Source organism: Pseudarthrobacter chlorophenolicus (assembly GCF_000962805.1).
Classification (GTDB): domain Bacteria; phylum Actinomycetota; class Actinomycetes; order Actinomycetales; family Micrococcaceae; genus Arthrobacter; species Arthrobacter chlorophenolicus_A.
This window is the reverse complement of the sequence record NZ_JZTW01000004.1, coordinates 114,120-228,360: the sequence shown is the minus strand read 5'-3', so window position 1 is coordinate 228,360 and position 114,241 is coordinate 114,120. Positions and strand designations below refer to the sequence as shown.

Below are 114,241 nucleotides of genomic sequence, written 5' to 3'. Positions count from 1 at the left end.
GCAGCCTGCCGCGGAAGGAGCCCTCCCCTGAACCGTCGTCCCCGCTGCCCAGCAGCGCCTCAAGGGCGCCGGCGATCTGGCCGGCGGTCAGGTCGCCGTCGCACGCTGACACGAACCCTGCCAGTTCGGTGCTGAGGAGGTTGGTGCGCCGCAGCCCGGCACCCTGCCGCAGCAGGATCACGCCCGGGTGCTCGGCGCCGGGCCGCTGGTGGCGCTCCTCCGTGACGTCGCCTGCCACCAGCAGGAAAGTGTCCGCCACCGAGTGCGCCGCCAGCCAGTCGCTGCGTTCGACGGCGGCGCCCAGGTGGGGGCCGACGGGCTGCTCGATGGGGTACGTGATTTCCTCGAAGCGGCGGAGGACGGGCTGCGCATTGGCAGTTTCAACCGCGGGGCGCCGGAGCCACACCATGCCGAAGCCGATGCCTTCGACGTCCCGGGACGCGAAGTCGGCAAGGTAGGCCCCGTAGGCGTCGCGGTAGTGGTCCCGGTCCCTGCCCTCGGAGGCGTCCTGTAGCCAGGTCTCGGCGTACTGTTCGGGACTGACCCGCTCGCGCTGGATGAACCAGGCGTCGGTACCGGGCCGGACCCATGACTGTGGCCGGTCGTGCCATTCAGTGCCCGCAGCCACTTCCCAGTTGCCGAGCATCTGGGCCGTCCCGCCGGGCGCAAGCACGGTGGGCAGGTCCGCCACGAGGGAGGCGACAATGTCATCGCCGGGCAGGCCGCCGTCGCGGTACGTGAACTGGTCCGCGGCATCCTCGCCGGCACTGCGCGGGGTGATGACGAAGGGCGGGTTGGACACCACCAGGCCGAACTCCTCGCCCGCCACGGGCTCCAGGAGCGAGCCGAGCCGCAGGCTCACCCGGTCAGCCAACCGGTCCGGATCGACCGAGAGGGCCTCAGCGTTAAGGAGGATGTTGAAGCGGGTGAACGCCAGCGCACGTTCGGAAATGTCCGTTGCGGTGACGTGCTCGCAGTGGTGCAGCAGGTGGAAGGACTGTATTCCGCAGCCGGTTCCCAGGTCCAGGGCCCGGGCGGTGTGCCGGCGGACGGTGGCCTGCACCAGGGTGGTGGAAGCCTGCCCGATGCCCAGGACGTGGTCGTGCCGCAGGACGCCGGCCTGCTGGTGCGCTGCGAGGTCGCTTGCCACCCACAGTTCGGCGCCGCCGCTGCCGTCTTGATTTTTATCCCAGCCGTAGGGCCGCAGGTCCGCTTTCGCGGACAGGCGGCCGGTGCCGGGCACGGGCTGCAGCAGCCCCAGCTCTTCCAGCCCTTCCGCGCGGATGCCCGGCAGGGCGGCGTCGAGCGTTGCCCTCTCCTGCGGTTCGGCCAGGAGCCAGAGGCTTACGACGGCGGCCAGGGGCGCCGCTGCGGCGTCCTCCCGGACGGCACGCTCCACCGCCAGCATCGCCGGGATGATCTGGTCCCGGTTGAGCGCGGCGGACGCGGACGGACCCAGGAGGCCCGCGACGCCGTCAAGGGTGTAGTCCAGCCGCCGCAGGTCCGCGGCGAGCGCCCGCAGCAGATGGGGCTGGTCGCTGCGGGGTGCGTCGGGGGTGTTGCCGGCTGTGAACTCAAAGGGGGATTCAGGCACCGGACAAGTTTAGTCCGGGACCGGACAGCAGGTAGCGTTGAGGCATGCCTTCCAGCCTTCCCTTCCTGGCGCATGCCCGCGTGCGGTCCGCAGCCCACCCTCCGGAACGGTCAGGCGGGCCGAAGCTGAAGGCCGTCACTGCCGCTGCTGCCGCGCTGGCTGCCCTGGCCCTGGCCGGCTGCTCGTCAGTTGTTTCGGTGGAAAACGCCGATGTTCCGCAGTGGCGCACCACCGCGCTCCCCACGGCCCCGGACTCGGTCCTTGACGACGCCGGCAAGATCCTCAACCGCGACCGCATCGTGCGCGAGGCGGCCGCCGTCCCCGCGGGCAACTACACACTGACGGCCACCTGTGACGGCGGGGGAAAGGCCTTCTTCGCGGTGTCGTTGAACGGGGCAGAAATCACCGAAGCAGGGGCTGCCTGCAACGGCAGCAAGGAGACGTCCAAGGTGGCGTTGCCCGAAGCGGGCAGGCTGGAAATCAGCACCTCAAGCGTTGATGCGCCGCTCATTTACGCCTATCAGCTGGTTCCGGCGGCAGCGCGTTAATACGGTGGTTACTGCTCTGGCAGGCGGGCGCCCGCAGGCATAAAGTCGGGGTATGCCCAGTGTGCGGAGATTCTCCGTGCCCAGTCCCCTGGGAGCGTCCCCCTTAGGGACATTTCCGGGGACAGCCCACGGGACTGTACGAGCGAGAACACGGTCGGCACCGGCACGGAAGCCGGCCGGCGCCGTCGTTGGTGTTGTGCTGGCGGCCGGCCTGGCGGTGGCCGGCTGCGAATACACGTACGACGACGGCCGCAGCTACGCCGCGTCGGCGGCGGCCGAGGCAACCGCCGCCCCTGGTCCCCTCTTCACCAGGGATCCGCTGACACGTGACCCCGTGGGCCAGGATGAGCTGGACGGCTGGGTGGCCCGCACCCTGCCGGAGGCCCCGCAGCCCGCCGTCCACCTCGGCGCCGGCGTGCTGGCCGCCGGCGAGGTGCGGTCCGACGCCTCGCCTTCGCTGGAATCAGGGACCTACGCGTTGACCCTGGCCTGCCGGAGCCAGCGCCGCGTCAACTTCACCGTCAGCAGCGACACCCTGACCCTGGTGGATTTGGGCCTGCGGTGTGGCATCAACCGCGAGAACGTCATCTACCTTTCGGCACCCACTGCACTGACAGTCACGGTGGAGGCCAAGACGGGAGCCAACTACGCGTTCCGGCTCCGCAAGTTGTAAGGAGGCAGGCTGCGACGGCGCAACCTGCCAGGCAGCACAACCGATCAGGCGGCGCAGCCCCCGGGGCAGCGGAGGGTTTCCGGGCTGGCGGCGCAGTCCGCGCAGTAGAGCGTGAGGGTGCGGCAGTTGGGATTCGAGCAGTTTTCGAACTTGCTGGTGGGCGCCTTGCAGCGGACGCATTCGCCGATGGTTTTGGCTTCGTCGCTGAATTCGAGGTGCATGCGTTTGTCGAAGACGTACAGCGAGCCCTCCCACAGGCCCTGGTCCTTGAAGGCCTCGCCGTAGCGAACGATCCCGCCGTCCAGCTGGTAGACCTCCTTGAAGCCGCGGTTGACCATGAGGCTGGACAGGACTTCGCAGCGGATTCCACCGGTGCAGTACGTGACTACCGGTTTGTCCTTCAGGGCGTCGTACTTGCCGGAGTCCAGTTCCTTGATGAAGTCGTGGGTGGTGGCCACATCCGGCACCACGGCGTCCTTGAACCTGCCGATCTGGGCCTCGAAGGCGTTGCGGCCGTCGAAGAAGACCACTTCATCGCCGGACTGCTTCCGGGCGGCCACCAGTTCGTGCAGTTCCTCAGGCTTCAGGTGCGTTCCGCCGCCCACCACGCCACCGGCGTCAACCGTGAGCTCACCGGGGGCGCCGAAGGAGACGATCTCGTCGCGCACCTTGACGCTCAGCCGGGGGAAGTCTTCCGCCCCGCCGTCGGACCACTTCACGTCGATGCCGTGGAAACCCTTGTATTCTCGGGTGGTCTTGACGTACTGCTTGACCGCACCGATCTCGCCGCCCACGGTGGCGTTGATGCCGTCCTTGGAGATGATGATCCTGCCGGTCAGGCCCAGCTTCTCGCAGAGGGCACGCTGCCACAGCCGCACTGCGTCGGGATCCGGGAGGGGGGTAAAGCCGTAAAAAAGGACGATTCGGTTCAAAGCCACGTATTTAAGGGTATCCGTCTTTCCACAGACAGTGTCCGCGATCGCTCCATCACGAATTGCATAAGCTCTGGGGCGCACCCTGTTGCTTGTGATCGGGCTGGCATAGTCTTCATGCCATGAGTCCGGAAACGTTGATTGAAGACATCACTGGCCTTCTTGAAGTGTGGGTGGCGGGCTGGGCCGGCTGCCGCGGGTACCAGACCTCCACCGAGGGCCGCTTCCCCGCCGCGCTCCGGTCCGACACCAGCGGGGAATGGGAATACTTCGCCGCCGACCCCACTGACCAGGAGTTCGCTGAGCTGGCCGCGAGAACTGCGGAGGCCGCGCCCAGGGTCCTGACCATCCTCACCAATGACATTCCCCGGTACTCTGCGCTGGCGGCCAGGCACGGGCTGAACGTCACCTCCGATTCGCAGACCATGATGATCGTGGACATGGAAACCCAGGATGCCGAGGACCCCTGGCTTTCCGACGACGACCTCTCCCTCACCACGTCCACCCACCATGGCGTGCACTATGCCGAGGTCAAGTCCGGTGAGGCGCTTGCCGCCAGCGGCAGGGTCTTCGTGGTGGGCGAGACGGCCGTCTTCGACAAAATCATCACCGAGCCGGCGTTCCAGCGCCGCGGACTGGGCAGCTTCATCATGCGGGCGCTGGCAGCACAGGCTTTCGAGCACGATGTGCAGACCGGGCTTTTGCTGGCTTCCATGGACGGCCAGAAGCTGTATTCCCACCTGGGGTGGAGCACTGTTTCGCAGGTGCTGATGCTCTCGGCCTCGCACGACGGTTCGGACCTGTCCCTGAGCTGACTCCGCCGCCGAGCCGCGCACGGGGACCGTTCCCCCTATGGCGAACCCGGCCGGCGGTGTCCGTACCGGGTGAAACAATGTTGGGGTGAATCCCCATGACTCCCTGATCCCGTTGCTGGGCCGCGGCCCGGACCCGGAGCAGTTGCGTCATGTCCGGACCATTCCCGCCCGCGCGGCGGTCCATGAGCCGTGGCCGGACTGGGTACACCCGGACCTGGTGGCGGCCTACGGCACGCTGGGCATCGGGGAGCCGTACCGGCACCAGGTGGAGGCGGCAGACATCGCCCATGGCGGCGGCCACGTGGTGGTGGCCACCGGAACGGCCTCTGGGAAGTCGCTTGCCTACCAGCTGCCGGCACTGGACGCCATCCACCGGTCCGAGCTGCGGGTACTGGCCGAGCCGGGGAAGATTCACGACGACGGAGCGGTCACCCTGTACCTCTCCCCCACCAAGGCCCTGGCAGCAGACCAGCTGAACGCCATCCGCTCGCTCAGGCTGCCCACCGTCCGGGCCGAAACCTACGACGGCGACACCGACCCCGCGTCCCGGCGCTGGATCCGGGACCACGCCAACTTCATCCTGGCCAACCCGGACATGCTGCACTTCGGCATCCTGCCCAACCATGCCTGGTGGGCAGGCTTCTTCCGCCGCCTCCGGTACGTCATCGTGGACGAGGCCCACAGCTACCGCGGCGTGTTCGGCTCCCATGTGGCCAACCTGATGCGGCGGCTCCGCCGGATCTGCGCCTACTACGGGGCCGGCAGTTCCTTCCCTGAGCCGGTCTTCATTGCCGCGTCCGCCACAGCGTCCGACCCCGACACGTCCTTTTCCCGGCTGATCGGGGCACCGGTAAAGGCCGTCTCCCAGGACGCCTCACCCCACGGTTCCACCACTGTGGCGTTCTGGGAGCCCGCGCTGACCGAACTGCGCGGTGAAAACGGGGCCAAGGAACGGCGCACTGCTGTGGCCGAAACCGCGGACCTGCTGGCCAACCTCGTCTCGGCCCAAGTCCGGACCATCGCGTTCATCAAGTCGCGGCGCGGAGCCGAAACCATTTCAACCATCACCAAGCGCCTGCTGGACGAGGTGGACCCCAGCCTCCCGCAGCGGGTGGCCGCCTACCGGTCCGGCTACTTGCCGGAGGAACGCCGTGCAGTGGAGAAGGCCCTGCGGTCAGGCCAGTTGCTGGGGGTTTCCAGCACGTCCGCACTGGAACTGGGCATCGACATATCCGGGCTGGACGCCGTGCTGGTGGCGGGCTGGCCCGGCACCAGGGCATCGCTGTTCCAACAGATCGGGCGTGCGGGCCGGGCCGGGCAGGATGCCATCGCGGCCTTTGTGGCCAGTGACGATCCCCTGGACACCTTTTTGGTGAACCACCCCGAGGCAATTTTCGACGTATCGGTGGAAGCCACGGTGTTCGACCCCGCCAACCCCTACGTGCTGGGGCCCCACCTCTGCGCGGCCGCGGCCGAGTTGCCCCTCGGACCCGGCGAGCTGGGCCTGTTCGGCGACACTGCCGAGGGCTTGCTGGACCGGCTGGTGGCGCAGGGCTACCTGCGCCGGCGCCCGGCCGGCTGGTTCTGGACCCACCCCCAGAGCGCGGCGGCCATGGTCAATTTGAGGGCCGACGGCGGCGGTCCCGTCAGCATCGTGGACGCGGATACCGGCTCGCTGCTGGGCACCATGGACTCTCCCCAGACCCACTACCAGGCGCACAACGGGGCCGTGTACATCCACCAGGGCGACAGCTATGTGGTGGAAGACCTGAACGAGGAGGACCACTGCGTGGTGGTCCGTCGGGCCAACCCGGATTACTACACCACGGCCCGGGACGTCACCCAGATCGAGGTGCTGGAGACGCAGCGGACAATGCAGTGGGGCGACATCACCGTCCACTTCGGTGACGTGAAAGTCACCACCCAGGTTGTCTCCTTCCAGCGCAAGGCCCTGATCTCCAACGAAATCCTGGGCGAGGAGCCGCTCGAACTCGGGGCAAGGGACCTGTTTACGAAGGCGGTCTGGTTCGTGGTGGACAATCGTTCGCTCACTGCCGCTGGCCTGATCGAGGCTCAGTTCCCCGGGGCCCTGCATGCTGCCGAACATGCCGCGATAGGCCTGCTGCCGCTGGTGGCGTCCAGCGACCGCTGGGACATCGGCGGCGTCTCGACGGCCCTGCACGCCGACACCGGGGTGCCCACCATCTTTGTGTACGACGGGCACCCCGGCGGCGCCGGCTTTGCGGAGCGCGGTTTCGAGAAGGCCAAGGTGTGGCTGGCGGCCACCCGTGCTGCCATCGAAGCCTGCGAGTGCGAGTCCGGGTGCCCATCCTGCGTCCAGTCACCCAAGTGCGGCAACAAGAACAATCCACTGGACAAGGCGGCTGCAATCACGCTCCTGGGCGTCCTGCTGAAGGACGCCACAGAGTCCACCACGGTTGAACAGCCGGACACAGGATCCCGGCTTTCCTAGGTTCCCGGCCGCGACTGTGGCCGTGGCCGTGGCCAAAGGCAGCTTAGGGCGGCGGTCCCGCACGTGCGCGCCCGGTGGCCGAGCCCAGCATCGATCTTTCCTTCAGTTCCGTCCGGACCTCCAGGGTCTGCCCTGGACCTTCTATGCAGCTGAGGACCCGTGCCGCGTGCCGGGAGGCGACGTCGTTGGCCACGGAACAGGGCGCGCCTGCCGAGATTCCCCGCAGGGCATCGGCCCCTGCGAGCGCTGCCAGGTCCGCGGCCGACGCTGCACGGCTGGCCTGCACCGCAGCCTGGGCCAGCAGCATCACCAGCACAGCTGCCATCAGGACCACCAACGCCAGCCCGGCAGCAAGGACGGTGCCCGATCCCCGTTCCCTGTGGCCGGGATCCGGGCGGGCCTGCTGACTACGGCGTTGACCCGTAAGGCCCGCTGTCACCTGTTCCCCTTTCCGTCGGTGAGCCCGCTGCTCCCTGCGGGCACACTGCCAGTGCGCTCCGTGCGGGTGGACGCCCGGGCGGTGAGGGTCCACGGGATGGATGTTCCCAATGGGCCTCCCACGCGGTCTGTCACCGTGACGTTGAACCATTCGCCCTCGGCCGCCACCGTGGCCGCCGCCGTTTCACCGGCGAGGGTGCGGACGGTCCGCGCCACAGTGGCAGGGTCTTCACCCCTGGCCAGTGCCCTGGCGCCCGACCGCGCTCCCTCTTCGATCCGCAGCTGCGTGACACCGGCGGCGGATCCTGCCAGGAGCATGGCCAACAAGGCCACCACGACGGGAAGGGTGACGGCGAACTCGGCTGTGACCGCACCCCTGCACGCAGCTGCAGCATTCGCGCGCCGCGGAGTTGCTCCCCGCGCGGCCGGTGCATCCGGCACGGCCGGCGCAGCTGTCACGGCAACGCCAGTGCCGTACGGATCAGGTTCAGCAGGAAACCCCGGACTTCGTCGCTGCGGAGGATGAACACCAGCAGGCCTGCGAATCCGACCGCGGCGAGGGTGGCGATGGCGTACTCGGCGGTGGCCATTCCGGCTTCCGACCCCATCAGCCGGACGGAACGCCGCCGGCGGCGGGACGTACCGGCCCCGGGCCGCAGCTCCACGACGTTCGCCGGCAGGGTGCTGTCCCGTGAGCGGCCGATGGACTGTGGCGGGCCTGCGATGCCTGTGGGAACGGGCCGGGCGGAGAGTGCGGACGTACCGGCGACGGTGTGACGGTGGTGGTTCATGGACATGTGCTTCTTCCTTCCGTAGCGCCGGAGGTTCTTCCGGCTGGTGACGACTCTTCCGGCGCGTGCGGCGGCCGGTAAGGTCCCTGTTGCGGTAAGTGGATAAGCAGCGGCTGCGTGCCGCTGTGGAGGACTGGACGGCAGCTGGCTGAGGACGGCTGGGTCCCTTCAACGGTCAGGACCCCGACGGCACCAGGGCCAGCAGTACCGGAACCACGCCGAGGCAGATGAAGGCAGGCAGCGAACACAACCCCAGCGGAATAACGAGCTTCACGCCCAGCGACGCGGCACGCTTTTCGGCGGCCCGGAACCGTTCCCTGCGGAGCCTGGCCGCCTGGGCGTAGAGGATGGCCGACGACGGCGCGCCAGTCAGCGCAGCGAAACCCAGCGCATCCCGCAACTCCAGGATGTCGGGCTGCCGGACGGCGGAGCTGCGCCAGGCCGTCTCCCAGTCGGCACCGATGGCCAGGGCGGATACCACGGGCCGCAAAGACTCGCTGTACTTGGTAGATGCGGACACGGAAACCAGTTCCAGGGCGCGGCCGATGCTGGAGCCGGCGTCGAGCATGGCCGCCACGAGTTCGAGCATCATGGCGGTGTCTGCGAGTCCGGGTCCGGCCCGGTTGCGGGCCTCCGGGGTTACTGACGCGTGCCCGGGGTCCGGACCATGCAATCCGAGGATGCGGAGCCGTGTCCGGGCGCTGCTGCGTCCGGCGCAGGCCAGGAACACTGCGGCGGCAAGCACGGCGAACAGCCCCAGTGACGTGATGCCGGGGCCCGTCACAGCTTCCCGGTTCCTGCGGCAGTTGCTACCAGGCGCGAGGACCAGAGCCGGCCCGCAACGGTCAGGGCCGCTCCGCCCAGTAAGGCAGCCAGGCCAAGGGGCGTGCCCAACAGCATTGCCAGCGGGTCAACACCCAGTGCCATCCCGAGCCCCAGGCCCATCAACGGCAGCCAGGTCAGCAGCGTGACTGTGGCTTTGGGACCGGCAAGGGCTGTCTGGCGCGCCGCATCGGCGTCGGATTCCACCTCGAGCTGGGCAGCAAAGCGGGTGAGCACATCAGCGAGGGGGCATCCGCTGGCCTCGGCGATATCGAAACAGGCGGCCAGCTCGGACCAGATCCGTGCTTCCCGGCGTCTGCCGGGAAGCACCTCCGGCAGCGCCCGCCTGATGGCCGCCGACACCGGTGTGCCCCGTGCCGCTGCACCGCGTGCTGCGGCCAGGAGTGCCAGGGAACCGTCCGACAGCCCGCCCCCGGCCCGCCCGGCAGCGGCATCCGCTGCGGATGGTTGCGGGCCGTCCGTTCCATAAACGATCCAGAGTTCGTCCCAGAGCCTGGCGGGTGTCCGGCCGCCTTTGAGCAGCGCAGCCAGCTGCTGCACCAGGACTGTCAGCGGTGCCCCCACCGCTGCGTTCTGCCCCGATGCCCGGTGTCCACGGCGCGGGCACCGCCTGCGCGCGGATCCGCCCAACAGATCGGTGGCCCGGCCGGGGTGCTGGCCCACGGCACGGCGCAGCCTTGCGGCAGCACCCCGGGGCGGCTTGAGCAGCAGCAGCGCCGCCAGGGACAGGGCAAGCGCCAGCAGGACAATCACCGGATGTCCTCCGGATCCATGCCGAGCCGCGCGGCCAACACTGGCCACGCTGGCCCCGGGACACCGGCCGCACTTTCCAGGGCCGGCACCACTGTCAGCCCCTCCCGGGAATCGACGAAAACTCCGATGCACGTGGCTTCCCGTCCCCGGGGCGTCCGTTCGACGTGGATGGCCACGTCCAACGCGCTGGCTGCCTGCAGCCGAACACCGTCAGGACTCATCCCTGCCAGGGCACCCAGTGCAGTGAGCCTGGCCGGAACCGAGGCCGCCGTGTTGGCGTGGATGGTGCCGCCTCCACCGCTGTGGCCTGTGTTCATGGCAGTAAGGAGCTCGCGGACCTCGGCGCCGCGGCATTCACCCACCACCAGCCTGTCCGGGCGCATGCGCAGGGCCTGCCGCACCAGTTCGCCCAGGTCCACCTCGCCGCCACCTTCCAGGTTCCCGTGCCTGGATTCCAGGGACACGATGTGTGGGTGGACGGGGTTCAGTTCCGAGGCGTCCTCAATGAGGACGAGCCGCTCCCCCGGCGCACACAACCCCAGCAGGGTTGAGAGCAGGGTGGTCTTCCCGGAGCCGGTGGCGCCGCTGACCAGGAAGCTCAGCCTCCGCTCCAGTACCTTCTCCAGGACATCCCTGACCGGCCAGCTGAACATTCCTCCCGCCTGCAGTTCGTCCATGCCGAAAACGCGCTCGCGCCGGATGCGGATGCTCAACAGGGTCCCTGCCGTGGAGACCGGCGGCAAAACAGCGTGGACACGGTAGCCGCCCGGGAGTCGGACATCAACGCAGGGCGACCCGTCATCCAGCCGCCTCCCGCCCGCCGCCACCAGCCTGCACGCGAGCGCCCGCAGCTGGGATTCGCCTTCGAACGCCACGGCCACCCGTTCGATGCCGCGCCCCCGGTCAACCCATACTGAGTCCGGAGCATTGGCGAAGATGTCCGTCACTGCGGGGTCCCGGGTGAGCTCCTGCAGGGGACCCAGTCCGTTGAGTTCCGCGCTGATCCGTTCCACTGCGGCCAGCGCTCCCGCAGTTCCCAGCAGCTTGCCCGTGGCTTGGACCGCGGCGGCCACCCGGGACGGAGTCACGGCCCCGGCCTCGGCCATCATCGATTCGCGCACCGATTCCAGGAGCCCCGCGTCGACGGGACGGCCCCGGGCCGGCGTCCCGCCCGGGTGGGGTCCGCGCCGCTGCCCTTCGAGGATCCGGGCACTTCGCCGGGACCGTGGCGGAACCGTGGGAACGCCAGGGGGTGCCGCAACAGCCCCGGGTGCGTCCCCTTCGCCCGGCGTCATACCTGCCCTCCCACGGGCAGGCCGTCACCGAGGGAATCGAGTACCGTGCCGGCGAAGCGCCGCACGCTGCGCCGCCTGCCAAGATCCAGGAGCCTTCCGGACTCCACGGCGGCTGTCATTCCACGCAGTTCCGGCACCCGGCCCAGGACGGGAAGCCCGACGGCATCTGCGAGGAGCGGACCGTCAATGGCAGCCCCGGGTTTGCCCCGCACCAGCACTGACGCTTCCACGGGCGGGAATTCCTGCAGCAGCCGTACCGCGGCGACGGCTGCCTTCAGCTGGGCCGGCACCACCACGAAGATGCGGTCGCAGTCCCAGGCGAACGTTGTCAGCGGCTCGGCACGGCGGCCGATATCCACCACCACCAGCTCGTAACCCCGCCGGGCAGCGTCCAGGACACCGGCGGCAGTGGGCGCTGCCACCTGATCGGGCTGTTCGCGGCTTGCCGGCCAGGACAGGAACGAGAAACCGCCGGACACAGGCAGGGAGTCGGCCAGCTGAAGGGGGTCGATACTGCCCCGGGCGTCGGACAGATCCGGCCAGCGCAAACCAGGGTAGTCCTCGGCCGCGATAGCCAGTTCCAGCCCGCCGCCCCAGGGATCGCCGTCCACCAGCAGCACCCGCGCCCCCATGCCCGCCGCTGCCTGCGCAATCCAGATGGCCGCCGTGGTGGCGCCCGCACCGCCACAGCCACCGGTCACGCCGAGAACCAGGCCCCCGGGTCCCGGCGACCGTGAGCGGCTCAAATGGTCCGCCAGCCAGGCGGCAGCATCCGGGAGCACGGCGACGCGTTCGGCTCCAAGCGCAGCGGCCAGGTGCCACAGGCTGTCCCCCTCGCCGTCCAGGCCGACGAGGACGGCAGGCGCCCGCCGGCGGGGCGGCAGCTCCCGGATGTCACTGCCTACCAGCACCGCCGCCGCCCCGTCCCAGTGACGGCCGCCCTCTGCCGCATCCGCCGCCACGCGCAGGCGGCCACCGGCGGCAGCAACAATCCGTTCCACCTCCGAGCGGAGGAAAGCCGACGCCGTCACCAGCAGCACTTCTCCGGAGGCGTCGGGCAGCCACGCGTCATTGGACCCGTCCGCTGGTCCGGCGGGTCCACGCGACGCGCCTGGATGTGGGGAGCCCGGCGCATGTGCGGCGGACCCTGCAGGGCCGTGCCCCGACGGTGGAGGAAGTATCTGGTGCCTGCTCATGGAGCCACTCTCCACGCCGGTGCGGCAGCGGGTAAGGTCCGCCGGCGGCTATGTGGATAAGGGGGACGTGGATAAGGAGGACGTGCACCGCCGTACGGAAGCGTCCCGCCAAGCGTGCACAATTGGAGCATGTATGTCCTGCTCGCCGCCCACCCCTCCGGGGCCACGTTGCAGGAACTCACTCCGGCGGGCGAACCCGCGCCGTCCAATCCCGGAGTAAGCGTCGTCAGCACCGGCGACCTTCCCGCCGTCGTCCGCCAAATGGAAAGCGGCCCCCGGCCGCCCCGCTGGATCTGGCACCGAACCCAGGACTGGTACCCGGCGCTGCTGCGGGCCGGCGTCGAGCTGGAGCGCTGCTACGACCTCACGCTCTGTGGCAACATCCTGGCGTTTTCGCAGTTCACCGCCCACACGGAGTACGCCCGCACGTCGGACAGAACCCCGGTGGATGATCCGGTCCTGCCGCCGAAATCGCTGCTTCCCCCTGCTCCCCCGGCGGACCAGGGCGCCCTGTTCGAGGACCCGGGCAGCGTGCCGCCGCTGCGCCACACCCCGGAGGAGCTGCGGTCCGAGTACGCGGCACAGCAGATGGCCCTGGCCGGGGCCGGAACAGATGGCAGCCTGCGGGGCCGCCTGCAGCTGCTGCTGGCCGCCGAATCAGCGGGCGCGATGATCGCGGCCGAGATGCAGCACGCCGGCGTGCCGTGGCGCGAGGACCTGCACGAGGAAATCCTGGCCGGTTACCTTGGCCCGCGTCCGCCCGTCGGGCAGCGGCCGGCACGGCTGGAGGCCCTGGCCGCCGAACTGCGGCAACTGCTGGGCTCGCCCATGCTGAACCCGGACTCACCGCAGGAACTCATCCGCGCCCTGCACCGCAACGGCATCGAGGTGAAGAGCACCAGCAAATGGGAGCTGAAGGACTTGCCCCACCCGGTCATCGGCCCGCTGCTGGAGTACAAGAAACTGTCGCGGCTGCATACGGCGAACGGCTGGTCCTGGCTCGACGCCTGGGTGGCGGGCGGCAGGTTCCGGCCCGAATACGTGGTGGGCGGCGTGGTGTCCGGCCGCTGGGCGTCCCGGGGCGGCGGTGCCCTCCAGATCCCACGGCAGGTCCGTGGTGCGGTGCACGCTGACCCTGGCTACAAGCTGATCGTCGCCGACGCATCCCAGCTGGAGCCGCGGGTTTTGGTGGCGCTGGCCCGGGATTCTGTGATGGCCGAAGCCGCACGGGACCAGGACCTTTATGCGGGCATCGCCGCCAAGGGGTTCGGCGGTGACCGCGCAAAGGCCAAGGTGGCCCTGCTCGGGGCGATGTACGGTGCCACGTCCGGCGAATCCGGCCGCCTCATGCCGCAGTTGGCGCGGACGTATCCGCGGGCCGTGGACTTCGTGGAACAGGCCGCCCGGGCGGGCGAGGCCGGCGGCACTGTCACCACCCGTCTCGGGCGCAGCAGCCCGCCGCCGTCGGAGCGCTGGTACCAAAGCCAGCGTTCGGCAACCGCCGAGGAGCAGCGCCGTGCCGAGTCGATCGCCAGGTCCCGGGGACGGTTTACCCGCAACTTCGTGGTCCAGGGCTCGGCCGCGGACTGGGCGGCATGCTGGCTGGCGGAATTACGACGGCGGCTGCGCACCCTCCGTGTGCACGGCACCGGTGCAGGGCCCGGCGGTGCCGGTCCGGAGTTGGTGTTCTTCCTCCACGACGAAGTCATGGTGCATGCCCCGGCGGGTGCTGTGGACGAGTGCATCAGGGCGATCGAGGATGCCGCCGGCGCCGCGAAGGACCTCCTTTTCGGTCCCATCCCGGTGGAGTTTCCGGTGAGCGTGGCCGTGGTGGACTCCTACGACCTGGCCAAGTAAGCCACCCGGCGCGGACTGGCAAACCCCGTTTCCTACCCATATGACGGAGAAAGTAACCTACCGGGCAGTAGCTCGACGCGCCGCGTGACGCGGATTACAGTCGGTAGCGGCGACTGATGCAGACCGGTCGGGCTGATGCGACGACGCATACCAGGGGAGGTCCGGCATGGCGGGCAGATTTGAGATTCACCGGGCAGGAGACGAGTCCTACCGGCTCCGGCTGACGGACGCAGAGGGCAACATCGTTGCCGTTTCACCAAGCTTCAAGTCCTTGAGCAAGCTGCGGGACGGCGTCAACGCGATGCGGGAGGCCGCGGCGACCGGAATAGTGGTGGACCGGCGGCAGCAGCAGGCCTGACCCATCCATAAGGCCTGGAAAAGGCCTCAACAGCCGGGTGGCCGCGCTCAATGGCGCGCGCGGCCGCCCTAATACCTACACGCCGATGGGGTGCAGCCGGGAGCTGTCCCAGGGTACAGACCAGCCCAGCTGGTCGAAGAGGCCGCTGAGCACAATGCCGGTGAAACCCCACACCACCACGCCGTTCACCGTGAAGGCCGGACTGTCGAACGAACGCCCGGCCCGGTGGACGGTGGCCATCACCCGGTTGTCCGGGTCCAGCAGATCGCGGACCGGGATCCGGAAGACCTGGGCCGCCTCCGCATAGTCCACCACATGCACCGGCGACGGCGACGCCCACCAGCCCAGCACAGGGGTCACCAGGAAGTTGCTGTGGGCGAGGCCGAGCTGCTGCAGCGTGCCCAGGACTTCAACGCCGCCCGAATCCAGGCCGGTTTCCTCCTCGGCCTCCCGGAGCGCCGCGTCCACGGCGGATTCACCCGCATCCAGGCTGCCTCCCGGGAAGGCGACCTGGCCGGGATGCGAACCGAGCGTGTGGGCCCGTTCCAACAGCAGCACGTCGAGGTCGGCCGGGGCCAGCGGCTTGCCGGAAACTGCGGGGACGTCATCCAGTGCGCCGAAGAGCATCAGCACGGCGGCACGGCGGGCCAGCCTCTCGTCGACGGTCAGGGCCGCCCACCGAGGGTCCGGTGTGGTGTTGGACCCGGACGCCGCACGCCGAGCCAGCCCCAGCAGGTCCTCCCTGGCGCTCACAGGTTTTCCCTGGCGCTCACAGGGGCCGCCTCTGCGACGCCATCCGGATCTCAGCTGCACGGTGGGTTTCCGCCTGCAACTGCTCCAGTAGCGCCTCGTTGCCCGGCGCGAGCTCGTACTTGAGGAGCTTCGCGGCCTTCACCGGATCCAGTTCCCCGAGCCCGTAGCTGGGGCACCAGTTGGCCACCGGGCAGGCGCCGCAGGCCGGCTTCCTGGAGTGGCAGACCCGCCTGCCGTGGAACACCACCCGGTGCGAGAGCATGGTCCAGTCGCGCGGTTCGAACAGTTCTGCCACGTCCGATTCCACCTGCACAGGATCGTCCGACTGCGTCCAGTTGAACCGCCGCGCCAGGCGCCCGAAGTGGGTATCCACCGTAATGCCGGGGATGCCGAAGGCATTGCCCAGGACCACGTTGGCGGTTTTGCGACCCACGCCGGGCAGCGTGACCAGGTCCTCGATCCGGCCGGGGACTACGCCGTCGTACTCGTCCACCAGGCGCGTGGCAAGGGCCAGCAGGTTCCGGGACTTTGCCCGGAAGAACCCGGTGGGCTTGAGGATTTCCTCAAGCACGGCCGGATCCGCTTCTGCCATGGCACGGGCATCCGGGTAGCGGCCAAAGAGCACCGGCGTGACCAGGTTGACCGTGACGTCGGTGGTCTGGGCCGAGAGGACCGTGGCCACCAGCATTTCAAACGGGTTGGTGAAGTCCAGTTCCGCGTGCGCGTAGGGATACTTTTCGGCCAGCGCACGGTTGATCCGCCGGGCACGCCGCTTCAGGGCCAGTGCCGACTCGGAAGATACCACCGGCATGCCTGCAGCCTGCCCGGCGGGTGCAGCATGCGCACCAGCCCCAGCCTGCGCACCCTTTCCGGCGCCCCGCGACGCGGCCATGGAGGCTAGCCGCGCTCGATGTTGCTGAGGTCGCGGAGGACTCCCAGGCGTCCGTCAGTGTGCTGCACCAGGAACTCGTGCCCGCGGTCTTCCAGTGCCAGGACCCAGCCGCCGGGCTCAATGACGAAGGCGGGGGAACCGCTGTGCGGATCGAACGCGGTGCGGTGCTGGGCCACGGCAAACCAGAAGGCCTCATGGAGGGGATGCTCGTCCTCGTCGTGGCTGGACGGATCGACGGTGGCGCCGATCGGTTCCTCAACCCGCACCTGCTGGTGCACAGCGGTGGCAGCCGGCGGCTCCCACGTGCGCTGCGGAGCGGACGCAGCCGGGGAAGTGCCGGCGTCGTGCGTTGCCGCCTGCTGGCCCGCGGAGGCGGCCGGGACGTTGGCGCGCTGCGTTTCCTCTGCGGCCGGCGCGGCAGCAGGGCGAACGACGTCGGCGGCCTGGGTTGGCGGGCCGGCATCCACCTCGGGGGCGTGGTCGGTTGCTTCAGGGGCGGTGGACACGGCAGTGCCGGCATCTGCTTCTGTTGCTGCCGGGCCCGGAGCCGCGGTGGGAACAGCGGCGGTGGCGGGTGCCACAGCGTCCGATGGGCGCGCTGCCGGTGCGGTGGCCGCCGTCGGCGTGTGATGCGAAGGCTCAGGGGTCTGGTGCGGGGATCCGGGCGTTACCGCGGAAGATCCGGCGCCGGCGCCACCGAACAGCTTGCCGCCCAGCCGGGACTTCGGGGCTTCATGCTTGTGGTGGGAATCCGGTTCCGGGTGGGATCCCGTCTTTGCCGCCGCATCGGGCTTGGGCTGCTTCGGGGCGCGGGGTGCCGGTGCGGGTACGGCCGACTCACGGGCCGCCACGTGTGCAGGCTCCTCGGCGCGGCCCAGGAAGTCACTGGAGAGATAGGGCACGAACCGGCCCAGGACGGTGGCGACAAACAGGATGACGGAACCGATCAGGCCCACCAGCAGGCTGGGAACGTAGGCCCCGGCCACGGAGATGAAGAAGAACGCCACAGCAAAGCACGCGGACACCGAAGCGAACTGGTCAATGGAGAGGGAACCGATGCGGATCTTCGTTGCGGGCGCCAACCGGCGGGCAGCGAACAGTGCGCTGACTATCAGCGGCAACAGGATTCCGAGCCCCAGGAAGAAGAGGTTGTTCAGGTTCCACAGGTTGTAGCGTGCGCCGAAGATGGGCAGCAGCGAAGCAACGAACAGGACGAGGGTGGCCACGAAGACCGTCAGGTCCCGCACCGTGAAGGGGCCAAGCACTGCCTGGTTGGAATCCTTGGCGAGGCGGAACGGCGTCCCGGCGCCTTTGGGCGCGGCCTGCTGGCCTGCCGCGGGGGCACCGGTCTGGCCGGCACCCGTTTCCGTGGCGGGGCCGGTTTTCTGGCCGTAGCTGGGCTGGTTCATTCTGCTCTCCTTAGCATGGCGGCACGGAAACGGCCTGGGCCGATCCACGATGTGCCGTCGAAACACCGTTCCCCCGGCCGGGCACGGAGCCCGGCCCGCGGGCCCGAAGTAAAGTCACAATTCCATCTCAGCCTAGTCAACAGCCCGGCTGATCACTAGCTGAACCGGCGGCGGGGAGACCTCCCGCAAGCGGCCCGGAAACCATTCACCGCACAAAAAATGCCGCTGGCGGGCACAACTGTGACAAGGCACACATGGCCGTGCCGGCACGGGTTAGTGTGTATTCCGGAACAGCTCTTTGCGGTATGTCCGTGATCGGCCGGTGCCCGGTGTCGTGCTTGCGGCCGGGCCCGGCCGTGGCCTGCATCCCGCGCAGCAAAGATCGATGAATGATGAGGTTCACATGTCCCAGGACACTCCAAGCTCCACGGCCACCGTTCCCGCTGCCCCGGCAGGACAGGGTGCACAGCAGGGCGACGCGTTTGAAAACCTGCTGCATGAGACCAGGACCTTCCCGCCTACGCCGGAGTTCGCGGCCAATGCAGTGGTCAAGGCCGGCGATTATGCAGAGGCCGACGCCGACCGGCCGGCTTTCTGGGCGAAGCAGGCCCGCGAGCTGCTCACCTGGGGCAAGGACTTCGATGAAGCCCTTGACTGGTCCAACCCGCCGTTCGCCAAGTGGTTCGTGGGCGGCGAAGTCAACGCCGCGTATAACGCGTTGGACCGGCACGTGGAAAACGGCCTGGGCGACCGCGTCGCCATCCACTTCGAAGGCGAGCCGGGCGACAGCCGCAGCTACACCTACGCTGAGCTGACCGAGGAAGTAAAGAAGGCTGCGAACGCGTTCGAATCGCTCGGCGTGTCCAAGGGCGACCGCGTGGCTGTGTACCTGCCCATGATTCCCGAGGCGGTCATCACGCTGCTCGCCTGCGCACGGATTGGCGCTGTGCACTCGGTGGTGTTCGGCGGCTTCTCAGCCGATGCCCTGCGCTCACGCATCGACGATGCTGAAGCCAAACTGGTGGTTACAGCTGACGGAACGTACCGCCGCGGCAAGCCGAGCGCGCTGAAGCCGGCCGTCGACGAAGCGTTGTCCTCTAAGGAAAACGGCGATGGGCACACCGTCCAGAACGTGGTGGTGGTCAAGCGCAACGGCCAGGACGTGGACTGGCACGAGGGCCGCGACCACTGGTGGGACGAAACGGTCGGTGAAGCGTCCAACGAGCACACCGCCGTCGGGCATGATTCCGAGCACCCACTGTTCATCCTCTACACCTCCGGCACCACCGGCAAGCCCAAGGGCATCCTGCACACCACCGGCGGGTACCTCACCCAGACCGCGTACACCCACAAGGCGGTGTTCGACCTGCACCCGGAGACGGACGTGTACTGGTGCACGGCCGACGTCGGCTGGGTCACCGGGCACTCCTACGTCACCTACGCACCGCTCATCAACGGCGCCACCCAGGTCATGTACGAGGGCACCCCGGACTCACCGCACCAGGGCCGCTGGTGGGAGATCGTGGAAAAGTACAAGGTCTCCATCCTCTATACCGCCCCCACCGCCATCCGCACCTTCATGAAGTGGGGCCGGGAGATCCCGGACAAGTACGATCTTTCATCCCTTCGGGTCCTCGGCTCCGTGGGTGAATCCATCAACCCCGAGGCCTGGATGTGGTACCGCAAGGTCATCGGCGGGGACAAGGCGCCCATCGTGGACACCTGGTGGCAGACCGAAACCGGCGCCCAGATGATCGCGCCGCTGCCCGGCGTCACAGCGACCAAGCCCGGCTCCGCGCAGGTCCCGCTGCCCGGCATCGCCGTGGACGTGGTGGACGAGATGGGTGAGTCCGTGCCGGACGGGCACGGGGGTTTCCTGGTGATCCGTGAACCCTGGCCGGCCATGCTCCGCGGCATCTGGGGCGATCCCGAACGGTTCAAGGACACCTACTGGTCCCGGTTCGAGACCATGTACTTCGCCGGGGACGGCGCCAAGAAGGACGAGGACGGCGACATCTGGCTCCTCGGCCGGGTGGATGACGTCATGAACGTCTCCGGGCACCGCCTCTCCACCACGGAGATCGAGTCCGCCCTGGTCTCCCACCCCGCCGTGGCCGAAGCCGCCGTCGTGGGCGCCTCGGACGAGACCACCGGCCAGGCTGTCGTCGCGTTCGTCATCCTGCGCGGCGACGCCGCTAACAACGGCGATGAAACCGTCCAGGAACTCCGGAACCACGTGGGCAAGGAAATCGGCCCCATCGCCAAGCCCAAGAACATCCTGGTGGTTCCGGAGCTGCCCAAGACCCGCTCCGGCAAGATTATGCGCCGCCTCCTCAAGGACGTCGCCGAGGGCCGTGACCCGGGTGACGCCACCACCTTGGCCGATCCCACGATCATGCAGCAGATTGCGCAGTCGCTCAGAAAGTAACACCGGCTTAGTATTTGCCGTAGCACCGCCAGATGGCCCCGTTTATCCCGTGATCCCGGGATAAACGGGGCCATCCCGCGTTTGTGACGATTCAAAAATAACAATTGCAAAAGTGTTATTAAGCGTTCTTCCATGTTCTGTTTTGCGAGGTTATAGTCGAACTGATGTGAGGTGCCTCACATGCTGCTATTACTCAAGGGAGAGAACATGGCTTCACCGTTTGATGCGTCCGCAACTGCCTTCCCGAGCAGGCGGAGCATCCTCAAGACCGCCGGCGTTGGCGCAGCCAGCCTGGCCGGCATCCCGTTCCTCGCAGCCTGCACAGGCGGCAGCGCCCCGTCCGCAACAGGTACCGATTCCGGCGGACTGACTTTCGGCTCCGGCTCCTCCGACGACGTGCCCAAGCGGGCCTACCAGGCGGTCACCGATGCCTTTACGGCCAAGACCGGCAAGAAGGTCACCACCAACACGGTCCCCCACAACGACTTCCAGAACAAGATCAACTCCTACCTCCAGGGCTCCCCGGATGACACCTTCACCTGGTTTGCCGGCTACCGGATGCAGTACTACGCGGGCAAGGGACTCCTGGCTCCCATCGACGACGTCTGGGATACCATCGGCGCCAACTATTCCGATGCCCTGAAGAAGGCCTCCACCGGGCCCGACGGCAAGCTGTACTTCGTGCCCAACTACAATTACCCGTGGGGGTTCTTCTACCGGAAGAGCCTGTGGGCCGAGAAGGGCTACGAGGTTCCGGAAACCTTCGATGCCCTCAAGACCCTCGCCGTGAAGATGCAGGGAGACGGCATCATCCCCATCGGCTTCGCGGACAAAGACGGTTGGCCCGCCATGGGCACCTTCGACTACATCAACATGCGGCTCAACGGCTACCAGTTCCATGTGGACCTGTGCGCGCACAAGGAATCCTGGGACCAGCAGAAGGTCAGCGCCGTCTTTGACACCTGGTCCGCGCTGCTGCCGTTCCAGGATCCCGGCGCCCTCGGCCAGACCTGGCAGGATGCTGCCAAGTCGCTTGAAGCCAAGAAGACCGGCATGTACCTGCTGGGCTCGTTCGTCACCCAGCAGTTCACCGATGCAGCAGTGCTCGCCGACATCGACTTCTTCCCCTTCCCGGAGATCGCCATGGAAGGCCGCGACGCCGTCGAAGCCCCCATCGACGGCCTCCTGCTCTCCAAGAAGGGCGGCGAGAACAAGGCTGCGCGGGACTTCATGGCGTACCTGGGCACACCCGAGGCGCAGGACGCCTACGCCGCAGTGGATGCCTCCAACATCGCCACCGCCAAGGGCACCGACACCTCCAAGTTCAGCCCGCTGAACAAGAAGTGCGCCGAGACCATCGCTGACGCGAAGTACATCAGCCAGTTCTTCGACCGTGACGCGTTGCCGGCCATGGCCAACAACGTGATGATTCCTGCCCTGCAGAGCTTCATCAAGGACGGCAAGATGGACGTCAAAAACCTCGAGGCACAGGCCAAGACCCTCTACGCCGCGCAGTAGCCGCCCACCGCACACCGGCACCGCAACACTGCAGGACGGACGACGGCGGCGCACGCCCGCCGTCGTCCGTCCCCTTCCAGCGTCCCCACCCAGCAACACCGCCCCAGCGGCGTCCCACCAGCAGAGGGAAGATTTCCATGAGCAGCACCGCGCAAGAATTGATCCCGCCGGAAGCGCAGGAACCCGGCGGCGGCCGGATCAGCCGGACCAGGGGCGGCCGGGTCCGGCGCCTGACCGGCCGGGACAAAGTGGTCTTGTCGCTGATGGTGGGGATCCCCACCCTGATCGAACTGGCCCTGGTATGGCTGCCGACGCTGATGTCCATCGGGCTCAGCTTCACCAGGTGGAACGGGCTGGACCTGGCCGACATCCGGCCCGCCGGCACTGAAAACTACCAGTACATCACCCAGGACTACCCGCCCTTTTGGCCGGCCGTCCAACACAACTTCATGTGGCTCCTCTTCCTGGCCCTGATCGCTACGCCGCTCGGCCTCCTGCTGGCGGTGCTGCTGGACCAGAACATCCGCGGCAGCAAGATCTACCAGAGCATCTTCTTCGCTCCCGTGATGCTCTCCCTGGCCCTCATCGGCATCATCTGGCAGCTGTTCTACCAGCGCGACAACGGCCTCCTGAACTTCCTCCTCGGCACTGCCGGGACACCCCAGGCCGTCGACTGGTTCGGTGACTCATCCGTGAACATCTGGGCAGCCATGATCGCGGCCACCTGGCGGCACGCCGGCTATGTCATGCTCCTCTACTTGGCCGGCCTGAAGGGCGTGGACCCCAGCCTCAGGGAGGCGGCCTCGATTGACGGCGCCAACGCTTACCAAACCTTCTTCCGGGTGGTGTTCCCGGCCATGCGCCCCATCAACATCGTCATTGTGGTGATCACCATCATCGAATCCCTGCGGGCCTTTGACGTGGTGTACGTGATCAACCGCGGCACCAACGGCCTGGAGATGCTCAGCGCCCTGGTGATCCAGAACCTCGTGGGCGAAGGCCAGGTGATCGGCGTCGGCTCCGCCCTGGCGGTGGTACTGCTGGTCATCTCCCTCGTCCCCATCGTCTTCTACCTCAGCCGTACCTTTGGCAAGGAGAACAGAGCATGAGCACCACCCCAGCACCCACTGTCCGCACCGGCCGGACCCCGGCCGGCGCCGCTCCGCGCACCGGCAGCCGGCCCAAGCGCCATTACGGCACGCACATCTTCCTGCTGGTCATGGCGGTGATGTGGCTGGTTCCCCTGGGCTGGTCGCTGTATACGGCGCTGCGCCCGGTGGCGTCCACGAACGAACACGGGTACTTCAGCTTCGCCGGTGACTTCAACTTCGACAACTTCGTGCAGGCCTGGACACAGGGCGGGTTCGCCACGTACTTCTGGAACTCCGTCATCATCACCGTCCCCGCCGTGCTGCTGACCCTCTTCCTCGCCTCCCTCATGGCCTTTGCCGTCAGCCGGGTGAGCTGGAAGTTCAACGTCACGCTGCTCATCATGTTCACCGCCGGCAACCTGCTTCCCCCGCAGGTCCTTGCCGCACCGCTGTTCGAAATGGCCAAGCACTTCGAAGTGCCCTACTCGTTCAGCGACTCCGGGAACATGCTGAACACCTACATCATCGTCATCGCCGTCAACACCGCCTTCCAGATGGGTTTCTGTACCTTCGTGCTGTCCAACTACATGAAGGCCCTCTCTGCGGACCTGACGGAGGCGGCCCTGGTGGACGGCGCCGGCATCTGGCGGCAGTACCGGGAAATCATCATGCCGCTCTGCCGGCCGGCCTTCGCGGCGCTGGGCACCCTCCAGGTCATCTTCATCTACAACGACTACTTCTGGCCCCTGATCTTCATCCAGAGCGGCAACCGGCTCCCGATCACCACAGCCATCAACAACCTGCAGGGCGAGTTCCTGAGCAATTACAACCTGCTGGCGGCGGGCGCGGTGATCACCGTCATCCCCACGCTGGTGATCTACCTGCTCCTGCAGCGGCAGTTTGTTGCGGGCCTGACTCTTGGTTCCAGCAAGGGGTAGACCATCATGGAAGGTGACGGGGAGGCCGCTCCCCCACCGCAGCACGAAAGGATCTCCATGCTCCCCGCAGCACGCCACCAGGCAATAGTGGACGTCGTCCAGCGCGAACGGGTTGTCCGCGTCTCGGACCTCGCCCAGCAACTGGGCGTCTCGCTGATGACGGTCCGCCGGGACATCGAACTGCTAGAGGAAGGCGGCAAGCTTGAGCGCATCCACGGCGGGGCGAAGCTGCCCGGCGATGCCAGTACCCACGAGCCCGGCTTCGAGCAGAAGTCCACCCAGCTGACAGCGGAGAAACGGGCCATTGCGGTGGAGGCGGCGGCGCTGGTCCAGGAGGGCATGGCTGTGGGCCTCAGCGCCGGGACCACCACCTGGGCGCTTGCCAAGGAACTCGTCAACGGGCCGCCCATCACGGTGGTCACCAACTCGGTGCGCATCGCCGACCTGTTCCACCACGCCGCTTCCACGGGCCCGGCCCGCTACAGCTCTACAGTGATCCTGATCGGCGGCCAGCGCACGCCCTCGGACGCCCTGGTGGGACCCATCGCCACGAGCGCGCTCAAGCAGCTGCACCTGGACCTGCTGTTCCTCGGCGTCCACGGCATGGACTCGGCAGCCGGTTTCACCACCCCCAACCTCCTGGAAGCCGAGACAGACCGGGCCTTCGTGGCCGCGGCCCGCAGGACCGTGGTGCTGGCGGACCACACCAAGTGGGGCGTGCTGGGCATCAGTTCCATTGCCTCCCTGGACGACGTGGACGAGGTCATCAGCGACTCCGGGCTCGGGTCTGATGCGCAGCGCGTCCTGCAGGACAGGGTTGGCAGGCTGCGGCTTGCACCTGCCCTGGGCCAGCCAGCCTAAAGCAGATACTCAGGGGCAGCCGCAGGATTGCCGGACCTGAAGGTCGGCGGGGAAGATGAGGTGCTCGGGGGTGTTGCCCCGGCCCGTGCCGATGAGGGCGTTGACGGCGGCTTCGGCCATGGCCTGGGCCGGCTGCCTGACCGTGGTCAGGGGCGGCCAGCTGTACTCCGCTTCCGCCGAACCGTCGAAGGACGCCAACGCCATATCCTCCGGAACGGACAGGCCCGCCTCATGCAGCGCCCGCAGGATCCCCACGGCCTGCAGGTCCGACGTCGCAAAAATAGCCGTAGGCCGCTCCGCCGCGGCCAGCAGGCGCTTGCCCGCCGCGTAACCGCCCTCCCGCGTGAACGGCGTCCGCACAATCGGCCCCTCCGGCAGGCCGGCAGCGGCCAGGGCCTGCAACCAGCCCTCCTCACGGCCGTCATAGTAATTACCGGTGTTCGTTCCCATGGCCAGGGCAATGCTGGTGTGCCCGTGACCGACCAGGTGCTCCACCGCAGCCCGCGCACCGGCCACCAGGTCCACCCCCACACTGTTGAACCCCGGCGCCTCGCCACTGTGGTTCAACAACACCACCGGCACTTCCGCCGACTCGAAATCCGCCGCGCCGGGCTCCATCAACACACTCGACACAATCACACCATCAACCTGCCGGGCCGCAAGGTTGCGCACGTTCCGGCGCTCCTTGGCCACGTTCCCGTCCGAGTTGGTCAGCACCAGGGCATACCCCAGCCCGGCCGCGGCCTCCTCCACCGCATGGGCCAGCAACGAAAAGAACGGGTTGCTGTTATCCGGAATGACCAGCCCGATCGTCTCACTGGAACCCAGCTTCAACGCCCGCGCCGCAGCATTGGGCCGGTACCCCAACCGCCGGATAGCATCCTGGACCTTCGCCTCAGTAGCCGGCGCCACCCGCTTCGGACCACCATTGACCACATAACTCACCACGGCAGTACTAACCCCCGCAAACCGCGCAACATCCTTACGCGTCACAGGCCCCCGGGGCCCCGGCACAGCCGAAGTGGTCATGGAGTACATGCCTACTGCGGGCTTGCCGGGGCGTCGCCGAAGTCGCGGATGGGAAGCCGCTCCCCGTTCTGCTGCGCCGAGGCGTGGGCGACGATCCCGGGAAGGGTGAAGCGTGCGGCAACCCAGGCATTGACCGGAGGCAGCGTTCCCTCATTGACGGCGGTGACGAAGTCGTCCACCAGGAAGTGGTGGCTTCCCTCGTGCCCGTTGGGGGCGCCGCGGAACTCTTCCGGCAGCCGGCCCGCGTCATGCACGGGAGCAAGCCCTGATACGAACGCATCACGCAGTCCGGGTGCCACGTTGGCCAGGGACGGATCGTCCAGCGGAATACTGGGCCGCGTCTCCATCTGCTCGGAGATGTCGTGGACGTTCTTCTTGTCCTGCCATACCGCGACTTTGGCGAGCTGCTCGAAGCTGGCCTCTGTTCCGAAGAAGCGGAAACGGGATTCCCGGATGTGGGAGGGGTAACCCACCCGGCGCATTTCGTTGGTGCGCATCACGCCGCCGTCGCTCAATTCAAAGAGGGCCGTGGCGTTGGAGAAGTCGTTGCCGAACATGCTGACGTCCTTGTCGAAGACGCCGTCATTGCGGTCGTCCTTCACGCCGAAGCAGCTGACGCTGACCGCATGCGACGGAAGGGCGCCGAGGACGCCGCCGATGGCATGGGTGGGGTACAGCATGGGCGGGTAGCTGGCCGTTTCCTTCCAGCGGTCGCCGCCGCTGTACTGGTAGGCGTCGTAGAAGCCCAGGTCCATGTCGTGGACGTAGTCACCTTCCGCATAGAAGATCCGCCCAAATTTGCCACCGGAGTGTTGTTCACGGGCGTAGACCGTGGCGGGGTTGTAATAGCTGGTCTCCCCCATCATGTACACCAGGCCGGTCTCCCGGACGGCGTCGATGATGCGGGCGATTTCTTCTTCCGTCACCGCCATGGGCACGGCCGAGTAGACATGCTTGCCCGCGCGGAGGGCCTGTTCGACCAGCGGACCGTGGGTCCAGCGCTGGGTGAAGATGGCCACAGCGTCAACATCGGAGGCCAGGAGGGCCTCGAAGTCCTGCTTGATACCGGCCAGGTCATAGCGGTCCACCGCTTCTGCAGCCCGCTCCGGGCGCTCGTCCACGACGTACACCTCCTTGACGCCGGGGTGGAGGTTGAACAGGTGGGCGAACTGGCCGCCGAACTGGCCGGCGCCAACGATGCCGATTGAGAACGTCATTGTTTTCCTTCTGTGTGGAGTGGGGTGCGCCGGTGGCGGCGCGAAAGAGGAATGGGGTAAGCGTTTCCCGCCCTGCCGGGACGAGGACGTTGCCGTTCTACTCGAGTCAACAACGCCATGGAACAAAAATCAAGCCGTATTGGCACCAAATTTAATCTCTTGCCCAAAAGTATCTACTCGTGTAGATTGCTCGGCAGGTTGTTAGGCACATCACACAATCAGGAAGGGTCGAAGATGACCACCCTTACCAGGAACCCCAGTTCGCGGGAGCAAAACCCCAAGCGAACACTGCTCAACCGGAAGCTGCCCGGCACCCGCAGCGACGTCAGGATCGCACTGTTCTTCATTGCACCGGCCATGATCGGATTCGTCCTCTTCTACCTGGTGCCCACCGTCCGCGGGATCTACCTCAGCTTCACGGAGTACAACATCCTCGGAGATCCGGAGTGGATCGGGCTGGAGAACTACCAGGCGATCGCCAAGGATCCGCTGTTTTGGAACTCACTGGCCGTCACCGGCCAGTACGTCGTCCTGAACATCGCGCTGCAGACAACGCTGGCCCTCGGCCTGGCGCTGCTCATGCACCAGGTGGCCAAATCCACCATCATCCGGGGCGCACTGCTGCTCCCGTACCTGATGTCCAACGTCATCGCCGCCCTGCTGTGGTTCTGGATGCTGGACTACCAGATCGGCGTGGTCAACCAGTTCATCGAGTGGGCCGGGCTGCCCCGGGCGGCCTTTTTCGGCAGCGAGGAGTGGGCCATTCCCACCCAGGCACTGATTAACACCTGGCGGCACATGGGCTACACCGCACTGCTGATCTTCGCCGGCCTGCAGTCCATCCCGGGCCACGTCTACGAGGTGGCCAAGCTGGACGGTGCGTCGGCATGGCAGACCTTCAGGAAGATCACCATCCCGCTGCTCCGCCCGGTCCTGGTACTGGTCCTGGTGGTCACCGTCATCGGTTCCTTCCAGGTCTTCGACACCGTTGCGGTGACCACCGGCGGCGGCCCGGTGAACGCCACCCGTGTCATCCAGTACTACATCTACCAGCGCGCCTTCACGGAGTCGGACTTCGGCTACGGATCCGCCATCGCCGTCATCCTCTTCCTCATCCTCGCCCTGGTGGCCTTCATCCAGATGAAGTTCCTCAAGGGCAACGAGTCGGACCTGGACTAAGGAGTCCTCCATGACCACCACCACAAGCCGCACCGCGCTGGCCAAACCGGCCAAACCAGCCACCCGCCGTCGTCCGTTCAACCCCCGCCGCGCCGGCGCCTGGGCCCTGCTGATCCTGGCCATCGCCGTCTCCGTCCTGCCCTTCCTGTGGGTGCTGCGGACCGCGCTGTCCACCAACAACGCGCTGGCCACCAACGCCAGCAGCCTGCTCCCGGCGGAATTTACCTTCGGCGCCTTCAAGCGGGTCTTCGGCCTGCAGACTCCCGCGGAGGCAGTTGCCGAAGGCGGCTCGGGCGCCGCCATCGATTTCTGGATCTACCTGCGCAACTCCATTGTCTTCTCCTCCATCACCACCGCCGGCGCCGTGTTCTTCAGTGCCATGGCCGCCTACGCTTTCGCCCGGCTCCGTTGGAAGGGCCGCAACGCTGTCTTCAGCCTCTTCCTCGGCACCATGCTGGTCCCGCCGATTTTCACGGCACTGCCCAACTTCCTGCTGATCAAAAACCTGGACCTGCTGAACACCATGCTCGGAATGGTCCTTCCCTATCTGTTCATGACCCCGTTCGCCATCTTCTTCCTCCGGCAGTTCTTCCTGAACATGTCCCGCGAGGTGGAGGAAGCGGCCATGCTCGACGGCGCCAAGCACCTCCGCATCTTCTTCCAGATTGTCCTGCCCAACGCCGCGGCCCCCATTGCCACCCTCGCACTGCTCACCTTCATCGGCCAGTGGAACGAATACTTCTGGCCGCTGCTGGTTGGTTCCCAGGATGACGTCCGCGTACTCCAGGTGGGGCTCGGCGTCTTCAAATCGCAGTCCCCGCAGGGCGCACCGGACTGGTCCGGCCTGATGGCCGCCACCCTCGTCTCGGCCCTCCCGGTCCTGGTCCTCTTCGCCGCTTTCGGCAAGAAGATCGTCAACTCCATCGGCTTCTCCGGCATCAAGTAACTCCCCCAACTTCCCTCCCCCAAACCTCGCGCGGGCCATGGCGGCCTGCCCGAAAACATCCCTGAAAGGACCTCTCATGATGAAAATGAAAGCAACCGGCGCCCTTGCTGCGGCCGCCGCGGCAGTCCTCGCCCTCTCCGCCTGCGGCAGCGGCGGCGGTTCAGCCGAAGCCGGTAAGGGCGAAATCAGCTACTGGCTCTGGGACGCCAACCAGCTTCCCGCCTACCAGCAGTGCGCCGATGACTTCACCAAGGCCAACCCGGACATCACCGTCAAGATCACCCAGCGCGGCTGGGACGACTACTGGAGCACCCTCACCAACGGCTTCGTGGGAGGCACCGCCCCGGACGTCTTCACTAACCACCTGGGCCGGTACGGCGAGCTCGCCGAGAACAAGCAGCTGCTGGCCATTGACGACGCCGTGGCCAAGGACAAGGTGGACCTCTCCGCGTACAACGAGGGCCTCGCCGACCTCTGGGTGGGCCAGGATGGCAAGCGGTACGGCCTGCCCAAGGACTGGGACACCATCGGCCTGTTCTACAACAAGGACATGCTTACCGCCGCCGGCATTTCCGAGGACCAGATGAAGGACCTCACCTGGAATCCCGAGGACGGCGGCAGCTACGAAAAGGTCATCGCCCACCTGACCGTGGACAAGGCCGGCAAGCGCGGCGACGAGCCCGGGTTCGACAAGAACAACGTGCAGGTCTACGGCCTGGGCCTGAACGGCGGCGGCGACTCCTCCGGCCAGACCGAGTGGAGCTACCTCACCAACACCACCGGCTGGTCCCACACGGACAAGAACCCGTGGGGCACCCACTACAACTATGACGATCCGAAGTTCCAGGAGAGCATGCAGTGGTTCGCGGGCCTGGCGGACAAGGGCTACATGCCCAAGCTCGAAACCACCGTGGGCGCCAGCATGGCCGACACCTTCGCCGCCGGCAAATCCGCCATCAACGCCCACGGTTCGTGGATGATCGGCCAGTACACCGGATACAAGGGCATCCAGGTGGGCATCGCTCCCACCCCGGTGGGCCCGGAAGGCAAGCGCGCCTCCATGTTCAACGGACTGGCCGACTCCATCTGGGCCGGCACCAAGAAGAAGGACGCCTCCATCAAGTGGGTCGAATACCTGGCCTCCTCCGCCTGCCAGGACGTCGTAGCGTCCAAGGCCGTGGTCTTCCCCGCACTGAAGGCATCCTCGGACAAGGCCGCCGCAGCCTTCCAGGCCAAGGGCGTGGACGTCACAGCCTTCACCGAGCACGTGAAGAACAAGACCACGTTCCTGTACCCGATCACGGACAACACCGCCAAGGTGAAGGGCATCATGGAGCCGGCCATGGACGCCGTGGTATCCGGCAAGGCGCCGGTCAGCTCACTGACGGCCGCCAACGAGCAGGTCAACGCCCTGTTCAAGTAACCCCCATTAGCGTGGCTGCGTTTGTGGTCGCAGCCACCCGGCCGGGTCCCGCCGCCCTCCTCCTCGCGGCGGCGGCACCCGGCCACCCCCTTCCCTGGCATTCCCGTTATGCGTAACTTAAGACGCACCCCTGAACACCGAAAGAGACCACCATGGATCCCCTGCACCTCCGTTCCGCCGGCACCAGCCTGCTGATCAGCTTCGACAGCGGGGAGGCCGAGGTCATCCATTGGGGCGCGGACCTGGGTGCAGCGCTTCCAGACCTCGCCGTCCTCACCACGCCTGTGGGCAATTCCTCCGTGGACGCCCGCGTCCCCGCCGCCCTCCTTCCCCAGGCTTCCTCGTCCTGGCGGGGCCGCCCTGCCCTCCGCGGCAGCCGGATCGCCGACGGCGCCCCGGGCCTGGACTTCTCCTCCCGCCTCCGTGTCACCTCGGTGGACACCGCAGTTTCCGGGCGGGCCACCATTGTCCAGTCCGACGCCGACACCGGCATCAGCGTGGCCACGGCCCTCACGCTGCACCCCGGCGGCCTGCTGGAACTGCGGCACACCCTCACCAACAACGGCACCACCCCCTTCCAGGTGGACGAACTGGCCACCGTCCTCCCGGTGGCGCCGGACGCCGTCGAACTCCTCGACCTGACCGGACGCTGGTGCCGCGAACGCCACCCGCAGCGGCGGCCCATCCAGCAAGGCACATGGGTCCGCTCCGGCCGGCACGGCCGCACCGGCCACGATTCCTCCCTGCTGTTCGCCGCCGGCACCCGAAGCTTCGGGAACCGGCACGGCAAGGTCTGGGCCACCCACCTGGCGTGGAGCGGCAACCACGAACAGTTCGCGGACACCATCGGCGACGGACGGACCATGATCGGCGGCTCCGAATTGCTGGGCTCCGCTGAGGTCATCCTCGCGCCGGGCGGCAGCTACAGCACGCCGGCCCTGTTCGCCGCCTATTCGGACCGCGGCCTGGACGGTATCACCGAGGCTTTCTACAGCTGGTTCCGGTCCCGCCCGCACCACATCCTTCCTGCTGCCGCGGCCGCCACGGCCGGCGCTCCCGGCGCGAAGCCGCGCCCGGTGGTGCTGAACACCTGGGAGGCCGTGTACTTCAACCACGACCTTGGCACCCTGATCGAGCTTGCCGATTCCGCCGCGGACCTCGGCGTGGAGCGCTTCGTGCTGGACGACGGATGGTTCCGCGGCCGCCGCAACGACCACGCGGGCCTGGGCGACTGGTACGTGGACGAGACCCTTTGGCCGGATGGGCTGACGCCGCTGATCGATGCCGTCACTTCCCGGGGAATGGAGTTCGGGCTGTGGGTGGAACCGGAAATGGTCAACCTGGACTCGGACGTTGCCCGGGCACACCCGGACTGGATTTCGGGCCCTTCGGCGGTAGCCCACAAGGACGGCGGCCGGCTGCCCCTTGAATGGCGCAACCAGCACGTCATCGACCTCGTCAACCCGGAAGCCTGGCAGTACGTCTTCGACAGGATCTCGGCACTGCTGGCCGGAAACAACATCAGCTACCTCAAATGGGACCAGAACCGGGACATCGTGGAACAGGGCCACGCCGGCCGCGCGTCCGTCCACGAACAGACCCTCGCCGCCTACCGGCTGTTCGACGAGCTCCGCAAGGCTCATCCCGGCGTCGAAATTGAAAGCTGCTCCTCCGGCGGCGGACGCGTCGACCTGGGAATCCTGGAGCGGACCGGACGCGTCTGGGCATCTGACTGCAACGACGCCCTGGAACGGCAGACCATCCAGCGCTGGACCGGCGCCGTGGTTCCGCCGGAGCTCGTGGGCAGCCACATCGGCCCCACCACGTCGCACACCACCGCCCGCACCCACGACCTGTCCTTCCGTGCCATCACCGCCTTCTTCGGCCACTTCGGCATGGAATGGGACGTCCGCGGCGTCCAGGGCGCCGAGCGGGAGGAACTGAAGCGCGTCGTCGGGCTCTACAAGGAGCACCGGGGCCTGATCCACAGCGGGCGCCCGGTCCACGCGGACATCACTGACGAGGCGTACCAGCTGCACGGCGTGGCCGCGGCGGAACCCGCTGCGGAAGGTACGACGGCGGCGCTGTTCGCCTTGGTCTGTGCCCGCACCTCGGGTGCCGAGCAGCCGGGACGGATGGGCATGCCCGGGCTCGACCCGGACCGGACCTACCGGGTGGACCCCATCTTCCCGGCCCCCGGAGACAGCGACTACGGGCACACCTTCACCCAGGTGCAGCCGCCGGCCTGGCTCACTGACGGCGCAACAGCCAGCGGCCGGTTCCTCGGGGAAGTGGGCCTGCCGATGCCGATGCTGAACCCGGAACACGCGGTGCTGATCAAGGCGACCGCCCTCTAGGCAGACACAACCCACGAACGTATGGCCCGGCGGAACTTCCGCCGGGCCATACGTGTGTGTGGCAAGAGAACTTTGGCCGGAACGAACGCCCCGGAAGCCATTCCTCCGAAGGTTTCAGGCGCTGGCATGACGTTGGCGCCCATCCGGCCCTCCGGCAGGTCCGAATGCCCTTATGACACCTGAACGAGTGTGGAAATTATTTGCTACCTGACTGGAGATGATCGTGAACCAGAGTGCCAAGACCATTACCCGGACCGCCGCCGCTTCCTTGCTGGCCCTGACCGGTTTCGCCGCAACCACCCTCCCGGCGCAGGCCGCCACGGCGTCCGGCCCCGCAACTGAAGTGACCCGGCAGGCTACCGGCTCACAGCTGCTGGGCGACGTGCTCGCCGGCGGAATCCTGAACGGCGGTGTCATCAACGGTCCCGTAGTGGACGGCCCGCTGGTGGACTTGGGCGGCACCGGCCCCTTCCAGTTCGGCCAGTTCCAGTAACCTTCCCCGCCTGACCAACCGCTGCCCGGCTTCCATGCCGGGCAGCGATGCTTCGCCATGCCCCGATGTGCCAGCCGGCCCAGAGATCCCGAGAAGGAACATGTCCCACGACGCACTGAACTCCCCTGCCCGCCCCGCTTCTCCGCGGCTGGACCTGACCCAGGCCCAGCGCGGCATCTGGTATGCGCAGAAGCTGGCACCGGAGAATCCGATGTTCCAGATCGGTCAGTTTGTTGAGATCACCGGGCCGTTGGACCACGATGTCCTGGCGGCCGCCCTGAAGCAGGGGGTTGCAGGCACCGAGGCCCTCACCATGGCCTTCAGCGAGGACAAAGACGGGCCGTTCCAGTACCCGCGCCCGCGGCCGGCCATTCTTGACGTCACAGACCTGGCCGGCGCTGCAGACCCGGAAGCACAGGCCCGGGCCCTCATGGACGCCGACCTGGCGCTCCCCCGGGATCCTTTATCGGACCACCTGCTCCACACGGAGCTCATCCGCCTCGCGCCAGAACGTCATTTCTTCTACCAGCGCGTGCACCACCTCCTGCTGGACGGCTATTCCGCGGTCCTGGTCCTGCGACGGGTGGCTGAGTTCTACAACACCCTCCTGGCGGACGACGGCGGCGAACAGGCCACGGGGGAAGGTACGGTTTTTGCGCGGTTCACGGATCTCCTGGCAGCTGAGGCCGGTTACGCCGGGTCCGACGGCGCCGCGGCCGACCGCGCCTTCTGGGATGCCGAGCTTGCCGAGGCGCCTCCTGCCACCGGCCTGGCCGGGCGGCCCAACGGGGCCGCGGGGTCACTGATCCGGGCTTCTGTGGCCCTCCCGCCCGCCGCGGCCGTGGCGCTCGAGGGTGCGCCGGCAAGCGCGCCGGCGCTGGTCCTGACTGCAGCGTCACTGTACATGCACCGGATCACCGGTGAGCGCACCGTCTCCGTGGCACTGCCCGTCACGGCCCGGCGTGGACATTTAGCCAAATCAACGCCGTCAATGCTGTCGAACATCGTTCCCGTGAGGCTGGCCGTGGACCCCGGCGACACCATTGCTGCCACCGCGGCTGCCGTGGGACGCAGCCTCCGTGGCGCTCTGGTCCACCAGCGCTTCCGCTACGAGGACCTGGACACCGGGGGCGGTTACCTCGGCCCTTCGGTCAACATCCTGCCCGTCCTTGACGGGATCACCTTCGGCGACGCCCGGGGCGCAATGAACATCCTCTCCACCGGGCCTGTCGACGATCTGTCCATCGTGGTCCACGGACTCGGCGCCGGCGGTGCAGCACCGCCGCCCACAGTCCAGTTCGAAGCCAACGAGGCGATGTACACGCAGGATGTGCTGGCCGGCCACCTTGACCGCTTCGTACGCCTGCTGGAACACGTCGCCACCCGCCCCGATGCGGTGGTGGCTGACCTGGCGGTTACCACCCCGGCCGAGGAACAGCAACTGCTCGCCGCCGGCCAGGCTCACGGCCAGCACCTGCCGGGCCACACCATCGTGGAGGAATTCCAGCTGAACGCCGCGGCACAGCCGCATCAGACGGCCATTGTGGCCCCGGAGGGCACCCTCACGTTCGCCGAACTGGAGTCCCGTTCCAACCAACTGGCCAGGTTCCTTTCCGGGCACGGCGCAGGTCCCGGCAGCACGGTGGCGGTGCGGCTGGACCGCGGCCTGTTGCTGCCGATAGCGCTCATGGCCATCCTTAAGTGCGGCGCCGCCTATCTTCCGCTGGATCCGGACTACCCCGCGGGCCGCGTGGAGGGAATGCTCGAAGACGCCGCACCCCTGCAGCTCCTCACCTCAACAGCGTTTACTGCGGCAGGGTCCGGGGCGGGGAACGCGCCGGCACCCGGACACGAGGAGTTGACCACTGACGTCCCGGTCACGGTCCTGGACTCTGCCCTGATGGAGGCCTGCCTCGCCGGCAAGGACGGCTCGGCTCCCCCGCCCGCCGCCGGCCAGCAGGATCTCGCATACGTTATATTCACGTCCGGCTCCACAGGCCGGCCCAAGGGCGTTGGTGTTGAACACCTGGCCTTGCTGAACCTCTACACCTCCCACCGGGACACCATCTTCGCCCCCGCGGAGGCCCGGCTGGGCCGCAAGCTGAAGGTGGCGCACACCGCGGGGCTGTCCTTTGACGCGTCATGGGACCCCATCCTGTGGCTGGTGGCAGGCCATGAACTTCACCTCGTGGACAACGGGACCCGCCGGGACCCCGAGGCACTCAGCACCTACCTGGCCGAGGCCGGCATTGACTCCATCGAGACCACGCCCTCTTTCGCCAAGGTGCTGGTGGCCGGCGGACTGTTCGACCAGGAACGGCATCCGTCAGTGGTGGCACTGGGCGGCGAGGCTGTGGACAGCCAGCTGTGGGAAGACCTGGCAGGCCGCAACGGCGTGGTCGCGTACAACTTTTATGGCCCCACCGAAACTACCGTGGACTCGCTCACCGCGGTCATGGAAGTTGGCACCGCACCCACCCTGGGCGGTTCAGTGGCAAACACCCGTCACTACATCCTGGACTCCGGACTGAACCCGGTTCCGGACAATGCCGTGGGCGAGCTTTATGTTGCCGGCGTCAACCTTGCCCGCGGTTACCTGGACCAGCCCGGGCTCAGCTCCGAACGCTTCGTGGCGGACCCCTTCGCGCTGGACGGCTCGCGAATGTACCGCACCGGAGACATTGTGCGCCGCCGGGACGACGGCACCCTGGAATTCCGGGGGCGGCTGGATGCCCAGGTCAAGATCCGGGGATTCAGGGTTGAACTCGCCGAGATCGAACAGGTGCTGCGCGCCCTGCCTGGCGTAGACCAGGCAGCCATCACGGTGGGTACCAACCGGGCCGGTTATGACCAGCTCCTGGCGTACGTCACGCCAGCGGCAACGGACGACGGCGGTCCGCAGCAACCGCTGGACACCGCCGAGCTTCGGCGTCAGGCACGGCGCAACCTGCCCGACTACATGGTGCCTGCGGCCGTCACCAGCATCCCTGCCCTGCCCCTGACACCCAACGGAAAGCTGGACGTCCAGGCCCTGCCCGTACCGGAACAGGAAACCTCCGCCGCTACCCCGCGCAACGAGCCCGAACGGATCGTTGCCGCTGCATTCCGGGATGTTTTGGGCCTCGAATCGGTGGGGCTGGAGGACGACTTCTTCGACCTGGGCGGGCACTCATTGCTGGCCACCCGGCTGGTGGCCCTGCTGCGGGACCGGACCGGCACGGCGCCAGCGCTCCGCACCGTCTTCGAGAAGACAACGGTGGCGGCCCTCGCCGAAACCCTGGACCTGGGTACGGCTCCGGCCCGGCCTCTGGCTGCCGCCACCCGACCGCCAGTACTGCCGCTGTCCTTCGCCCAGCGCCGTCTGTGGTTCCTGAACCGCCTGGATCCGGCGGCCGGGACGTACAACATTCCCGTGGTCCTGGACCTGCGCGGGACCCTGGACGTCCCGGCGCTGGCCGCTGCCCTCGGCGAAGTCACCGCCCGCCACGAGACGCTCCGCACGGTGTTCCCCCTGGTTGACGGCGAACCCGCCCAGCACATCCTGCCGCCGGCCGAAGGGCTGCCGTCCCTGGTTGCCGTGGAATGCTCCACCGCCGGGCTGCAGGCCGCGCTGGCTTCGGAGACTGGACGCGGGTTCGACCTGGCCAGGGACCTGCCGCTGCGCGCAGTCCTGTTCCAGCTGGCGCCGGACCACCACGTCCTCGCTGTCACCCTGCACCACATCGCTGCCGACGGCTGGTCCCTGGCTCCCCTGGCCAGTGATCTGTCGGCCGCGTACAACCACCTCACCGCGGGCAGGGACGTGGACCTGCCACCGCTGCCCGTTCAGTACGCCGACTTCACGCTCTGGCAGCGCTCCGAACTGGGCAGCGAGTCTGATCCGGAAAGCGCCATCTCGCGGCAACTTGAGTTCTGGGCGCGCGAACTGCGCGGCGCCCCGGAGGAACTGCTGCTGCCGTTCGACCACGCCCGAGGCACACGCAGTGACGCTGAGCACCCCAGGGGCGGTCCGGCGTCGTCCGTTCCCCTGAATATCGGCCGCGAAACGGCGGAGCGGCTCAACGCCCTGGCCCGGGAGCACAACGCTAGCCTGTTCATGGTGCTGCAGGCAGCCTTTGCGGCACTGCTCACCAAAGCCGGAGCCGGTGACGACATTCCGCTGGGCACCCCGGTGGCAGGCCGCACGGACACCCAGCTGGACAGCCTGGTGGGATTCTTCGTCAATACGCTGGTCCTGCGCACAAACACCTCCGGCAACCCTAACGCCGGTGAACTGGTGGAGAGCGTCCGATACACGAACCTGCATGCCTACGCCAACCAGGATGCGCCTTTTGAGCGGGTGGTGGAGGAGCTCAACCCGTCCCGCTCGCAGCACCGGCACCCCCTGTTCCAGGTCATGCTGACGCTTCAGAACACCGGCACCACGCACCTCGCCATGGACGGCCTGGAAGCCACCGCAGACCAGGCCCGGGAGGCAGCCGGCGCCAAATTCGACCTGCTCCTGGACCTCGCCGAAAGGTCCGGAGGACTCACCGGCACCCTGGCCTACGACCCCACCCTCTTCAACGCGGCCACGGCACAACTGCTGGCCGACGGCTTCCTGGCTGTCGTGGACCAATTCGCCGCGGACCCCACAGTCACTTTGGACCGGCTGCGGATCCAGTCGCCTGAACAGCAGGCCCTGGTGCTGGCCCACAGCACCGGCAGCACCGCGTACAACGCCGGGGACAGGACTGGTCAAACGGTAGTGGATGCCTTCCTGGCCACCGCCGCACGAACCCCGTCTGCGTCCGCCGTCGTTGACGCGGGAGGCCCGGCCCGAGGCCTCAATTTCGGCCGGCTGCGGCAGCGTGTGGAGTCTGTGGCCAAAGGCCTGGTGGCACTGGGCGTCCAGCCCGGCGACAGGGTGGCGGTAGCCCTTCCCCGCACGGCCGATGTAGCCACGGCCGCGCTGGCGGTCCTTGCCGCGGGAGCGGTGTACATCCCGGTGGACCTTACCTACCCGGCGGAACGGATCGCCATGATCCTCGACGACGGCGCCCCCGCCCTGGTGCTCTCCGCATCCGCGGACCCGGGCAAGGCGGGTCCCGTTCAGGCCGCCAGGACAGCCACCCTGGAGCTGCTGATCGCCGCCGGAACAGGCACCACTGACACAGAGCTGGCCGGGCGCCGGCCCGCTCCCGAAGACCTCGCCTACGTACTCTTCACCTCGGGATCAACCGGCCGGCCTAAAGGCGTCGCCGTACCCCACGGTGCACTGGCAAACCTCTACTCCCACCACCTCCGGACGCTCTATACCCCGCGGTTCGAGGCAGCACGGGGTGCAACGGTGTCCGTGGCCCACATCGCAGGACTAGGTTTCGATGCAGCCTGGGACCCTATGCTGTGGCTGGTGGCCGGCGCCGAGCTGCACATTGTGGCCGATGCCGTGCGCACCAACCCCCAGGCGTTGGCGTCCTACTGCCATGACCACGCCATCGGAGTCCTGGAAACCACCCCCTCCTACGCCGTCCAGCTCCTGCAGTTCGGCCTCGGCGCTGAGCCGGCTTCGCCAGCCACCGATACCGGGCAGGCACTGCCGCTGCTGTTGCTGTTGGGCGGCGAAGCCGTGCCGGCCGGGCTGTGGGCAACCCTGTCCTGCATGCCCGGCGTGGACGCCTGGAACTTCTACGGGCCCACCGAGTTCACCGTTGATTCCGCCACTGCGCGGATCCAGGGGCCCCGGCCCACCATCGGCGCGGGAATCGCCAACGCGGCCACCCTGGTCCTGGACCAGCACCTGGCCCTGGTACCCCTGGGCGTGCCCGGGGAGCTGTACCTGGCCGGCTCCGGAATGGCCCAGGGCTACCACCAGCGCCCCGGCGAAACAGCGTCCCGCTTCGTGGCCAACCCCTACGCCACAGACGGCAGCCGCATGTACCGCACCGGTGACCTGGTGCGGCGAATCGGCGACGGCACGCTCGAATTCGTTGCCCGCAACGACGAGCAAGTGAAGGTCCGCGGATTCCGGGTGGAACCGGGTGAGATCGAGGCTGCGCTTGCGGCCCACGCACAGGTGGACCGGGCCGTGGTCCTTCCCGACGGCGAACCGGCACACCGGCTGATCGCCTACTACACCGGAGCCGCTGCACCGGAGGACGTCCGGGCCCACGCGGCGGAACGGTTGCCCGACTACATGGTCCCGGCCATCCTGATGCCCATCCCGGACATGCCGCTGACACCGCACGGAAAGCTGGACCGGAAAGCATTGCCCGCCCCCGCCGCGTCGACAGCCGGGGTGGGGGCAGCACCCAGGACTCCGGACGAGCACGCCATGGCCGGCGTCTTTGCCGCCGTTCTTGCTGTGGACAACGTCTCCATGGGCGACGACTTCTTCGCCCTGGGCGGGCATTCACTGCTCGCTATCGACCTAATGGGCAGGATCCGGACGGCCTTCGGCCGGGAACTTCCCCTCCGTACCCTGTTCGATGCCCCCACCCCTGCCGGGCTGCTGGCCGCGCTGCGGCCCGGAGCGGCAGACGCCGGGGCGCACACCGTGGCGGCCGGAGGTGCTGGCGGGCCCGGCAAGGCCGCGAGCGCCGGCACCGCGGTGATACCGCTCGGCGAATGGCTGGACAACGCCGGAGCCACTCGGCCGGAGCACCTGGAACTGTCCCACGCCCAGGCACGCATGTGGTTCCTCAACCAGCTTGACCCCGGAGCTGCCGACTACAACATCTCCTTGGCAGTGCGGCTAACCGGCACCCTCGACGAGCGGGCCCTGGCCTCCGCCGTGAAGGCGCTGTTCCACCGTCATGAGGTCCTCCGGACGGTATATCCGGAGACCGGCGGCGTCCCCGGCCAGCACATCCTTTCCACCGGCCACGCTTCCTGGATGAACCTTGCCGTCAGCACGGCCACATCCGAGGACAACCTCCGCGAGCAACTGCAGGCACAGGCAAGCCGCGGCTTCGATGTCCGCACTGAGGTGCCGCTGCGGGCGGGGCTCATCCGGATCCACGCCGAGACCGGTGAATCGCCACGGGGGGCAGGACAGCAATGGGTACTGCACTTGGTGGTCCACCACATCGCCGGCGACGGCGCCTCCCTGGCACCGCTGGCACGGGACCTTTCCGCGGCGTACTCCGCCGCGCTGGCAGGCACGGACGGAGCGCCGGCCACAGAGGCCGTAGCTCCCCTGCCCCTGCAGTACGCCGACTTCAGCTCCTGGCAGCGGCAGCAACTGGCCGGGCCTGTCCTGGCTGAAAAGGTTGGCCACTGGCGGCACGCCCTCGCCGGGGTCCCGCCCGAGTTGATGCTGCCCGCTGACCACCAGCGGCCCCGCACCGCACGCCAGCCGGGCGGCCAGGTGGGCTTCCGCGTGTCCCCTGAAAGTGTCGCGGCACTCTCAACCCTCGCGTCGTCGTCGAACGCCAGCCTGTTCATGGCATTGCACGCCGGCCTCGCCGGATACCTGTTCCGGACCGGTGCCGGCGAGGACCTGGTGATCGGCTCGCCCACCGCGGGCCGCGCCGATCCACTGCTCGCCCGAATGGTGGGCTTCTTCGTGAACACCCTGCCCCTGCGCGTCAGCGCCGCCGGCGACCCCGGCCTGCGCTCACTGCTGGACCGGTCCAGGGCCAGCGTCCTGGACGCGTTCGACCATGACGACGTGCCCTTCGAGCGCCTGGTGGAAGCAGCGGCACCGGAACGCGAACTGGGCCGCCATCCCCTGTTCCAGACAATGCTCACGGTGGACAGTGACGTGCCCGCGGTCCCCCAGCTACCCGGCGTCACGGTGGTTCCCGAGCCGGAGGCCGGAACAGGAGAAGCCAAGTTCGACCTGTCCTTTACGCTTCGGCCGGACGCCGAAGGGGGCCTTGCCGGCACGCTGGACTACAACTCCGCCATGTTCGAACCGGACACCGCCCGGCGCCTGGCCGCCGGTTTCACCCGGTTGCTGGACCTGGCCGCGTCCGCTCCGGACGTGCCATTGTCGGACCTGCCGCTGCTGGAAGACCACGAGGCAAGTGCCCTGGTTGCTGCCACGGCGGGCTCACGCACCGGAACCGCCGCCCTCAAGGCCGGGCAGGCACCCGGCGAAATCCCGGGGCATGACGACCAGGACGTTCCGTCGGCCTTCGCGGCAGCAGTCCGCGCCACGCCGGACGCCGTGGCACTCGTGTCCGACGCCGGTTCGCTCAGTTTCGCGGACCTTGCAGCGTCGGCGGAGCGCGTCGCCGCCGGACTCACCGCAGCCGGCGCGGGCCGCGGGCTTGTATCCGTCATGCTGCCCAGGTCTGCCGGCACCGTCGAGGCCCTGCTCGGGGTGTTGCTGGCGGGCAGCGCCTACAACCCCATCGATACCGCGTATCCGGACGGTCGCGTGGCCGCCATCCTTGAGGATGCCGCGCCCGAGGTAGTGCTCACCAGCTCCGACGTGGCGCCAAGGCTCTCCGGCATCCTGGCGGGACTGGATGTTGAACCCCGCGTGCTCCTGCTCGAGGACCTGGCCCGCACCGTTGGGTCGGCGCCGGTACCCCACCCCGTAAGGGACCCGCGTGAGCTTGCGTCGGTGATGTTCACCTCCGGCTCCACAGGCCGGCCCAAGGGCGTGGAGGTGAGCCACGGTGCCTTGGCCGCGCTGCTGGCTTCCCACCGGGAGACTCTACTTTCCGGCATCAGCAGGCGGAAGGTGGCCCACACGACGGGCGTGGGCTTCGATGCATCGTGGGATCCCATCCTCTGGCTGGCTTCCGGGCATGAGCTGCACCTGGTCTCCGAGGACCTCCGCCGGGACCCCAAGGCGCTCGCCGGGTACTTCGTCCGCCACGGCATCAGTGCCTGGGAGACAACTCCGGGTTACCTGCGCCAGCTCCTGGCCGAGCCCGGGTTCGCCGCCCATTTGGCCAACCACCCGGACGGCCGGGACGCGTTCAGCCTCGCCTTGGGCGGTGAAGCGTTCGACGCCGGCCTGTGGAGGTCCCTGGCAGGGCTTCCCGGCGTCCGGGCCTGGAACCTCTACGGCCCCACCGAAGCCACGGTGGACACCGTTGTGGCAGCGGTGGCCGACAGTGCTGCCCCCGTGCTGGGACGGCCCACGCCCCATACCCGGCTCTACGTCCTGGATGACCGGCTGCAGCACGCCCTCCCCGGCGCGGCCGGCGAACTGTATATCGCCGGTGCACAGTTGGCACGGGGCTACCGCGGACGTCCGGACCTTACCGCTGAACGGTTCGTGCCGGACCCCTTCCACGGCGGCGGAGAACGGATGTACCGGACAGGTGACGTGGTCTACCGCCACCTGGACGGGCGGCTGGTCTTCGCCGGCCGCAATGACGGGCAGCTGAAGATCCGTGGTTTCCGGGTTGAACCCGGCGAAGTGGAGTCGGCCCTGAGGGCTGCTCCCGGTGTCCGGGCCGCAGTGGTCCGGGCAGTGGGTGAAGGCAGCGCAGCACGGCTGGCGGGTTACGTGGTCGCGTCCGATGACGCCGCGGAAGGCCTGCCCGAGGCAGTACGCCGCCATGCGCAGGCGGCATTGCCGGATTATATGGTCCCCTCAGTGGTCATGGTGATTCCGGAAGTGCCGCTGACGCCGCACGGCAAGGTGGATGCCACTGCGCTCCCCGACGCCTCCACCGCGGCACGCTCCGGAGGCCGCGCACCGCGGTCACCGCAGGAGAAGACGGTGGCCGGCATCTTTGCCGAGGTTCTGTCCCTTGACCGGGCCGGCGTTGACGAATCGTTCTTCGAACTCGGCGGGCACTCCTTCCTGGCGCAGCCACTGATCGCTAAGGTCAACGCGGCCCTGGGGACCGCCCTGCAGGTCCAGGCACTCTTCCGGGCACCCACTGTTGAGGGATTGCTGCTGGAGGCGGCCAACGGCTCACGTGCCAGCGTTGCGGACAGCCTGCGGCAGGTGCTGCCCCTCCGGACGGCCGGGTCCAAGGCACCGCTGTTCGCCGTGCACCCGGCGTCCGGCATCGGCTGGGGTTTTGCCTCCATGCTGGGGCAGCTGGACCCCGAACGCCCCCTGATTGGGCTGCAGATGCCAGGCATGGAACCTGGCCGGACTTCTCCGGTGGAGGCGGCGACCCTTACGGAGCTAGCTGATGATTACATTGACCGGATCCTGAGCGTCCAGCCTGAGGGGCCGTACCACCTGCTGGGTTGGTCCTTCGGCGGCTATCTGGCCCACCGGCTGGCCAGCCGGCTGCAGGAACGTGGCCACGCGGTGGCGTTCCTGGCCATCCTGGATGCCTTTCCGGACAACCAGGAAGGCAACACGGCGCCCGGCGAAGGCAAGGCGCTGTGGGCAAGCTACCTGGAAGCGCAGGGCTACGACCTGACCGGGGAAGACCTGGCAGGCGTGGACGTGCACCGCGCCCAGGAGATCCTGCGCGCCAACCACAACCCGGTAGGCACGGTCCCCACAGATTCGGTGGAGGCGATGGCCCGGAACTTCCCGGTGCTGGCACGCCTGATCCGGGACGAACGGCCCCAACTCTTCACCGGTGACCTGCTGTTCTTCCGCGCCACGGAGCAGGTCCCGGCGGGCACTCCCGGCAGCGATGCATGGTCGCCGTACGTCAGTGGGACCATCACCGATGTTCCTGTTGGCGAGCGGCACTCCCAGCTGCTCAGTGACCGGGCTCTCAGGACAATCATGCCTGCGTTGGCCATCCATCTGGGTGGCGGAACCGAATAACAGATGATGCTCCTGTGACACCTGGGGCCCCCGCACACCACCAAAAACGCCAGGAAAGGTCATAATGACGAACCCGTTCGATGACAAGTCCGCAACCTTCTCCGTACTGGTCAACGAGTACCAGCAGCACTCCCTCTGGCCAGTCTTTGCCGCCGTGCCCGAGGGGTGGGTGACCATGTTCGGCCCGGACAACCGGGAAGCGTGCCTTGACTACGTGTCGCGGACCTGGACGGACATGGCTCCGCGCAAGGTTTCCGAGCTCGCCGCTTCGCAGTGATCCGAGTCGAGAACGTCAGCAAGAGCTTCGGCAGCTTCAAAGCCCTCGACGGGTTGACCCTGAAGGCGGGCGAAGGAACCGTCCTGGGGCTCCTGGGGCCCAACGGTTCCGGGAAGACCACCACCGTCAAGGTCCTCACAACGCTGCTGGCTCCGGACAGCGGTGACGCCCGGGTGGCAGGGCACTCCGTGCTGGCAGCCCCGGACCTGGTGCGGCGCAACCTGGGCCTGTCCGGGCAATACGCGGCCGTGGACGAAAAACTCACCGCGTTCGAAAACCTGCACATGGTGGGCCGCTTGTACGGCATGAACCGGCGTACGGCCTCAGCCAGGGCATGGGAGCTCCTTGAGAATTTCAGGCTCACGGATGTGGCAGCCAAACGCTCCGGAACCTTCTCCGGTGGGATGCGGCGTCGCCTGGACCTCGCGGGTGCCATTGTGGCCCGGCCGAAGGTGGTTGTCCTTGACGAACCCACCACAGGGCTGGATCCGCGCGGCCGCCTGGACACCTGGGACGTCGTCTCCCGGCTGGTGGCCGACGGCACCACAGTGCTCCTTACTACCCAGTACCTGGAAGAAGCGGACCGGCTGGCTGACAACATCGCCGTCATCAACCACGGCAGGGTCATCGCCGAGGGGACGGCCGCGGAACTGAAGCAAAATGCCGGAACTGAACGCATCGGCGTCGTCATGCGCCATGCCGCCGACCTGCCCGCCGCAGCCGCCGTGCTCCATGCCGCTGCCGGCCCGGACGTCCGGCCCGAGCTGGATCCGCAGAACCTGGGCGTTTCCATCGCCGCCCCGCAAGGCCACCGCACCCTGGTGCGCATCCTGACCGAACTGGACGCCCGGGCCCTGCCAGTGGAAGAGGCCTCGCTCCGCAGGCCCACCCTGGACGATGTGTTCCTTAAACTGACCGGGCACGCCACCGACGCTTCCGTGACAGACACCGAAAAGGAGGGGGTGGCCGCATGACCGCCATCACCGCAGCCGCGAGGGACAGCTCCGTCATTGCCCGCCGCAACCTCCTCAATGTCCTCCGGACACCCGGCGCCCTGGTGACCGGCCTGGTGCAGCCCATCATGTTCGTGCTGCTTCTCGGCTTCGTGTTCGGCGGCACCCTCGGTGGCGACCAGTACCGAAGCTTCCTGATCGGCGGAATCCTGGCGCAGACACTCACCTTCAACGCCTCCTTCACGGCCGTGTACCTCGCCAAAGACCTTCAACTGGGGCTCATCGACAGATTCCGGTCCCTGCCGATGTCCCGTGGCGCTGTCATTCTGGGCCGCACCACCTCGGACCTCGCCACCAGCGTGTTGTCCGTAGCGGCCACCATGCTGTGCGGGCTGGCCATCGGCTGGCGGATCACCAATGGCCCCGGCCCCGCCCTTGCGGCGTTGGCCCTGCTGCTGCTGTTCGCTTTCGCGGTGTCCTGGATCGGTGCAGTGATCGCGCTGACCGCCCGCAGCGTCGAAGTAGCGCAAAGCCTGGGCCTCGTGTGGCTGTTCCCCGTCACGTTCATCTCCGGGGCATTTGTCTCGGTGGATTCCCTTCCAGGACCGCTGCGCACCATTGCGGAATGGAACCCCGTGACCGCCGTCGCCACTGCGGCACGCGAACTGTTCGGGAACACGGCCCCCGCCGGATTCGGCGTTCCGGGCGGCTGGGCGGCGGATAACGCGGTGCTCTACTCGGTGCTCTGCAGCGTCGGGATCATTGCCGTGTTCGCGCCGTTGGCCATTGCCCAGTACCGGCGCATCAGCCGGCGATGAACAACCGAAACCCTCCTGCCGGCTCGGTCTTCCTCATTGTCCACTCAGCAGATCTTGAGGCTGCCTGCGCACCGGCGGGCGGTTTGGCGGCCTGCCTCTCCCCTGCCGAAGCACGATCCGCCCGCCGCTTTGCCCGCACCGCAGACCGCCTGGACTACCTGGCCTCCCATGCCTTGTTCCGGCTGGTTGCCGCGCACCGGCTGGGACACGGTTTCGCCGAGGCGCCGCAGCTGGAAGTAAGCCGACGGTGCGCCGGCTGCGGGAGCACCGGGCACGGTAAGCCGGCCGTCGCGGGGGCCAGCCTCAGCCTGTCCCGGAGCAAGGGCGCCGTGATGGTGGCCGCAGGGCCTGAGGGCACACAGGTCGGCGCGGATATTGAGGGCATTCCCGACGCCCTGCACAGCGGATTCGACCATTATGTGGCGTCCGCGGCCGAACGTGAGGCGCTTGCCCCCGGTGACATATCCGCGCGGATCCGCCTTTGGGTGGCTAAGGAGGCCGTGCTCAAGGCGGCCGGGCTAGGCCTCAGCGTGCCTCCGGCCGGCGTCCATCTGGCTGGCAATCCGGCCGACGACAATCACCCAGCCCTCCGGGCCGAGAGCCCTGCCCACCCGCAGGTCCACGGCCTGACAGCTGATTTCGTTCCTGCCCCTCCGGGGTACACCGCAGCCGTCTCCGCGGCCGGGACAACGTCACTCACCAGGCTGACTTTGGCCGATCTGCTGGCGGCCTGACAGGCGGGATAGCTTGCGCGTCTAATCGCTATGACGCCGAGCGATCGTTTCGATGAGCCGTCCTGGCAGTCAGCAAAGCCAGGCAGGAACCAACCAGGAGCAGGGCGGCACTTGTCAGGAACGCACCTCCGTAGCCCACAGAGTCGAACAGCAGCCCGCCGAGGGTGGAGCCAATGGCGATTGACGTTTGGATCACTGCCACCATGAGGCCCCCGCCGGCTTCGGCATTGCGGGGCATTGCTTCTGCGATCCAGGCCCACCAGCCAACAGGTGCCGACGTGGCCAGCAGGCCCCACAGTCCGAGCAGCACCACGACCGCTGCGACCCAGGCCCCCGAAGGCACAAGGGCCGCCGCAACCACCGCCATCAACGCAGGAATGGCGATGAGTGTGCGGTAGAGGCCCTTGCGGAGGACGCGGCCGATCAGGAGGGTACCCGCGACGCCGGCACCACCGATGACCAGCAGGACCAGGGAAACTCCGGCCACGCCAATACCCGTCACCGTTTCAAGGAACGGGCGGACGTAGGTGAAAAGAACGAACTGGCCCATGAAGAACGACCCGCAGGCCGCCATGCCCCAGGCGACCGGGCGGCTCTTGAGTGCGGTAAAGATACCGAGCACATTTGCAGTGCCCGGACTCTGTTCGGCGGCCTTCATTGAGGGAAGGCTGATCCATTGCCAGGCCAGGACAACCACCGCGACGGGCACGAGGCAAAAGAATGCGCCGCGCCAGCCGATGACGGAACCCAGATAGCTGCCCAACGGAGCTGCCAGGACCGTGGCAAGGGCGTTGCCCCCATTGAAGACGCCCAGGGCCCGGGCCACCTGGTGGGGCGGCACCAAGCGCATGGCCGTGGCCGCCGACATCGACCAGAACCCGCCGATCACCACGCCGATGAGGGCGCGGCCAATCATGAACACGGCGTACCCCGAAGCCAGCGCAACCATCGCACCGGAGATTCCCATGACCACCGTCAGCCCCAGCAGCAGCGTCTTGCGGTCCATCCTGCCGGCCAGTGTTGATATCGACAGGCTGGTCAGGACGGCAAAGATCCCGGAGATGGCAATGCCTTGCCCGATTTGCCCCTCCGTGACACTAAGCTCGGCGGCCATGGGCGTGAGCAGGCTGACGGGCATGAATTCGGAGGCAATCAGCGCGAAGACACAGAGTGACATCGCGAAAACCCCTCCCCAGTGAGCGGGATGCGTCCGGGCGTCGATGGGGTTGGGCCGGGTTGTAGTTGGGGATGTGGCACGAGGCATAGGGTGTTTTCTCATCTTGTCGGGGTTGGCTTACCGGGCCAGGCGTTACGGCCAGCGTTGGAGCGGGACCGCGGCACTGGTGCGGTCGGGCTTGACGTTGCGGCCCTTGAGGGAGTGATTCTTATGAAACCGGCTTCCGGGAGACGTAGCCAGGGCCTTGTTGTAACGGGTTATGGCAGACCCTCCCTCAGGCCTCCTGATCACGTCCGCACATGGCCGCGGAACTAAATGCTGGTTCGAGGTGCGAGAAGAATCTGCACAGCCTCAATCCGTCTACCCAGGCCCATCGTGCCGGCGGTGCCGCCGTCAGCCATCCAGGGCTGCCAGCCCACGTCCTGGACGTGGGCGCGGTAGTAGATGCTGTAGTGGTCCGCCATTTCACCGGTCAGCCGGATTTCGAAAGCTTCCAGGCGGAGCCCCATCCCGGTGCTGCCGATGGGGTTGGCCGAGGAGGTCCACGGCTGCCAGCCCACGTTCTCCACATGCCCGCGCCACTGGATGTCACCGGCGTAGGCCGTGCTGGCGACGTTGAGGCGCAAGGCCTCAACCCGGAGGGCCTGTCCCGTGGTGCCTGCCACGGTGCCGTCCGCAACGGTGGGCGTCCAGCCGAGGTTCTGGACGTGGGCAGTGTACTGGGCGGTGAAGGGCGGCGGGATCCGGGGAACCAGTTCGATGGTGACGGCCTCCATCCGCAGGCCCTGACCGACCGTGCCGGCCGTGGCTCCGTCGACGGCGAAGGGCTGCCAGCCCACATTCTGCACGTGGGCGCGGTACCGGATGCTGTACTGCGAGGCGAGGTCGCCCGTGAGCCGCAACTGGAAAGCTTCCAACCGCAGGCCGCGGCCTGTCGTCCCGATGGCGGATGCCGCCGTCGTCCATTCCTGCCAGCCGACGTTCTGCACGTGACCGCGCCAGAGGACGTCGCCGGAGAGGCGGTCTCCCGCTGCGGACAGGCGCAGTGCTTCCAGCTGGCGTGCCTGGCCGATGGTGCCTGCGGTGGCGCCGTCGGAGACGCTGGGCTGCCAGCCGATTCCTGCGACGTGGGCCTGGTAGACGCCGGTGCAGGTCATGTCGTAGTCGTAGGTGCCGTCGGTCCATTGGGTGAGGTGGACGGTACCGCCGGAGAAACTCGGATTCACGCAGAGATCGGAGGCCTCATTGGCGAAGTCGAGGCGGCCGGCCGGTGACCAGACCGGGATGCCGGGGAGCTGCCACGATCCGGTGATGGCATCCCAGGCGCTCGCATAGGAGTAGAAACCGGCCGGGAATCCGGCGTTCGCCAGGGCGGCCAGGAGCCCGGTGATGACGTACCGGTTGTCCTGCCGTTCAGCGGCCGTGGAGCCGGGCCAGGGCTGTGCCGGGCGGGGTTCGACGTCCACCCAGATCCGCTCCGGCCGCCAGCCCACGGTGTTGAGGGAGGCAAGGGCTGCCCGGCCTTCGGCGTATCCCACGTTGCGGAGCCGGTCCGGCCGGTTGGTTCCAGGGTAGGGGCCGGCGCCGCCGTAAGTGTCGTACTGGGCGGTGGTGGGGAAGGTGGCCATGGCGTAGGCCTGGGCGCGGATGCCACGGTCCAGCACCCACTGGTACTGCTGCTGCAGGCAGGGGTTTTCGGTGAAGGCGAGCCCGCGCGTCAGCCCCACCACCAGGAACTCGGTGGTCTCGGGCGGCATCGGCAGTCCGCCGGGGCACTGCGGCCACGAGACGTCGTGCCCGTAGTCGACGGCTCGGGCGGGCGGGGCGAACAGCACGCCGAGCGCAAGCACCAGCAAGACCGCCAGGAGCCGGGGCTGCGATGCCCGGGAGCGGCGGCCGGATCGAAGAGCACCAGGGCCGGCCATGATGGCCCCTCCTGTCCGAGGGATGACCAAAATTATCCCACCGGGGCATCTTCATCGCCAGCGGTCAGCCCACTGACGGGGGAACCATGTCAGCTGACCACAATGCGCGCGAAGCGTGCGCGGGTGTCAGCGACGTTGGCGTAGGCGTACTGCTGGGACGTTGGGAAAACGAGGTGGTCCCCGGCGTGGAGATCGGTACTGCCGTCTTGCTGCTCGACACGAATGGATCCCTCGGAGACGAAGAGCATTTCAGACCAACCCACCGGATCGGGCTCTGCGTCGTAACGATCGCCCGGTTCGAGTGTCCACGCCCACAACTGTGCCTCCTTGGCCGCCGGAACCGATGCCAGAAGAACTGCGACGCTGCCTGCCTGATCTCCCCGCCACGCAACTTCGCTGATATCTGCGTGGGGTGCTGCGGGTGCAGCAACGAGGTCCACGAAGGTAACCCCCAGTGCGTCTGCGAGGTGGTCGAGACCTGTCAGGCTGATGTTTGCCTCACCTGCCTCAAGCTTCACGACAGTCCGACGACTGATGCCGGCGCGGTCGGCCAGTGCAACCTGGCTTAGTTGAGCCACCGTCCGGTAGCGCCGAACATTTTCACCGACGTGCGCCAGGACCCCAGGCATTTCCTCATGTTGCATGTGCACCATTCTGCACCATACAGTGAGCATTATGTTGCACACCCGTTCACTGCGGCGCCCGTTCTCCCCGCAAGAAGCCGCACTCGTCATGATTACCGCCGTGTGGGGCGCGACCTTCCTCATTGTGCACATCGCCGTACAGCACAGCGGACCGTGGTTCTTTGTCGGCATGAGGTTCCTGACCGCCGGCATTATCAGCGCCCTCGTGTTCTTCCGCATCCTCCGCGACATCACACCGAAGGAGATTGCGGCAGGCTCCGCCATCGGCGTGATGATCTTCCTGGGCTACGGGCTTCAGACCGTTGGCCTTCAAACGATCAACAGCAGCACATCCGCCTTCATCACTGCCCTCTACGTTCCCCTGGTTCCCCTGCTTCAATGGCTGGTTTTCAGAAAGCGGCCACGGCTTCTGACGTGGATCGGCGTGGGACTTGCCTTCATCGGCCTCGTGCTTCTCGCTGATCCCGGGAACGCCGGCTTCGCCCTCGGCCCCGGGGAGATCGCGACCGTGGTCAGCACCCTCCCCATCGCAGCGGAGATCATTCTCATCGGCTGGTTTGCCGGCAAAGTGAACCTCGGCCGGGTGACTGTGGTGCAGTTGTTTGTCGCCGGCCTGCTGGGCTTCGCAACCATGCCCATCGCCGGAGAGGGATTGCCGCCCTTCTCCTGGCCACTGATTGGCGCAGCGGTCGCGCTGGGCATGGCAAGCTGCCTCATCCAACTCACCATGAACTGGGCCCAGAAATCCGTTTCACCAACGCGGGCCACAATCATCTATGCCGGCGAGCCGGTTTGGGCTGCGATCATCGGCCGGGCAGCGGGCGACCGGCTTCCCCCGATCGCCATCGCCGGAGCCATACTCATCGTCGCCGGCGCCCTCGTCAGCGAACTGAAACCCGCCAGGCGCACCGGACCCTCAACCGAACCATCACCCACCCTGGACGAAACAGCCGCCCCACTCCCCCAACCCGGGCGAACGGACTGATTCTGCCGCTGCGCCCGCGTCGCGCTCAAGGGATCCTCCGCCGTCGTCGATCGCGTCAATGACCGGCGGGCAATCGAGGTCTACAGTTGATGCATGGCTCTCAGCCGCAACCCGCTCGACGATCTGCGCGAAACCATCGGCCATCTGACCGATCAGCTCAAGCTGCCCGGTTCGGAACGCGTCGACGACCTCATGGGCGACCTTATGGGCGCCAAAGCCGGGCCGGCCCGTCCGCTGGCCGAACTGCAGGCCGAGCTCGACGCGCTGGTGGGACTGGAGACCGTCAAGGAACAGGTGCGCGCCCTTGTGGCACTGCTCCAGGTCCAGGCCCGCCGGAAGGCGCATGGCCTTCCGGAGGTGGCCACCTCACAGCATCTGGTGTTCCTGGGAAATCCGGGCACGGGCAAAACCACAGTGGCACGGCTCCTGGCCGAGATGTACCGGGCCGTCGGGCTTCTGCAGAAAGGCCACTTGGTCGAGGTGGACCGGTCGGGCCTGATCGGGCAGTATGTCGGCCAGACCGCCATCAAGACGGACCGGGTGATCCGGCGGGCGCTCGATGGCGTCCTCTTCATCGACGAGGCGTACGCGCTGGCACCTGAGGACGGGCGGATGGATTTCGGCCCTGAAGCCATCGAAATCCTGCTCAAGCGGATGGAGGACCACCGCCACCGCCTGGTGGTGATCGTAGCCGGGTATCCCAGGCTGATGGAGTCTTTCCTGCTCTCGAACCCCGGACTGCGCTCCCGGTTCGCCCGCGAAATCACGTTCCCCGACTACTCAGTGGATGCGCTGCAGACGATCTTCCACCAGATGCTGGCCCAGCACGAGTACATCCTGGAGCCGGACGCGGAGGAGATGCTGCGGCGCATCTTTACCGGACTGCACGCGAGCGAAGACTCCGGCAACGCCCGGTTTGCCCGTACGCTGTTCGAGCAGGCGCTGAACCGCCAGGCCCTGCGCCTCTCCCTCGACGAAGGACAAAGCCTCGACGCACTGGACCGTGAGGCCGTCATGACACTCACCGCGGACGACCTCGTCCAGGCCGCACTGGCCCTGGGCGAAGAGCCAGAGGTCGAACCGGACCCCCGCGTGGAACCTGAGCGGCCACGCTGGTGGCGCTGGCTGCTGGCCTGACCGGCACCTGCAGTCACTCCGCGAAGGCTAGACAATTCGCTGCCCGCGGTTCTTCCGAAGTCTTTTGATAATGAGGACCAAGCCGAGGGGAATGATGGTCCGCGGCGAATACGTCCTGATGGCGATATTGGTATGGCGGCCACGGAGACATCCCACCTGATAGGCGGCCCCTCGGCGGTGGAGCCGACCGCTGTCCGCACTCCGCATCAGCGAAGAGATCGCATCCCCGGCAGTTGTGGTGAGGCACGACGTGCATTTAGGGTAGTAAGTACACTTAGTATCCCGTTCTCGGCGGAGGACCGCCAGGTTTTTGCCCACCAAAGGAGAAACACCGTGCCCGACGAAACAAGCACCAACATTCCCGGCGTCCCGGCAAGCGAACCTGCCAGCCTGGAAGAACCAACGACACCGCGCGAACCTCTCCCGCCCAAACCGGACCAGCGCGGGCCCGAGGCGGTTTCACCCACGGGAAGCCCCACCGGGGCGCCCGAAACGGCCCGTGCCCAGTCAGGCCAGTACCTGACCACCGCCCAAGGCCTTCGCCTCCGCGATACCGATCACTCGCTCAAGGCAGGCTCCCGCGGCCCCATCCTGCTGCAGGACCACCACCTCCGCGAAAAGATCACCCACTTCGACCACGAACGCATTCCCGAGCGTGTAGTCCACGCCCGCGGCGCCGGCGCGCACGGCGTCTTCCGTTCCTATGGCACCGCAGCGACCATTACGCGCGCGGGTTTCCTGGCCAAGGACGTGGAGACCCCGGTTTTCGTCCGCTTTTCCACAGTGCTCGGGTCCCGCGGTTCTGCCGACACCGTCCGCGATACGCGCGGATTCTCGACCAAGTTCTACACGGACGAAGGCACCTACGACCTGGTGGGCAACAACATTCCCGTCTTCTTCATCCAGGACGGGATCAAGTTCCCGGACGTTGTCCATGCAGCCAAGCCGCACCCGGACCGGGAGATCCCCCAGGCCCAAAGTGCCCATGACACTTTCTGGGACTTCGTTTCCCTGCACACCGAGGCACAGGCACACACCATGTGGAACATGTCAGACCGAGGCATCCCCCGGTCCTACCGGACGATGGAAGGGTTCGGCGTCCACACCTTCCGGTTCGTCAATGCCGAAGGCCGCACCACACTGGTGAAGTTCCACTGGAAGCCCAAGCAGGGTGTCCATTCGCTGGTATGGGAGGAAGCACAGATCATCAACGGCATGGACCCCGACTTCCACAGGCGGGACCTCGCCGACGCCATCGAGGCCGGCGCCTACCCGGAGTGGGAACTTGGCGTCCAGACCTTCCCGGACACCGAAGACCAGATGTTCGAAGGCATCGACCTGCTCGACCCCACCAAGTTCGTCCCCGAGGAGCTGGCACCGGTCCAGCCGATCGGCGTCATGACGCTCAACGCCAACCCCACCAACTACTTCGCTGAGACGGAGCAGGTGGCTTTCCACCCCGGCCATTTGGTTCCCGGCATCGACGTGACGAACGACCCCCTGCTGCAGGTCCGGCTCTTCTCGTACCTGGACACCCAGATCTCCCGGCTCGGTGGACCCAATTTCGGCCAAATCCCCATCAACCGTCCCCAGTCGCCGGTGAACGACATGCTTCGCGACGGGATGCACCAGCAGGCCGTCCACGCCGGAGTCGCCCCGTACCGGCCCAACTCGCTCGACGGCGGATGCCCGTTCCTCGCCGGAGAGGACGTCGGTGCCTTCATCGACGTGCCCGAGGAAGTTGCTGCCGCCATCAAGGAACGCCGCAACCCAGCCTCCTTTGATGACCATTACAGCCAGGCTGCCCTGTTCTTCCGCAGCCTGAGCCCGGTGGAACAGGACCATGTCATCCAGGCGTACACATTCGAACTGGGCAAGTGCTATGAGAAATCCATCCGGGAACGGCAGCTCGCTGCCCTTGCCAACATTGACGCCGGGCTTTGCGCTGCGGTGGCACAGGGCCTCGGTCTCCCTGCGCCGGAAGCGACGGAACAGGTGGCGGTACGCGAGGCCAGCCCTGCGCTCTCGCAGGTCGGCAAGACCTGGCCCGTTGCGGGCCGCGTGGTAGGGATCCTTGCCGACGCGGACAGTGACCTCGCCGCCGTGAACGCGGCACGCCAGGCCCTGGACGCCCAGGGGATCGTCCCGCTCGTCATCGGGCCGGCCGGCGGATTCCTTGGACGGGAGGACGACGGCGGGGTCCCCGTTCAGCGGACCTACCTCACCGCGCGCTCCACAGAGTTCGACGCCGTTCTTGTCGCCTCGACAGCAGCCCCGGGGCCCGACGCCGCTCCCGGCCTCGATGCGAAGGCCGGCGCACCTGGCGGCCCGGTAGATCCGCGGGCCACTCTGCTGCTGACCGAAGCGTTCCGGCACGCCAAGGCCATCGCGTCCCTCGGCGGCGGCTCGGCGGCTTTGACCGCCGCCGGCATCCCGGAGGACGCCCCGGGAATTGTCGCCGGCGGGGACGCCGAAGCCTTGGTCACCGAACTGGCCGGACTCCTGGCAGCCCACCGGGTCTGGGACCGTTTCCCGGCCACCACCGGCTAAGCAAAACGCAGCCATCAAAGGGAGCGGCCGTCAAATATAGGCGGCCGCTCCCTGCTGCGTTTCTCCCGGATGTGGCGCATAGCCAATTCAATAAACGTGGCTACCGGCAGTCTTGCAGGATGCCTGCAATTGCATCATGCTCGGCCTTGGTGACCCAGAGGTTGTATTTGGCCTTCACAGCTGTTTGTCGCGCGACGTACCCGCACCGGAAAGCCTTGTTAGGTGGCAGCCATGTTGCGGCGTCTTTGTCGCCTTTGGCGCTGTTGGTGGGGCCGTCGGCTGCCATGAGGTTCAGCGGGTCGTTGGCGAGCTCCCTGCGCTGATCTCCACTCAGCTGCTGGGCGCCCTTTTGCCAGGCGTCGCTGAGTGGAACGATGTGGTCGATCTGAACGGCCGAACTGGTTGCTTGGCCCCGGACGAAGCTGATCGAAGTGCCGGTATACCTGTCCGCCAAAGTGCCGGTCATCACAACGCAGTTGTTGGTGCCCGCTTTGAACGTTTCACCGGTAAGGTCACGGGCGAGGATGTCATTGCGGGTATCGCAGCCATTGTGGTCTGTGTCGGCCCAGGCGGGCCCAAACTCGTCACGGGCGTAGCCGGTCTTCGGGGCGCGGCCCTTGACCGGGATGCCCTCCAGTTGAACGAGAGCCTGTGCTGCTTCACGGGCAGAGTCACCGTCAGCCGGGTAGGCCGCAGTGTTGGTTGGAGCGGAGCCGATGCCGTCCAGGGCACGGGCGGCAACGTCACAGCCTGCAAGTGGACCAACCAGAAGAAGGGTGGCGGCAACAGTTATTGCCGGGGCGATGGAACGAATGATGTGAACGGCCCTTCTGCGTTGCTGGGAGATGTTCCACGCTAGCGTCGGCCGTCGCCGGTAAGCGGTAAGAATGGATGTTGTGCCCGCCACATCCGGTAATCCGGACCCTCCAACCTGCGTCCCACCGCCCATCCCCTACCGAGAAGAGCAGATCATCAGAAACATCACCGTTCTCGTCGCCGGAGCCACGGGAGACCTTGGCCAGCGCATTGTCAGCGAACTCCTCCTCGGCGGCAGCCGGATCCGGATTTTGACACGGCCTGGAAGCGGGCACGCACGCGCCATCTACGGCGCGAATGACCGGGTGGAGATCCACGAGGTCGCCTACACGGACCGGGCCGGCCTCGCCCAGGCCCTGGCCGGCGTCGAAACAGTTATCTCTGCCGTTAGCGGAGCACGTCCGGTCATCATCGACGCGCAGCGGGCGCTCCTGGCGGCCGCCGTCGAAGCAGGGGCAGCCCGCTTTATCCCTTCGGATTACTCTGCGGATTATCGCCGGATCACCCCGGGCAGCAACCGCAATTTTGAGCTGCGTCGCGAGCTGGCCGCCGAACTCGACGCTGCGCCCATCCGCGTGACTTCAGTGCTGAACGGGGCGTTCGCCGACATGCTCACCGGGCAGGCACCCATGATCCTGTTCGGGCGCCGCCGGGTCCTGTTCTGGTCCTCGCCGGATCAGATTCTCGACTTCACCACCAAGGACGACGTCGCACGCATCGTCGCCCTTGTGGCCCTTGACGAGGACGCGCCCCGCGTCGTCGAGATTGCCGGCGACCGGGTTACGGCGCGCAGTATCGCCCGCACCATGAGCGAGCTCACCGGGACACCGTACTCCCTGCAGTGGGCCGGTACCACCGGGATGCTGGCGGCCGCCAGCAGGGTCGGCCGGCGCCTGTCCAAAGATCAAGGCGAGGCCTTTCCTGCGTGGCAGGGCATGCAGTATTTCGTCAGTATGTTCAGCGGCGAGGCCGAGCTCCATCACGTCAACAACGGCCGCTACGGACCGCACGAATGGACCTCGGTCCGGAATGTTCTCGAAGAACACCTGAAATCTGACGTGATCGCCCGGACTGTCGGGGGCCGGCCGGTCGCCTGAGCGGCGCTGTTTCCAGATACAACGAGGCCCCCTCGGAACCCTGTTCGAGGGGGCGTCGTTGCGTCCGAAGTCCTACTGACCGGCGGCGAAGCTGCTAACGCACTGTCCCTGGTTCCTGTACACGGGCGATGGGCTCGTCTTCCAGCCGTCGTCCTTGCAGGCTTCCTTTCCGGTGGATACCGCTACCTGGTACACCTTCGCGGTCCCGTCCGGGGCAGTCACGGTGACTACCGCCGTCGGACTTTCCGCCGTTGGTTGCCGAACCGTCACCTTGGCGTTCGTGTCCAGCGGGTAGCCGACGACGGCGGGAGTCGCCGTCGGGGTCAGCGCCCGGTAGCTGGTGCTTCCGGGGGTAAAGCCCACCACTGATGCCTGGTTGACGAGGAGCCGGCCGAGATCGGCAAGCCCGGCGTCAGCCAATCGGGTTCCGGCAATGGCCACCTCGGCCACCTTGGTGTACGAGGCCGTGGTCACGAAGGAAACCCTTACGCCGCGCGTGGTCACCGGATCGAAGGAGACGGTGGTGGGCGATGTGACCGAGAGGCCAGTCACCGTCCCTGCCGATGAGTCTTTCCAAGCGCCGGCGGCATCCAGGTACTGGACCTTGAGGCTTGCTGCAGCCTTCTCCGCAGACGTGACGGTCACCGACGATACGGTGTAGTCGCGGGTGAACCCATAGCTCAACGAGTCACCTGCGCGGCCGCCACTGACCCAATTGGACCAGCGGGTGGAGGCGTTGGCATCGCAGGTGTTCTTCGCGATGTAAGAACCTTCGGTGTAGCTTGCCGTGACAGCCGTTGAGGGATCGTCCTTGCAGATGTTGCCTACCGGAACCCTGTCAACGACGATCACCGTGAGCGTGGCGGGGAGCCCGTTAGCGCTGCCAGGCACGGTGACGGTGCCGGCGGACTGGAGGGCCGCGTCGGTAAGCGAAGCCCAGTCCCAGGTCACGGCGAGAGGGTTCCGTGCAGGACCGTCGGCAATCTGGCCGGGAACGGTGGCCGGTGCCGCAGTTTGAACCGCAGCTCGCGTTGATCCAACTCCAACAGTCACCGAGACAGGATCGGTGGCAATGAAGTCGCCCACGGTCACTGTGAGGACAGCTTCAAAAGCCTGACCATAAGGATCCGCACCGGAGCCGTAAACCGTCACTTTGCCGGCTCTCTGCCACGAACCAGGGTCAACGGGCGTCCACGTCACGGCCAGCGGCTTGCCGGGGCCGGCCTCGTAAACGGGAGTGACGGTGGTGGGCAGAACGGGAACTGTCCCCAGGGGCGTGCTCACCTCAACCGGGGAGACACCCAGCAGCCTAAGATCGGCGATGTCAGTGAACGCCCATGCCTGGTGCGGGCTGGCCGAAGCTGTTGCAGTGCTGCCCGTGGAGGAGGCAAGCGCAACTGATGTTCCAGCCGCTGTCTGGTTGCCTGAGACCTGAAGGGCAATGGCAGCGGCGGCATTCACCAAGGTCCATTGCTTGCCGTTTTCCGTGGTCACCATCCACTGTGCAGAGGCAGTGGCTTTGGCCTGGTCCAGTGTGAGGGAGGCAAGCGAGGCCGCCCCGCTCTGGCTGCCGTTCAGCACGCCGCCGGTGCCGGTAAGAACGCGCCCATCCGCGCCGGTGACAACCCAGCGGCGGTCGCTGGCGGACTCAGCGCCGGAGTTCACTGCGTTGAAGGTCCAGATCTGCGGAGCAACACCAGCGGCATCCGTGCCCGCATCCTGAATTGATGCTCCGGTGCCGGCGCCCGCAGTCAGGTACTTGCCGCTCGCTTCACCGCTGAGGTGGTAGCTGTGGCCGTCCTTCACGGGTGCGGCGTCCTCAGAAACTCCACTGACGCCGTCGACGACGAACGTCACCACAGACGCGGCAGGAACCTCAAGCGTCGCAGACTTCGTCCCGGCATCCACGGCCACAGGAGTGCCTTTAACCAAGGCGTTCCTCTCGATGTCGTCAAGGGGCGACTTGGTGGTGACCACAGGCGTGATCTTGGCGCCGGGCGCAATGCTGCCGAAGCGGCTGAGGTCTATGGTGACCTTTTCCGGCGTCGGGGTGTCGTTGAAGTGGACCAGTGAGGCGCCGCTGCCGTCGGCGCGGAGGGCGCTGGCAGTCTTGGGGTCGCTGTTCTGGATGAGGAAGTCGCCCGGGCGGATGTAGTGCGTGAAGTTCCGGGTGGTGTTGTACTTCTGGTTGGTGAGGACCTTGCACTTGGCGGAGTCCGGGGTGTCGCCGTCGTTGATGCGGCGGTTCGAGTAGCCCTCGCGGCCGGCGTAGTTACAGTCGAAGTCGACGTAGATGGAGCCCCAGCCCTTGTCTGCTTTCTCTTGTTTGTACGTGTCTTCCACTGGCTGCCAGAACACCCAGGCGTTGGGATCGAGTTCGCGCAGGTCGTTGACCATTCGGCTCGCGATGCCCAGGCCGTTGGTGATGTTGGAGCGGTCCCAGCCGCTGGTGGAGTCGCCCAAGGCGGGGTTGCCGGTCCAGAAACCGCCCACCTCGCTCATCCAAAGCGGCTTGTCCGTGGCGCCTGCCAGGTCCCGGACGCGGCGCCGGTCGTTGGTGCCATACGTGTGGACGTTGAGCTGGGCCACGGCGTCTTTGGCTTCCTGGCTGTAGCTGTTCCAGTTGGTCATGAACTTGGTGGGGTCGGTCTCGTCCATCGCAGAGATGACGGCATCAGTGCTCCCCTTCGCCAGTTCGGCAGCGAGCAGTTTCGTCACGCGGTCCTGGGCCGCAGGGTAGATCAGCGCACCTTCCTGCTTCTGCGTGTAGGTGGTGGGCGGCTTCCCGGTGGCGGCGTCGATGTCCGTGCCCCAGTAGCCGGAGTTGGGCTCGTTGAAAGGATCGATGGTGTCCACCTTGATCCCGCTGCCTGCTTCAAGAAGTTCGACGGCGTGCCGCATGTACGCGGCGAACTTTCCTTCCGCTTCGGGCAGCAGGTTTTCGCCCTTGTTGGTGTTGACCTGTCCGGAGACGTAGCCGCTCTTGGTCATGAACCAGGGCGGCGAGTTGCTGAAGGCTTCCCAATGCGTGATCTGCTGGTCCTGGGCCAAACGCTCCACCCACCAGCGCTGGTTCGGGTCGGCGTCGGGGTTGTAGGACGCCGGATCGTCCGGGTTCCAGGCCTTGAGGAAGGCGAGTTTGTTGGCCTGGGACTTGTCGACACTTCCATCAGGGTTGTACAGGTTCGACGCCGGCTGGCCGGGTGTCGCTTCAGTGGCCGGTTTCCACCAGCCTTCCACTGCGCTGCCATCGTTGAGGTAGTCCTTGACATCGGAGGCATTGCCGCCGCCCACGTTGTAGCGGGCGATGTTGAGGTTCAGGCCGTCCTCGCCGAAGACCTTCTGGTACAGCTCCTCGCGCAGCTCCGGCGTGTATCCCGCGGTCGCATTCGCGAACCAAACCAGGCTGGTGCCCCAGCCCTCAAATGCTTCGCCGCGGCTGGCCGGGTTCGGCGTGATGGTGACGGCAGTCGAGTCTGCTGTTGCCTGTGCTTCCGGGGCCATTGGCAGGAGTGCCAAGCCGGCTGCCGCGGTCACGGCTGCTGCCAGGGCGGCGGCTGGCCTTCGGAATCTGTGTGCTGATAACGCCATGGAGGGACCTCATCGTCGGGGTGTCGGGTGCTGTGCCGAGCGCTTCAGGAAGGCCGGGCACCCCGAGACTATGAGCCCAAAGCATGGGTCACAACGCATTCGAACATGCTCGAACAAGGTTGGTCCGAACCGTTCTGTCTGTCATTGGATGCGGGAACCCCTCAACCACCACTGGATCCCCGGGTTGCGCAAGGGATTCGTGGCAGACTTGGCTGTCCCGGGCTGCCTCAGTGCTGCACGGCGTCCTCAGCCCCTACAATCGGCGCATGGGACTCCTTACGTTCAGCATCAATGTGACCTTGGACGGTTGTGTCGACCACCGCGAGGGCATCGCCGATGACGAGACGCACGCCCACTTCACGCGACTCCTGGACCAGGGCGGGGCGATGCTCTGGGGCCGCACCACCTACGAGATGATGGAGAGCTACTGGCCTTTGGTGGCCCGCGGCGAGACCGACGCGCCACCGGCCCTGAAGGAATGGGCGGACACGCTGGAGACGAAGCCAAAATACGTGGTGTCTTCCACGAGGAGCGACTATCCGTGGACCAACAGCCACCACTTGCCCGGCGAACTGCGAACGGCGGTGCAGCAACTCAAGGACCAGACCCCTGACGGGGTGCTGCTGGGCAGCGGCAAACTCGCAACAGAGTTGGACCGGTTGGACCTGATCGACGAGTACAAGTTCCTTGTCCACCCCATGATCACCGGACATGGTCCAACCCTGTACCAGGATGGACTGCCCAGCACGCGGCGCCTCGAGTTGCTCTCTGCCGAACCGCTCAGCAACGGTGCTGTGGCCATGCACTACAGACGGGTCGGCTGAGGGCACGACGACGGCCTGCCACCTTCGGGGCAGATCTGGTTGGGGTCCATGCTTCCGGTGCTGCAGACTGTCACCATGACTTTTGCGAACGTGGGAAGCCTCGGAACCAAACCCGGCCAGCGTGACGCCGTGGTCGCCATCCTGCTCCGGCCCATGGCCGGACTGAAGGAGGCCGGCTGCCTGCTGTACGAGGTGGGCATCAACGACGAGGCCCCCGACACCGTATTCGTCAGTGAGCTGTGGGTATCGCCGGAGGCACACCGGAACTCCCTGCAGCTCGACAGCGTGCAGGCCGCCATCGCCGAGGCAATGCCCCTGCTGTCCGGAGTCAGGGGCGGCAACCAATTCACAGTGCTCGGCTCACCCCTAACCTGACCCACGCTCCACCCTTTGAAGCCACAGCAGCGGGGCCACGTAGAGCCGCGAGCGGCGCGCTTGGCGGAATCCGGGGTTTTCACGGGACGCTGCAATCGAAATGATCTCCCGTGCTGGTCCTCATTGTCACGGGTTCCATGCCGGAGGAGACTGGAAGGGACGGTTTCCATCCCGGACCGCCCGCGAGGCCACGGGCTGCGGGGCCACACGGAATTTTGCAGCGGCTTGGCGGACGAATGAGCTCCATGACATTCTTCGAAAAGGCCGGTCAGTGGCCGCGTCTTATCTTGCCCTTGGTGGCTGTCACGCTTATTGGTTGTCTTGGCGGTTGTGAGTATAAGTCCGACGACGTTTCCCTCCCGTCCGCCAGTACCTCTTCATCGTCGGTTCATACACCCTCCCCGCCGCCTGAAGGTGTCACTCGCCCGGTCCCGCCGCTGCCGAAGAGTGGCGACATTGACGCTGGCACATACGTCGTCCCCGTCGCCGGCTACGGTGAGCCTTTTGAGATCACCGTTCCAGACGGCTGGTTGGCTCTCGACGGCGACAGCCTGGGCAAGGACGACCCGGATCATCCGGCTGAATGGGCCGTCTACCTAACGCTTTGGCCCGCGAACTATGTGTCGATGGACGCATGCAAGTGGATGGGAGCCCTTGCCGATGTCGGTCCGTCCGCCGACGCCTTCGTTAGCGCCATGGCAGCCCAGACGTCAACGGCAAGCACGCCGCCCGTGAAGGTCAGGGTGGGCAATTACTTCGGCTTAGAGTTCGACCACTTCATCGAGGGCGACGTGGACATCAGCGGCTGCGACGCAGGCAAGTTGTGCATCCAGAGAATAGGTACACCTGCTCACGGTGGTACTCGACTCGAGGCGAACGCGAAACCTACCGCGTGGTCGAGCTCAACGGCCAGCGGGCTGTAGTCGCGGTAGCCCATATCGACGAATCGATCAACCCGGAGTTGATTAGGGAGGCACGCGCCGTTTTCGACTCAATCGTGTTCAACTCTGGCAAGACCCGCTGATGCGATGGGCGAACCGGCCCTTGCGCGACAGTTCTTTCTGACAAACCCGCCGACACGTCTCGACCGAGGCGACTCCAAGTCCTGGAGTTTCGCGACAGACGCGAGCGACTGATTTGGAATGCGGTTGGTGGCGTAGGGGCGGAATCCAATTCCCGCCAAAGGAACGCTTTCAACCTTGTCAAGTGGAGGAATGCCCAGACGGCCACGCAAGAGGGCTGCCGGCTTCCGCACCACACGGACCGGGCGTACCATCGAAATGCTGGGCGGATGGCGCCGTCGGAAGTTTGGCCGGACATGGTGCCGCAGGCGGCCATGGATCTGCCACCTTATCCCCAACAGATGCGGCAATGACTTCAATGAATCACCCGTGGAGGCAGGCGGCACTCGTTCTCGTCCTCGCTGCCTCGGGTTGCACCTCTCACAACGATGAGCATGTACCGTCATCAGGCCCTCCGAGTACCTTCGCTTCCTTGGAAAATCAGGTCCAGCTATTCCTGGAGGAGGGCGCGGTGGCTGCAGTCGTGCAGATCCGCTGGCCCGAGGGCGAATGGTCCAGGGCTTACGGCGTCCGGGATCTTGAAACAAGAACTCCGGCCCAGCCCACGGACCGTGTGCAGGTTGCCAGCGTCACCAAGACCATGACCGCCGTAGCGGTACTGAAACTCGTGGACGACCACCTGATCGCCCTCGACGATGCCGTTAATGACGTCATCCCCGGATTCGCGTCCGCTCTGAAACCCCCGGAACCGATCACGGTGAGGCAATTGCTAAGCCACACGTCCGGGATCCCCGAGGTCAATGACGCCCTGCCGAGGGATATTGACTTCCGCCCTGTCCTCAGCCAGTCGCTCACTATGGAAAGGGGCCTGCAACTGGCGGGAACCGTCGGTTGGGCGTCTGCCGACGTCGGTTCCTTCAAATACTCCAATACGAACTACCTTGCACTCGGCCTTCTTATTCAGACGTTGCGGCACAAGCCATACGCCGAAGTAATGCAGGAGGAGGTGTTCAGCCCTCTCGGTTTGAAGAACACCAGCCTAAGCCACGTTGGTCGTGACGAAACCGGCCTCTTGCACGGCTACGTGACTCTGCGCGGTGAACGCATTGACACCACAGACAACACCTCTACAGTCGGTAACCCGGCAGGCGGGGCCGTCTCGACGATGGAGGACTTGAACCTCCTCATGGCCGGAATCTTCCAAGGCCGGGCGGTTTCAGCGTCATCCCTGCGTGAAATGAAGACCAGTCCAGGCTTCGCCCCGTACGGGCTGGGTGTCTGGGAGCGCGCGGACGGATGCTCGAAAGACTCTCGCCATGAGGGCTTGGGTTCGTTCTGGGACTATCAGACAGGGGTGGTCAGCAGCGCAGACGGGCGGTACCAGGCCGCGATGACGGTTACTACACCACCGATGCCCACGGAGTTGGAGGACTCTTCTGCCGAGGACAAGCGCCGCAACCTGAACAGCCGCATCGAGTCCACTCTCAACGAGGCCATGGACCAGCTCTGCATGCAGGGAACCGTGAAGTAGCTAGCCGGGTCATCGGCGTCGGCCAGTTCGTGGTTCATGCGATAGCGTCCAATCCTGCCCGTAGAGCTGGCCGGATGTGAAGCGCGGGTCTTTGGACCCCGCCGACCCGCCACATCGGACCTGGAACCGCAACTGCAGTCAGTCGAGCAGCGCCACGCCGAACTCAGCGACGACTGCCCGCAGTTCCCTGAGGTAGCGCTGCGCTTGGTCGGTGAGCGGAATCGCCGCGTGGCCGATCCAGCCGATCTCGATGCGTTCGTCAACATCGAGCGGGATGGCGACGATCTCCGGGTCGAGCTGCCCGCTGATGATGCCCGTCGAGATCGTGTAGCCGTGGAGCCCGATCATGAGGTTGAAGATGGTCGCACGGTCAGAGACCCGGATCTCCTGCTTACTGGACAGGGTGGAGAGAATCTCCTCGGCGAAGTAAAACGAGTTGTTCGCACCTTGATCGAAGGTCAGCCGCGGCAAGCCGGCGAGATCGGCGAGAGTCGCACGCTCTTTTGAGGCGAGCGGGTTTTTCCGTGAAATGAAAATGTGCGGATCGGCGAGGAAAAGCGGAGTGAACCCGAGCCCGGATTCCCGGAGCAGCTTGTCGATGATCTTCCGGTTGAAATCGTTCCGGTAGAGGATGCCTATCTCGCTGCGGAGTGTCCGGACATCCTCGATGATGTCCCAGGTGCGGGACTCGCGGAGCGAGAACTCGTATTCGGCCACCTCAGTGGCCTTGACCATCCGGACGAAGGCGTCCACCGCGAACGAGTAGTGCTGCGTTGAGACCCCGAGCAGGCGTCTCGTCGGTGGCCTGCCAAGGTAGCGCTGCTCGAGGAGGGCGAACTGCTCTACCACCTGCCTCGCATAGCCGAGGAACTCTACCCCGTCGGCGGTGAGGGTGACCCCGCGGGCGGAGCGAAGCAGGAGCGCACGGCCCACCCTGGCCTCAAGGTCCTTCATCGCTGCGGACATTGTTGGCTGCGCCACGTAGAGAAGGTCGGCAGCCGCGGAGATCGATCCCTCGGCTGCAACTTCTATGAAGTAGCGGAGCTGCTGCAGAGTCAGTCCACTCGAAATCTGGGCCATAGGAAAAGTCTATATGAATGCATAGCAGCGCCTAGTTACCCGATACCCACCGAAAGGTTGCACCATTGATTCAACCCCTTCTGGAAGGCCGTCTCCGGCCCATCGACAACGGATTGGCAGCACATGGCAGACGACTTTACGTTCAGTATCACCACCACCCGCTTCGACGAGGACTACTCCCCGTCCGAAGGCTCCCGTATCACGACGAACTTCGCCAACCTCGCACGGGGCGAGCACCGTCAGGAGAACCTCCGCAACGCCTTGACCATGATCCGGCGCCGCTTCAACGATCTCGCGGACTGGGACAACCCGGACCGGGACCGCTACACGCTCGAGCTTAATATCGTCTCTGCGCAGATTGAGTTCACTGCGGAAGGCACGGATCAGCAGTTTCCCCTGTTCGAGGTTCTCGACATCCAGATCGTCGACCTGCTGAACGGGGTCCGCCACCAGGGAATCGTCGGGAACAACTTTTCCTCCTACGTCCGTGACTTCGACTTCAGCGTGGTACTGCCGGCGGCAGCAGGTGACTCAGGCAAGCCCACCGTTCCCGAGGATTTCGGCGATCTTCACGGCAAGCTGTTCCAGCACTTCCTCGAGTCCCCGGTAGGCCAGGAGCGCTTTCCGCAACCGCCAGTGGTCTGCATCAGCGTCTCCACGAGCAAGACATACCGGCAAACCGGGAACCGTCACCCGGTCCTGGGCGTCGAGTACCAGCAGGACGATTACTCCCTGACGGACGCGTACTTCGGAAAAATGGGGCTGCAGGTCCGCTACTTCATGCCCCGCGGCAGCGTGGCTCCCCTCGCCTTCTATTTCCGGGGCGACCTGCTCAACGACTACTCCAACCTGCAGCTCATCGGCACGATCAGCACCATGGAGACGTTCCAGAAGATCTACCGCCCGGAGGTCTACAACGCGAACTCTGCCGCTGCCGCGGTCTACCAGCCGAGCCTGGGCGAGCAGGACTACTCGCGGACCCAGATCGCTTACGACCGCGTCGAGCGCAGTCAGCTCGCGGTCACGCAGGCGAAGTACACGGAGGAACACTTCATCACGCCCCACAAGGATCTGTTGGACCAGTGGACCGCCAACTACCCCGCTCTCGTCAACTGACCCTCGGAGAATCGCCAATCATGAACACACTTTTACCCACCACCCTTGTCGGAAGCCTGCCGAAACCATCGTGGCTCGCCCAGCCGGAGACTCTGTGGTCCCCGTGGAAGCTGGAGGGAAATGCGCTGCTCGAGGGCAAGCAGGATGCACTGCGCATCGCCATCCACGAGCAGAGCCGGCGCGGCATTGACATCGTCAGCGACGGCGAGCAAACCCGCCAGCACTTCGTCACGACGTTCATCGAGCACCTCAGCGGGGTCGACTTTGAACAGCGCAAAACCGTGCGCATCCGCGACCGCTACGACGCGAGCGTACCAACCGTCGTCGGACCGGTACGCCGCGAACAGCCGGTATTCGTCGACGACGCAAAATTCCTCCGCGCAACCACCGACAAGCCGATCAAATGGACGCTTCCCGGTCCTATGACAATGGTGGACACGCTCTACGATGACCACTACAAGAGCCGCGAGAAGCTGGCCTGGGAGTTCGCCACCATCCTGAACCAGGAGGCAAAGGAACTCGAGGCGGCCGGCGTGGACATCATCCAGTTCGACGAGCCCGCGTTCAATGTCTTCCTCGATGAGGTCAAGGACTGGGGCGTGGCTGCGCTTGAGCGAGCGGCAGAAGGACTGCGTGCGGAGACCGCCGTGCATATCTGCTACGGCTACGGGATCAAGGCGAATAATGACTGGAAGGCCACGCTCGGCTCACAGTGGCGGCAGTACGAGGAAACGTTCCCGCTGCTGCAGAGCTCCAGCATCGACATCATCTCGCTGGAATCGCAGAACTCCCACGTGCCCATGGACCTCATCGAACTCCTCCGCGGCAAGAAAGTCATGCTTGGCGCAATCGACGTTGCAAGCGAAACCGTCGAGACCCCGGAGGAGGTCGCCGACACCCTCCGCAAGGCCCTGCAGTTCGTTGATGCCGACAAACTCATTCCCAGCTCCAACTGCGGAATGGCGCCGTTCCCCCGGGACGTCGCATTGGCCAAGCTGAGTGCTCTCAGCGCAGGCACAAACATCATTCGCGAGGAACTCGCCCGCTCCGCACCCAGGGTGTCGTAACGGTGTTTCATGCCTACCCGGCAGACACGTGGCTCGAGGCTCCGCAGCAGAGCTTCCCCTCTTCCCTCTCGGCCGATGAATTCAAAGCACTGTTCCGTGGGCACCCGGGAGGTGTCGCCGTCGTCACGGCCGATGCCGGCGAAGGGCCTGTGGCGCTGACGGTATCTTCGGTCGTGTCGGTGAGTGCGGACCCTCCGTTGCTGATCTTCTCGGTCTCGGCACTGTCTTCTTCGTCCGAGGTGCTGTCGCGCGCCGAGACGGTCGTCGTGCACCTGCTGGACGCGCACGACGTCGACTTGGCCAAGTTAGGAGCGACCCCCGGTGCCGACCGATTTGACCAAACGCACCGCTGGTCGGCCCTTGCAACCGGTGAAGCGGTGTATGACGATGTCCGCGCCTGGGTGCGCTGCGCCGTCATCGATCGCATGGAGGTGGGGACTTCCACCATCATCGCCGTTCACGCCTTGGAGTCCCGTGTGATGCGTGACGTCCAGGCGGGCGAACCCGGAGACGCTCTGGTCTACCACAACCGTTCATGGCACCGCCTGGGCGAGCATTCCAAGCTTGGAGGCTGAGCGCCGCGCCAACAGCGCGGGGCAACAAAGCTAAGGAGGACGACGGCGGGAGCCTAACTCCCGCCGTCGTCCTCCTTAATATCTGCGCGTCCTTTCAACTTCCCGCGGTTGCTTCGGTTGTAGCCAACGGCGGCCCTCCGGCGCCATGATGGCGATATGGCTGACCCCCGACATAAGCTCTCCACCGCCGAACTTGCCGAAGCCGGACTCTCCGGCTGGCGCCTGACCGGCGACGCGCTCACCGCCACCTTCAGGACTCGAAAGTTCTCCACCGGCTTGGAGTTCGTAAACCGCATTGGCGCCTCCGCCGAGGAATCCAACCACCACCCCGACCTCACGCTCACCTACCCGGAGGTCAGAGTCACGCTCTCAAGCCACGATGTCGGCGGGATCACCAGCCGCGACATCGACCTCGCCCGCACTATCAGCGGCCACGCCGCGGACCTCGGCGTGGCCGCCGCGGAGTGATTTCACGCCGTCCCGCAGGGGCAAAGGAGCGTCGAGGCGCTAGGAGGTCTTACGGATGTTGGTTCGACACACCGCATGGTGGTGTTCCAACAGTTCGTGTTTGTGATGGAGCAAGAACTCGTGCCTGTAGTGAAGTCCTACCCACGATGACGCAACGATCTCGTCAATGAAACTGACAGGGTGCAACGGTGTTTGCCCGGTTTTGGGCATCGGCTCCGGTTCATTCGATGGTGTCCCGTTGATCGGACTACTGGTGCGAAACAGTCGGCGCAGAATCATCGTCTCTCATCTCGGTTCATAGGTGGTGAGAGCAGGTGCCCGGACCACACAAGGGTCAAGGACATTCCCGCGGGAGAAGGACAGGTCTGGGGAACTAGAAGGCCTTGAGGATGTCTTCGACGCGTTGTTTGGCGTCGCCGAAGAGCATCTGCGAGTTGTCCCGGAAGAACAGCGGGTTCTGGACTCCGGCGTAGCCTGCGGCCATTGAGCGTTTGAACACGACGACATTCTCGGCTCCCCACACTTTGAGGACAGGCATTCCGGCGATGGGGCTGCCGGGGTCTTCTGCGGCGGCGGGGTTGACGGTGTCGTTGGCGCCGATGACCAGGACCACGGAGGTGCTGTCGAGGTCGTCATTGATTTCATCCATTTCCAAAACGATGTCGTAGGGGACCTTGGCTTCGGCAAGGAGGACGTTCATGTGCCCGGGCAGGCGTCCGGCGACGGGGTGGATCCCGAACCTGACGTTCACTCCCCGTTCGCGCAATTGGTGTGCGAGTTCGGCCACGGGGTATTGGGCCTGGGCGACGGCCATGCCGTAGCCGGGGGTGATCACGACGGACGAGGCGTTGGTGAGCATTTCGGCTGTTGCCTCGGCCGTAATTTCACGGTGCTCGCCCTGGTCTGTGTCTCCTTTGCTGGCGGGGGCGGCGATGCCGAAGCCGCCGGCTATCACGGAGATGAAGGACCGGTTCATGGCCTTGCACATGATGTAGGACAGGTAAGCGCCGGAGGAACCAACCAGTGCACCGGTGATGATCAGCAGGTCATTGTTCAGCAGGAAGCCTGCCGCGGCCGCGGCCCAGCCGGAGTAGCTGTTGAGCATGGACACGACGACGGGCATGTCGCCGCCGCCGATGGAGGCCACCAGGTGCCACCCCAGTCCGAGGGCAAGCACCGTCACGACGACGAGGAGCCAGAGCTGGGAGTCATTGACGTACCAGACGGTTAAGGCGACGAAGACGGCGAGGGCGCCGAGGTTGATGGCGTTTTTGCCGGGCAGCATCAGCGGTGAGGATTTCATCCGGGCCGACAGTTTCAGGAACGCGACGATGGAGCCGGTAAAGGTGACCGCTCCGATGAAGACGCCGATGAACACTTCGGCGTGGTGGACGTCCTTCAAGGCTCCGGTCAGGTGCGGGGCTTGAAGGTGGCCGTTCCATCCAACGAGCACCGCGGCCAGGCCGACGAAGCTGTGCAGCAGCGCGATGAGCTCGGGCATGCCGGTCATCTCGACCACCCGGGCGCGCCAGAGTCCGATCGCACCGCCCACCAGGACGGCGGCGACGAGCAGGGCCAGGCCGGTCAGGCCGTGGTTTGTTCCCCAGGCACCTTGCACGGTCAGCCAGACCGTGGCAGCCAGCGCGATGACCATGCCGGTGATGCCGTAGATGACGCCGGCCTTGGCTCGTTCGTGCTTGCTCAACCCGGCGAGGCTGAGGATGAACAGCAGGGCCGCGACGACGTAGGCCGCCCCGGCGATGGATTCCGCGGTCAGCGGACCAGAGACGGCGTCAGGCAAAGTAAGGCTCCTCGAGATGATTTCTGTTGCTTCGGTGGCGTGGCTCATGAACGTGCCTTCCCGGCCGAGAACATGGCGAGCATGCGCCGGGTCACGGCGAAACCGCCGAAGATGTTGATGCTGGCCAGCAGGACAGCGACGGCCGCGAGGACCTGCACCACCGGGTTCTCCGAAGTGACCTGAAGCAGGGCACCGACCACGATGATCCCCGAGATCGCGTTGGTGACGGACATCAATGGGGTGTGAAGGGCGTGGTGGACCTTCCCGATGACGTAAAAGCCCACCACGACCGAAAGCATCAGCACCGTGAAGTGCTGCGGCAGCGGCGCCGGGGCCACGGTGTTGATGCCGAAGAGGGCCGCGATCCCCGAAGCGAACAAGAGCGCCTTGCCCGCAGGACTGAGGCCTTCCTTCTCCTTCGGCGAACTTGCTTCTTCAGCCACGGTTTGGGCTTGGGCGGCAGGAGCGGGGGCAGCGGAGACCTGCACCGGGGGCGGCGGCCAGGTCTTCTCACCCTCCCGCACCACCGTCACTGAACGCTGGACGACGTCGTCGAAGTCGATTCTCAGCTGCCCGTCCTTCTCCGGGGTGAGGAGCTTAAGAAGGTTCAACAGGTTAGTTCCGTACAGCTGCGAGGCCTGGGCCGGCAACCGGGTCGGCAGGTCCGTGTAGCCGAGGATGACTACACCGTTTTCGGTGACGGTCCGCTCCCCGGCCACTGAGCCTTCCACGTTCCCGCCCTGGCCGGCAGCCATGTCAACAATCACGCTGCCCGGCTTCATCGCGGCCACGTCATCGGCCGTGAGCAGCTTCGGCGCCGGCCGGCCCGGGATCAGGGCGGTGGTGATGATGATGTCCACATCGGCTGCCTGCTCGGAGTAGATCTCCGCTGCCCGCCGGTTGTATGCCTCCGACGTTGCTTTGGCGTACCCGTCCGAGGATTTCATCTCCTCCTCAACCTCCACCTTGAGGTAGGACCCGCCAATGGACTTCACCTGATCCGCGACCTCGGGCCGCGGATCCGTCGCACGCACAATCGCGCCCAGGCTCGATGCCGCACCGATCGCCGCCAGCCCGGCAACACCTGCACCCGCCACCAGGACCTTTGCCGGCGGGACCTTGCCCGCCGCAGTCACCTGGCCCGTGAAGAACCTGCCAAACTCGTGGGCAGCCTCAATCACCGCACGATACCCGGCGATATTCGCCATCGAACTGAGCACATCCATCGACTGCGCACGCGAAATCCGCGGAACAGCGTCCAACGCCAGCGCCGTAATAGGACGCGCCGCAAGTGCCTCCACCAGTTCCGGCCGCAGACCCGGCGCCAGCATCCCAATCAGCGTCGCACCGTCAGCCAAACGGCCAATCTCCTCCTCCGAGGGTGGATTGATCCGCAGCACCACCTCACTGCCCCACGCCTCATCAGCACCCACCACCGAGGCACCTGCGGCCTCGTAGTCCTCATCTCGAAAAGCCGAGGACTCCCCTGCGCCCTTCTCGACCACAATCTCGTAGCCCAACTCCAACAACCGCTTCACCGTGGTGGGCGTCGCCGCCACCCGTGTCTCGCTACCTAATTCGGCGACAATGCCAATACGTGTCACTTATGATCTCTCTCTTTAACGTGCGATTCCCCGGTGACTACTGTTGCCGGGAGGCAGTAGGGACCTGTCCTGCATACGAAGACCAGCCGCCGTCGAGACGGACGACGCCGGGAGCTAAGTAGCTTCGCACCGTCCCCAAGGGAGGGGGCTACTGCCAGGCCTGGTTTGTAGTCCGCGGGCGCCAGTCGCCTCTAATTATTCGGTGCGCGCGGCGCTCCTCGGCTGAGCACTGCCAGAACGTTGGTACTCGATCTGCGATTCCTAGATCGGGAAGCCGGGGTTCGGGCAGAGCAGTTCCTGGCCCGGGTTCATGATTGCCTGCAGGAATTTCGTAATTACGGGCTTGCCTCAGTCATGTGTGGCGTGGTCTGAATATTGATGTGGCCCAGATGGAAGGGGTATACGCGGTTCCCCATCGACTTCCTGGCGTCCGCCCTTGGGCGACGCTGTCGGCGGTTTCCGTGCCCAGACGACCGAGCCGGTGCGCGAGTTCTTTCATGCCAATCCACTCCTCATTGAGCTGACGGTCGAGCCGCGAAGAGACTCGACAAGCACTGATATATCTATAAGATCACTAAAAACATATCAGATAGGTCTTTGTCTCACCAGCATCTATTGCGAATTTTGGCGTGACCAGAACCGGTGCCGGTAAGACGACTGTCGGCCTGATCCCGGCGCTGGTGGACTTGCTGATCCCGCTGGCAAGGCAGTCGTCGGCCTCGATGGTAATGATGCCCTTGGGGAGGCTGGCCCGGGCTTCGGGCGTCCGGATGCAGCGGTCCTCGGCAGCAGGACGTCGACGGAGCGGACGATCGACATTAGCGAGGATGTTGGTCATGGGAGGCATGTGTGCGGTTGTTCCGGCGCGGCTCATCGTTATACGGCCGGCGGGGCGGGCGGGCCATAGCCTGCAGGTAGAGTGCGGTTCATGACATTGGGGGATGCCACCGCGATGGCGGCAGATGAACGGGCTCTCGAACTTGGCCACGCGCAGCGCCGGTCCTGGATCTTTTGGGCCTGGTTTTACGGAGCGGCACTGGCAATAACGGGCGCTGTCGATGCAATGCTCTCCGGCCTGGTCGGTCAGGACACCAGCCGCGGCCGGGAAACGATCTTCCTGGGCGCGCCGATTTCCGCCGCCGGCTGGCTCCTGACCATAGGAGTTCGGTTCTCGACGAAGCTACCGAAACCGGCCAAGGACCTGCCACGGCTGGAGCAAGGAATTCGGCTCACCCCCGGTTTGGTCAAAGTCCTGGTGATCGCCGCGGTGCTGATTGCGGCCGCCATGATCTTCCTGACGCCCCGCGGCACTTCCCTCGAGACACTCCCCTACACCGGGCTGCTGGCCACAGCAATCCTCAGCGTGGCCGCTGGCTTGGCCCGCTCGGGGTGGCTCTTCAGGAACAGCAGACAGTTGTACCTTCGATGGCTGGAACGCCGGTGGGGTCGCTGACAGTAGCCCGCGGCAATAGGTAGACGTTTGGATGGCTTACCTGCCAAGGTCCTAAGCATGCTTGCATGGTGACATTCGGAAAGGGAGCGGGTAGGGGGAAGCGAGAAGGGCGCGTTCAGCGAACGGGAGCGCACCCTTTCCCATGTTCGGGCTCCGGTTGACAGCCGAGCCGGAGTTTCAGCCATGCCGCCCGGTTCCCCGGCCCTAGACTGTCGCCATGCACCCCTTAGCGGCAATCGGCCTGGTGCTGCTCACCGGGATCGGCTGGACGGTTACCGTCCTGACGCTGCTGGTTGTCCTGGCCAAGTCCCGCCAGCCGCCGGCGGCTGAAGCCCGGGACAACCCGCTCTCGGATCCCGGCGCACCCCTCGCAGTCAGTGAACAGCGCCTTGGGAGTCATTCCTCTAGTTACGACCGCCGGTAGGCTCATCCCATGGGGGAATCAGAAGAACTGCGGGCACTGCCCGAAGGTTGGTCTTGGGAGGGTTTGGCTGGCCCGGAACTGGCATGGCTGGGCGAGGGCTTCTTTGGCGATGGACTCCTGGCAGACCTTCTTTGCGACCGGCTTCCCGATGGTTTTTCGCACAGCACCTGGATCCTTCACGCCCAGTTCTTCCGGCCGGCCGATGTGGCTCCCGAGCCAGAAGATGGTGCCCGTCTTCCGGGCTTCGGCTTCGGCACGCACGCCCCTGCTGGGTGGCAGCGGATCAACTGGGAAGAAACTGCCGCCGACAAAGGTGTCCCGCTGCAGGGGCCCGCCGGCGACGACGGCATTGAGATTCCGCCCGCCTACTGCTGGTCGGCCCTGCTGAACGATAGCGGCGCCGACTACGTGGTCATGCCTCCCGGCGTGGCACCCCAAGATTCACTGTGGCCAACGGAAGGCTCTCTGGGGAAAGCTGATTTGGAGGCGCTCGTTCCCGTCCTGGCAGCGCATACCGGCTCGACCCGGATGCTCGGCAGGTTCTCGCCCATCACCAACATCTTCGAGGCCGAATCCATCCGGGTGTTCTCCTTCAATCTGGCGACCATGCTGCCCTCGATGCTCGCCACCGGAGGGCAGGAGTTCAGCCCGGAGCTGTGGTGGCCCGAGGATCGGACGTGGGTGCTGTGGACTGATTACGACCTGATGGGCACCAGGGTGTTCGGCAGCAAGGACCTGATCGATGCCCTGCGCGAATCCGCTGACGTCGAGACACTGGACTGGCACCGCGTCCGGCTCCGGGCGCCCGCGCCCCCAAGGCCCCCGAGCGCTATGGAGTTGCGCTTCCAGGAGGTTCTGGCCAAGCAGGAAGCAGCAGAAGCCGAGGAGAATGAGGCTCGAGAGGATGACGATGGAAAAGGCTGAGATCGGCCAGTCTGCGCGGCTCACCTTTCGCACTGTCCGCCGCGAATCCGGCGGCGAAATCGCCGGCGTGACCGTCTCCGTGGCGTTGGAAGGCCTGTCCGCGCAGCGAGAGGTCTACCTGTATACGTCCGCGGACCTCAGGGAATTCTTCAATGGCCTGGCCGAGAACTGGCGGGGCTGGGACGGGGCACGGACCTACGAGTCCATTGAGGGCGACTTGCTGCTGGAGGCCACCCACACCGGAAGCCACGTCAAGCTGCACTTCACTCTCCAGGATCCTTTCTCCCCCGAAGAATGGCGTGTCAGCGGCACGGTGACCCTCGACGCCGGCGAAGAGCTCAGCCGTGCCAGCGAAGACGTGCAGGCACTGTTCACGGCACGGCGGTAGCGGACCCTCTGAAGGGGTCGGCATAATGTGCAAATTCTGCGCGCCGGCCAAGCTTAGGATTTTCAGATGACTCTCAGACCGCTTCTCCCAGGCGAAATTGTCATCGTTCAAGCACTGCTTGAGCGCACAGGCCAGCCGCGATGGAATGCTCTAGATCTCTCGGCTTTGCTCGTAAGTGACACGAACGACGGCGGCATGGGCAGCCTCCAATTTCATAGCAGCAAACCAGACCGGGAGTACGGACGGACGCTCGCGGAGGGTTGGTTCAAAGACAGTGACAACTTCCCGGTCCAGGTTGCCCTGAATCTGGACACGGATGACGACGTCTACGAACTCGACAGCTGGAGGGTGGACTTTTCCCCTCGACGGAGGCTGCCCAAAACGAAGGCCGACATAGTGTCTGACCCTGCAGAGCTGGCTTAGCGACGAGGGCGGAGACTGCAGCTGCTAGGTTCGACCTATGCCCGCTGATCTCGACAACTCCCTGCCGGAGCTTCTCGGGCATCTCTCCGTTCTCAGCCGGCCTGTCACCGGAGTGCTGCAGGCCGGCCTGCCCGAACGGATCCTGCTTGAAAAGGCCGCCAACGCCGGACTTGTCTTGCCCGGCGATGTCATCAAACTCTATGCGTGGCGCGACGGGACCCTGGACTATCCAGGTGCCATGCTCGATGACATCCACATCATCCCGGGCTTCTACTTCCCTAGCCTCTACGAAACACTCGCCAACCACGCAGTGTTCCGGGACGACGCACGGTGGAACCCGTCGTGGCTGCCGCTGCTGGCGAATGGGGGTGGCGACTTCTTCGCGGTGGACTGCTCCGACAACCCGGGCAGCTGGGGGCACGTACGCCACTTCATGCTGGGAGAACCAGAACATCACGTGCTGTACCTGACCGTTTCGTCGATGTTCGAAACCTTCGTAGCAGCCTTTGACCGCGGAATCTTCTTCCTTCACCCCTCCGGCCACCTCGACGCGGACGACGAAGCCTACGCGGCGCTGGCACGGACCGTGAACCCGGAAGCGCGGGGCTGGGATGCCTACTAGACGCCCGGACGAGACGCGGATGGCATCGCCCAAACGCGATGATCTGGCTGGCCCCCGGCGGAAGGAAGCCTCGGTGGGCATCCCCTCCCCCGACTACGCTGCGGCCTTGGACGAGATTCCGGGCTGGCGGAACCCTCCCAGGAAGCAGGCCGACGATGCACCCTGTGGGACCGGCGGCTGGCCCACGTCGCGACTAGTCACAAGGGTAGGGAGCTGAGAGACTGCGGCATGGGGAAAATGCAGGTAGACCCGTACTTTCGGAGTTCTCGGGCGCAAGTCTTGGGCGCCATTTTGGGCGTCTGCCTGATCGCGCCGCCGCTGATCCGGCTCGGCGAGGGGCACTGGACCGGCGTCGACTGGGTATTCGTCATCGCCGGCGCTGCATTCACGATCTTCTGGCTCTCGATGGCCGTCCTCGGGTGGCGATCGAGGCGAAGCGGCACCCATCCTGAACGGTGAGCCGGCAGCACCGCCTCACGAAGGCTTTAGTGAAGATGTCGCCGACGCCGATCGATGAGTTTCTTGCCGGCGAGGCGAACGACTACATCCGCGCGCAGCTGCTGATGATCATTGAGCAGCGGCAGGCCGGACTGCAATACCTGACGTACAACACCTTCAACGTGCTGCTGGACGTCGATGCAGGCACAGCCACCGTGGAGGACGAGCTCGACGTGGACCGTAAGAGCGTTGTCTCGCTGAGCCAGTTCGAAACACTCCTACGGGCAGCAGACTGACAAGCCTCGACGCCGCGCCTCACAACTACCGCAGCGCGGTCCGAAGCCGCTCGGCAAGGTCGTCGAGGGATTCGCGCCATTCGATTTCGTCGGCGTCGTCCCAGAGCTCAGCCAGTTCGGACTCATCCCCTGCGACCCGTTGGACGGCTTCCCGGGCGAGCTCCACGTCCTCAGCGGTGATTCCCCGCCCGTGTGCGGTCACCCAGTCAGCGACGTTCTCCGGTAGGATGCCGGGCGGATTGCCCTGACTGGCGGAGATGACCTCGGCGGCCGCGACAGCAACGCTGCCCTCGGGCGCCTCCACATAGCCCTCCCCCGTCTTGGCCAGCGCGGTTCGGACGGCCTCAGTCCCGCCGGCGTCGAGTTCAGCCAGCCAGTCCATCGCGTCGTCGTTCTCAAACGGCAGGTAGCCCCATGCGCCCATCATCGCCCCTCTCGATTGCCTGTCGGTGACACCACTATGGCAGAGAGGGGCATGCCGAGCCCCATGACACGAACCAGACGCTGAGCAGCCTGGATACTGAGGCAGAATCAAGGCATGGACCCTGAGACGATGTGGACGGTGCAGGGTGCTTCCCGCTCTGTCATCAACGGCGAACTGGACTGGCCGCTGCACGGGCTCCGGCACTCGCCGGAGGCGAACACCTCTGGCTGGACGAGTGTCCAAAGTCTTCATCAACTTCCTTGCCGAATTCCAGCCCAGAAGTAGCGTGGACGTAGAAGTGCATGTGGATGGAGTTCAAACCGGGAGGTACCCATGGCCGGAGTCGACGATTTGCTGGCCGGATCCGCAGACCGGTGGGCCAAGGCGGAGCGCCGTGCCGAAGGTATTGCCGACAAAGGCCTGGATCAGGCCGTCAAACGGTACTTCACGACATACTTCCCCACGGGTATGGTGCTGCTTTTCGTCGTCGGCGCTGGTGTGGGCCTTCTGCTCTTCCAGGGCGAGTGGGCCGCTTCCCTGTCTTACCTTTTCGCCGGAATAGCACTGGCATATTTGGGAGCGATTGCCGGCGGCATCGTCTACAACGCAAAGGTTATTGGTCCTGCCGTTGAAATGGGCCGGATCAACGTGCTGATGTCCCTACAGCCCCACGAGCAGAAGCAGTTGCGACGGGAAATCCTGGGCAAAATTCCGGCGACGCCAGAACACTTGGTTGTTAAGCGTGCCGCCGCTGTCCGGGAAAGGAAGGGCTTGGCCACCCAGCTCATTTTGATCATCCCCATCCTTGAACTGCAATTTCTGGTGCAGCTTCTGAACAGCAGGAACTCAACCTGGTGGTGGCTAATAGTTCTCGTGGGCACCGCAGTCACCTTAGCCATTGCCGTGCCCATACGAGAGTTTCGGGCACTCGGACGGTTCCTAACAGACACCCAGCAGATGCTGGACTGATTGGCTCGCATTTTTCCCCGGTAGTCGATGGCTTTCCAGTCGATGGATTAGAGCGCGGCCGGCCGTGCTTCCACTTCTGTCTGCTTTCCGGAGTCCCAGAGGGAGGCGAATTGGGCATTTCGGGACGAGGCGGCGAGTACCTGCTGGCCGCGGAAGGTGGCTTCCTCGCGGCGGATGTTCTCCACGTAGCGCATCATTCTGTCCGCAGGGCCCCGCATCGGAAGCAGCTTCTCGACGAAGGGCAGTCATTCTCCCGTCCGGCGCATGGCGCTAAAGAACCCTGGACTGGTCCAAGGCACCCAGTAGTCCTTCGGTGTCTTCGACGTCGTAGAAGGCCACCGTCTGCCCGAGACCCAAGCTGAAGAAGTCCATTCCGGTGTTCTGGTACATCCCGAGCAGTCCTCCGAGGCCCTGGCTCCCGAACGTCACGCTGACGTGCCGGCCGTCCTTGGCTCGGTCAACTTTGGTGGTCAGGCCGCTGATGGGCGCTTCTGAAACGGACCGCTCACCCGTGCAGACAATGGCCCGACGGTCTGTAAGAGCGTAGGCCGTGATGAGTTTGCGCCGCTTCTTGTAGATGAACCTGCCGAAGATGAAGTACAGGCCGACCAAAACGAAGGGGATGCCCCAGAGGATGAAGAAGGGTTGTTTGACCGAGGTGACAGCCATTGCCTCCCAGAAGATCGCGAAACCGCCCCAAAGAATACTGAAGGGGATCAGAAACGCATCCGCTCCGGTGAAACGGACGCGTGGGTCGGGCTGCCCTACCCACAGGAGTCTCTCGTCTTGGCGGAGGAGTGGAAGGATCCGGCTTCTGGGGTCGTTCATGCCACGAAGTGTTCCACAGTAATTCCGCTCTGAACAGGGCAAACGCCGATGGCTGGCAGGCACGGATCAGGCTTTGAGCGCGGCCGGGCGAGGGCGTCGAACTTGTCCGCATCGCAACAGTTGCCGGCGGACCGGAACTCGTCGGCCTTGCGGAGGCTGCGATGGCCCTATTGGCCCCAGGAGTTGGCGTCGTCACGCGGTAGGTTCAGGCCTCAGCCCGGGCTAAGCCCAGGTGATCTGGCTCGGGGTGCGTTGCTCGGCGATACTGACCGCAGCTTCAATGGTGGTCTGGCCTTCGGAATCCGGCCAGGTGGGTTCCTCGGTCTCTCCGGCGTGGCGAAACCTCACGTAGTAGAGCAGCCCTTCCTTGCCGAGCGGCTGAGCCGATTCACCGGGTTCGAGCTGCTCATCTATCTGAGCCAGCCCAAACCAAAAGTCGTAAGGCAGGCCGACGATGTCCACGGACATCGTGACATCTCCTGCGTACAACCAGGTCCCGCTCCTGCAAATCAGCACAGACACAGCGTGCCACCTCATCCTGCCGGTTTACCAACGGTTCGCGGGTCCGACCGTCTGGGCCCCACAGGTAGGCTGCAGGCCGGTGACGGCCCGTGCGGGCAAGACCGGTCCGGTTGACATGTGGCCGCGCCTCTCACGGTTCGTGTCGCCGTGCAGGGCGCCTAGTGTCGGTGGCGGCGAGTCACACGGGGTCGTTGCCGTCGCGGCGGAAGGTTAGCCGATCGGCGTTGTCCGGGTCGCCCAGCCACTGGTACAGGCTTCTGCCATCTGTTGGGCCCATGACATAGAGCCAGTACACCCAGGGCTTGTTCTCCTTCTCCACGTGGAGCCGGACAATCTGATAGTCGTTGCCAACGGGGCATTGGTCTTGTTCCAGGGTCCAAGTGCCGTAGTAGTCCGTCCTGTTGTCCCAGTCCAGAGTCGGCGTTGACGCGAAACCGTCGAAAACGCCGCCGGGAACTCCGGTCCAGGCTGCTGTGCCGTTGGGCTGCAGTTCGAGCTGGGTCCGCTTCTCCGGTCCGTTGTCGGTGTGCCAGGTTCCTTCGACTTCGGCGGCCTGCACGTCATTAGCGGGTATGGGCACCTCGAACAATGAACAGCCGGTCAGCAGCATGCCGCACACGACGAGGCCCAGGGCAGCGACCGCTGACCGCCGGCTGAAGTTCAGCCTCATGATTCCGACCTCGTGACGTCATACCGGCGGTGCGAGAAAATGAATTTGTCCGCTTCCAAGACGACCACTGACGGCGCTTGCAGCGCTGTAGCCCTCAGTGCCTGCTCGGTGACGGCCTCGTCCCCCGTCGAGTGGGCGTACATCAGGATCCGCCACGAATTGAACACTGCCCGCCCGTCCCAGTCCCAGTCGACATCCAGGTCCTCCCCAGAGTCTAGTTCGAAGCGGCACCCGACTCCGTGCAGGTGGAAGGAACCCAGCTCATCCAGGACACCGGACCGGACCGGGTCACTTCCATCCCGTGGCACGAGCCACAAGCCGGTCCACACCGTCGGCCTTTCGTTGCCTCCGTACACCGTGAGCAGGGCGTCCAGGCACCTCGACGTCAGCCGGACGAACGTCTCAACGATGGCCGCCGGGTCACTCACTTGGCGGCGAGTTCGCTGCGGCGGAACGTCCCGGCGATGGAGCGTTTCTTGCCGTAGGCGATGGCCCCGTACCGGAACAGGTGGACGGCGAGGCGAAAGATGAGGATCCCGACGATCGGCAGTTCAGCGATGACGAGGCCGGATTCGAGGGGGCTGAGGGTGCCGAACGCGTTGCGGAGCAGGGCGGTGACCGGGGCGGTCAGTGGGAAGTATGTGAACACCTGCACGACGCTCCGGGGTCGGAGATCACCAGGCTGAAGGTGTAGAAGGGGATGAACATCATGGCCCCACACCGATTAGCACAGAGTAAGTCCGTGCTGAACCTAGCCTTGGCCGAAGAGTTTTCTCCCGATTTTTCCAAACAGGCCCGGCTCCAAATGAGCATCGATGACTGTAGGTTCTTCCGTGAAGTCCGTACCTCGTTCTGTCACCTTCCGACGCCGATTATCCCATTCGACGGCATTGAGCTCTGAGTTGTATAAAGGCGGTGTGACGCCGGCAGTTCGAAACGTATTCCACATCCAAGACGGAATATTTTCTGCCGTCCTGGGAAAGGCAATAAGTTCTGATTTTAGCGTCTCGGCGTCAGACGGTGCATCTTCCTCACCGGGGGTGGCAAAGAGGCCTCTGGACAGGAGCTCTTCGTCGAACACCTCCAGATGTCCCTCTGCTTGAGGATAGAGGTGTACCCTATAGGTTATCCATGTCCCTTCTCCCGGGACATAGGAGCGCGCGCGAACCTCGAGTAGCCAACTGTCCATCGCCTCATAGGAAAATTCGGCGTCAAAGTCGGGATAACCCCATTGCCCGTTCCGCTGTACATCTTCGTACCGACGAGACAGAGTCTGCTGTATCCATGACGTGCTAACGACAGCTTCCGCACCGTAACCAGGTCCTCCCTCGGAGAAGGCTTCTTTTTGGAGGCGCAGCAAGCCGTCAGAAATGAAGGCATCGTGGATCGTTGTACTTTGTCGCATCTGTTAGCCCTTATGACTTCGGCAAGTTATTGAATGAATTGGTTGCTACTTTGCCTCCGGTAAAGCCATGGCGAAGCAGGAACGTAGACGGAAGCCCCGGCTGACTGCTCGGGATTGTCATCATCGACCAGTTCAAACTTACACTTTCCCCCGCAACCAAACGGCGCTTCACATCTCTGATGACACCAGACTCCACCTCCCCAAACAGGACATGAGAGCGGCCGCCTCGGCTGGCTCGAAGAATTCGATGTCCATGGAAACCTCCGGAGAAAAGAGCTGTCTTCCACTTTCATGCCGTAACGTGGAATCCCCTACATGACCCGGTGCCGCTACCGCTGGAAGGCTGTTACCGACCGCTCGGTGGCATCAGCACCGACCTGCAACGCTTCCGGCATTAGGTGCCCGTAGACCTGCTCCGTCGTCTTGGTCGAGGCGTGTCCCAGCCGGCGCGATATCGTGAACAGCGGCACCCCGTCCTGGATCAACCACGAGGCGTGTGTATGCCGCAGATTGTGAATCCGGGGATTCTTCGTCAGCCCGATGGCCTGCGCCGTTCGAACGGCAGGAACCCAGTAATGGTGCCAATAGAGCTTGTGGATGATTCGCCCGCCCGTGGGCGTCGTAAAAACAAGCTCTTTGCCCGGCCGCGCAGAAACTAGCGGGATCAGCAACTAGACCAGCGCAGGGTTCAGCCCGATGGTGCGCTTGCCGGCCCCGGTCTTTGTGGCACCGATATAAAACTGCGACTGCCCGTCCCGTTTCCAGGCCTTGTTGATCCGCGCGGTGGGCGGTTTGGAGAGCAGGTCCACGTCCGCCACAGTTAGGGCGGTGGCCTCGCCGAACCGGGTACCGGTCATGACCAGGAAATTGGTGAAAGCTTTGTACCGCTCCCCCATGCCTTCCATGATCAAGCTGAACTCAGCATGGGTGAGGAACATGGCTTCATCTTCAGCCTTCTCAATCGGCGGCTACTGCACCCCGCGACAAGGGTTGCGAGTGATGTAGCTCAGCATCTCAGCCGTGTTCATCGCAGCCGAGATCAGGCCATGGATGTTGTGGATCGTTTTAGGCGCCAGCCCTTTCGAGGCCATCGCCTTCACCCAGTGCGCCATGAGGCGGTAGTCCAACTTGTCCACCGGGACATGTCCGATGACATTTCGGATATGCCGGTCCAGCATCACCTGGTAGGTCTTCGTGGTTCCGCTGGAGGGCCGAACCAAAAGATCGTTGTGTCCTGGACGACTTCCGCCACAGTGGGTGTGCGCTTCGCGTTTGTGAGCATCGCGTGCTGCGCAATCTCGAACGTCTGACCGTTGGCGTCCAAAAGCCGTTTGAGGGTTTCAGCCTCGAGAAGTGTTGCGACAGTGAGGCCCTGTGAAGAACGCGTCTTCGGATCCCGCCAGCAGACCATGAAGGACTGTGTACCGTCCTTTTTCACGCGTTTGCGGATCCTGGCCATGCAAAAAATGCTACGCCGCTGTTCACAGTTTGAGCGTTTTTGTCCACACTCAACCGCTCAACAGGCGCCTGACCTGCGGCGATACTGTGCCCGAGGTGGGACTCGAACCCACACACCTTTCGATACCGCATTTTGAGTGCGGCGCGTCTGCCAATTCCGCCACTCGGGCGCGGAATACGCGAAGCAGGATAGGTACGCCCACAGCTGATTGTGAGCAACGCGATCGCTTCACGTACGCGGAATTACTCTACATGCAGATAGGCTGAAGTCCAGAATCGCGCCGCCGTTGCCGCAACCGTACCCATGCTGGCCAAGTAACAACCGCGGTGGCACCTAAGATAGTGATGTCCCGCCGTACCCCTCCAAGGAGATCCCGTGACTGAACAGACGGAGTCCAAATCCACATCCCAGCCGGCGCGCCGCGTCATCGTGGCTGAGGATGAAACCCTCATCCGCCTCGACATCATCGAGATCCTGCGCGGCGAAGGCTACGACGTTATCGGTGAGGCGGACAACGGCGAAAAGGCCGTGCAGCTGGCCGAGGAACTCAAGCCGGACCTGGTCCTGATGGACGTCAAAATGCCCGTCATGGACGGCATCTCGGCAGCCGAAAAGATCGTGAAGGCACGCATCGCCCCCGTCGTGCTGCTCACCGCCTTCAGCCAGAAGGAACTGGTTGAGCGCGCCCGCGACGCCGGCGCCATGGCCTACGTCGTGAAGCCCTTCACCCCGGCGGACCTCATCCCTGCCCTGGAAATTGCGCTCTCCCGCCACGAGGAGATCAAGGCCCTCGAAAGCGAGGTCTCCGACCTGCAAGAGCAGTTCGCCACCCGCAAGCTCGTGGAACGCGCCAAGAGCCTGCTCACCACCAAGATGGGCCTCACCGAGCCCGAGGCCTTCCGCTGGATCCAGAAGACTTCCATGGACCGCCGCCTCAGCATGCGCGAGGTCGCGGAGACCATCATCAACCAGGTCAACTAGCCGGGCCAGGCCCGGAGCGGTTACGACGACGGGCCGCGCCACAGCGAAAAGGACCCCTGCCAGCCGGCAGGGGTCCTTTTCCGTTCAGAAGAGCTAGGCCTTCTTCTTCTTTTCCGGCCAGGGGCCGAGCTTTTCCTTGTTGCTGGTGACTTCTCCCCCGCGGGTGGAGTCGGCGAGGTCGCCAACCTTGTGCACCTTCAGCGAGTTCGTGGAACCGGCCTTTCCGGGAGGGGAACCGGCGGCGATGACCACCAGGTCACCGTCCTCCACCAGTCCCATGTCCGAGAGGCTGCGGTCCACCTGCGCGGTCATGGCGTCGGTGTGGTCCACCATCTGCACCAGTACCGGCTGGATGCCCCAGGTGAGGGCCATCTGGTTCCAGACCTGCTCCACCGGGGTGAATGCGAAGACCGGCTTGATGGGCCGCAGGCGGGACAGGCGGCGGGCCGAGTCACCGGACTGTGTGAACGCACAGATGTACTTGGCGTCCAGCTGGTCGGCGATTTCGACGGCGGCACGGGTGATGGCGCCGCCACGGGTCTTGGGTTTGGTCCCCAGCGGGGGAACGCGCTCCAGGCCGTGGACCTCGGTGGATTCGATGATCCGGGCCATGGTCTTCACGGTTTCGATCGGGTACTTGCCCACGCTGGTTTCACCGGACAGCATGACAGCGTCCGCACCGTCGAGCACGGCGTTGGCGCAGTCTGAAGCCTCTGCACGGGTGGGGCGCGGGTTGTCGATCATGGATTCGAGCACCTGGGTGGCCACGATGACCGGCTTCGCCCAGCGGCGGGCCAGTTCGACGGCGCGCTTCTGGACGATCGGAACTTCCTCGAGCGGCAGTTCAACACCGAGGTCGCCACGGGCCACCATGATGGCATCGAACGCGTCGATGATCTCAGGCAGCTGGTCCACGGCCTGCGGCTTTTCGATCTTGGCGATGACCGGTGCGCGGCGGCCTTCCTCATCCATGATCTCGTGGACGCGGGTGATGTCCTGCGCGTCACGGACGAAGGACAGGGCAACCAGGTCCACGCCGCGGCGCAGGGCCCAGCGGAGGTCGTCCTCGTCCTTTTCGCTCAGTGCGGGAACGTTGACGGCCACGCCCGGCAGGTTGATGCCCTTGTTGTTGGACACCATGCCGCCCACGGTTACCTCGGCGACGACCTTGACGTCGTCGACCTCAACGGCGCGCAGCGCCACCTTGCCGTCGTCGATCAGGAGGGCGTCGCCCACCTTGACGTCCTCGGTGAGGGTCTTCAGCGTGGTGGAGCAGATCTCCTGCGTGCCGGGAACGTCCTCGGTGGTGATCGTGAAGGTGTCACCGACGGCAAGGGCGTGCGGGCCATCGACGAAGCGGCCCAGGCGGATCTTGGGACCCTGCAGGTCGGCCATGATGGCCACGGCCTTGCCCAGGTCCGAGGCGGCCTTGCGGACGTTCTCGTAGGTGTTGTCGTGCACGGTGTAGTCGCCGTGGCTCATGTTCATGCGGGCAACGTCAACGCCGGCTTCCAGCACCGCGAGGGTGTTCTCGTAACTGGCGATGGCCGGACCGAATGTCGCCACAATTTTTGCGCGTCTCATATACCTACCCTATTGGTCACTTGCATTGGTTAAGTTGTCGAGGAGGTGAACCCTCCATGCACCGCTGGAGGACGGCGGCTAGAGGACGGCGATGGCGCGGTCCGTCGGCGCCACCGGCGCCGGCAGGATGGTGCTGCCCATCAGGTACTTGTCCACTGCCGCAGCGGCGGCGCGGCCTTCCGCGATTGCCCAGACGATCAGGGACTGGCCACGGCCGGCGTCGCCGGCCACGAAGACGCCCTCGGTGTTGGTCATGTAGTAACCGTCGCGGGACACGTTGCCGCGGCCGTCGAATTCGGCCTTCACCTGTTCGGTGATGTTGGCAGGCTCAGCGCCGGTGAAGCCCAGCGACAGGAACACCAGGTCGGCGGGGATAATCCGCTCGGTGCCGGCCTTGGGCAGGCGTTTGCCGTCAACAAATTCGGTTTCGGCAACCTTGACGCCGGTCAGCTTGCCGTCCTCCCCCACGAAGGAAACGGTCGAGGCCAGGTACGTACGCTCGCCGCCTTCCTCGTGGGCGCTGGCAACTTCGAACAGGGTGGGGAACGTGGGCCAGGGCTGGTGGCCGGCACGCTCGGCCGGCGGCTGCTTGCCGATGGCCAGCGTCGTCACGGACGCGGCGCCGTGACGGTGGGCGGTGCCGAGGCAGTCGGCTCCGGTGTCGCCGCCGCCCAGGATCACCACGTGCTTGCCCTGCGCATGGATCTGGTCCTCGATGGACTCCCCCGCCACCACGCGGTTGGCCGGAACCAGGTAATCCATGGCGAAGTGCACGCCGTCCAGGTCGCGGCCCGGGATGGGCAGGTCGCGCGGCACCGTGGCGCCGGTGGCGATGACCACGGCATCGTACCGGCGGCGCAGCTGTTCCCAGGTGACGTCGGTACCAACAGCAACACCGGTGCGGAAACGTGTGCCTTCGGCCTTCATCTGCTCAAGCCGGCGGTCCACCTGCTCTTTTTCCATCTTGAAGTCGGGGATGCCGTACCGCAGCAGGCCACCGATCTTGTCGTCCCGTTCGTAGACGGCAACAGTGTGCCCAACGCGGGTGAGCTGCTGGGCAGCTGCCAGCCCGGCGGGTCCGGAGCCGACGACGGCCACGGTCTTGCCCGTAAGCCTGTGCGGCGGCAGCGGGTTGACCCAGCCGTTGTCGAAGGCCTCATCGATGATGGAGACCTCAACCTGCTTGATGGTCACCGCTGGCTGGTTGATGCCCAGCACGCAGGACGCCTCGCAGGGGGCAGGGCAGAGCCTGCCGGTCCATTCCGGGAAGTTGTTGGTGGCGTGCAGGCGCTCGATGGCTTCCTCGCCCTTGTCCCGCCAGGTGAGGTCATTCCATTCGGGAATGAGGTTGCCCAGCGGGCAGCCCTGATGGCAAAACGGAACGCCGCAGTCCATGCAGCGGCCCGCCTGGGCCTTCAGCGTGCCCTTCTCCTGGGCCTCGTAGACCTCTTTCCAGTCCATGATGCGGACGGGAACGGGACGGCGCGGCTGGGTTTCACGCTGGCGTACTTTCAGAAATCCGCGTGGGTCAGCCACCGGTCACCTCCAGGATTCGAGACCAAACTTCTTCGCCGTCAGGGTCAAGGCCCTCTTCGATGGCGTCGAGACGGGTTTGCAGCACGGCCGCGTAGTCGCGCGGCAGCACCTTGGTAATGCGGGCAACGGTGTCATCGAAGTTCTCCAGCAGGCGCGCGGCCAGCTGCGAGTCGGTTTCCTCGATGTGCTTCACCAGCAGCCCGTGGACGATGTCGCGGTCCTCGGCATCCAGTTCGCGCAGCTGCAGCTCGCCGGATTCGAGGGCCTGCTTGTTGACGCGGGTGGTCCGCAGGTCAAGGACGTACGCGGTACCGCCGGACATGCCGGCACCGAAGTTACGCCCGGTGCGCCCCAGGATCAGCGTCTGGCCACCGGTCATGTACTCGCAGCCGTGATCGCCAATGCCTTCGACGACGGCGGTGGCACCGGAGTTGCGGACCAGGAAGCGTTCGCCCACCTGGCCGCGCAGGAACATTTCACCACTGGTGGCACCATAACCGATGACGTTGCCGGCAATGACGTTGGTCTCCGCCTTGAACACGTTGGTGCGGTCCGGGCGGACAACGATCCGGCCACCGGAAAGGCCCTTGCCCACGTAGTCGTTCGAGTCGCCGTACAGCCGCAGCGTGATGCCTGCGGGCAGGAAGGCGCCCAGCGACTGGCCGGCGGTGCCGTTCAGGGTGATGTCGATCGTGTCCGTGGCGAGCACGTCGGTGCCGAATGCCTTGGTGACGGTGTGGCCCAGCATCGTGCCCACCGAACGGTCGGTGTTGATGACGTCCACGGTGATCTTCACCGGGCTGCGGTCCGTCAGCGCTTCGGTGGCCATGGTGATCAGGCGCTGGTCGAAGTGCTTGTCCAGCTCGTGGTTCTGGCCGGTCATGTTGCGCAGCGGCGCGTCGTCGTCGAACTCGAGGCCGTGCAGGATCGGATCCAGGTCCAGCCCGTCGGCCTTCCAGTGGTCAACGGCTTCGCGGGTGTCGAGGACCTCGGCGTGGCCGATGGCCTCTTCGAGGCTGCGGAAACCGAGCTCCGCCAAAATCTCGCGGACCTCCTCGGCAAGGAACTCGAAGAAGTTGACAACGAACTCGGGTTTGCCGCTGAAGCGGGCCCGCAGCTCGGGGTTCTGGGTGGCAACGCCCACCGGGCAGGTGTCCAGGTGGCAGACGCGCATCATGATGCAGCCTTCCACCACCAGCGGAGCCGTGGCGAAACCGAACTCTTCACCGCCCAGGAGTGCGGCGATCACAACGTCGCGGCCGGTCTTGAGCTGGCCGTCCACCTGCACCACCACGCGGTCGCGGAGCCCGTTGAGCATCAGGGTCTGCTGGGTTTCGGCGAGGCCGAGCTCCCAGGGGACACCGGCGTGCTTCAGCGAGTTCAGCGGCGAGGCGCCGGTGCCGCCGTCGTGTCCGGAGACGAGTACGACGTCGGCCTTTGCCTTGGTCACGCCGGACGCCACAGTGCCGATCCCGACTTCCGAGACGAGCTTCACGTGAACACGGGCCGACGGGTTGGCACGCTTGGCATCGTAGATGAGCTGCGCCAGGTCCTCGATCGAGTAGATGTCGTGGTGAGGGGGCGGGGAGATGAGGCCGACGCCCGGGGTCGAGTGCCGCGTGCGGGCAACCCACGGGTAGACCTTCTGCGCCATCAGCTGGCCGCCTTCACCGGGCTTGGCGCCCTGGGCCATCTTGATCTGGATGTCGTCGGCGTTGGTCAGGTAGAGGCTGGTCACGCCGAAGCGGCCGGAGGCGATCTGCTTGACGGCAGAACGGCGCTTCGTGTCGAGCAGCCGGTCCACGTCCTCGCCGCCTTCCCCGGTGTTGGACTTGCCGCCCAGCTGGTTCATGGCGATGGCCAGCGTCTCGTGGGCCTCCTGGGAGATGGAGCCGTAGCTCATGGCTCCGGTGGAGAACCGCTTGACGATGCTGGAGACGGGCTCAACTTCCTCGAGCGGAACTGCGAGGCGCTCGTTTTTGAACTTAAGCAGGCCGCGCAGGGTCATCAGGTTGGTGGACTGGTCGTCCACGCCTTTGGTGTAGGCCTTGAAGATGTCGTAGCGGCGTTCGCGTGTGGCGTGCTGGAGCCGGAAGACGGTCTCCGGGTTGAACAGGTGCGGTTCACCGTCGCGGCGCCACTGGTATTCGCCGCCACCCAGCAGCGGGCGGTGCGGCTGCTCGATGCCGCCCTCGGGGTAGGCCATCTGGTGCCGCGCGGAAACTTCGGCTGCGATGACGTCCAGGCCAACGCCGCCGAGCTGCGAATGGGTGCCCGCGAAGAATTCGTCCACCAGGTCCTGGCCCAGGCCGAGGGCCTCGAACGTCTGCGCACCGGTGTAGGAGGCAACAGTGGAGATGCCCATCTTGGACATGATCTTCAGGACGCCCTTGCCGAGCCCCTTGATCAGGTTGTAGACGCCGTCCTGCGGGGTCACGCCGGTGACGTCACCGGCCGCGATGAGCTGCTCCACGGATTCCATCGCCAGGTACGGGTTCACGGCGGATGCGCCGTAGCCGATCAGGACTGCAACGTGGTGCGTCTCGCGGACGTCGCCGGCTTCGACCACCAGTGCGGTCTTGGTGCGGTTGGCGCTGCGCAGCAGGTGATGGTGCACGGCGCTGACCAGCAGCAGCGACGGGATGGGCGCCCACTGGGCGTTGGAGTCACGGTCGGACAGCACGATGTACTGCACGCCGCGGTTGATCGCACCGGAAACCTGCTCGCAGATTTCGGTGAGGCGGGCGCGGAGGGCGTTCTCGCCGCCTTCGGGGCGGTAGAGGCCGCGGACCTTCATGGACAAGCGGTCGCCGTCAGGGCTTTCGATGTTGGCGATCTTGGCGAGCTGGTCGTTGTTGATCACCGGGAACGGAAGCTGGACCTGGGGCTGGCGGACCTGCTTCGTGTCCAGCAGGTTGCCGTTAGGGCCGATCGCGCAGGTCAGCGAGGTGACCAGTTCTTCGCGGATGGCATCCAGCGGCGGGTTGGTGACCTGCGCGAACGACTGCACGAAGTAGTCGAACAGCAGGCGGGGCCGCTTGGACAGCACGGCCACCGGAGTATCGGAACCCATGGCACCGAGCGGCTCGGCACCTGTACGGGCCATCGGGCCCAGCAGGATCTTCAGTTCCTCGGTGGTGTAACCGAAGGTCCGCTGGCGGATGTTCACGGACGCGGCCGTGTGCACCACGTGCTCGCGCTCGGGCAGTTCGTTGAGGTCGATCAGGTTGTCCTTGACCCACTCAGCCCACGGGTTGGCTGCGGCGACTTCGGCCTTGACCTCTTCGTCGTCGATGATCCGGCCTGCGTCGGTGTCCACCAGGAACATCTTGCCCGGGGACACGCGGCCCTTCTTGACTACGCGGGAAGGCTCGACGTCGATGACGCCCACCTCGGAGGCGAAGACGATCAGGCCGTCTTCGGTGATCCAGAAGCGTCCCGGGCGGAGGCCGTTGCGGTCCAGGGTGGCGCCCACCAGGTTGCCGTCCGTGAACGACACTGCAGCTGGGCCGTCCCACGGTTCCATCAGCAGGGAGTGGTACTCGTAGAACGCGCGGCGGGCCGGATCCATGGTGGCGTGGTTTTCCCATGCCTCAGGGATCATCATCATGATCGAGTGTGTGATGGGGCGGCCCGAAAGCCACAGCAGCTCGGCCACCTCATCGAAGGAGGCGGAGTCCGAGGCACCCGGGGTGCAGATGGGGTACAGCTCTTCCGGGGCGTCGCCGAGCAGCGGGTTGGCGAGCTGGGACTGGCGTGCGCGCATCCAGTTGCGATTGCCCTTGACGGTGTTGATCTCGCCGTTGTGGGCGATGGTCCGGAACGGCTGCGCGAGCGGCCAGGACGGGAAGGTGTTGGTGGAGAACCGCGAGTGGACGATCGCCAGCTTGGTCTTGAAACGCTTGTCCGACAGGTCCGGGTAGAACGGCTCCAGCTGGGCGGTGGTGAGCATGCCCTTGTAGACGATGGTCCGTGAGGACAGCGACGGGAAGTAGACGCCGAACTTGTTCTGGGCGCGCTTCCGGATCCGCCAGGCACGGGAATCGAGCTCGTTGCGCTCGAGGGTCTCGCCGGTGGCGGACGCGAAGAACGGCTGGGAGAAGTACGGCATGCAGGCACGGGCCATGGCTCCGACGAGGTCGGCGACCACCGGCACTTCGCGCCAGCCGAGGACGGTGAGGCCTTCGTCAGCTGCCAGGCCCTCAATACCGGCCTTGGCGGCGTCGGCCTCGCGCTGTTCAGCCGGAAGGAAAGCGGTGCCGGCGACGTACTGGCCGGCCGCTGGCAGTTCGAATTCGGTAATTGCCCGGAAGAACTCGTCCGGGATCTGCATCAGCAGGCCCGCACCGTCACCGGTGCCCTCGTCAGCGCCTACGGCGCCGCGGTGCTCGAGGTTGCGCAGCGCCGTGAGAGCGGCATCGACGATGTCATATCCGGGCTCACCGCGGAGGGTGGCGATAATCGCAAGACCGCAGGCGTCCTTCTCCTGCTCCGGGTTGTACAGCCCGGCGGCCTCCGGCAGGGACGCGAAGCGCTTGAACGGCGACATGGCGGCCTCGGGCTGATCCGGTTCGGACCAGCTGGGAGTGTGAAGAGTTTGGGTCATGGGAGACGTCCTTCCTCCTGATCGTGCGTATGGAAGGGACATCGTTGGCCCCACTCGTCGGCGCCGCTGTGATGGGCACAACAAAGTGTTATTTACTGGAAATTGTAGGTCAGCCCGGCCTGCTGAACTAACGGTTACGCAGGCCCCTGCCCAGGGCTTCACCGGACGGCAGCTCTATGCTGTCCAAGTTCGGCCCCATGCCACGACATTGTGGTTCGGGCCCTTCGAGCGGTGGCTCTGCTGCCCTGCCTTGGCCGGCGCCCTACTTGGTGCTGCCGGCTTCCGGTGCCGTTCCGGTGGCTGTGCTGCCGGAGTGTCCGGCAGCCGCTGCGTCCGTGCCTGGCTTGCCGCCGGCCGGTGCTGCCTGGGCCTTTTCCGCGGGGACGGAAGCAGGCCTGGAACCGCTTTGGTTATCAGGGAGATTATCACGCGATTCACTATCTGAGACAACAGAGTCCGCATCACGGACCTGGCGATCCGTGCCCGCGGCGTCCACCTGCGCACCCGTATCCGTGGTCTTTTCCACCGATTTGTCCGCGGGCTTCCGGCCCGGAAGATAAACCGTGTCCGGCTCCGTACGCTTCTTCAGGCCCAGCAGGATGAAGGCCGCCAGCGCCACAACGAAGACCAAAATGCTGGTCCAGACGTTTAGCCGCGTGGTGATCCCGAACAGCGAAACCTGCTCGGCGTCGTCAATGCGCATGGCCTCAATCCACACACGCCCCAGCGTGTAGTACATGGCGTAGAGCCAGAAGAGCCGGCTGCGGCGGAAGTTGAAGCGGCGGTCCAGGACGAGCAGGATTACGACGCCGGCAATGTTCCACAGCGATTCGTAAAGGAACGTGGGGTGGAACAGGGTGTCCGCCGGGACCCCGGCGGGGAAGTTCGGGTTGTCCGCGTCAATCTGCAGTCCCCACGGCAGCGTGGTGGGACCGCCGAAGAGCTCCTGGTTGAACCAGTTGCCCCACCGGCCCAGGGCTTGGGCGAGCAGCAGTCCCGGCGCCGCGGCGTCCAGGAAGGCGGAGAGCTTGACGCCGCTGCGGCGGCAGCCGATCCACGCGCCGATGACACCGAGCACCACGGCACCCCAGATGCCCAGTCCGCCGCGCTGGATCTGAGGAATCAGCGACAGGTCGCCGGTGCCGTCGAAACCTGGGCCGAAGTAGGCGTCCGGGGATGAGAATACGTGGTAGAGCCTGCCGCCGATGATGCCGAACGGAATGGCCCAGATGACGATGTCCCAGACGCTGCCTTCCGGGGCTCCCCGCCTCGCCCAGCGTAGTGACGTGAGCCAGAGGCCAGCAATGATGCCGGCCAGGATGCACAGGGCGTAGGCGTGGATGCGGAGGGAACCCCACGGCAGGGGAATATCGAATCCAGACCAGCCTGGGCTGGGGATGCTGGCGGTCACCAGGGTGGGCGCCAGTTCGGCGGCGGCGAGGAGGCTCTGCATTCCCTTAGGCTTCTTCCCCGGCGTGGCCGGTTTCCCGCGCCAGGCCCGTGCTCAGGTCCTTGGTGAGGGCCGCGACGGCGTCAACTCCGCCGTCGCGGACGGCTGCCACCAGTGCGGTGCCAACGATGACGCCTTCGGCGTACGCGGCGATCTCGCGGACCTGGTCCGCGGTGGACACGCCGAGGCCCACGCAGACGCGCTCGGCGCCGGCGCCGTGGGCGGCGGACACAACATCCTTGGCTGCGGAACTCACGGAGGTGCGTGCGCCAGTGACGCCCATGATGGACACGGCGTAGACAAAGCCGCGGCTTGCGTCGACGGTGCGCTGCATGCGTTCGGCGGTGGAGGACGGGGCCACCAGGAACACCCGGTCCAGGCCGTACTTGTCGGATGCTTCAAACCATTCGGCGGCCTCATCCGGGATCAGGTCCGGGGTGATGAGCCCTGCTCCCCCGGCCTCGGCGAGGCGGCGGGAGAATTCGTCCACTCCCATCCGGACCACGGGGTTCCAGTACGTCATGACCAGGACAGCGGCATCAGTCTTGCTGGTGATGCCTTCCACCACATCGAAGACCTGCCGGACGTGGAAGCCGTTGGCCAGCGCCTCAGTGGTGGCGGCCTGGATGACCTGGCCGTCCATCACGGGGTCAGAGTACGGGATGCCAATCTCGATCAGGTCGGCACCGTTCTCGGCCAGTGCGATGCCGGCGGCGATGGTCTGTTCCACGGTGGGGTATCCCGCGGGGAGGTAGCCGATCAGTGCGGCGCGGCCTTCGGCGCGGGCCTTGTCGATGGCTGCTGCGGACTTGCTGGTGGTCTGCGCCTTGTCGGCCGCCTGTGCACTGCTCACAGCTGTTCCCCTTCTTTGCCGATTTCCGATTCGGCGGAATCCTTGTCCAACAGGTTGAACCATTCAGCAGCGGTGGCCACGTCCTTGTCACCGCGTCCGGAAAGGTTAATGATGACGATCCTGTCCGCGGCAGTCTCGCCGCTTTCTGCGGCTTCGGCGGCGAGCCGCTGGCCCACCTTGATGCCGCCGGCCAGGGCGTGCGCCGACTCGATGGCGGGGATGATGCCCTCCGTGCGGCACAGGACGCGGAACGCGTCCATCGCCTCACTGTCGGTGATGGGCTCGTAGCTGACCCGGCCAATGTCGGACAGGTAGGAGTGCTCCGGTCCGACGCCGGGGTAGTCCAGTCCGGCGGAGATGGAGTGGGACTCGATGGTCTGGCCGTCGTCGTCCTGCATGAGGTAGGAACGGGCACCGTGCAGCACGCCCGGCTTGCCGAGCGTGATGGTGGCGGCGTGCCGTCCGGTTTCCACGCCGTCGCCGCCGGCTTCAAAGCCGTAGATCCTGACGGACGGATCATCGAGGAAGCCATGGAAAATGCCGATGGCGTTGGAACCGCCGCCGATGCAGGCGCAGACGGCATCCGGAAGGCGGCCGGTCTGCTCAAGGATCTGGGCGCGGGCTTCCTCGCCAATGACTTCGTGGAAGTAGCGGACCATGGCGGGGAACGGGTGGGCACCCGCGGCGGTGCCCAGCAGGTAGTGGGTGTTCGCCACATTTGCCACCCAGTCGCGGAGGGCTTCGTTGATGGCATCCTTCAGCGTCTGCGAGCCGCTGGTCACGGGGATGACCGTTGCGCCGAGCAGCTCCATGCGGGCCACGTTGAGCGCCTGGCGGCGGCAGTCCTCGGCACCCATGTACACGACGCACTCAAGTCCCAGCAGCGCTGCGGCCGTCGCGCTGGCAACACCGTGCTGCCCCGCGCCGGTCTCCGCGATGATGCGGGTCTTGCCCATCCGCCTGGCCAGCAGGGCCTGCCCCAGGACGTTGTTGATCTTGTGCGAACCTGTGTGGTTCAAGTCCTCGCGCTTGAGGAAGACACGGACTCCCCCGGCGTGCTCGGAGAAGCGCTTCGCTTCGGTGAGCAGAGAGGGCCGGCCGGAGTAGTTCTTGTTGAGGTCCGCGATCTGGGCCCGGAATTCGGGATCGTTCCTGGCCTTGTCGAAGGTTTCCTCGAGCTCGTCCAGGGCAGCGATGAGCGATTCAGGCATCCAGCGTCCACCAAAGGACCCGAAGTACGGTCCCGGGGCGTGCCGGAAGGAGCCGTCCTGCAGGAATGCTTCTGCGGCTTTGTTGTCAGCGTTTCCTGAAGGTGCGTCGGCCATCAGTCCCGTCCTGTTCCAGTAGTTCGATCAAAGTATGGGTCCGGGCTGGGCCACCCGGACTGTTGTACCGCCCCCACGGACCGGCTTCTGCAGCCCTTCGGGCTGCACTCAGGCGTGTGCCGGTCAGCCCCGGGCCGCGATGGCGGCGGCACCTGCGGCAGTAAATTCCGCGATGCGCTCCAGCGGCGTGGAATGGCTGACCAGGGCCTCGCCCACCAGGATGGCATCGGCGCCGCTGGCGGCGTAGTGCGTGACGTCGTCAACATCGCGGACCCCGGATTCAGCAACCACCACTGCACCGGCCGGAATCCGGCCCGCCAGTGAGGCGAACACGGAACGGTCGACGTCGAGCGTCTTCAGGTTGCGCACGTTGACGCCGATGATGCGGGCGTTAGCCGCGGCGGCGCGGTCGATTTCTTCTTCCGTGTGCGTTTCCACAAGGACGTTCATGCCGAGCTCGTGGCTGAGCGCGCTGAAGTGGGCCAGCTGTGCGTCGGACAGCGCCGCGGCGATCAGCAGGATCAGATCCGCACCGTGCGCCCGGGCTTCCCAAATCTGGTATTCATCCAGGGTGAAGTCCTTGCGCAGCAGCGGGGTCTCGACGGCGGCACGGACGGCGTCGAGGTCGGCAAGTGAGCCATTGAAACGCCGCTGTTCGGTGAGGACACTGATGACGGCGGCACCGCCGTCGGCATACTGCCGGGCGAGCGATGCGGGATCGCCGATGCTGGCGAGATCCCCCTTCGAGGGGCTCCGCCGCTTGATTTCGGCGATGACCTTCAGCTGGTCGCGCGACGGTGAGGGTCCGCCCAATGCTGCCCAGGCGTCGCGTGCCGGGGCAGCCGCCTGGGCCAGGTCCTTCAGTTCAGCCAGGGAAACGAGCCGCTTCCTGGCCTCCATATCCTCCCGGACACCGGCGTTGATGTCGTCGAGAACAGTTGCCATCAGTGGCCGGAGTTCTTGAGCTTGCTGCCCTCGACGCCGTAACCTGCCTTGCGCATGACGTAACCGAGGAGCAGGCCCACCAGCATGACCACGCCACCTGCGATGAAGATGGGGGTGTTGGCGATGACGAAGGCGATGGACATGATGAGTGCACCGACGAGCATGACGATGACGCAGGTCCATGCGGCGGGGCTGTTGCCGTGGCCCAGCTCCTGGCTGTGGTCAATGGCGCCCGGGGCTACCTGGCGGGTGCCGGACTTGGAAACGGACGCAGGTGCTTTGCTCATGGAAAATCTCCTCAGGGTGGATACTGCTTACATTCTGCCATTTTTTGGCCGGTGATCCGGAACCGGCCCGCTGCCCCGCGGGCCCCGGCCGGCGGCCATCTGCCGGATCAGGTGGGGTCGTCGCCGCGCGAGAGCCGGTCCCAGCTGTCGATCTCATCCACGGGGCCGCTGGCCGCAGCAGGTCCGGCCACGGCGCGGGCGTCATATTTGGTCCGGGCGGCCCAGTGGCGGGACGCCGGAAGGATCAGCAGCCCGCCCAGGGCCAGCAGGCAGCCTGCCGCAACCGCGAGCACGGGGAAAGCGGTGACCGCCACCTGGGCCTGGGTGCCGGTGACGCCCGTGGCTGCACCGATGGATCCCTGCGAAGCCGCCAGCGGGTCTCCCAGGACGGTCCCCGCCGCAGCGACGATGCCGGCCGAGGCCAGGACGATGATGGCGGCAATGATCCAGCGGGCAATCCTGCCGGCGATGGCTGCGGCGAGCCCGCCTGCCAGGGCCACCAGGGCGAGGGCCGTTACCGCGGTGGCAGCCTTGCTGCCTTGGACCTGCAACGGTTCCTGGCCGGCGCCGGCCTGGCTGGGGTCGAGGGTGACTGTCATCCAGGTCTGGGTGGTGGTGCCGAAGACGGCCAGTGCCAGCACTGCGATGAGCAGAACCACAGTGGACTTCCGCGCCCACCCTGGAGCCGCCGTCTTTGTTTTCACTGCCTGGGGTGCGTTGCTTGGGTCAGGCATCAGGACTCGCCGCCGGGCAGGGAATCCGCCGTAATGTCGTGAAGCGAACCCGCGGTGTGCACTGCCCGCAGCGGTGCGGCAGCCTTGTTGACGGTTTCGAGTGCTTCTGTAGGGTTCACGGAGTCCGCCACGATGCCGCCACCGGCTTGGACATAGGCCCGGCCTTCCCTGACCAGCGCGGAGCGGATGGCGATGGCCATGTCCATGTCCCCGGCGAAGTCCAGGTAGCCCACCACGCCGCCGTAAATGCCGCGGCGGTGGGGTTCCAATTCGTCGAGCAGGCGCAGTGCCCGCGGCTTGGGGGCGCCGGACAGCGTACCTGCGGGGAAGGTGGCCTTCAGGACGTCGTAGGCCTTGGCCTGCGGGGCGAGCTGTCCCACCACGGTGGATACCAGGTGCATGATGTGGCTGAAGCGCTCCACTTCCATGAACTGGGTGACGTCAACGGTTCCGGCAACGCAGACCTTGGAGAGGTCGTTGCGGGAGAGGTCCACCAGCATGAGGTGCTCGGCGCGTTCCTTCTGGTCTGCCAGCAGTTCCTCTGCCAGGGCCTTGTCAGCCTCGACAGTCTTTCCGCGGGGCCGGGACCCGGCAATGGGGTGTGTGATGACCTCTTCGCCGGTGACCGTCACCAGGGCTTCGGGTGAGGACCCCACGATGGAGTATTCCCGGCCGTCGGCGTCTTCGAGGCTGAAGATATACATGTACGGGCTGGGGTTGGTGTTGCGCAGCACGCGGTACACATCCAGCGCGGACGCCTTGCACTCCATTTCGAAACGGCGCGAGATGACCACCTGGAACACCTCGCCGTCGACGATCGCTTCCTTGCCGCGGTCAAGAGCTGCCAGGTAGTCGTTTTCATCCCACCGTTCCTGGACACTGGAGGCGAAGTCCAGTGCGGCGGGGGCAAGTACGGAGACTGGCTGCACCACGGGGGTGCTGACCTTGGCCAGGAGCGCCCTGACCCGTGCCACGGCATCGTGCCAGGCCTCGTCCACGCGTTCGGTGCTGTTGTCGAAGTTGATGGCGTTGGCGATCAGCAGCACGGTACCGTCCACGTTGTCATGGACGGCCATGTCGGTGACCAGGTTGAGCGCCATCTCCGGCAGCTGAAGGTCGTCCTCGGGAGGGCTCACCAGCCGCTCCCAGTGCCGCACGGTTTCCCAGCCGAGGAAGCCCACGAGCCCGGACGTGAACGGGGGCAGGCCCTCGAACCGGTCCGTGCGGAGGGCATCGATGGTGTCACGGATGGCGTCCACGGGGCTGCCGTCCACGGGTACGCCTGCCGGCGGTTCACCCAGCCAGTGCGCCTGGCCGTCCTTCGTGGTGAGGGTGGCACGGGATTTCGCGCCGATGAAGGAGTAGCGGGACCATGTGCCGCCCACGGCAGCGGACTCCATGAGGAACGTGCCGGGCTGGCCCTGCGCCAGCTTGCGGTAGAGGCCGATGGGGGTTTCGGCGTCCGCGAGCACCTTCAGCCGAACCGGAATGACGCGGCTGTGGCCGGCCAGCTCGCGGAATTCCTCAAGGCTGGGGCTGATGGTTCCAAGGTCCTGCATGGCTATGCTTTTCCGCCTGTTCATAGAAGGGCCGGCTGCGCCGGGCGCCTGAAGTTCTGTGGGGAGCCGGACTCCCCTTCTGCCGTGTGGGCCTGCGGTGCGGGGCTCAGCCGGCGGCCGCGGTCACCACGTCCAGGTCCCTGCCGTCGAAGCAGGTCCTGGTGCCGGTGTGGCAGGCGGCACCCACCTGGTCCACCCGCACCAGCAGGGCATCGCCGTCGCAATCCATGGCTACGGACTTGACCCACTGGACGTGGCCGGAGGTATCGCCCTTGCGCCAGTACTCCTGGCGGGACCGGGAATAGAAGGTGACCCGGCCGGTGGTCATGGTCCGGTGCAGCGCCTCGTCGTCCATCCAACCGAGCATAAGGACCTCGTTGGTGTCGTACTGCTGCACGACGGCGGCCACCAGGCCTGCGTTGTCACGCTTCAGCGCGGCGGCAAGCTCCGCCGGGAGGGGGCTCGCCGGCGCGGCGGTTTCCGGAGCGCTCACGGTGTCGCCGGGCAGGGCGGTACCGGTGGTTTGGGCGGTGGTTTGTACGGGGGCAGGCTGCTCAGACATCAGGTCAAGTCTAGTGCCTTGGCCACAGCCGGACCCGATGTGAACAACGGCACGCCAGCCGCAGCGGCCGTGCTGCCCAACTTCGGGCCTCTCATGCTAGTTTTCCAAGTAATGCATTTCGTCGAACCGTCCCGAGAAGTCCTGGCCGAAACCTTGCTTGCGGCCGGCCCTGACGCGCCCACGCTCTGCAAGGGGTGGCGCACCAGGGACCTCGCTGCGCACCTTTACCTGCGCGAGCGGAAGGCTGCCGTGGGGCTTGGCCTGATCATCAAGCGGTTGGCCAAGGCCTCAGACCAGGCCACCGCAAAACTGGCCGCGAAGCTGACCAACACCGAGGATTACGCCGGCCTGGTCAACACCTTCCGCGCGGGTCCCCCGGTGCTTTCTCCGATGAGCATCAGGGCCCTGGACGAGAGTGCCAACCTGATCGAGTACTTCGTGCACACCGAAGACGTCCGCCGGGCCGTCGACCGCTGGGCGCCCCGCGCCCTCGACGAGGCTTACTCCGACGCACTCTGGGACGAACTCGTCAAGCGCGCGGCCATCCTGTACCGCGGTGTGGATCTGGGCATCGTACTGGTCCGGCCGTCCGGGCCGCGCCACGTTGCCAAGCGCGCACCGGTATCGGTGGCCATCGTCGGCGAGCCGGGCGAACTGCTGATGCATGCCCACGGCCGTACCCGCCACGCCCTGGTCACCTTCGAAGGCCAGCCGGACGCCGTCGCGCTCCTCCAGTCAGCAGAAGTCGGCCTTTAACCCACTTGCGCCATCACTTTTAGTCCCCAAAACAGCATTTTGGGGACCAAAAGTGATAGCGCAACGGGAGGTTAGCGGACCTCGAAGCCGGCGTTCCTGATGGCGTCCTTGACCTGGTGCATCATGTCGTTCGGACCCCAGTGGAAGATCGAGGCGGCCAGCACGGCGTCAGCACCAGCAGCCACAGCGGGCGGGAAGTGGGCAGGCTCCCCTGCGCCGCCGGAGGCGATCAGCGGCACCTTGACGGCCGCGCGGACCATGCGGATCATTTCCAGGTCAAAGCCGTCCTTGGTTCCGTCCGCATCGATGGAGTTGAGCAGGATTTCGCCCACCCCGCGGTCGGCTGCCTCCTTGGCCCACTCGATCGCGTCGATTCCGGTGCCGGTGCGACCACCATGGGTGGTTACTTCGAAGCCCGACGGCGTGGGCTTGGATCCGGGGCGGGTACGGCGCGCGTCTACGGACAGGACCAGGACCTGCGATCCGAAGTGCCGGGTAATCTCATCGATGACCTCCGGGCGGGCGACGGCGGCGGTGTTGATGGCAGCCTTGTCCGCGCCGAACCGCAGGAGCTTGTCCACCTCGGCGACGCCGCGGACACCACCGCCGACGCACAGCGGGATGAAGACTTCCTCGGCGGTGCGGCGGACCACGTCAAAGGTGGTTTCGCGGTTTCCCGAGGACGCCGTGACGTCGAGGAACGTCAGTTCGTCAGCTCCCGCGTTGTCGTAGCGGTGGGCCAGTTCAACGGGGTCGCCGGCGTCGCGGAGGCTTTCGAAGTTGACTCCCTTGACGACGCGACCGGCGTCAACATCAAGGCAGGGAATGACACGGACTGCTACTGCCATGGGTACTCCTGGAGAAATCTGCGGTGCTGTTTGGGGTTCCGGCGCTAAATGCGGCAGGCGTGGATGCTGCTGACCAGGATGGCCCGGGCACCGAGATCGTACAGTTCGTCCATGATCCGGTTGGTTTCCTTCTTAGGCACCATGGACCGCACGGCCACCCAGTCGGAGTCACGCAGCGGTGACACGGTGGGCGATTCCAGTCCGGGAGTCAGTGCGGCCGCCTTTTCCACCAGTTCCTTGCGGATGTCGTAGTCCATGAGGACATACTGGCGGGCCACCAGGACACCCTGGAGGCGTCGGATGAGTACGTCAATCTCCTTGGCGGTTCCGTTGGCGCCTCCATCGGCACCGGTGCGGCGGATCAGCACGGCCTCGGACTTGAGGATGGGATCGCCAAAGATCTCCATGCCGGCGGCTTTGAGGGTGTTTCCCGTTTCCACGACGTCCGCGATGGCATCGGCGACACCCAGGCGGACGGAGGACTCCACCGCACCGTCAAGGCGTACCACCTTGGCGTTGATGCCGCGTTCGGCAAGGTAGCCGCGGAGCAGGCCGTCATAGCTGGTGGCCAGGCGCTTGCCTTCGAGTTCCTCTGCGGAGGCAAAGTCTCCCACGGGTCCGGCGAACCGGAAGGTGGAGGCTGCGAATCCCAGGGGCAGCAGTTCCTCGGCTTCCACCTCGGCGTCCAGCAGGAGGTCACGGCCGGTGATGCCGACGTCGAGCGTTCCCCTGCCCACGTACACGGCGATGTCGCGCGGGCGGAGGAAGAAGAACTCGATGTCGTTATCCGGGTCCACCATCACCAGCTCACGGCTGTCGCGGCGCTGGCGGTAGCCCGCCTCGGACAGCATCGCGGAGGCGGCTTCGGACAGGGATCCCTTGTTGGGGACGGCAACTCGCAGCATTGGGGTGTTCTTTCTGGATGGAATGTCTGAGGGTTCAGGCAGTGCAGGCCACAGCTGGTCCGGCGGCAGGAGGCGCGCCGGGCCGGTGGCTACAGATGCTTGTAGACGTCTTCCAGGGTCAGGCCTTTGGCGAGCATCAGAACCTGCAGGTGGTACAGCAGCTGGGAAATTTCCTCGGCCGCGGCTTCATCGGATTCATATTCGGCAGCCATCCAGACTTCGGCTGCTTCCTCAACGACTTTCTTACCGATGCCGTGCACACCGGAGTCCAATTCAGCGACGGTGCGGGAGCCTTCCGGGCGGGTGGCTGCCTTCTCGCTGAGCTCAGCGAACAGCGTCTCGAAATTCTTCACGCCCTCCAGCCTACTTGCTGCGGCCCTGACGGCGCTTCCCGGGCCGTTCCATGACGGACGCGGTGTGAGCGAATACACACCGCGCCCGCCGCTGGACTCCAACGTTGCATAGTGTCAGGCGGTTATGTGTACTGCTTGAGGACCACAGCGGTAGCCAGCGCCGCCGTAACGGCCTCGTGCCCCTTGTCTTCCTTGGAGCCGGGCAGTCCGGCGCGGTCCAGGCCCTGCTGTTCCGTGTCGCAGGTGAGCACGCCGAAGCCCACCGGCACCCCGGTGCGGACGCTGACGTCGGTAAGTCCCGACGTCGCGGCCTGGCAGACGTATTCGAAGTGCGGGGTACCGCCACGGATGACCACGCCGAGCGCCACCACGGCGTCGAAGTGCGGGGCCAGGCGTGCGGCGGCTACCGGCAGCTCAAAGCTGCCGGGTACGCGGATGACCGTGGGCTCGTTGATGCCCGCGTCCTTTGCCGCGCGCAGGGCGCCGTCCAGGAGGCCGTCCATGATCTGGGTGTGCCAGCTCGCCGCAACGATTGCGAGCCGGAGCTGCGACGTTTCGGCCGGGTTGAGGGTGGTGAGGTCGATATCGGGGGCGCCGTGTCCGCTCATGGGTGCGAGGTGTCCGTTCAGTCTGGTGGTTCAGTGGTGTGGTCAGGTCAGTCTTGTTCGTGGCGGAACGGACCGTCAGGGCCCGGTACCGGTACGGGGTCGGCCCCGGTGTCCAGCAGGAGCCGGTGTTCCATGCGGTCCTTCTTGGTCCGCAGGTACCGGATGTTCTGCTCGCGGGACGGCACCTCGGTGGGAACCATCTCCACTACCTTGACACCGGCTTTGGCCAGCCGGTTCTGCTTGTCCGGGTTGTTGCTCAGGAGCCGGACCTCGTGCAGGCCCATCTCGGCGAGCACCTGGGCGGCTGCCTTGTAGCACCGCGCATCAACCGGCAAACCCAGCTGTTCGTTGGCTTCTACGGTGTCGAAACCGGCTTCCTGCAGCGCATAGGCCTTGATTTTGTTGGCCAGGCCAATGCCGCGGCCTTCCTGGCCGCGCAGGTACAGCAGGGTTCCGCCGTGTTCATGGATCAGCTCCAGGGCGTAGGCCAGCTGTTCCCCGCAGTCGCACCGGTACGAGCCGAAGACGTCACCGGTCAGGCATTCCGAGTGCAGGCGCACCAGCGGCGCTTTTCCGTCGCTGGGCGGGTTGGGCGAACTGACGGCAAGATGCTCCACGCCTGTTACAAGGTCGGTCCATGCCTGCGCCACAAAGTCACCGAAGGCGGTGGGAAGCTGCACAATGGGACCGCCGCTGACGGGGTGTGGGGCGCTGCCATTCCCGGTGTGGTGCTTCCGGTGACCGTTCTGGCTGTCGTCGCTGGCTGCCGATGCCGTCATCGCTTCTCCTTTTCTCCGCCCGGTACACTCCGGACATCCTGATCCAGGCCTCCCCCGGTCCCGGCTTCAAGATACGCCACCAGGTCCTCGATGGAGACCAAAGGGCACCCATGTTCCGCTGCGAACGAACGGAGCCCGTCCAGGCGCATCATCTCGCCGTCGTCGTACACCACTTCCGCGATGACGCCGACCGGTTCGAGTCCCGCCAGGCGGCACAGGTCCACCGCGGCCTCGGTGTGGCCTTGGCGCTCCCGCACACCTCCGTCAACGGCACGGAGCGGAAAAATATGCCCCGGGCGGGTTACTGACGCCGGCAGGGCCTGCGGATCCGCCAGGACGCGTGCCGTGAGGGCGCGGTCTGTGGCGGAGATGCCGGTGCTGACACCGATGGCGGCGTCACAGGACACCGTGTAGGCGGTGCCTTTTGCGTCCTCGTTGACTGCCGTCATGGGCGGCAGCTGCAGGGCGTCCGCCCGCTCGCCCGTCAACGGCACGCAGATGACGCCGGAGCTGTAGCGGATGGTCCAGCCCATCAGGGCGGGCGTGGCGTGCTGGGCTGCGAAGATGATGTCGCCTTCGTTTTCCCGGTCCTCGTTATCCACCACCAAAACGGGTTTTCCCGCTGCCATGGCCCGGACGGCGTCTCCGATGGAATCCAGGCCGCGGGTGGGAATTACGGCCGGAACCGCTCCGGGTTCCAGGTGCGCAGTGCCGTTCACCGGGCACCACCTGGTACTGCCGCCACGGTTTCCCCGGTCTCAGTACCGGCGGCGCCGGTACCATCTGTGCGGAACGAGAGCAGCCGTTCGGTGTATTTGGCCAGGACGTCCACCTCCAGGTTGACCCGGCTACCGGTGGTTTTGGTGCCGAGTCCGGTCTCGGCCAGGGTGGTGGGAATCAGGCCAACTTCGAACCACGGCTCCTGCTCGGCAGCGGCGCTGACCGCCGTCACGGTCAGGGAGACGCCGTCGATGGCAATGGAGCCCTTTTCGGCAATGTAGCGGGCAAGGTTGCCGGGGACGCCGAAGCGGAGCCGCTCCCAGTTGCCCTGCGGTTCGCGTTCCAGGAGGACGCCAACGCCGTCCACGTGGCCTTGCACCACGTGGCCGTCCAGCCGCCCTCCCGCGGGAACGCACCGTTCCAGGTTGACGGCGTCGCCTGGCGCCAGTTCGCCGATGGTGCTCCGGACCAGGGTCTCGCCCATGACATCGACGCTGAATTCCTTGCCGTCGATGTCCGTTGCGGTAAGGCAAACGCCGTTGACGGCGATGGAGCCGCCCAGGGCGAGCCCCTCGGTGGTGCCGGGGGCGCGGAGCCGTACGGTGGCGCTGGTGTCGCCGTCGCGCTCGACGGCGAGCACCTCTCCCTGTTCGGCGATTATTCCGGTAAACATCAGTAGCCTCCCTGGGCTTGTCGCGCAGCTTCGCGGGACGGTTGTGGGTCAAGTGCAACGTGGCGTTGCGGTTTCAGGTGAAGTCTCAGGTCGCGGCCCAGCGTACGCACGGCCCCGCCGTCGGAAGCGTCCCATTCCCATTGCTGGGCGTCCGGGAGGGTGCTGACTCCCAGCCCGTCCAGTGACGGGGTTCCGGAACCAAGCAATGTGGGTGCCAGGTAGACGATCAGTTCGTCCACCAGCCCTGCGGTGAGGAACGCGCTGAGGATCCGTGAACCGCCCTCCACCATGACGTGGCGGGTTCCGGAGGCGTACAGGGTGGTCAACGCCTGGCGCGGATCCCTGGTGGGAAGGTGGACAGCCAGTCCGTCATCGCCCAGGATTGCGGCGTGCTCGGGAATGTCCCGAAGGCCCATGACGGCGCGGACCGGCTGCCTTGCCGCCGGGTTGCCAGAGGCGTCCCGGGCAGTCAGGCGGGGATTGTCAACCGCGACGGTCTGGGTTCCCACCAGGATGGCGTCGATGCGGCTCCGGATCCCGTGGTTGTCCGCCAGGGATTCCGGGCTGGAGATCCACTGGCTGGTGCCGTCTTCGGCCGCGATCCGTCCGTCGAGGGTTTGGGCGATATGGAGGGTGGTGAAGGGCCGCTTTTCTGCTACCGCCTCGAACCACCGGCGGTTCAGTTCCAGGGATTCCGCCGCAGCCAGGCCGCTGCGGACCGAGATACCGGCGTTGCGCAGGGTGGCTGCCCCGCCGGCCGCGGGATCGTGGGGGTCGTCCACGGCGTAGATAACATCGGTGATGCCGGCAGCGATAATCGCTTCCGTGCACGGCCCGGTCCGGCCCACATGGTTGCAGGGCTCGAGGGTCACCACCATGGTGCAGCCGGCAAGGTCCACGCCCGCTTCCCGGGCCCGTGCCACGGCATCAGCCTCGGCGTGGGCGGTGCCCGCGCCGCGGTGGTACCCGGTGGCAAGTTCGCGGCCGTCAGGGCTTACGACGACGGCGCCCACCAGTGGGTTGGCGCCGCGCGGCCCCTGCAGGGCTGCTTCGAGGGCGTGTTCCATGGCCTGGACTTCCGCGGTGGTGAACGGTGCTGCCACCCGGAGTTCGGCGGCCATCAGAGCTTCACCCTCGGGTCAGGAAAGGCGGTCTCCACCGAAGCGGGCTGCTCTTCGCGCCCGTCCGCCGCGCCACCGCGGCGGGAGGCATTCCACCAGACGAAGAACCCGGCAAGGGTGAAGAAGCCATAAAAGAGGTACATGAAGGCGCTGGCGTAGTAGCCGGCACTGAACAGGAGCGGGACACCCACGATGTCCACGGCCACCCACATCAGCCAGAACTCGGTCCAGCCCCGCGCCATGCCGTAGGTGGCCAGGAGCGATCCCGCAAAGGTCCAGGCGTCAGCCCACACCGGCGGGTAGGAACCGAGGGAGTCAAACAGCGGGGTCAGGGCAACGGTGCCGGCCACCAGTGCGGCAGCGAGGATAAGCCGGGTCCGGTTGCTGGCCCATTGGGGCACGACGGCGGTGTTCCCGCCACCAGCGCTCCGGCCCTGCTTCCAGCGGTGCCAGCCATAGGCGGCCACGGCGATGAACATCACCTGGCGGCCGGCCTGCCCCCAGAGGGTAGCCGGTGTGGCGGAGCCGAAGACGTTGCCAAGGAACACCGTGAGCAGCAGCAGGTTGCCGACAATGCCCACGGGCCAGGCCCAAACTTTGCGGCGCATGCCGCCGAATGCACTTGCCAGGCCGAAAATGTTGCCCAGCACTTCTCTCAATATCAGGACAGATCCCCCAACGGGGATCTGAGCGTCAAAGAGCCATCGCAGGAGGTCCATGTCTGTGTGTCGTTCCTTCCCTGTCAGAACCGCGATGGCTCCGGGGGTATACGACAGCAGAACGCTTCGGAGCCCACGGGCCCCGAAGATACAGCTGTACGTGCTTCTCTCATCCAGACTTTAACTGTCGGTACCGGAATTTCACCGGTTCAACCGATCACCGGGGCTTCGCCTGGCCTGCCAGGAATAGCCACCGGTTCGCGGGTCGCGGACTGTCACCGCCGGTTCGGACTTACACCGACCCCGGAGCACGTATGTGTGTTGTTATTGTGCCACAACCGGATGTGGCTTCTTGTTATTCCGCCGTCGCCTTCCGTAACGTACGGCTGCCTTCGTCGCGGAGCCGTTCGATGGCAGCGGCGGGGTCGTCAGCCCCGTAGACAGCGGAGCCCGCCACGAACACGTTGGCTCCTGCTTCCGCGGCGCGGGTGATGGTTTCCTCAGTGATCCCGCCATCAACCTGGATGGCCACGCCAATGCCGGACCCGTCAATGGCGGCGCGGGCGCGGCGGATCTTGGGAAGGGTGACGTCGAGGAAAGCCTGGCCGCCGAAACCTGGCTCCACGGTCATGATGAGCAGCATGTCCAGTTCGGACAGCATGTCCAGGTACGGCTCCACGGGGGTGGACGGCCGCAGCGCCATTCCGGCCTTCGCACCTCTGCTGCGGAGTTCACGGGCCAGCTTGATGGGCGCTATGGACGCCTCTGCATGGAACGTGACCGAGGCCAGGCCCGCGTCCGCGAAACCAGGCGCCCAGCGGTCGGCATCGGCGATCATCAGGTGGGCGTCCAGGGGCACGGGGCTGACCGCCTGGATCCGCTGCACCACCGGCAGGCCGATGGTGAGGTTGGGAACAAAGTGGTTGTCCATGACGTCCACGTGCACGGCGTCGGCGTTGCTGATGCGCTTCAGCTCAGCCTCAAGGTTGACGAAGTCGGCCGAGAGGATGCTCGGGTTGATGCAGCATTGCGTCACGGGGATGCCTTTCGAAAGGTGGATGGGATGCGTGTGCCGAAGGGTGGCGTCAGGCCTTTTTCCGGATAAGGGCCAGGAACATGGCGTCGGTGCTGTGGACATGTGGCCACAGCTGCGCGGTCAAATCATGTCCTGCACCCAGGCTCCCGGTGAGGCTGACGGCGTCGAGCGCGGCCCCGGCGTCAAGGAGTTCCAGGTCATCCCGTTTCCTCAGGGCGTCCGAAACCACCGCCGTGGTTTCGGCGGGATGCGGCGAGCACGTCACATAGGCAACCACTCCCCCGGGCCGGACAGCTGCCAGTGCAGAGGAAAGCAGTTCGCGCTGCAGCGGTCCCAGGTCCGCCAGGTCCTTGGGCGATCGGCGCCAACGGGACTCAGGCCGGCGGCGCAATGCCCCCAGGCCGCTGCAGGGCACGTCCACCAGGACGCGGTCGAAGGACCCGGGGTGCTCTGCGCCGACCTCGCGGCCGTCACCGGTGCGAACCTGCCAGGTGTCGTCCGGGACGGCGGATAAGGCCTGTTTGACCAGTTTGGCGCGGTGCGCTGCGGGTTCGTTGGCCAGCAACGTGGCGCCGCGTTCCCGGGCGAGGGCGCCAAGCAGTGCCGCTTTTCCGCCGGGTCCGGCGCAGAGGTCGAGCCAGGCTTCGGGCGCTGCGGCATCGGGCGCGGCGTCTCCCAGCTCCACCGCGGTCATCGCGCGGGCCACCAGTTGCGAGCCGACGTCCTGTACCCGGGTGGTGCCCGCGCGTACGGAGGACAGCCGTCCCAGGTCCCCACCGCTGGACAGGGCGGACCCTTCAACGAGTTTGCCCGGAGTGGCGCCGTCTTCAAGCGCTTCGTCGAGGGTTCCCAGACCGGGAAGGGCCACCAGGTTGACCACCGGGGCTGCGTTGTCAGCTTCGAGCAAGGCGTTGATTTCCCCGACGGGGCGGCCGTGGGCCACCAGCGCCTGGCGCATGGCCCGGACGATCCATTCGGGGTGGGCGTAGCGGAGTGACGCGATGCGGGTTTCATCGGTTTCGTCCGCTACCAGCAGGTCCAGCCACTCATCCAGGCTGTGGACGCTGACCTTGCGGAGGACCGCGTTAATCAGGGCGGAGGGTCCTGCGCCAATGACGGCGCGGGCGAGACCCACCGTCTGGTCCAGTGCCGCGTGGGCCGGGACGCGCATGGCGAGAAGCTGGTGCACGCCAATGCGCAACGCGTCCAGGACAGCAGGGTCGAGCTGGTCCAGCGGCCGGTCGACGCAGCGCGCCAGGACGGCGTCGTAGGTTCCCTGTCCCCTCAGCGCGCCGTAGCTCAGCTCGGTGGCAAACCCGGCGTCGCGCTTGTCCAGCCGGTGCTGCCGGATCCGGGCGGGCAGGACGAGGTTGGCGTAGGCGTCCTCCTGCGCAACGGCTCGGAGTACCTCGAATGCCACCAGCCGGGCGGGATCGGCCCGGCGGGTGCGCTGGGCCGGCGCGTTTTCGGTGTAGTTCCGCTGCGGGCCACGGTTCCGTTCCCGGCCCTGGGCGTCGCGGCGGCTGTTGTCCCGTGCGCCGCCCTGGCCGCGGCCGCTTTGGCCCGCGCCGCGTCCCCGGCCGGACGGACGCCCTTGCTGCGCGCCACCGGAATTCGTACCGGATCCACTCATTCGAATACCACGCCTTCCAGCGAACCAATGCCGCGGGCCCAATCGGGCGCGGCCATCATCTTTTTTCCGGCGGGCTGGATGCGGGTCAGCTCCACCGCGTGGGAACCGGTGCCCACCAGCACGCTCTTTCCGTGAACGGCAAGGGCACCCGGTGCGAGGTCCTCGACATCCGGACGCAGCCGCACAGGCTCGAGCTTTACGCGCTGGCCGTCCAGGAGCGTCCAGGCTCCGGGCTCGGGGGTGACGCCACGGGCCTGGCGGCCGATGGCCAGGGCGGGGTGGCGCCAGTTCAAGTGCCCGTCTTCCAGGGTGAGCTTTGGCGCCAGCGATACGTCTCCGGCCTGGGGCACCGCAGATGCCTTGCCCGCTTCGATCGCGGACAGGGTCTGCGCAAGGAGGACGGCGCCGCTGTGCGAGAGCCGTTCCAGGAGCTGGCCGGCCGTGTCTTCCGGGCCAACGGACTCGGTGAGGGTGCCGAACACGGGTCCCGTGTCGAGCCCCTTCTCCAGCTGGAAGGTCACCGCGCCGGTGACGTCGTCGCCGGCCATCACCGAACGTTGCACGGGTGCGGCACCTCGCCACGCGGGCAGCAGCGAAAAGTGCAGGTTGATCCAGCCGTGGCGTGGAATGGCCAGGGCGGTGGGGGGAACGAGCCCGCCGTAGGCCACGATGGCTGCGACATCGGGGGCAGCGGCGGAAATCTGTTCGACGGCGGCGTCGTCAACCTTGGCAGCGTAGATGACATCCAGCCCTAGCTCGAGGGCCCGCGCAGCAACCGGCGACGGCGTAAGGACGCGTTTGCGCCCAATCGGAGCGTCGGGGCGGGTCAGGACGGCAACGACGTCGAATCCGGCCTTGACAAGGGCATCCAGGGAGGGAACCGCGACGGCGGGAGTGCCCGCGAAAAGGACCCTCACCCGGCGTTGCCGAAACTGGAGCCGGGCGTCGGTCCCGGTGCACCGGGTCCGCCGAAGCTCGCTCCGCCGAAGCTGGACCCCACGGTCTTGGCGCGCTTGGCGGTGGTGCGCTCCGTGACGGAGTCGTAGTTGGCATTGCGGATGGACCGGAGGGCGGCCTTCCGGTCCTCTCCCTCCAGTCGGTCTGTGTAAAGGACGCCGTCCAGGTGGTCGTTCTCGTGCTGGAAGCAGCGGGCCAGCATGCCCTCCCCTTCGATGGAGACGGGATCGCCGTGCATGTCCACCCCGGAGACGCGGGTGGCTCGGAAACGGCGGACAGGGAAGCCCAGGCCCGGGATGGACAGGCAGCCCTCCACGTGGTCCGGCTGGTAGTCGTCACTGTTTTCGAGCACCGGGTTGATAATGTGCCCTTCCACGCCGTCAATCCGGTAAGTGAAGACGCGCTTGCTGACACCGATCTGGGGCGCGGCAAGGCCGGCGCCATCCACATCTTCCATGGTTTCAGTCATGTCGGCGACCAGCTTGGCAAGTTCGGGCCCGAATTCCGTCACAGGATCGGCCACCGTGCGGAGCACGGGATCGCCGATGATGCGGATATTCAGAATAGCCATGCGCGGATTTTCCTCACGGTTGGCGGCAATGGGACCAAACCAGTTTAGGCGCTAGGCGGTGCGGGCCTGGGCCAGCGGTGGCGGGGCGATAGGGAGCAGGGCGGTGCCGGCACTGATGGTGTCGGCCGAGAGCTCCCACACGCGGCGCAGCGCGCAAAACTTCCACCAGTGGTGCTTAAGGACCTCGGGGTTGGCCCGCACGGGGCGGACCTCCGTCTCCCCAATGGCCACAGCCAGCAGGACCGGGTCTTCCCCGTACTTCCACGGTTCCCAGGTACCGGCCACCGGATCCACCAGGCTCTCCTCGGCCTTCATGCCGGCCACAAGCTGCATCACCACTTTGTCGTCGAGGGACTTGACCTGGCCGTCCCGGGTAGTGCCCTTGGTTTTGTAATCGATAAGGCAGATGCGTCCGTTGATTCGCGCCACCAGGTCCAGGGTGCCGGCGTACCCCACCGCCTTGTTCCATACAGTGATTTCAGGAGCAAGGGGCTCCACGCGGAAAAGCTCCCACCATTCATCAAAACGTACGGCGAAGGCCTCCTCCCCGTTGGCAGCCAGCGCCTCCCGCGCTTCCTTCATGGCATGCGGACGTCCCAGCGCACGCAGGGCAACCTGCTCGCAGTATGTGTGGACCCGGTCCCCGCGGCGCGCGGCATCGTCCCGATACGTCTCGGCCGCCCTGGCCGCCCGGTTGATGGCCTGCTTGATCTTCGCCGGGCTGCCCAGGCATTCGGACAACAGCGGGTCCTTGGCCAGGCTGCTTGCCCCCATGTAGCCGAACCAGCCGTCCAGGCCGTGCGGCTGCTGGCTGATGACTGTGGTGATGGACGGCACGGAGAACTGCTCCGACGTGGACCGGGCATACATCCGGCCGTATTCGGTGGCGTGGGCGAGGAGCGGATCAGTCATACAAAAGACTCTTTCACAGGGGGCCGACAAAATCTCCGGGAGCCAGGCCCGGGCATGAAAAAGGTCCGCCTCCGCTGCTGATGAGCGGAAACGGACCTTCTGCGGTGGGCGATACTGGGTTCGAACCAGTGACCTCTTCGGTGTGAACGAAGCGCGCTACCACTGCGCCAATCGCCCCGATGCATTTGAATGCTAGCCCACCGGGAGGCCATTTCAAAAATCGGCCACCGGCTCCCAAAGACGGCCCCGCTAAATGGACCTTTCCGCTGCCCGTCCGCTGCATACACACTCCACATTCCTGCATCCCGCAGCGTCAGGGGGAAGCTGGAGTTACTCGAATTACACGCTTGTAAGTCGCAGCATTCCGCGCCATTACTGGGATGCAGGGGCATGGTGACAGCAACCGGACCAGCCGATTTGGACTTTCCCGGAACCTCCTATATTGTTTTTACTCGTTGGAAGCGAGGAAATGCCGAAACGGCAAGGAATCAAACCTCCAAACTGCGGACGTAGCTCAGCTGGTAGAGCACCACCTTGCCAAGGTGGATGTCGCGAGTTCGAATCTCGTCGTCCGCTCGCAGGACACTGTCACGGCAACGGTTGCTAAACCGGGGCTTACACGGTGGGTTGGCCGAGAGGCGAGGCAGCGGCCTGCAAAGCCGTATACACGGGTTCGAATCCCGTACCCACCTCGGTGAAAACCATGGTTTTTCGGATACTCTCCGAATCAGCATGGGCGATTGGCGCAGCGGTAGCGCGCTTCCCTGACACGGAAGAGGTCACTGGTTCGATCCCAGTATCGCCCACTCGGCAAGGTAACTTGCCAACAGCAGTCCGGCCCCGGCCGGAACGCAATTGCGGACGTAGCTCAGCTGGTAGAGCACCACCTTGCCAAGGTGGATGTCGCGAGTTCGAATCTCGTCGTCCGCTCTCTTTTTCAAAACCCATTAGCCGGTCTTCCGGTTCCGGGCGATTGGCGCAGCGGTAGCGCGCTTCCCTGACACGGAAGAGGTCACTGGTTCGATCCCAGTATCGCCCACACTCAAAGCAGCTCGTGAAGAGCTGCTTTTTTTGTTGCCGTGCCAAGCCTCATCCGCTGCGGGCGAACGCAAATCTCCCCAATATCCTTGGAACTGCCCTCCCGCAGGTCTAGGATCGATTGCGCAAGGAGCGACCTGGCTCCGCGACCGAAGGGAGGTGCTCGTGGGACTGATTGACGATCTAAAGGGCAAGGCACAGGGTCTTATCCGCGGAAACGAGCAGACCATCAAGGACGGCATCACCAAAGCCGGCGATTTCGTCGACCAGAAGACCGGCGGCAAGTACGCCGGCCACGTCGACAAGATCCAGGATGGCGCTTCCAAGCTCGTGGACAAGAATGGGACCCCTGGCCAGGCACCTGCCGCAGAGCAGGTCCCCCCCGGTCAATCCCGTCAACCCGGCACCGCCGGCTGACAGGACTCCGTAAGGATCTCGGCCGGGGCATTGCCCCAGCACGTCAACGGGGCGCGGGTCCCGCCGGGAGGCGGCGCCCGCGCCTTTGGCGTTTAATCACCCCGGACTGCCCGCCCGCGCGGCTCTGCCGGGGCCAGTGGCCGGACCGGGTGTCAGGACGCCCGGTGCTGTAGCGCCACGCAATTGCAGTACGGGCCGCAACCACGGATAACCTGCCGGTATGGCGAAGTCTTCCGCACCCCTCCGCACCGGCCGGACGGCCAGTCCTTCCACCTTCGATTCCCGGCCCGTCGTTGCCGGCATTGTCACCGCCCTGGTGGGGTTTACGTCGTCCTTCGCCGTTGTCCTCGCCGGGCTTAGGGCAGTAGGCGCCAACCCCGCTCAGGCTGCGTCCGGCCTGCTGGCGCTGACCCTGGCCGTAGGCGTCGGCGTCCTGCTGCTTGCGTGGCGGTCCCGGGTTCCGGTCACGCTTGCCTGGTCCACGCCCGGCGCAGCCCTGCTCGCCACGTCCGGAACGCCCGACGGCGGCTGGCCGGCCGCCGTCGGAGCCTTCCTTGCAGCCGGGGTTCTGATAGCCCTGACCGGGCTTATCCCTGCCCTCGGCCGGCTGATGGCAAGGATCCCCGCGTCGCTC

The 114,241-nt window shown here is 65.9% G+C and carries 104 protein-coding genes, 7 tRNA genes, 2 pseudogenes and 1 riboswitch (2 of these 114 only partly in view); of the genes and pseudogenes, 51 read left to right on the top strand and 62 right to left on the bottom strand.

Features of this window, described 5'->3' with window-relative positions:
- Positions 1-1,594, bottom strand: the 5' portion of a protein-coding gene (locus tag UC32_RS06750) for a DUF7059 domain-containing protein (protein ID WP_045730465.1). Its footprint begins 56 nt before the window's first position; 1,594 of the gene's 1,650 nt are visible here — the first part of the coding sequence; it begins with the start codon at positions 1,592-1,594; its stop codon lies off the left edge, out of view.
- A 44-nt stretch (positions 1,595-1,638) separates the two neighbouring features.
- Here UC32_RS06750 and UC32_RS06745 point away from each other — a divergent pair, with 44 nt between their 5' ends.
- The gene (locus UC32_RS06745; protein ID WP_045730464.1) at positions 1,639-2,142 is read left to right on the top strand and encodes a hypothetical protein; all 504 of its coding nucleotides are present in this window, start codon (positions 1,639-1,641) and stop codon (positions 2,140-2,142) included.
- Positions 2,143-2,338: 196 nt separating this feature from the next.
- The gene (locus UC32_RS06740; RefSeq protein WP_045730463.1) at positions 2,339-2,815 is read left to right on the top strand and encodes a hypothetical protein; all 477 of its coding nucleotides are present in this window, start codon (positions 2,339-2,341) and stop codon (positions 2,813-2,815) included.
- Positions 2,816-2,859: 44 nt separating this feature from the next.
- Here the strand turns inward: UC32_RS06740 and trhO are convergent, their stop codons facing one another.
- Positions 2,860-3,753, bottom strand: a complete 894-nt coding sequence (gene trhO / locus UC32_RS06735) for an oxygen-dependent tRNA uridine(34) hydroxylase TrhO (protein ID WP_045730462.1) — start codon at positions 3,751-3,753, stop codon at positions 2,860-2,862.
- A gap of 116 nt (positions 3,754-3,869) precedes the next feature.
- On the opposite strand from trhO, the gene UC32_RS06730 reads away from it, so the two are divergent.
- Both UC32_RS06730 and UC32_RS06725 read left to right on the top strand, forming a co-directional pair.
- On the top strand, positions 3,870-4,562 hold the full coding sequence (locus UC32_RS06730; protein ID WP_045730461.1) for a GNAT family N-acetyltransferase: 693 nt from the start codon (positions 3,870-3,872) through the stop codon (positions 4,560-4,562).
- An 85-nt stretch (positions 4,563-4,647) separates the two neighbouring features.
- Positions 4,648-7,035, top strand: coding sequence for a DEAD/DEAH box helicase (locus UC32_RS06725; protein WP_045730460.1), 2,388 nt, complete (start codon positions 4,648-4,650; stop codon positions 7,033-7,035).
- A 43-nt stretch (positions 7,036-7,078) separates the two neighbouring features.
- Here the strand turns inward: UC32_RS06725 and UC32_RS06720 are convergent, their stop codons facing one another.
- From UC32_RS06720 to ssd, 7 genes are all read right to left on the bottom strand, one after another.
- Positions 7,079-7,474 (bottom strand): Rv3654c family TadE-like protein, encoded by a 396-nt coding sequence (locus UC32_RS06720; protein ID WP_045730459.1) that lies wholly within the window; start codon positions 7,472-7,474, stop codon positions 7,079-7,081.
- Positions 7,471-7,932 (bottom strand): TadE family protein, encoded by a 462-nt coding sequence (locus tag UC32_RS06715; RefSeq protein WP_327077615.1) that lies wholly within the window; start codon positions 7,930-7,932, stop codon positions 7,471-7,473. Before UC32_RS06715 ends, UC32_RS06720 begins: the two co-directional genes overlap by 4 nt.
- Positions 7,929-8,270 (bottom strand): DUF4244 domain-containing protein, encoded by a 342-nt coding sequence (locus tag UC32_RS06710; RefSeq protein WP_045730458.1) that lies wholly within the window; start codon positions 8,268-8,270, stop codon positions 7,929-7,931. The genes UC32_RS06715 and UC32_RS06710 overlap by 4 nt, the downstream gene beginning before the upstream one ends.
- 169 nt (positions 8,271-8,439) lie before the next feature.
- A complete protein-coding gene (locus tag UC32_RS06705; RefSeq protein ID WP_045730457.1) occupies positions 8,440-9,048 on the bottom strand; it encodes a type II secretion system F family protein in 609 nt (202 codons plus the stop codon).
- Entirely contained in the window at positions 9,045-9,860 is an 816-nt protein-coding gene (locus UC32_RS06700; protein WP_045730456.1) for a hypothetical protein, read from the bottom strand. The genes UC32_RS06705 and UC32_RS06700 overlap by 4 nt, the downstream gene beginning before the upstream one ends.
- The gene (locus UC32_RS06695) at positions 9,857-11,155 is read right to left on the bottom strand and encodes a TadA family conjugal transfer-associated ATPase (protein WP_200896332.1); all 1,299 of its coding nucleotides are present in this window, start codon (positions 11,153-11,155) and stop codon (positions 9,857-9,859) included. The genes UC32_RS06700 and UC32_RS06695 overlap by 4 nt, the downstream gene beginning before the upstream one ends.
- Positions 11,152-12,351: a septum site-determining protein Ssd gene (gene ssd / locus UC32_RS06690; RefSeq protein WP_235423608.1), complete on the bottom strand. Its 1,200-nt coding sequence runs from the start codon at positions 12,349-12,351 to the stop codon at positions 11,152-11,154. Before ssd ends, UC32_RS06695 begins: the two co-directional genes overlap by 4 nt.
- Before the next feature lie 129 nt (positions 12,352-12,480).
- Here ssd and UC32_RS06685 point away from each other — a divergent pair, with 129 nt between their 5' ends.
- On the top strand, positions 12,481-14,208 hold the full coding sequence (locus UC32_RS06685; protein WP_045730455.1) for a bifunctional 3'-5' exonuclease/DNA polymerase: 1,728 nt from the start codon (positions 12,481-12,483) through the stop codon (positions 14,206-14,208).
- Positions 14,209-14,374: 166 nt separating this feature from the next.
- Positions 14,375-14,566, top strand: a complete 192-nt coding sequence (locus UC32_RS06680) for a YegP family protein (RefSeq protein ID WP_015938321.1) — start codon at positions 14,375-14,377, stop codon at positions 14,564-14,566.
- 75 nt (positions 14,567-14,641) lie between these two features.
- On the opposite strand, the gene UC32_RS06675 is transcribed toward UC32_RS06680, so the two are convergent.
- The 3 genes from UC32_RS06675 to UC32_RS06665 form a co-directional block, all read right to left on the bottom strand.
- Positions 14,642-15,319 carry an NUDIX hydrolase gene (locus UC32_RS06675; protein ID WP_045730454.1) on the bottom strand — a complete coding sequence of 226 codons (678 nt, stop codon included), beginning with the start codon at positions 15,317-15,319 and terminating at the stop codon, positions 14,642-14,644.
- Between the two features lie 16 nt (positions 15,320-15,335).
- Positions 15,336-16,130, bottom strand: coding sequence for an endonuclease III (nth, locus tag UC32_RS06670; protein ID WP_045730453.1), 795 nt, complete (start codon positions 16,128-16,130; stop codon positions 15,336-15,338).
- An 86-nt stretch (positions 16,131-16,216) separates the two neighbouring features.
- Positions 16,217-17,620, bottom strand: a complete 1,404-nt coding sequence (locus UC32_RS06665) for a hypothetical protein (protein ID WP_045730452.1) — start codon at positions 17,618-17,620, stop codon at positions 16,217-16,219.
- A 403-nt stretch (positions 17,621-18,023) separates the two neighbouring features.
- On the opposite strand from UC32_RS06665, the gene acs reads away from it, so the two are divergent.
- From acs to UC32_RS06640, 5 genes are all read left to right on the top strand, one after another.
- Entirely contained in the window at positions 18,024-20,048 is a 2,025-nt protein-coding gene (gene acs / locus UC32_RS06660) for an acetate--CoA ligase (RefSeq protein WP_045730451.1), read from the top strand.
- 207 nt (positions 20,049-20,255) lie between these two features.
- Entirely contained in the window at positions 20,256-21,566 is a 1,311-nt protein-coding gene (locus tag UC32_RS06655) for an ABC transporter substrate-binding protein (RefSeq protein WP_045730450.1), read from the top strand.
- Positions 21,567-21,703: 137 nt separating this feature from the next.
- On the top strand, positions 21,704-22,675 hold the full coding sequence (locus tag UC32_RS06650) for a carbohydrate ABC transporter permease (protein WP_045730449.1): 972 nt from the start codon (positions 21,704-21,706) through the stop codon (positions 22,673-22,675).
- Positions 22,672-23,595, top strand: coding sequence for a carbohydrate ABC transporter permease (locus UC32_RS06645; RefSeq protein WP_045730448.1), 924 nt, complete (start codon positions 22,672-22,674; stop codon positions 23,593-23,595). The genes UC32_RS06650 and UC32_RS06645 overlap by 4 nt, the downstream gene beginning before the upstream one ends.
- Positions 23,596-23,652: 57 nt before the next feature.
- Positions 23,653-24,456 (top strand): DeoR/GlpR family DNA-binding transcription regulator, encoded by an 804-nt coding sequence (locus UC32_RS06640; RefSeq protein WP_045730447.1) that lies wholly within the window; start codon positions 23,653-23,655, stop codon positions 24,454-24,456.
- Positions 24,457-24,465: 9 nt separating this feature from the next.
- Here the strand turns inward: UC32_RS06640 and UC32_RS06635 are convergent, their stop codons facing one another.
- Together UC32_RS06635 and UC32_RS06630 are read right to left on the bottom strand one after the other, a co-directional pair.
- Complete coding sequence (locus UC32_RS06635) at positions 24,466-25,494, bottom strand: LacI family DNA-binding transcriptional regulator (protein WP_200896331.1); 1,029 nt, start codon at positions 25,492-25,494, stop codon at positions 24,466-24,468.
- Positions 25,495-25,496: 2 nt separating this feature from the next.
- Positions 25,497-26,702: a Gfo/Idh/MocA family protein gene (locus UC32_RS06630; RefSeq protein WP_045730446.1), complete on the bottom strand. Its 1,206-nt coding sequence runs from the start codon at positions 26,700-26,702 to the stop codon at positions 25,497-25,499.
- 234 nt (positions 26,703-26,936) lie between these two features.
- On the opposite strand from UC32_RS06630, the gene UC32_RS06625 reads away from it, so the two are divergent.
- The 10 genes from UC32_RS06625 to UC32_RS20035 all read left to right on the top strand — a co-directional run bounded on the left by UC32_RS06625 (position 26,937) and on the right by UC32_RS20035 (position 46,569).
- Positions 26,937-27,881 (top strand): carbohydrate ABC transporter permease, encoded by a 945-nt coding sequence (locus UC32_RS06625; protein ID WP_045730445.1) that lies wholly within the window; start codon positions 26,937-26,939, stop codon positions 27,879-27,881.
- A 10-nt stretch (positions 27,882-27,891) separates the two neighbouring features.
- Positions 27,892-28,827 carry a carbohydrate ABC transporter permease gene (locus UC32_RS06620; protein ID WP_045730444.1) on the top strand — a complete coding sequence of 312 codons (936 nt, stop codon included), beginning with the start codon at positions 27,892-27,894 and terminating at the stop codon, positions 28,825-28,827.
- Positions 28,828-28,903: 76 nt separating this feature from the next.
- Complete coding sequence (locus UC32_RS06615) at positions 28,904-30,250, top strand: ABC transporter substrate-binding protein (protein WP_045730443.1); 1,347 nt, start codon at positions 28,904-28,906, stop codon at positions 30,248-30,250.
- Between the two features lie 152 nt (positions 30,251-30,402).
- Positions 30,403-32,607 carry an alpha-galactosidase gene (locus UC32_RS06610; RefSeq protein ID WP_045730442.1) on the top strand — a complete coding sequence of 735 codons (2,205 nt, stop codon included), beginning with the start codon at positions 30,403-30,405 and terminating at the stop codon, positions 32,605-32,607.
- Positions 32,608-32,830: 223 nt separating this feature from the next.
- Positions 32,831-33,100 (top strand): hypothetical protein, encoded by a 270-nt coding sequence (locus UC32_RS06605; RefSeq protein WP_152642575.1) that lies wholly within the window; start codon positions 32,831-32,833, stop codon positions 33,098-33,100.
- 100 nt (positions 33,101-33,200) lie between these two features.
- Positions 33,201-43,787, top strand: a complete 10,587-nt coding sequence (locus tag UC32_RS06600; RefSeq protein ID WP_045730440.1) for a non-ribosomal peptide synthetase — start codon at positions 33,201-33,203, stop codon at positions 43,785-43,787.
- A 64-nt stretch (positions 43,788-43,851) separates the two neighbouring features.
- Positions 43,852-44,064, top strand: coding sequence for an MbtH family protein (locus UC32_RS06595; protein WP_045730439.1), 213 nt, complete (start codon positions 43,852-43,854; stop codon positions 44,062-44,064).
- Positions 44,061-45,038: a daunorubicin resistance protein DrrA family ABC transporter ATP-binding protein gene (locus UC32_RS06590; RefSeq protein ID WP_045730438.1), complete on the top strand. Its 978-nt coding sequence runs from the start codon at positions 44,061-44,063 to the stop codon at positions 45,036-45,038. Before UC32_RS06595 ends, UC32_RS06590 begins: the two co-directional genes overlap by 4 nt.
- Complete coding sequence (locus UC32_RS06585; RefSeq protein ID WP_045730437.1) at positions 45,035-45,835, top strand: ABC transporter permease; 801 nt, start codon at positions 45,035-45,037, stop codon at positions 45,833-45,835. The genes UC32_RS06590 and UC32_RS06585 overlap by 4 nt, the downstream gene beginning before the upstream one ends.
- Positions 45,832-46,569: a 4'-phosphopantetheinyl transferase family protein gene (locus tag UC32_RS20035; RefSeq protein WP_052690537.1), complete on the top strand. Its 738-nt coding sequence runs from the start codon at positions 45,832-45,834 to the stop codon at positions 46,567-46,569. Before UC32_RS06585 ends, UC32_RS20035 begins: the two co-directional genes overlap by 4 nt.
- A 28-nt stretch (positions 46,570-46,597) precedes the next feature.
- Here UC32_RS20035 and UC32_RS06575 read toward each other — a convergent pair whose 3' ends face one another.
- The 3 genes from UC32_RS06575 to UC32_RS06565 form a co-directional block, all read right to left on the bottom strand.
- Positions 46,598-47,746, bottom strand: coding sequence for an MFS transporter (locus UC32_RS06575; RefSeq protein ID WP_152642574.1), 1,149 nt, complete (start codon positions 47,744-47,746; stop codon positions 46,598-46,600).
- 311 nt (positions 47,747-48,057) lie between these two features.
- Positions 48,058-49,671, bottom strand: a complete 1,614-nt coding sequence (locus UC32_RS06570) for a hypothetical protein (RefSeq protein WP_045730435.1) — start codon at positions 49,669-49,671, stop codon at positions 48,058-48,060.
- Positions 49,672-49,760: 89 nt separating this feature from the next.
- Positions 49,761-50,315, bottom strand: coding sequence for a helix-turn-helix domain-containing protein (locus UC32_RS06565; RefSeq protein ID WP_235423607.1), 555 nt, complete (start codon positions 50,313-50,315; stop codon positions 49,761-49,763).
- Between the two features lie 31 nt (positions 50,316-50,346).
- Between UC32_RS06565 and UC32_RS06560 the strand changes: the two genes are divergently transcribed.
- The 3 genes from UC32_RS06560 to UC32_RS06550 all read left to right on the top strand — a co-directional run bounded on the left by UC32_RS06560 (position 50,347) and on the right by UC32_RS06550 (position 54,987).
- Positions 50,347-51,300, top strand: coding sequence for a DMT family transporter (locus tag UC32_RS06560; RefSeq protein ID WP_045730434.1), 954 nt, complete (start codon positions 50,347-50,349; stop codon positions 51,298-51,300).
- Positions 51,301-51,393: 93 nt separating this feature from the next.
- On the top strand, positions 51,394-52,437 hold the full coding sequence (locus tag UC32_RS06555) for an AAA family ATPase (protein ID WP_045730433.1): 1,044 nt from the start codon (positions 51,394-51,396) through the stop codon (positions 52,435-52,437).
- 333 nt (positions 52,438-52,770) lie between these two features.
- On the top strand, positions 52,771-54,987 hold the full coding sequence (locus tag UC32_RS06550; RefSeq protein WP_045730432.1) for a catalase: 2,217 nt from the start codon (positions 52,771-52,773) through the stop codon (positions 54,985-54,987).
- A 100-nt stretch (positions 54,988-55,087) separates the two neighbouring features.
- On the opposite strand, the gene UC32_RS06545 is transcribed toward UC32_RS06550, so the two are convergent.
- Entirely contained in the window at positions 55,088-55,894 is an 807-nt protein-coding gene (locus UC32_RS06545) for an HNH endonuclease family protein (RefSeq protein ID WP_412178015.1), read from the bottom strand.
- Here UC32_RS06545 and UC32_RS06540 point away from each other — a divergent pair.
- Complete coding sequence (locus UC32_RS06540; protein WP_082071964.1) at positions 55,875-56,900, top strand: NmrA family NAD(P)-binding protein; 1,026 nt, start codon at positions 55,875-55,877, stop codon at positions 56,898-56,900. The two genes, UC32_RS06545 and UC32_RS06540, sit on opposite strands and share 20 nt — an antisense overlap.
- 72 nt (positions 56,901-56,972) lie before the next feature.
- Here the strand turns inward: UC32_RS06540 and UC32_RS20030 are convergent, their stop codons facing one another.
- Entirely contained in the window at positions 56,973-60,404 is a 3,432-nt protein-coding gene (locus UC32_RS20030; protein ID WP_161797259.1) for a discoidin domain-containing protein, read from the bottom strand.
- A 353-nt stretch (positions 60,405-60,757) separates the two neighbouring features.
- On the opposite strand from UC32_RS20030, the gene UC32_RS06530 reads away from it, so the two are divergent.
- The 4 genes from UC32_RS06530 to UC32_RS06515 all read left to right on the top strand — a co-directional run bounded on the left by UC32_RS06530 (position 60,758) and on the right by UC32_RS06515 (position 64,243).
- Complete coding sequence (locus UC32_RS06530; RefSeq protein WP_045730493.1) at positions 60,758-61,315, top strand: dihydrofolate reductase family protein; 558 nt, start codon at positions 60,758-60,760, stop codon at positions 61,313-61,315.
- A gap of 75 nt (positions 61,316-61,390) precedes the next feature.
- On the top strand, positions 61,391-61,690 hold the full coding sequence (locus tag UC32_RS06525; RefSeq protein ID WP_045730492.1) for a putative quinol monooxygenase: 300 nt from the start codon (positions 61,391-61,393) through the stop codon (positions 61,688-61,690).
- Positions 61,691-61,935: 245 nt separating this feature from the next.
- On the top strand, positions 61,936-62,613 hold the full coding sequence (locus UC32_RS06520; protein ID WP_235423606.1) for a hypothetical protein: 678 nt from the start codon (positions 61,936-61,938) through the stop codon (positions 62,611-62,613).
- Between the two features lie 610 nt (positions 62,614-63,223).
- Positions 63,224-64,243 carry a serine hydrolase domain-containing protein gene (locus UC32_RS06515; protein ID WP_235423605.1) on the top strand — a complete coding sequence of 340 codons (1,020 nt, stop codon included), beginning with the start codon at positions 63,224-63,226 and terminating at the stop codon, positions 64,241-64,243.
- A gap of 138 nt (positions 64,244-64,381) precedes the next feature.
- Here the strand turns inward: UC32_RS06515 and UC32_RS06510 are convergent, their stop codons facing one another.
- On the bottom strand, positions 64,382-65,323 hold the full coding sequence (locus UC32_RS06510; protein WP_045730430.1) for a LysR family transcriptional regulator: 942 nt from the start codon (positions 65,321-65,323) through the stop codon (positions 64,382-64,384).
- 123 nt (positions 65,324-65,446) lie between these two features.
- Between UC32_RS06510 and UC32_RS06505 the strand changes: the two genes are divergently transcribed.
- The 4 genes from UC32_RS06505 (at position 65,447) to UC32_RS06490 (ending at position 68,549) form a co-directional block, all read left to right on the top strand.
- Positions 65,447-66,439 (top strand): DUF1852 domain-containing protein, encoded by a 993-nt coding sequence (locus UC32_RS06505; protein ID WP_045730429.1) that lies wholly within the window; start codon positions 65,447-65,449, stop codon positions 66,437-66,439.
- 20 nt (positions 66,440-66,459) lie between these two features.
- The gene (locus UC32_RS06500) at positions 66,460-67,506 is read left to right on the top strand and encodes a methionine synthase (protein ID WP_045730428.1); all 1,047 of its coding nucleotides are present in this window, start codon (positions 66,460-66,462) and stop codon (positions 67,504-67,506) included.
- Between the two features lie 2 nt (positions 67,507-67,508).
- Positions 67,509-68,081, top strand: a complete 573-nt coding sequence (locus tag UC32_RS06495; protein WP_045730427.1) for a flavin reductase family protein — start codon at positions 67,509-67,511, stop codon at positions 68,079-68,081.
- Between the two features lie 156 nt (positions 68,082-68,237).
- Positions 68,238-68,549: a 4a-hydroxytetrahydrobiopterin dehydratase gene (locus tag UC32_RS06490; protein WP_045730426.1), complete on the top strand. Its 312-nt coding sequence runs from the start codon at positions 68,238-68,240 to the stop codon at positions 68,547-68,549.
- 373 nt (positions 68,550-68,922) lie between these two features.
- On the opposite strand, the gene pntB is transcribed toward UC32_RS06490, so the two are convergent.
- The 4 genes and pseudogenes from pntB to UC32_RS06475 form a co-directional block, all read right to left on the bottom strand.
- Positions 68,923-70,398, bottom strand: a complete 1,476-nt coding sequence (gene pntB / locus UC32_RS06485; protein ID WP_235423604.1) for a Re/Si-specific NAD(P)(+) transhydrogenase subunit beta — start codon at positions 70,396-70,398, stop codon at positions 68,923-68,925.
- The gene (locus UC32_RS06480) at positions 70,395-71,954 is read right to left on the bottom strand and encodes a Re/Si-specific NAD(P)(+) transhydrogenase subunit alpha (RefSeq protein WP_045730425.1); all 1,560 of its coding nucleotides are present in this window, start codon (positions 71,952-71,954) and stop codon (positions 70,395-70,397) included. The genes pntB and UC32_RS06480 overlap by 4 nt, the downstream gene beginning before the upstream one ends.
- Positions 71,955-72,218: 264 nt before the next feature.
- Positions 72,219-72,453, bottom strand: a pseudogene (locus tag UC32_RS20935) (pyridoxal phosphate-dependent aminotransferase); the annotation flags it as partial.
- A gap of 75 nt (positions 72,454-72,528) precedes the next feature.
- Complete coding sequence (locus tag UC32_RS06475) at positions 72,529-72,792, bottom strand: hypothetical protein (protein WP_152642573.1); 264 nt, start codon at positions 72,790-72,792, stop codon at positions 72,529-72,531.
- A gap of 90 nt (positions 72,793-72,882) precedes the next feature.
- Between UC32_RS06475 and UC32_RS06470 the strand changes: the two genes are divergently transcribed.
- The 8 genes from UC32_RS06470 (at position 72,883) to UC32_RS06435 (ending at position 76,922) form a co-directional block, all read left to right on the top strand.
- The gene (locus UC32_RS06470) at positions 72,883-73,407 is read left to right on the top strand and encodes a hypothetical protein (protein ID WP_045730423.1); all 525 of its coding nucleotides are present in this window, start codon (positions 72,883-72,885) and stop codon (positions 73,405-73,407) included.
- 217 nt (positions 73,408-73,624) lie between these two features.
- The gene (locus UC32_RS06465; protein WP_045730422.1) at positions 73,625-73,831 is read left to right on the top strand and encodes a hypothetical protein; all 207 of its coding nucleotides are present in this window, start codon (positions 73,625-73,627) and stop codon (positions 73,829-73,831) included.
- A 9-nt stretch (positions 73,832-73,840) separates the two neighbouring features.
- On the top strand, positions 73,841-74,755 hold the full coding sequence (locus UC32_RS06460) for a hypothetical protein (RefSeq protein ID WP_045730421.1): 915 nt from the start codon (positions 73,841-73,843) through the stop codon (positions 74,753-74,755).
- Positions 74,736-75,143 (top strand): DUF6228 family protein, encoded by a 408-nt coding sequence (locus UC32_RS06455; protein ID WP_200896330.1) that lies wholly within the window; start codon positions 74,736-74,738, stop codon positions 75,141-75,143. Before UC32_RS06460 ends, UC32_RS06455 begins: the two co-directional genes overlap by 20 nt.
- 66 nt (positions 75,144-75,209) lie before the next feature.
- Positions 75,210-75,566, top strand: coding sequence for a DUF6984 family protein (locus UC32_RS06450; protein WP_052690534.1), 357 nt, complete (start codon positions 75,210-75,212; stop codon positions 75,564-75,566).
- A gap of 37 nt (positions 75,567-75,603) precedes the next feature.
- Positions 75,604-76,188 carry an SMI1/KNR4 family protein gene (locus UC32_RS06445; protein ID WP_045730420.1) on the top strand — a complete coding sequence of 195 codons (585 nt, stop codon included), beginning with the start codon at positions 75,604-75,606 and terminating at the stop codon, positions 76,186-76,188.
- A gap of 228 nt (positions 76,189-76,416) precedes the next feature.
- On the top strand, positions 76,417-76,647 hold the full coding sequence (locus UC32_RS06440) for a hypothetical protein (RefSeq protein WP_045730419.1): 231 nt from the start codon (positions 76,417-76,419) through the stop codon (positions 76,645-76,647).
- A 35-nt stretch (positions 76,648-76,682) separates the two neighbouring features.
- Positions 76,683-76,922 (top strand): hypothetical protein, encoded by a 240-nt coding sequence (locus UC32_RS06435; RefSeq protein ID WP_152642572.1) that lies wholly within the window; start codon positions 76,683-76,685, stop codon positions 76,920-76,922.
- A 25-nt stretch (positions 76,923-76,947) separates the two neighbouring features.
- Here the strand turns inward: UC32_RS06435 and UC32_RS20695 are convergent, their stop codons facing one another.
- A complete protein-coding gene (locus UC32_RS20695) occupies positions 76,948-77,346 on the bottom strand; it encodes a DUF4259 domain-containing protein (protein ID WP_045730488.1) in 399 nt (132 codons plus the stop codon).
- A 333-nt stretch (positions 77,347-77,679) separates the two neighbouring features.
- Here UC32_RS20695 and UC32_RS06425 point away from each other — a divergent pair, with 333 nt between their 5' ends.
- Entirely contained in the window at positions 77,680-78,315 is a 636-nt protein-coding gene (locus tag UC32_RS06425) for a hypothetical protein (protein WP_045730417.1), read from the top strand.
- Between the two features lie 47 nt (positions 78,316-78,362).
- Here the strand turns inward: UC32_RS06425 and UC32_RS20535 are convergent.
- The 11 genes and pseudogenes from UC32_RS20535 to UC32_RS06385 form a co-directional block, all read right to left on the bottom strand.
- Positions 78,363-78,500 (bottom strand): annotated as a pseudogene (locus tag UC32_RS20535) (PspA/IM30 family protein); the annotation flags it as partial.
- Positions 78,501-78,585: 85 nt separating this feature from the next.
- Positions 78,586-79,143 (bottom strand): hypothetical protein, encoded by a 558-nt coding sequence (locus UC32_RS20025; RefSeq protein ID WP_052690532.1) that lies wholly within the window; start codon positions 79,141-79,143, stop codon positions 78,586-78,588.
- A 222-nt stretch (positions 79,144-79,365) separates the two neighbouring features.
- On the bottom strand, positions 79,366-79,611 hold the full coding sequence (locus UC32_RS06415) for a hypothetical protein (RefSeq protein WP_045730416.1): 246 nt from the start codon (positions 79,609-79,611) through the stop codon (positions 79,366-79,368).
- A gap of 232 nt (positions 79,612-79,843) precedes the next feature.
- On the bottom strand, positions 79,844-80,335 hold the full coding sequence (locus tag UC32_RS06410) for a hypothetical protein (RefSeq protein WP_045730415.1): 492 nt from the start codon (positions 80,333-80,335) through the stop codon (positions 79,844-79,846).
- Positions 80,332-80,763: a DUF6896 domain-containing protein gene (locus tag UC32_RS06405; RefSeq protein ID WP_045730414.1), complete on the bottom strand. Its 432-nt coding sequence runs from the start codon at positions 80,761-80,763 to the stop codon at positions 80,332-80,334. Before UC32_RS06405 ends, UC32_RS06410 begins: the two co-directional genes overlap by 4 nt.
- Positions 80,760-80,984, bottom strand: a complete 225-nt coding sequence (locus tag UC32_RS06400) for a hypothetical protein (RefSeq protein WP_235423603.1) — start codon at positions 80,982-80,984, stop codon at positions 80,760-80,762. Before UC32_RS06400 ends, UC32_RS06405 begins: the two co-directional genes overlap by 4 nt.
- A gap of 102 nt (positions 80,985-81,086) precedes the next feature.
- Positions 81,087-81,740 (bottom strand): hypothetical protein, encoded by a 654-nt coding sequence (locus UC32_RS20265; RefSeq protein ID WP_082071959.1) that lies wholly within the window; start codon positions 81,738-81,740, stop codon positions 81,087-81,089.
- 329 nt (positions 81,741-82,069) lie between these two features.
- Positions 82,070-82,411 (bottom strand): tyrosine-type recombinase/integrase, encoded by a 342-nt coding sequence (locus UC32_RS20930; protein WP_235423602.1) that lies wholly within the window; start codon positions 82,409-82,411, stop codon positions 82,070-82,072.
- Complete coding sequence (locus UC32_RS20925) at positions 82,412-82,678, bottom strand: site-specific integrase (RefSeq protein ID WP_235423601.1); 267 nt, start codon at positions 82,676-82,678, stop codon at positions 82,412-82,414.
- 30 nt (positions 82,679-82,708) lie between these two features.
- Complete coding sequence (locus tag UC32_RS20920) at positions 82,709-82,921, bottom strand: hypothetical protein (protein WP_235423600.1); 213 nt, start codon at positions 82,919-82,921, stop codon at positions 82,709-82,711.
- Positions 82,922-83,286: 365 nt separating this feature from the next.
- Positions 83,287-83,368: transfer RNA gene (locus UC32_RS06385), tRNA-Leu, on the bottom strand.
- Between the two features lie 206 nt (positions 83,369-83,574).
- Between UC32_RS06385 and UC32_RS06380 the strand changes: the two genes are divergently transcribed.
- Positions 83,575-84,180, top strand: a complete 606-nt coding sequence (locus tag UC32_RS06380; protein WP_015936896.1) for an ANTAR domain-containing response regulator — start codon at positions 83,575-83,577, stop codon at positions 84,178-84,180.
- Positions 84,181-84,273: 93 nt separating this feature from the next.
- On the opposite strand, the gene pyk is transcribed toward UC32_RS06380, so the two are convergent.
- The 11 genes from pyk to hisI all read right to left on the bottom strand — a co-directional run bounded on the left by pyk (position 84,274) and on the right by hisI (position 99,621).
- Positions 84,274-85,764 carry a pyruvate kinase gene (pyk, locus tag UC32_RS06375; RefSeq protein ID WP_045730411.1) on the bottom strand — a complete coding sequence of 497 codons (1,491 nt, stop codon included), beginning with the start codon at positions 85,762-85,764 and terminating at the stop codon, positions 84,274-84,276.
- 78 nt (positions 85,765-85,842) lie between these two features.
- Positions 85,843-87,300: a glutamate synthase subunit beta gene (locus UC32_RS06370; protein ID WP_045730410.1), complete on the bottom strand. Its 1,458-nt coding sequence runs from the start codon at positions 87,298-87,300 to the stop codon at positions 85,843-85,845.
- Positions 87,293-91,906, bottom strand: coding sequence for a glutamate synthase large subunit (gltB, locus tag UC32_RS06365; protein WP_045730409.1), 4,614 nt, complete (start codon positions 91,904-91,906; stop codon positions 87,293-87,295). The genes UC32_RS06370 and gltB overlap by 8 nt, the downstream gene beginning before the upstream one ends.
- A gap of 262 nt (positions 91,907-92,168) precedes the next feature.
- Positions 92,169-93,359 (bottom strand): prolipoprotein diacylglyceryl transferase, encoded by a 1,191-nt coding sequence (gene lgt / locus UC32_RS06360; RefSeq protein ID WP_045730408.1) that lies wholly within the window; start codon positions 93,357-93,359, stop codon positions 92,169-92,171.
- 4 nt (positions 93,360-93,363) lie between these two features.
- On the bottom strand, positions 93,364-94,209 hold the full coding sequence (gene trpA / locus UC32_RS06355) for a tryptophan synthase subunit alpha (RefSeq protein ID WP_045730407.1): 846 nt from the start codon (positions 94,207-94,209) through the stop codon (positions 93,364-93,366).
- Complete coding sequence (gene trpB, locus UC32_RS06350) at positions 94,206-95,534, bottom strand: tryptophan synthase subunit beta (RefSeq protein WP_045730406.1); 1,329 nt, start codon at positions 95,532-95,534, stop codon at positions 94,206-94,208. The genes trpA and trpB overlap by 4 nt, the downstream gene beginning before the upstream one ends.
- Before the next feature lie 123 nt (positions 95,535-95,657).
- Entirely contained in the window at positions 95,658-96,479 is an 822-nt protein-coding gene (trpC, locus tag UC32_RS06345) for an indole-3-glycerol phosphate synthase TrpC (protein WP_045730405.1), read from the bottom strand.
- Complete coding sequence (locus UC32_RS06340; protein WP_045730404.1) at positions 96,479-96,766, bottom strand: HGxxPAAW family protein; 288 nt, start codon at positions 96,764-96,766, stop codon at positions 96,479-96,481. Before UC32_RS06340 ends, trpC begins: the two co-directional genes overlap by 1 nt.
- A gap of 107 nt (positions 96,767-96,873) precedes the next feature.
- Positions 96,874-97,500 carry a Trp biosynthesis-associated membrane protein gene (locus tag UC32_RS06335; RefSeq protein WP_045730403.1) on the bottom strand — a complete coding sequence of 209 codons (627 nt, stop codon included), beginning with the start codon at positions 97,498-97,500 and terminating at the stop codon, positions 96,874-96,876.
- Positions 97,500-99,059: an anthranilate synthase component I gene (locus tag UC32_RS06330; RefSeq protein WP_045730402.1), complete on the bottom strand. Its 1,560-nt coding sequence runs from the start codon at positions 99,057-99,059 to the stop codon at positions 97,500-97,502. Before UC32_RS06330 ends, UC32_RS06335 begins: the two co-directional genes overlap by 1 nt.
- A gap of 106 nt (positions 99,060-99,165) precedes the next feature.
- Positions 99,166-99,621 carry a phosphoribosyl-AMP cyclohydrolase gene (hisI, locus tag UC32_RS06325; protein WP_082071957.1) on the bottom strand — a complete coding sequence of 152 codons (456 nt, stop codon included), beginning with the start codon at positions 99,619-99,621 and terminating at the stop codon, positions 99,166-99,168.
- Positions 99,622-99,732: 111 nt separating this feature from the next.
- Here hisI and UC32_RS06320 point away from each other — a divergent pair, with 111 nt between their 5' ends.
- The gene (locus UC32_RS06320) at positions 99,733-100,377 is read left to right on the top strand and encodes a TIGR03085 family metal-binding protein (RefSeq protein WP_045730485.1); all 645 of its coding nucleotides are present in this window, start codon (positions 99,733-99,735) and stop codon (positions 100,375-100,377) included.
- Positions 100,378-100,448: 71 nt separating this feature from the next.
- Here UC32_RS06320 and hisF read toward each other — a convergent pair whose 3' ends face one another.
- The 15 genes from hisF to UC32_RS06245 all read right to left on the bottom strand — a co-directional run bounded on the left by hisF (position 100,449) and on the right by UC32_RS06245 (position 112,329).
- Entirely contained in the window at positions 100,449-101,225 is a 777-nt protein-coding gene (gene hisF / locus UC32_RS06315; RefSeq protein WP_045730401.1) for an imidazole glycerol phosphate synthase subunit HisF, read from the bottom strand.
- A 44-nt stretch (positions 101,226-101,269) separates the two neighbouring features.
- Positions 101,270-102,130 (bottom strand): ATP phosphoribosyltransferase, encoded by an 861-nt coding sequence (hisG, locus tag UC32_RS06310; RefSeq protein WP_045730400.1) that lies wholly within the window; start codon positions 102,128-102,130, stop codon positions 101,270-101,272.
- An 89-nt stretch (positions 102,131-102,219) separates the two neighbouring features.
- Positions 102,220-102,483 (bottom strand): phosphoribosyl-ATP diphosphatase, encoded by a 264-nt coding sequence (locus tag UC32_RS06305; protein ID WP_015936881.1) that lies wholly within the window; start codon positions 102,481-102,483, stop codon positions 102,220-102,222.
- Between the two features lie 122 nt (positions 102,484-102,605).
- Positions 102,606-103,091: a 6,7-dimethyl-8-ribityllumazine synthase gene (ribH, locus tag UC32_RS06300; RefSeq protein WP_045730399.1), complete on the bottom strand. Its 486-nt coding sequence runs from the start codon at positions 103,089-103,091 to the stop codon at positions 102,606-102,608.
- 47 nt (positions 103,092-103,138) lie between these two features.
- Positions 103,139-103,870 (bottom strand): GTP cyclohydrolase II, encoded by a 732-nt coding sequence (ribA, locus tag UC32_RS06295; RefSeq protein WP_045730398.1) that lies wholly within the window; start codon positions 103,868-103,870, stop codon positions 103,139-103,141.
- Entirely contained in the window at positions 103,867-104,589 is a 723-nt protein-coding gene (gene ribB, locus UC32_RS06290; RefSeq protein WP_082071955.1) for a 3,4-dihydroxy-2-butanone-4-phosphate synthase, read from the bottom strand. The genes ribA and ribB overlap by 4 nt, the downstream gene beginning before the upstream one ends.
- The gene (locus tag UC32_RS06285) at positions 104,586-105,263 is read right to left on the bottom strand and encodes a riboflavin synthase (RefSeq protein WP_045730397.1); all 678 of its coding nucleotides are present in this window, start codon (positions 105,261-105,263) and stop codon (positions 104,586-104,588) included. The genes ribB and UC32_RS06285 overlap by 4 nt, the downstream gene beginning before the upstream one ends.
- The gene (gene ribD / locus UC32_RS06280) at positions 105,263-106,384 is read right to left on the bottom strand and encodes a bifunctional diaminohydroxyphosphoribosylaminopyrimidine deaminase/5-amino-6-(5-phosphoribosylamino)uracil reductase RibD (RefSeq protein ID WP_045730396.1); all 1,122 of its coding nucleotides are present in this window, start codon (positions 106,382-106,384) and stop codon (positions 105,263-105,265) included. Before ribD ends, UC32_RS06285 begins: the two co-directional genes overlap by 1 nt.
- Positions 106,384-107,103, bottom strand: coding sequence for a nicotinamide riboside transporter PnuC (gene pnuC, locus UC32_RS06275; protein WP_045730395.1), 720 nt, complete (start codon positions 107,101-107,103; stop codon positions 106,384-106,386). Before pnuC ends, ribD begins: the two co-directional genes overlap by 1 nt.
- Positions 107,104-107,199: 96 nt before the next feature.
- A riboswitch (FMN riboswitch) is annotated at positions 107,200-107,359 on the bottom strand.
- A 39-nt stretch (positions 107,360-107,398) separates the two neighbouring features.
- Positions 107,399-108,079 (bottom strand): ribulose-phosphate 3-epimerase, encoded by a 681-nt coding sequence (rpe, locus tag UC32_RS06270; protein ID WP_045730394.1) that lies wholly within the window; start codon positions 108,077-108,079, stop codon positions 107,399-107,401.
- 49 nt (positions 108,080-108,128) lie between these two features.
- Positions 108,129-109,712, bottom strand: coding sequence for an RsmB/NOP family class I SAM-dependent RNA methyltransferase (locus tag UC32_RS06265; RefSeq protein WP_045730393.1), 1,584 nt, complete (start codon positions 109,710-109,712; stop codon positions 108,129-108,131).
- Positions 109,709-110,629 carry a methionyl-tRNA formyltransferase gene (gene fmt, locus UC32_RS06260; RefSeq protein WP_045730392.1) on the bottom strand — a complete coding sequence of 307 codons (921 nt, stop codon included), beginning with the start codon at positions 110,627-110,629 and terminating at the stop codon, positions 109,709-109,711. Before fmt ends, UC32_RS06265 begins: the two co-directional genes overlap by 4 nt.
- Positions 110,626-111,240: a peptide deformylase gene (gene def, locus UC32_RS06255; RefSeq protein WP_045730391.1), complete on the bottom strand. Its 615-nt coding sequence runs from the start codon at positions 111,238-111,240 to the stop codon at positions 110,626-110,628. The genes fmt and def overlap by 4 nt, the downstream gene beginning before the upstream one ends.
- 51 nt (positions 111,241-111,291) lie before the next feature.
- Positions 111,292-112,152 carry a PD-(D/E)XK nuclease family protein gene (locus UC32_RS06250; RefSeq protein WP_045730390.1) on the bottom strand — a complete coding sequence of 287 codons (861 nt, stop codon included), beginning with the start codon at positions 112,150-112,152 and terminating at the stop codon, positions 111,292-111,294.
- Positions 112,153-112,257: 105 nt separating this feature from the next.
- Positions 112,258-112,329: transfer RNA gene (locus tag UC32_RS06245), tRNA-Val, on the bottom strand.
- A gap of 326 nt (positions 112,330-112,655) precedes the next feature.
- On the opposite strand from UC32_RS06245, the gene UC32_RS06240 reads away from it, so the two are divergent.
- The 7 genes from UC32_RS06240 to UC32_RS06210 all read left to right on the top strand — a co-directional run.
- A tRNA-Gly gene (locus UC32_RS06240) sits at positions 112,656-112,728 on the top strand.
- A gap of 45 nt (positions 112,729-112,773) precedes the next feature.
- A tRNA-Cys gene (locus tag UC32_RS06235) sits at positions 112,774-112,844 on the top strand.
- Positions 112,845-112,886: 42 nt separating this feature from the next.
- Positions 112,887-112,958, top strand: a tRNA-Val gene (locus UC32_RS06230).
- 51 nt (positions 112,959-113,009) lie between these two features.
- Positions 113,010-113,082: transfer RNA gene (locus UC32_RS06225), tRNA-Gly, on the top strand.
- A gap of 37 nt (positions 113,083-113,119) precedes the next feature.
- Positions 113,120-113,191, top strand: a tRNA-Val gene (locus tag UC32_RS06220).
- 164 nt (positions 113,192-113,355) lie between these two features.
- Positions 113,356-113,607 carry an antitoxin gene (locus UC32_RS06215; RefSeq protein WP_235423599.1) on the top strand — a complete coding sequence of 84 codons (252 nt, stop codon included), beginning with the start codon at positions 113,356-113,358 and terminating at the stop codon, positions 113,605-113,607.
- Positions 113,608-113,827: 220 nt separating this feature from the next.
- On the top strand, positions 113,828-114,241 hold the start of the coding sequence (locus UC32_RS06210; RefSeq protein ID WP_045730388.1) for a benzoate/H(+) symporter BenE family transporter. 843 nt of this gene lie beyond the right edge of the window; only the first 414 of its 1,257 coding nucleotides appear in the window; it begins with the start codon at positions 113,828-113,830; its stop codon lies beyond the right edge, outside the window.

Excerpts from the sequence above, each read along its gene's own strand:
- UC32_RS06520 (WP_235423606.1), top strand. The coding sequence starts at position 61,936 with ATGACATTCTTCGAAAAGGCCGGTCAGTGGCCGCGTCTTATCTTGCCC.
- hisI (WP_082071957.1), bottom strand. The coding sequence starts at position 99,621 with ATGTCTGAGCAGCCTGCCCCCGTACAAACCACCGCCCAAACCACCGGT.
- UC32_RS06680 (WP_015938321.1), top strand. The coding sequence starts at position 14,375 with ATGGCGGGCAGATTTGAGATTCACCGGGCAGGAGACGAGTCCTACCGG.
- UC32_RS06555 (WP_045730433.1), top strand. The coding sequence starts at position 51,394 with ATGGCTCTCAGCCGCAACCCGCTCGACGATCTGCGCGAAACCATCGGC.
- UC32_RS20030 (WP_161797259.1), bottom strand. The coding sequence starts at position 60,404 with ATGGCCCCGGAAGCACAGGCAACAGCAGACTCGACTGCCGTCACCATC.
- UC32_RS06575 (WP_152642574.1), bottom strand. The coding sequence starts at position 47,746 with ATGTCACTCTGTGTCTTCGCGCTGATTGCCTCCGAATTCATGCCCGTC.
- UC32_RS06510 (WP_045730430.1), bottom strand. The coding sequence starts at position 65,323 with ATGGCCCAGATTTCGAGTGGACTGACTCTGCAGCAGCTCCGCTACTTC.
- UC32_RS06425 (WP_045730417.1), top strand. The coding sequence starts at position 77,680 with ATGGCCGGAGTCGACGATTTGCTGGCCGGATCCGCAGACCGGTGGGCC.
- UC32_RS06645 (WP_045730448.1), top strand. The coding sequence starts at position 22,672 with ATGAGCACCACCCCAGCACCCACTGTCCGCACCGGCCGGACCCCGGCC.
- UC32_RS06530 (WP_045730493.1), top strand. The coding sequence starts at position 60,758 with ATGGGACTCCTTACGTTCAGCATCAATGTGACCTTGGACGGTTGTGTC.
- UC32_RS06445 (WP_045730420.1), top strand. The coding sequence starts at position 75,604 with ATGCCCGCTGATCTCGACAACTCCCTGCCGGAGCTTCTCGGGCATCTC.
- UC32_RS06455 (WP_200896330.1), top strand. The coding sequence starts at position 74,736 with ATGACGATGGAAAAGGCTGAGATCGGCCAGTCTGCGCGGCTCACCTTT.
- UC32_RS06285 (WP_045730397.1), bottom strand. The coding sequence starts at position 105,263 with ATGTTTACCGGAATAATCGCCGAACAGGGAGAGGTGCTCGCCGTCGAG.
- pyk (WP_045730411.1), bottom strand. The coding sequence starts at position 85,764 with ATGAGACGCGCAAAAATTGTGGCGACATTCGGTCCGGCCATCGCCAGT.
- UC32_RS20035 (WP_052690537.1), top strand. The coding sequence starts at position 45,832 with ATGAACAACCGAAACCCTCCTGCCGGCTCGGTCTTCCTCATTGTCCAC.
- UC32_RS06540 (WP_082071964.1), top strand. The coding sequence starts at position 55,875 with ATGGATGTTGTGCCCGCCACATCCGGTAATCCGGACCCTCCAACCTGC.
- UC32_RS06695 (WP_200896332.1), bottom strand. The coding sequence starts at position 11,155 with ATGACGCCGGGCGAAGGGGACGCACCCGGGGCTGTTGCGGCACCCCCT.
- UC32_RS06465 (WP_045730422.1), top strand. The coding sequence starts at position 73,625 with ATGCACCCCTTAGCGGCAATCGGCCTGGTGCTGCTCACCGGGATCGGC.
- ribD (WP_045730396.1), bottom strand. The coding sequence starts at position 106,384 with ATGGCCGCCGAACTCCGGGTGGCAGCACCGTTCACCACCGCGGAAGTC.
- UC32_RS06410 (WP_045730415.1), bottom strand. The coding sequence starts at position 80,335 with ATGAGGCTGAACTTCAGCCGGCGGTCAGCGGTCGCTGCCCTGGGCCTC.
- UC32_RS20695 (WP_045730488.1), bottom strand. The coding sequence starts at position 77,346 with ATGGGCGCATGGGGCTACCTGCCGTTTGAGAACGACGACGCGATGGAC.
- ssd (WP_235423608.1), bottom strand. The coding sequence starts at position 12,351 with ATGAGCAGGCACCAGATACTTCCTCCACCGTCGGGGCACGGCCCTGCA.
- hisG (WP_045730400.1), bottom strand. The coding sequence starts at position 102,130 with ATGCTGCGAGTTGCCGTCCCCAACAAGGGATCCCTGTCCGAAGCCGCC.
- UC32_RS06730 (WP_045730461.1), top strand. The coding sequence starts at position 3,870 with ATGAGTCCGGAAACGTTGATTGAAGACATCACTGGCCTTCTTGAAGTG.
- UC32_RS06570 (WP_045730435.1), bottom strand. The coding sequence starts at position 49,671 with ATGGCCGGCCCTGGTGCTCTTCGATCCGGCCGCCGCTCCCGGGCATCG.
- ribA (WP_045730398.1), bottom strand. The coding sequence starts at position 103,870 with ATGACGGCATCGGCAGCCAGCGACGACAGCCAGAACGGTCACCGGAAG.
- UC32_RS20025 (WP_052690532.1), bottom strand. The coding sequence starts at position 79,143 with ATGAACGACCCCAGAAGCCGGATCCTTCCACTCCTCCGCCAAGACGAG.
- UC32_RS06665 (WP_045730452.1), bottom strand. The coding sequence starts at position 17,620 with ATGAACCAGCCCAGCTACGGCCAGAAAACCGGCCCCGCCACGGAAACG.
- UC32_RS20265 (WP_082071959.1), bottom strand. The coding sequence starts at position 81,740 with ATGCGACAAAGTACAACGATCCACGATGCCTTCATTTCTGACGGCTTG.
- UC32_RS06595 (WP_045730439.1), top strand. The coding sequence starts at position 43,852 with ATGACGAACCCGTTCGATGACAAGTCCGCAACCTTCTCCGTACTGGTC.
- trpB (WP_045730406.1), bottom strand. The coding sequence starts at position 95,534 with ATGGCCGACGCACCTTCAGGAAACGCTGACAACAAAGCCGCAGAAGCA.
- UC32_RS06685 (WP_045730455.1), top strand. The coding sequence starts at position 12,481 with ATGTATGTCCTGCTCGCCGCCCACCCCTCCGGGGCCACGTTGCAGGAA.
- UC32_RS06440 (WP_045730419.1), top strand. The coding sequence starts at position 76,417 with ATGGGGAAAATGCAGGTAGACCCGTACTTTCGGAGTTCTCGGGCGCAA.
- UC32_RS06640 (WP_045730447.1), top strand. The coding sequence starts at position 23,653 with ATGCTCCCCGCAGCACGCCACCAGGCAATAGTGGACGTCGTCCAGCGC.
- UC32_RS06610 (WP_045730442.1), top strand. The coding sequence starts at position 30,403 with ATGGATCCCCTGCACCTCCGTTCCGCCGGCACCAGCCTGCTGATCAGC.
- pnuC (WP_045730395.1), bottom strand. The coding sequence starts at position 107,103 with ATGGACCTCCTGCGATGGCTCTTTGACGCTCAGATCCCCGTTGGGGGA.
- UC32_RS06460 (WP_045730421.1), top strand. The coding sequence starts at position 73,841 with ATGGGGGAATCAGAAGAACTGCGGGCACTGCCCGAAGGTTGGTCTTGG.
- UC32_RS06565 (WP_235423607.1), bottom strand. The coding sequence starts at position 50,315 with ATGCAACATGAGGAAATGCCTGGGGTCCTGGCGCACGTCGGTGAAAAT.
- UC32_RS06500 (WP_045730428.1), top strand. The coding sequence starts at position 66,460 with ATGAACACACTTTTACCCACCACCCTTGTCGGAAGCCTGCCGAAACCA.
- UC32_RS06250 (WP_045730390.1), bottom strand. The coding sequence starts at position 112,152 with ATGACTGATCCGCTCCTCGCCCACGCCACCGAATACGGCCGGATGTAT.
- UC32_RS06655 (WP_045730450.1), top strand. The coding sequence starts at position 20,256 with ATGGCTTCACCGTTTGATGCGTCCGCAACTGCCTTCCCGAGCAGGCGG.
- UC32_RS06635 (WP_200896331.1), bottom strand. The coding sequence starts at position 25,494 with ATGTACTCCATGACCACTTCGGCTGTGCCGGGGCCCCGGGGGCCTGTG.
- UC32_RS06650 (WP_045730449.1), top strand. The coding sequence starts at position 21,704 with ATGAGCAGCACCGCGCAAGAATTGATCCCGCCGGAAGCGCAGGAACCC.
- pntB (WP_235423604.1), bottom strand. The coding sequence starts at position 70,398 with ATGAGCCACGCCACCGAAGCAACAGAAATCATCTCGAGGAGCCTTACT.
- trpC (WP_045730405.1), bottom strand. The coding sequence starts at position 96,479 with ATGGCAACTGTTCTCGACGACATCAACGCCGGTGTCCGGGAGGATATG.
- UC32_RS06415 (WP_045730416.1), bottom strand. The coding sequence starts at position 79,611 with ATGTCCGTGGACATCGTCGGCCTGCCTTACGACTTTTGGTTTGGGCTG.
- UC32_RS06320 (WP_045730485.1), top strand. The coding sequence starts at position 99,733 with ATGCATTTCGTCGAACCGTCCCGAGAAGTCCTGGCCGAAACCTTGCTT.
- UC32_RS06475 (WP_152642573.1), bottom strand. The coding sequence starts at position 72,792 with ATGACCAACATCCTCGCTAATGTCGATCGTCCGCTCCGTCGACGTCCT.
- UC32_RS06490 (WP_045730426.1), top strand. The coding sequence starts at position 68,238 with ATGGCTGACCCCCGACATAAGCTCTCCACCGCCGAACTTGCCGAAGCC.
- UC32_RS06470 (WP_045730423.1), top strand. The coding sequence starts at position 72,883 with ATGACATTGGGGGATGCCACCGCGATGGCGGCAGATGAACGGGCTCTC.
- UC32_RS06630 (WP_045730446.1), bottom strand. The coding sequence starts at position 26,702 with ATGACGTTCTCAATCGGCATCGTTGGCGCCGGCCAGTTCGGCGGCCAG.
- UC32_RS20925 (WP_235423601.1), bottom strand. The coding sequence starts at position 82,678 with ATGTTCCTCACCCATGCTGAGTTCAGCTTGATCATGGAAGGCATGGGG.
- UC32_RS06335 (WP_045730403.1), bottom strand. The coding sequence starts at position 97,500 with ATGCCTGACCCAAGCAACGCACCCCAGGCAGTGAAAACAAAGACGGCG.
- lgt (WP_045730408.1), bottom strand. The coding sequence starts at position 93,359 with ATGCAGAGCCTCCTCGCCGCCGCCGAACTGGCGCCCACCCTGGTGACC.
- UC32_RS06615 (WP_045730443.1), top strand. The coding sequence starts at position 28,904 with ATGATGAAAATGAAAGCAACCGGCGCCCTTGCTGCGGCCGCCGCGGCA.
- def (WP_045730391.1), bottom strand. The coding sequence starts at position 111,240 with ATGGCTATTCTGAATATCCGCATCATCGGCGATCCCGTGCTCCGCACG.
- UC32_RS06505 (WP_045730429.1), top strand. The coding sequence starts at position 65,447 with ATGGCAGACGACTTTACGTTCAGTATCACCACCACCCGCTTCGACGAG.
- nth (WP_045730453.1), bottom strand. The coding sequence starts at position 16,130 with ATGCCGGTGGTATCTTCCGAGTCGGCACTGGCCCTGAAGCGGCGTGCC.
- hisF (WP_045730401.1), bottom strand. The coding sequence starts at position 101,225 with ATGGCAGTAGCAGTCCGTGTCATTCCCTGCCTTGATGTTGACGCCGGT.
- UC32_RS06450 (WP_052690534.1), top strand. The coding sequence starts at position 75,210 with ATGACTCTCAGACCGCTTCTCCCAGGCGAAATTGTCATCGTTCAAGCA.
- UC32_RS06710 (WP_045730458.1), bottom strand. The coding sequence starts at position 8,270 with ATGTCCATGAACCACCACCGTCACACCGTCGCCGGTACGTCCGCACTC.
- acs (WP_045730451.1), top strand. The coding sequence starts at position 18,024 with ATGTCCCAGGACACTCCAAGCTCCACGGCCACCGTTCCCGCTGCCCCG.
- UC32_RS06265 (WP_045730393.1), bottom strand. The coding sequence starts at position 109,712 with ATGAGTGGATCCGGTACGAATTCCGGTGGCGCGCAGCAAGGGCGTCCG.
- UC32_RS06585 (WP_045730437.1), top strand. The coding sequence starts at position 45,035 with ATGACCGCCATCACCGCAGCCGCGAGGGACAGCTCCGTCATTGCCCGC.
- UC32_RS06745 (WP_045730464.1), top strand. The coding sequence starts at position 1,639 with ATGCCTTCCAGCCTTCCCTTCCTGGCGCATGCCCGCGTGCGGTCCGCA.
- UC32_RS06525 (WP_045730492.1), top strand. The coding sequence starts at position 61,391 with ATGACTTTTGCGAACGTGGGAAGCCTCGGAACCAAACCCGGCCAGCGT.
- UC32_RS06625 (WP_045730445.1), top strand. The coding sequence starts at position 26,937 with ATGACCACCCTTACCAGGAACCCCAGTTCGCGGGAGCAAAACCCCAAG.
- UC32_RS06330 (WP_045730402.1), bottom strand. The coding sequence starts at position 99,059 with ATGCAGGACCTTGGAACCATCAGCCCCAGCCTTGAGGAATTCCGCGAG.
- UC32_RS06435 (WP_152642572.1), top strand. The coding sequence starts at position 76,683 with ATGTCGCCGACGCCGATCGATGAGTTTCTTGCCGGCGAGGCGAACGAC.
- UC32_RS06340 (WP_045730404.1), bottom strand. The coding sequence starts at position 96,766 with ATGAGCAAAGCACCTGCGTCCGTTTCCAAGTCCGGCACCCGCCAGGTA.
- UC32_RS06620 (WP_045730444.1), top strand. The coding sequence starts at position 27,892 with ATGACCACCACCACAAGCCGCACCGCGCTGGCCAAACCGGCCAAACCA.
- gltB (WP_045730409.1), bottom strand. The coding sequence starts at position 91,906 with ATGACCCAAACTCTTCACACTCCCAGCTGGTCCGAACCGGATCAGCCC.
- UC32_RS06560 (WP_045730434.1), top strand. The coding sequence starts at position 50,347 with ATGTTGCACACCCGTTCACTGCGGCGCCCGTTCTCCCCGCAAGAAGCC.
- ribH (WP_045730399.1), bottom strand. The coding sequence starts at position 103,091 with ATGAGCGGACACGGCGCCCCCGATATCGACCTCACCACCCTCAACCCG.
- UC32_RS06600 (WP_045730440.1), top strand. The coding sequence starts at position 33,201 with ATGTCCCACGACGCACTGAACTCCCCTGCCCGCCCCGCTTCTCCGCGG.